Annotated in this window: 98 protein-coding genes, 2 tRNA genes, 3 pseudogenes and 2 riboswitches; of the genes and pseudogenes, 38 read left to right on the forward strand and 65 right to left on the reverse strand. The window is 66.1% G+C overall.

The window, feature by feature from the left end:
• Window positions 1-534: 534 nt before the first annotated feature.
• Window positions 535-1173, reverse strand: coding sequence for an isochorismatase family protein (locus tag CXQ97_RS08045; RefSeq protein ID WP_104180358.1), 639 nt, complete (start codon window positions 1171-1173; stop codon window positions 535-537).
• A gap of 134 nt (window positions 1174-1307) precedes the next feature.
• Between CXQ97_RS08045 and CXQ97_RS08050 the strand changes: the two genes are divergently transcribed.
• Window positions 1308-2264 (forward strand): GlxA family transcriptional regulator, encoded by a 957-nt coding sequence (locus CXQ97_RS08050; RefSeq protein ID WP_181035018.1) that lies wholly within the window; start codon window positions 1308-1310, stop codon window positions 2262-2264.
• A gap of 36 nt (window positions 2265-2300) precedes the next feature.
• Here the strand turns inward: CXQ97_RS08050 and CXQ97_RS08055 are convergent, their stop codons facing one another.
• Window positions 2301-3074: a GAF domain-containing protein gene (locus CXQ97_RS08055; RefSeq protein ID WP_146069605.1), complete on the reverse strand. Its 774-nt coding sequence runs from the start codon at window positions 3072-3074 to the stop codon at window positions 2301-2303.
• A gap of 397 nt (window positions 3075-3471) precedes the next feature.
• Here CXQ97_RS08055 and CXQ97_RS19795 point away from each other — a divergent pair, with 397 nt between their 5' ends.
• Both CXQ97_RS19795 and CXQ97_RS08065 read left to right on the forward strand, forming a co-directional pair.
• Window positions 3472-3729, forward strand: coding sequence for a sigma factor (locus tag CXQ97_RS19795; RefSeq protein ID WP_181035019.1), 258 nt, complete (start codon window positions 3472-3474; stop codon window positions 3727-3729).
• A gap of 3 nt (window positions 3730-3732) precedes the next feature.
• Entirely contained in the window at window positions 3733-4074 is a 342-nt protein-coding gene (locus CXQ97_RS08065) for a sigma factor-like helix-turn-helix DNA-binding protein (protein ID WP_104180361.1), read from the forward strand.
• Between the two features lie 282 nt (window positions 4075-4356).
• On the opposite strand, the gene CXQ97_RS19455 is transcribed toward CXQ97_RS08065, so the two are convergent.
• A complete protein-coding gene (locus CXQ97_RS19455) occupies window positions 4357-4590 on the reverse strand; it encodes a hypothetical protein (protein WP_219815391.1) in 234 nt (77 codons plus the stop codon).
• A gap of 680 nt (window positions 4591-5270) precedes the next feature.
• On the opposite strand from CXQ97_RS19455, the gene CXQ97_RS20065 reads away from it, so the two are divergent.
• The 7 genes from CXQ97_RS20065 (at window position 5271) to CXQ97_RS08105 (ending at window position 11923) form a co-directional block, all read left to right on the forward strand.
• The gene (locus CXQ97_RS20065; protein WP_219815392.1) at window positions 5271-5594 is read left to right on the forward strand and encodes an ANTAR domain-containing protein; all 324 of its coding nucleotides are present in this window, start codon (window positions 5271-5273) and stop codon (window positions 5592-5594) included.
• Window positions 5595-5727: 133 nt separating this feature from the next.
• Window positions 5728-5801: transfer RNA gene (locus CXQ97_RS08080), tRNA-Met, on the forward strand.
• A 789-nt stretch (window positions 5802-6590) separates the two neighbouring features.
• A complete protein-coding gene (locus tag CXQ97_RS08085) occupies window positions 6591-6785 on the forward strand; it encodes an excisionase family DNA-binding protein (RefSeq protein ID WP_104180364.1) in 195 nt (64 codons plus the stop codon).
• 495 nt (window positions 6786-7280) lie between these two features.
• Window positions 7281-8564, forward strand: coding sequence for a 26S protease regulatory subunit (locus CXQ97_RS08090; protein WP_104180365.1), 1284 nt, complete (start codon window positions 7281-7283; stop codon window positions 8562-8564).
• A complete protein-coding gene (locus CXQ97_RS08095) occupies window positions 8561-10030 on the forward strand; it encodes a hypothetical protein (protein ID WP_104180366.1) in 1470 nt (489 codons plus the stop codon). The genes CXQ97_RS08090 and CXQ97_RS08095 overlap by 4 nt, the downstream gene beginning before the upstream one ends.
• A gap of 19 nt (window positions 10031-10049) precedes the next feature.
• Window positions 10050-10123, forward strand: a tRNA-Met gene (locus CXQ97_RS08100).
• Window positions 10124-11002: 879 nt separating this feature from the next.
• The gene (locus CXQ97_RS08105; protein ID WP_181035020.1) at window positions 11003-11923 is read left to right on the forward strand and encodes a DUF4429 domain-containing protein; all 921 of its coding nucleotides are present in this window, start codon (window positions 11003-11005) and stop codon (window positions 11921-11923) included.
• Between the two features lie 271 nt (window positions 11924-12194).
• Here the strand turns inward: CXQ97_RS08105 and CXQ97_RS19800 are convergent, their stop codons facing one another.
• Window positions 12195-12362, reverse strand: coding sequence for a hypothetical protein (locus CXQ97_RS19800; protein ID WP_181035021.1), 168 nt, complete (start codon window positions 12360-12362; stop codon window positions 12195-12197).
• Between the two features lie 112 nt (window positions 12363-12474).
• On the opposite strand from CXQ97_RS19800, the gene CXQ97_RS20285 reads away from it, so the two are divergent.
• Together CXQ97_RS20285 and CXQ97_RS08115 are read left to right on the forward strand one after the other, a co-directional pair.
• On the forward strand, window positions 12475-13140 hold the full coding sequence (locus tag CXQ97_RS20285; protein WP_146069616.1) for an excalibur calcium-binding domain-containing protein: 666 nt from the start codon (window positions 12475-12477) through the stop codon (window positions 13138-13140).
• A 283-nt stretch (window positions 13141-13423) separates the two neighbouring features.
• Window positions 13424-14338, forward strand: coding sequence for a toll/interleukin-1 receptor domain-containing protein (locus CXQ97_RS08115; protein ID WP_181035022.1), 915 nt, complete (start codon window positions 13424-13426; stop codon window positions 14336-14338).
• A gap of 239 nt (window positions 14339-14577) precedes the next feature.
• Here the strand turns inward: CXQ97_RS08115 and CXQ97_RS08120 are convergent, their stop codons facing one another.
• Genes CXQ97_RS08120 through CXQ97_RS19460 form a run of 3 tightly spaced genes read right to left on the reverse strand, consistent with a single transcriptional unit; the run spans window position 14578 to window position 18272 of the window.
• Window positions 14578-16635, reverse strand: a complete 2058-nt coding sequence (locus CXQ97_RS08120; RefSeq protein ID WP_104180370.1) for a hypothetical protein — start codon at window positions 16633-16635, stop codon at window positions 14578-14580.
• Between the two features lie 15 nt (window positions 16636-16650).
• Window positions 16651-17256, reverse strand: coding sequence for a hypothetical protein (locus CXQ97_RS08125; protein ID WP_104180371.1), 606 nt, complete (start codon window positions 17254-17256; stop codon window positions 16651-16653).
• The gene (locus CXQ97_RS19460) at window positions 17253-18272 is read right to left on the reverse strand and encodes a serine/threonine protein kinase (RefSeq protein WP_146069607.1); all 1020 of its coding nucleotides are present in this window, start codon (window positions 18270-18272) and stop codon (window positions 17253-17255) included. Before CXQ97_RS19460 ends, CXQ97_RS08125 begins: the two co-directional genes overlap by 4 nt.
• A 473-nt stretch (window positions 18273-18745) precedes the next feature.
• Between CXQ97_RS19460 and CXQ97_RS19465 the strand changes: the two genes are divergently transcribed.
• Window positions 18746-19615, forward strand: coding sequence for a hypothetical protein (locus tag CXQ97_RS19465; protein ID WP_146069608.1), 870 nt, complete (start codon window positions 18746-18748; stop codon window positions 19613-19615).
• A 305-nt stretch (window positions 19616-19920) separates the two neighbouring features.
• On the opposite strand, the gene CXQ97_RS08140 is transcribed toward CXQ97_RS19465, so the two are convergent.
• Together CXQ97_RS08140 and CXQ97_RS08145 are read right to left on the reverse strand one after the other, a co-directional pair.
• Complete coding sequence (locus tag CXQ97_RS08140; RefSeq protein ID WP_146069609.1) at window positions 19921-21615, reverse strand: FRG domain-containing protein; 1695 nt, start codon at window positions 21613-21615, stop codon at window positions 19921-19923.
• 682 nt (window positions 21616-22297) lie between these two features.
• A pseudogene (locus CXQ97_RS08145) lies at window positions 22298-22864 on the reverse strand (recombinase family protein); the annotation flags it as partial.
• A gap of 469 nt (window positions 22865-23333) precedes the next feature.
• On the opposite strand from CXQ97_RS08145, the gene CXQ97_RS08150 reads away from it, so the two are divergent.
• From CXQ97_RS08150 to CXQ97_RS08175, 6 genes are all read left to right on the forward strand, one after another.
• Window positions 23334-23543: a heavy-metal-associated domain-containing protein gene (locus tag CXQ97_RS08150; RefSeq protein ID WP_104180605.1), complete on the forward strand. Its 210-nt coding sequence runs from the start codon at window positions 23334-23336 to the stop codon at window positions 23541-23543.
• Window positions 23544-23581: 38 nt separating this feature from the next.
• A complete protein-coding gene (locus CXQ97_RS08155) occupies window positions 23582-24193 on the forward strand; it encodes a YdhK family protein (RefSeq protein WP_258062429.1) in 612 nt (203 codons plus the stop codon).
• Window positions 24194-24277: 84 nt separating this feature from the next.
• Window positions 24278-26548 carry a heavy metal translocating P-type ATPase gene (locus tag CXQ97_RS08160; RefSeq protein ID WP_368784479.1) on the forward strand — a complete coding sequence of 757 codons (2271 nt, stop codon included), beginning with the start codon at window positions 24278-24280 and terminating at the stop codon, window positions 26546-26548.
• A gap of 214 nt (window positions 26549-26762) precedes the next feature.
• Complete coding sequence (locus CXQ97_RS20290; RefSeq protein ID WP_258062452.1) at window positions 26763-27035, forward strand: metal-sensitive transcriptional regulator; 273 nt, start codon at window positions 26763-26765, stop codon at window positions 27033-27035.
• Window positions 27036-27240: 205 nt separating this feature from the next.
• Entirely contained in the window at window positions 27241-28677 is a 1437-nt protein-coding gene (locus CXQ97_RS08170) for an MFS transporter (protein ID WP_219815394.1), read from the forward strand.
• A 48-nt stretch (window positions 28678-28725) separates the two neighbouring features.
• The gene (locus tag CXQ97_RS08175) at window positions 28726-29055 is read left to right on the forward strand and encodes a carboxymuconolactone decarboxylase family protein (RefSeq protein WP_104180378.1); all 330 of its coding nucleotides are present in this window, start codon (window positions 28726-28728) and stop codon (window positions 29053-29055) included.
• Window positions 29056-29258: 203 nt separating this feature from the next.
• Here the strand turns inward: CXQ97_RS08175 and CXQ97_RS08180 are convergent, their stop codons facing one another.
• Window positions 29259-29888, reverse strand: a complete 630-nt coding sequence (locus CXQ97_RS08180; protein ID WP_104180379.1) for an isochorismatase family protein — start codon at window positions 29886-29888, stop codon at window positions 29259-29261.
• An 88-nt stretch (window positions 29889-29976) separates the two neighbouring features.
• Window positions 29977-31071: an LLM class flavin-dependent oxidoreductase gene (locus tag CXQ97_RS08185; RefSeq protein WP_104180380.1), complete on the reverse strand. Its 1095-nt coding sequence runs from the start codon at window positions 31069-31071 to the stop codon at window positions 29977-29979.
• A gap of 80 nt (window positions 31072-31151) precedes the next feature.
• On the opposite strand from CXQ97_RS08185, the gene CXQ97_RS08190 reads away from it, so the two are divergent.
• Window positions 31152-31757: an ABATE domain-containing protein gene (locus CXQ97_RS08190; protein WP_104180381.1), complete on the forward strand. Its 606-nt coding sequence runs from the start codon at window positions 31152-31154 to the stop codon at window positions 31755-31757.
• Window positions 31758-32359: 602 nt separating this feature from the next.
• Here the strand turns inward: CXQ97_RS08190 and CXQ97_RS08195 are convergent.
• The 4 genes from CXQ97_RS08195 to CXQ97_RS08210 all read right to left on the reverse strand — a co-directional run bounded on the left by CXQ97_RS08195 (window position 32360) and on the right by CXQ97_RS08210 (window position 38866).
• On the reverse strand, window positions 32360-35773 hold the full coding sequence (locus CXQ97_RS08195; RefSeq protein ID WP_104180382.1) for a pyruvate carboxylase: 3414 nt from the start codon (window positions 35771-35773) through the stop codon (window positions 32360-32362).
• A gap of 104 nt (window positions 35774-35877) precedes the next feature.
• Entirely contained in the window at window positions 35878-36516 is a 639-nt protein-coding gene (locus CXQ97_RS08200) for an RraA family protein (protein ID WP_104180383.1), read from the reverse strand.
• A gap of 31 nt (window positions 36517-36547) precedes the next feature.
• The gene (locus tag CXQ97_RS08205) at window positions 36548-37537 is read right to left on the reverse strand and encodes a hydroxyacid dehydrogenase (RefSeq protein WP_104180384.1); all 990 of its coding nucleotides are present in this window, start codon (window positions 37535-37537) and stop codon (window positions 36548-36550) included.
• 12 nt (window positions 37538-37549) lie between these two features.
• On the reverse strand, window positions 37550-38866 hold the full coding sequence (locus CXQ97_RS08210) for an MFS transporter (RefSeq protein WP_104180385.1): 1317 nt from the start codon (window positions 38864-38866) through the stop codon (window positions 37550-37552).
• Window positions 38867-39029: 163 nt separating this feature from the next.
• Here CXQ97_RS08210 and CXQ97_RS08215 point away from each other — a divergent pair, with 163 nt between their 5' ends.
• Entirely contained in the window at window positions 39030-40628 is a 1599-nt protein-coding gene (locus CXQ97_RS08215) for an IclR family transcriptional regulator (RefSeq protein ID WP_104180386.1), read from the forward strand.
• A 61-nt stretch (window positions 40629-40689) separates the two neighbouring features.
• On the opposite strand, the pseudogene CXQ97_RS08220 reads toward CXQ97_RS08215, so the two are convergent.
• Both CXQ97_RS08220 and CXQ97_RS08225 read right to left on the reverse strand, forming a co-directional pair.
• Window positions 40690-40961 (reverse strand): annotated as a pseudogene (locus tag CXQ97_RS08220) (Lrp/AsnC family transcriptional regulator); the annotation flags it as partial.
• A gap of 179 nt (window positions 40962-41140) precedes the next feature.
• Window positions 41141-42001: a LysR family transcriptional regulator gene (locus tag CXQ97_RS08225; protein ID WP_104180387.1), complete on the reverse strand. Its 861-nt coding sequence runs from the start codon at window positions 41999-42001 to the stop codon at window positions 41141-41143.
• 310 nt (window positions 42002-42311) lie between these two features.
• Between CXQ97_RS08225 and CXQ97_RS08230 the strand changes: the two genes are divergently transcribed.
• Window positions 42312-42950, forward strand: coding sequence for a DMT family transporter (locus CXQ97_RS08230; RefSeq protein ID WP_306739636.1), 639 nt, complete (start codon window positions 42312-42314; stop codon window positions 42948-42950).
• A 475-nt stretch (window positions 42951-43425) separates the two neighbouring features.
• Here the strand turns inward: CXQ97_RS08230 and CXQ97_RS20295 are convergent, their stop codons facing one another.
• From CXQ97_RS20295 to CXQ97_RS08275, 11 genes and pseudogenes are all read right to left on the reverse strand, one after another.
• On the reverse strand, window positions 43426-43548 hold the full coding sequence (locus CXQ97_RS20295; protein WP_258062430.1) for a hypothetical protein: 123 nt from the start codon (window positions 43546-43548) through the stop codon (window positions 43426-43428).
• Between the two features lie 80 nt (window positions 43549-43628).
• Window positions 43629-43733: pseudogene (locus CXQ97_RS20545) on the reverse strand (hypothetical protein); the annotation flags it as partial.
• A 54-nt stretch (window positions 43734-43787) separates the two neighbouring features.
• Window positions 43788-44855, reverse strand: a complete 1068-nt coding sequence (locus CXQ97_RS08235) for a Gfo/Idh/MocA family protein (RefSeq protein WP_104180388.1) — start codon at window positions 44853-44855, stop codon at window positions 43788-43790.
• A gap of 106 nt (window positions 44856-44961) precedes the next feature.
• On the reverse strand, window positions 44962-45981 hold the full coding sequence (locus CXQ97_RS08240) for a LacI family DNA-binding transcriptional regulator (RefSeq protein ID WP_104180389.1): 1020 nt from the start codon (window positions 45979-45981) through the stop codon (window positions 44962-44964).
• Between the two features lie 42 nt (window positions 45982-46023).
• Window positions 46024-47481: a GH1 family beta-glucosidase gene (locus CXQ97_RS08245; protein ID WP_104180390.1), complete on the reverse strand. Its 1458-nt coding sequence runs from the start codon at window positions 47479-47481 to the stop codon at window positions 46024-46026.
• Window positions 47481-48383 (reverse strand): carbohydrate ABC transporter permease, encoded by a 903-nt coding sequence (locus tag CXQ97_RS08250; RefSeq protein ID WP_104180391.1) that lies wholly within the window; start codon window positions 48381-48383, stop codon window positions 47481-47483. Before CXQ97_RS08250 ends, CXQ97_RS08245 begins: the two co-directional genes overlap by 1 nt.
• Window positions 48380-49513: a carbohydrate ABC transporter permease gene (locus tag CXQ97_RS08255; protein WP_104180392.1), complete on the reverse strand. Its 1134-nt coding sequence runs from the start codon at window positions 49511-49513 to the stop codon at window positions 48380-48382. Before CXQ97_RS08255 ends, CXQ97_RS08250 begins: the two co-directional genes overlap by 4 nt.
• 59 nt (window positions 49514-49572) lie before the next feature.
• On the reverse strand, window positions 49573-50892 hold the full coding sequence (locus tag CXQ97_RS08260; RefSeq protein ID WP_104180393.1) for an ABC transporter substrate-binding protein: 1320 nt from the start codon (window positions 50890-50892) through the stop codon (window positions 49573-49575).
• A 347-nt stretch (window positions 50893-51239) separates the two neighbouring features.
• Entirely contained in the window at window positions 51240-52007 is a 768-nt protein-coding gene (locus CXQ97_RS08265; RefSeq protein ID WP_104180394.1) for an SCO1664 family protein, read from the reverse strand.
• Entirely contained in the window at window positions 52007-52558 is a 552-nt protein-coding gene (locus tag CXQ97_RS08270) for a DUF3090 domain-containing protein (RefSeq protein ID WP_104180395.1), read from the reverse strand. Before CXQ97_RS08270 ends, CXQ97_RS08265 begins: the two co-directional genes overlap by 1 nt.
• An 18-nt stretch (window positions 52559-52576) precedes the next feature.
• Window positions 52577-53275: a histidine phosphatase family protein gene (locus CXQ97_RS08275; RefSeq protein WP_104180396.1), complete on the reverse strand. Its 699-nt coding sequence runs from the start codon at window positions 53273-53275 to the stop codon at window positions 52577-52579.
• A 303-nt stretch (window positions 53276-53578) separates the two neighbouring features.
• Between CXQ97_RS08275 and CXQ97_RS08280 the strand changes: the two genes are divergently transcribed.
• The 3 genes from CXQ97_RS08280 (at window position 53579) to CXQ97_RS08290 (ending at window position 56637) form a co-directional block, all read left to right on the forward strand.
• Window positions 53579-54661, forward strand: coding sequence for a TerC family protein (locus CXQ97_RS08280; protein ID WP_104180397.1), 1083 nt, complete (start codon window positions 53579-53581; stop codon window positions 54659-54661).
• Between the two features lie 138 nt (window positions 54662-54799).
• A complete protein-coding gene (locus CXQ97_RS08285) occupies window positions 54800-55630 on the forward strand; it encodes an oxidoreductase (protein ID WP_104180398.1) in 831 nt (276 codons plus the stop codon).
• A gap of 110 nt (window positions 55631-55740) precedes the next feature.
• Window positions 55741-56637 (forward strand): NAD(P)-dependent oxidoreductase, encoded by an 897-nt coding sequence (locus CXQ97_RS08290; protein ID WP_104180399.1) that lies wholly within the window; start codon window positions 55741-55743, stop codon window positions 56635-56637.
• Window positions 56638-56707: 70 nt separating this feature from the next.
• Here CXQ97_RS08290 and CXQ97_RS08295 read toward each other — a convergent pair whose 3' ends face one another.
• The 4 genes from CXQ97_RS08295 to hisD form a co-directional block, all read right to left on the reverse strand.
• Window positions 56708-57817 (reverse strand): spore photoproduct lyase family protein, encoded by a 1110-nt coding sequence (locus CXQ97_RS08295; RefSeq protein ID WP_104180400.1) that lies wholly within the window; start codon window positions 57815-57817, stop codon window positions 56708-56710.
• 142 nt (window positions 57818-57959) lie between these two features.
• Window positions 57960-59297 carry an MFS transporter gene (locus tag CXQ97_RS08300; RefSeq protein ID WP_104180401.1) on the reverse strand — a complete coding sequence of 446 codons (1338 nt, stop codon included), beginning with the start codon at window positions 59295-59297 and terminating at the stop codon, window positions 57960-57962.
• A 141-nt stretch (window positions 59298-59438) separates the two neighbouring features.
• Complete coding sequence (locus tag CXQ97_RS08305) at window positions 59439-60182, reverse strand: SDR family NAD(P)-dependent oxidoreductase (protein ID WP_104180402.1); 744 nt, start codon at window positions 60180-60182, stop codon at window positions 59439-59441.
• Between the two features lie 10 nt (window positions 60183-60192).
• Window positions 60193-61539, reverse strand: coding sequence for a histidinol dehydrogenase (hisD, locus tag CXQ97_RS08310; RefSeq protein WP_181035023.1), 1347 nt, complete (start codon window positions 61537-61539; stop codon window positions 60193-60195).
• A gap of 250 nt (window positions 61540-61789) precedes the next feature.
• Between hisD and CXQ97_RS08315 the strand changes: the two genes are divergently transcribed.
• Window positions 61790-62767 (forward strand): LacI family DNA-binding transcriptional regulator, encoded by a 978-nt coding sequence (locus CXQ97_RS08315; RefSeq protein ID WP_219815395.1) that lies wholly within the window; start codon window positions 61790-61792, stop codon window positions 62765-62767.
• Between the two features lie 88 nt (window positions 62768-62855).
• Here CXQ97_RS08315 and CXQ97_RS08320 read toward each other — a convergent pair whose 3' ends face one another.
• The 4 genes from CXQ97_RS08320 to CXQ97_RS08335 all read right to left on the reverse strand — a co-directional run bounded on the left by CXQ97_RS08320 (window position 62856) and on the right by CXQ97_RS08335 (window position 64914).
• Window positions 62856-63809 carry a manganese catalase family protein gene (locus CXQ97_RS08320; RefSeq protein WP_104180404.1) on the reverse strand — a complete coding sequence of 318 codons (954 nt, stop codon included), beginning with the start codon at window positions 63807-63809 and terminating at the stop codon, window positions 62856-62858.
• A 179-nt stretch (window positions 63810-63988) separates the two neighbouring features.
• Entirely contained in the window at window positions 63989-64414 is a 426-nt protein-coding gene (locus CXQ97_RS08325) for a hypothetical protein (protein WP_104180405.1), read from the reverse strand.
• Window positions 64404-64595, reverse strand: coding sequence for a helix-turn-helix transcriptional regulator (locus CXQ97_RS08330; protein ID WP_104180406.1), 192 nt, complete (start codon window positions 64593-64595; stop codon window positions 64404-64406). Before CXQ97_RS08330 ends, CXQ97_RS08325 begins: the two co-directional genes overlap by 11 nt.
• Before the next feature lie 49 nt (window positions 64596-64644).
• Window positions 64645-64914, reverse strand: coding sequence for a hypothetical protein (locus CXQ97_RS08335; protein ID WP_104180407.1), 270 nt, complete (start codon window positions 64912-64914; stop codon window positions 64645-64647).
• A 245-nt stretch (window positions 64915-65159) separates the two neighbouring features.
• Between CXQ97_RS08335 and CXQ97_RS08340 the strand changes: the two genes are divergently transcribed.
• Both CXQ97_RS08340 and CXQ97_RS08345 read left to right on the forward strand, forming a co-directional pair.
• The gene (locus CXQ97_RS08340; RefSeq protein ID WP_258062431.1) at window positions 65160-65732 is read left to right on the forward strand and encodes a TetR/AcrR family transcriptional regulator; all 573 of its coding nucleotides are present in this window, start codon (window positions 65160-65162) and stop codon (window positions 65730-65732) included.
• Between the two features lie 88 nt (window positions 65733-65820).
• The gene (locus CXQ97_RS08345) at window positions 65821-66177 is read left to right on the forward strand and encodes a YciI family protein (protein ID WP_104180409.1); all 357 of its coding nucleotides are present in this window, start codon (window positions 65821-65823) and stop codon (window positions 66175-66177) included.
• A 51-nt stretch (window positions 66178-66228) separates the two neighbouring features.
• Here CXQ97_RS08345 and CXQ97_RS08350 read toward each other — a convergent pair whose 3' ends face one another.
• Window positions 66229-67071, reverse strand: a complete 843-nt coding sequence (locus CXQ97_RS08350) for a helix-turn-helix transcriptional regulator (protein WP_104180410.1) — start codon at window positions 67069-67071, stop codon at window positions 66229-66231.
• Between the two features lie 100 nt (window positions 67072-67171).
• On the opposite strand from CXQ97_RS08350, the gene CXQ97_RS08355 reads away from it, so the two are divergent.
• Window positions 67172-67963: an SDR family NAD(P)-dependent oxidoreductase gene (locus CXQ97_RS08355; protein ID WP_104180411.1), complete on the forward strand. Its 792-nt coding sequence runs from the start codon at window positions 67172-67174 to the stop codon at window positions 67961-67963.
• Window positions 67964-68008: 45 nt separating this feature from the next.
• Complete coding sequence (locus CXQ97_RS08360; RefSeq protein WP_104180412.1) at window positions 68009-68947, forward strand: SDR family NAD(P)-dependent oxidoreductase; 939 nt, start codon at window positions 68009-68011, stop codon at window positions 68945-68947.
• 133 nt (window positions 68948-69080) lie between these two features.
• On the opposite strand, the gene CXQ97_RS08365 is transcribed toward CXQ97_RS08360, so the two are convergent.
• From CXQ97_RS08365 to CXQ97_RS08390, 6 genes are all read right to left on the reverse strand, one after another.
• Entirely contained in the window at window positions 69081-70073 is a 993-nt protein-coding gene (locus tag CXQ97_RS08365) for a class I mannose-6-phosphate isomerase (RefSeq protein ID WP_104180413.1), read from the reverse strand.
• On the reverse strand, window positions 70070-71269 hold the full coding sequence (locus CXQ97_RS08370; protein ID WP_104180414.1) for an ADP-dependent glucokinase/phosphofructokinase: 1200 nt from the start codon (window positions 71267-71269) through the stop codon (window positions 70070-70072). The genes CXQ97_RS08365 and CXQ97_RS08370 overlap by 4 nt, the downstream gene beginning before the upstream one ends.
• A gap of 45 nt (window positions 71270-71314) precedes the next feature.
• Complete coding sequence (locus CXQ97_RS08375; RefSeq protein WP_104180415.1) at window positions 71315-72178, reverse strand: ketose-bisphosphate aldolase; 864 nt, start codon at window positions 72176-72178, stop codon at window positions 71315-71317.
• A gap of 65 nt (window positions 72179-72243) precedes the next feature.
• The gene (locus CXQ97_RS08380) at window positions 72244-73089 is read right to left on the reverse strand and encodes a carbohydrate ABC transporter permease (protein ID WP_104180416.1); all 846 of its coding nucleotides are present in this window, start codon (window positions 73087-73089) and stop codon (window positions 72244-72246) included.
• A 1-nt stretch (window position 73090) separates the two neighbouring features.
• Window positions 73091-74020 (reverse strand): carbohydrate ABC transporter permease, encoded by a 930-nt coding sequence (locus tag CXQ97_RS08385; RefSeq protein ID WP_104180417.1) that lies wholly within the window; start codon window positions 74018-74020, stop codon window positions 73091-73093.
• A gap of 73 nt (window positions 74021-74093) precedes the next feature.
• Entirely contained in the window at window positions 74094-75368 is a 1275-nt protein-coding gene (locus CXQ97_RS08390) for a sugar ABC transporter substrate-binding protein (RefSeq protein ID WP_104180418.1), read from the reverse strand.
• Window positions 75369-75611: 243 nt separating this feature from the next.
• Here CXQ97_RS08390 and CXQ97_RS08395 point away from each other — a divergent pair, with 243 nt between their 5' ends.
• Window positions 75612-76433: a DeoR/GlpR family DNA-binding transcription regulator gene (locus CXQ97_RS08395; protein WP_104180419.1), complete on the forward strand. Its 822-nt coding sequence runs from the start codon at window positions 75612-75614 to the stop codon at window positions 76431-76433.
• Between the two features lie 37 nt (window positions 76434-76470).
• Here the strand turns inward: CXQ97_RS08395 and CXQ97_RS08400 are convergent, their stop codons facing one another.
• The gene (locus tag CXQ97_RS08400; RefSeq protein WP_104180420.1) at window positions 76471-78033 is read right to left on the reverse strand and encodes a chitinase; all 1563 of its coding nucleotides are present in this window, start codon (window positions 78031-78033) and stop codon (window positions 76471-76473) included.
• A 200-nt stretch (window positions 78034-78233) separates the two neighbouring features.
• Here CXQ97_RS08400 and CXQ97_RS08405 point away from each other — a divergent pair, with 200 nt between their 5' ends.
• Entirely contained in the window at window positions 78234-80681 is a 2448-nt protein-coding gene (locus tag CXQ97_RS08405) for a glycosyltransferase family 2 protein (RefSeq protein WP_104180421.1), read from the forward strand.
• A gap of 95 nt (window positions 80682-80776) precedes the next feature.
• On the opposite strand, the gene CXQ97_RS08410 is transcribed toward CXQ97_RS08405, so the two are convergent.
• From CXQ97_RS08410 to CXQ97_RS08460, 11 genes are all read right to left on the reverse strand, one after another.
• Entirely contained in the window at window positions 80777-83116 is a 2340-nt protein-coding gene (locus CXQ97_RS08410) for a chromosome segregation ATPase (RefSeq protein ID WP_104180422.1), read from the reverse strand.
• 214 nt (window positions 83117-83330) lie between these two features.
• Entirely contained in the window at window positions 83331-84881 is a 1551-nt protein-coding gene (locus CXQ97_RS08415; protein ID WP_104180423.1) for an aldehyde dehydrogenase (NADP(+)), read from the reverse strand.
• A 43-nt stretch (window positions 84882-84924) separates the two neighbouring features.
• Window positions 84925-86043, reverse strand: a complete 1119-nt coding sequence (locus CXQ97_RS08420; RefSeq protein ID WP_219815396.1) for a LacI family DNA-binding transcriptional regulator — start codon at window positions 86041-86043, stop codon at window positions 84925-84927.
• A complete protein-coding gene (locus CXQ97_RS08425) occupies window positions 86040-87284 on the reverse strand; it encodes a fumarylacetoacetate hydrolase family protein (protein WP_258062432.1) in 1245 nt (414 codons plus the stop codon). The genes CXQ97_RS08420 and CXQ97_RS08425 overlap by 4 nt, the downstream gene beginning before the upstream one ends.
• Before the next feature lie 59 nt (window positions 87285-87343).
• A complete protein-coding gene (locus CXQ97_RS08430; RefSeq protein WP_219815397.1) occupies window positions 87344-88138 on the reverse strand; it encodes an enoyl-CoA hydratase/isomerase family protein in 795 nt (264 codons plus the stop codon).
• Entirely contained in the window at window positions 88135-89292 is a 1158-nt protein-coding gene (locus CXQ97_RS08435) for a hypothetical protein (RefSeq protein WP_104180424.1), read from the reverse strand. The genes CXQ97_RS08430 and CXQ97_RS08435 overlap by 4 nt, the downstream gene beginning before the upstream one ends.
• A complete protein-coding gene (locus tag CXQ97_RS08440; RefSeq protein WP_219815398.1) occupies window positions 89289-90560 on the reverse strand; it encodes a CaiB/BaiF CoA-transferase family protein in 1272 nt (423 codons plus the stop codon). The genes CXQ97_RS08435 and CXQ97_RS08440 overlap by 4 nt, the downstream gene beginning before the upstream one ends.
• A 92-nt stretch (window positions 90561-90652) precedes the next feature.
• Entirely contained in the window at window positions 90653-91774 is a 1122-nt protein-coding gene (locus CXQ97_RS08445; RefSeq protein ID WP_104180425.1) for an aldose 1-epimerase family protein, read from the reverse strand.
• A 10-nt stretch (window positions 91775-91784) separates the two neighbouring features.
• Entirely contained in the window at window positions 91785-92546 is a 762-nt protein-coding gene (locus CXQ97_RS08450) for an SDR family NAD(P)-dependent oxidoreductase (RefSeq protein WP_306739648.1), read from the reverse strand.
• A 2-nt stretch (window positions 92547-92548) separates the two neighbouring features.
• Entirely contained in the window at window positions 92549-93463 is a 915-nt protein-coding gene (locus tag CXQ97_RS08455) for a sugar phosphate isomerase/epimerase (protein WP_104180426.1), read from the reverse strand.
• Between the two features lie 92 nt (window positions 93464-93555).
• Window positions 93556-94662: a Gfo/Idh/MocA family protein gene (locus CXQ97_RS08460; RefSeq protein ID WP_219815400.1), complete on the reverse strand. Its 1107-nt coding sequence runs from the start codon at window positions 94660-94662 to the stop codon at window positions 93556-93558.
• A 223-nt stretch (window positions 94663-94885) separates the two neighbouring features.
• Between CXQ97_RS08460 and CXQ97_RS08465 the strand changes: the two genes are divergently transcribed.
• The 5 genes from CXQ97_RS08465 (at window position 94886) to CXQ97_RS08485 (ending at window position 101164) form a co-directional block, all read left to right on the forward strand.
• Complete coding sequence (locus CXQ97_RS08465; protein WP_104180428.1) at window positions 94886-95965, forward strand: ABC transporter substrate-binding protein; 1080 nt, start codon at window positions 94886-94888, stop codon at window positions 95963-95965.
• Between the two features lie 10 nt (window positions 95966-95975).
• Window positions 95976-97547, forward strand: coding sequence for a sugar ABC transporter ATP-binding protein (locus CXQ97_RS08470; RefSeq protein ID WP_104180429.1), 1572 nt, complete (start codon window positions 95976-95978; stop codon window positions 97545-97547).
• Entirely contained in the window at window positions 97544-98542 is a 999-nt protein-coding gene (locus CXQ97_RS08475; protein ID WP_104180430.1) for an ABC transporter permease, read from the forward strand. The genes CXQ97_RS08470 and CXQ97_RS08475 overlap by 4 nt, the downstream gene beginning before the upstream one ends.
• Entirely contained in the window at window positions 98539-99552 is a 1014-nt protein-coding gene (locus CXQ97_RS08480; RefSeq protein ID WP_104180431.1) for an ABC transporter permease, read from the forward strand. The genes CXQ97_RS08475 and CXQ97_RS08480 overlap by 4 nt, the downstream gene beginning before the upstream one ends.
• 72 nt (window positions 99553-99624) lie before the next feature.
• Window positions 99625-99738: riboswitch (SAM riboswitch) on the forward strand.
• 37 nt (window positions 99739-99775) lie between these two features.
• The gene (locus tag CXQ97_RS08485) at window positions 99776-101164 is read left to right on the forward strand and encodes an LLM class flavin-dependent oxidoreductase (RefSeq protein WP_104180432.1); all 1389 of its coding nucleotides are present in this window, start codon (window positions 99776-99778) and stop codon (window positions 101162-101164) included.
• Between the two features lie 73 nt (window positions 101165-101237).
• Here the strand turns inward: CXQ97_RS08485 and CXQ97_RS08490 are convergent, their stop codons facing one another.
• The 10 genes from CXQ97_RS08490 to CXQ97_RS08535 form a co-directional block, all read right to left on the reverse strand.
• The gene (locus CXQ97_RS08490; protein ID WP_104180433.1) at window positions 101238-102464 is read right to left on the reverse strand and encodes an acyl-CoA dehydrogenase family protein; all 1227 of its coding nucleotides are present in this window, start codon (window positions 102462-102464) and stop codon (window positions 101238-101240) included.
• A 37-nt stretch (window positions 102465-102501) separates the two neighbouring features.
• Entirely contained in the window at window positions 102502-104220 is a 1719-nt protein-coding gene (locus CXQ97_RS08495) for an ABC transporter ATP-binding protein (RefSeq protein ID WP_104180434.1), read from the reverse strand.
• 2 nt (window positions 104221-104222) lie between these two features.
• Window positions 104223-105119: an ABC transporter permease gene (locus tag CXQ97_RS08500; RefSeq protein ID WP_104180435.1), complete on the reverse strand. Its 897-nt coding sequence runs from the start codon at window positions 105117-105119 to the stop codon at window positions 104223-104225.
• Window positions 105116-106117, reverse strand: a complete 1002-nt coding sequence (locus tag CXQ97_RS08505) for an ABC transporter permease (RefSeq protein WP_104180436.1) — start codon at window positions 106115-106117, stop codon at window positions 105116-105118. The genes CXQ97_RS08500 and CXQ97_RS08505 overlap by 4 nt, the downstream gene beginning before the upstream one ends.
• A complete protein-coding gene (locus CXQ97_RS08510) occupies window positions 106114-107751 on the reverse strand; it encodes an ABC transporter substrate-binding protein (RefSeq protein WP_258062434.1) in 1638 nt (545 codons plus the stop codon). The genes CXQ97_RS08505 and CXQ97_RS08510 overlap by 4 nt, the downstream gene beginning before the upstream one ends.
• A gap of 105 nt (window positions 107752-107856) precedes the next feature.
• A riboswitch (SAM riboswitch) is annotated at window positions 107857-107955 on the reverse strand.
• A 110-nt stretch (window positions 107956-108065) separates the two neighbouring features.
• Entirely contained in the window at window positions 108066-109397 is a 1332-nt protein-coding gene (locus tag CXQ97_RS08515; protein WP_104180438.1) for an enolase C-terminal domain-like protein, read from the reverse strand.
• Window positions 109398-109399: 2 nt separating this feature from the next.
• On the reverse strand, window positions 109400-111001 hold the full coding sequence (locus tag CXQ97_RS08520) for an aldehyde dehydrogenase (NADP(+)) (RefSeq protein ID WP_104180439.1): 1602 nt from the start codon (window positions 110999-111001) through the stop codon (window positions 109400-109402).
• Window positions 111002-111011: 10 nt separating this feature from the next.
• On the reverse strand, window positions 111012-111926 hold the full coding sequence (gene kdgD / locus CXQ97_RS08525) for a 5-dehydro-4-deoxyglucarate dehydratase (RefSeq protein WP_104180440.1): 915 nt from the start codon (window positions 111924-111926) through the stop codon (window positions 111012-111014).
• A gap of 168 nt (window positions 111927-112094) precedes the next feature.
• Window positions 112095-112487 carry a universal stress protein gene (locus tag CXQ97_RS08530; RefSeq protein ID WP_104180441.1) on the reverse strand — a complete coding sequence of 131 codons (393 nt, stop codon included), beginning with the start codon at window positions 112485-112487 and terminating at the stop codon, window positions 112095-112097.
• Between the two features lie 29 nt (window positions 112488-112516).
• Window positions 112517-113464: a 2-hydroxyacid dehydrogenase gene (locus tag CXQ97_RS08535; protein WP_104180442.1), complete on the reverse strand. Its 948-nt coding sequence runs from the start codon at window positions 113462-113464 to the stop codon at window positions 112517-112519.
• 331 nt (window positions 113465-113795) lie between these two features.
• Here CXQ97_RS08535 and CXQ97_RS08540 point away from each other — a divergent pair, with 331 nt between their 5' ends.
• Window positions 113796-115328 carry an ABC transporter substrate-binding protein gene (locus CXQ97_RS08540; protein ID WP_104180443.1) on the forward strand — a complete coding sequence of 511 codons (1533 nt, stop codon included), beginning with the start codon at window positions 113796-113798 and terminating at the stop codon, window positions 115326-115328.
• Window positions 115329-115343: the final 15 nt, after the last annotated feature.

The following is a 115343-nucleotide window of genomic DNA, read 5'->3' on the forward strand; positions in this document are numbered from 1 at the left end:
TTGATGCCGCCGAAGCGTTCCTTCTCCGCCGCGACGACGTCGTTGCGCCTGCTCCTCGGCGTACTCGCCCCGGAGGTGTTGTCTGATGCCATGTCAGGTCTTCTTTCATGTCGGTCATCCACGTGACGCTTGGCGGGACCTTCTTCGCAGTGCGCTTCCGACAGAACGTCGGGAGGTCCACTGGGAGGTCGGCGGAAGCGGAACGGTGATCGTTCGCCCGGACTTGGGCGGTGAAAGAGCGTTTGCATAACTCCTTCGCAGAGGCGTTGCCTCCGCGAACACATACCTAAGCATACTGATCATAAGGCTACTTGCCTTATGCGGTCCTCTGCTCCTACCGCGAGCTTGACTTCTGCCGACGACTGCCGACGCGCCCTGAGCCTGCGCGGATGCACAGTGCCTGCTGCCCCGCGCCGACCGGCACGGGTCAGGCCGAAGCCGGACACGTGCCAGGGATACCTCGGACGGCGCGAATGCTGTGGGTCAGCGGGGTGGGGTGCACCCGGTGTCTGTTCTTCCGGCACGAAGGCAGGATCAGGGTTGGTTGGCGCGTGCGGTTCCGGTGACTGCGGAGGTGCCCAGGTCGCTTCCGGGGAGTGCCTGTCCGGCGGTCAGGGCCGCGGTCCAGGCCTCTGCGGTCCCGACGGATGCCCAGTTGGAGTTCAGCAGTGCGAGCAGGGTCGTGTGCACGGTCCTGGCGTCGGCGAAGCCGGCGTCGTTCGCGATGTTGATCGCACCGGTGGCATCGGAGAGGACTTCGGTGGTGAAGCCGAGGCCTTCGGCTTCGACGGCCGAGCCGAGGATGCAGTTGTTGGTCATGTAACCCACGAGGGTGACGGTGTCGACGTTCTGGTCACGCAGCCACTGTGTGAGGTCGGTGTCGGCATAGACCGACCCGTAGTGTTTCACGACGCTCTTCCACGTCCCGGCGCGGCGGCTCTCCACCTCGGGATGGAGCTCGTACTCCGGCGTCCCCGGAGCGAAGACGGGAGCTCCTTCGCCTGCCGTGTGCTGAACGACCACGATCGGGATGCCGGCGGCGGTGGCTGCATCGATGGCTGCCGTGATCCGTGGCAGAGACTGCTCGTGCGGCGGGTACTGGATCTCGAGCAGGCCGTCGAAGTACTGCTGCTGGATATCGACGAGGACGAGGGCGCGACGGGGTGCGTACATGGGGCATTCTCCTGAGGGACGAGGGAAAGTGATCGCCGGAGCTGGCGTTCCCCTCATCCTTCACGCCGCAGCAGCGAACCAACAGTGGCACGAATGCCTAGATAGGATGGCTTCGGGCCACAAGGAGGATCTCTGTGCATATCGCGGTGTATGCCTTCGACGGCGTGACGATGTTCCATCTGGCCGTTCCGCAGATGGTCTTCGACGAGGTCGGACGGCAGGGACTCGGAGAGTGGACGACCGGCCTGTTCTCCGACAGTGGGGGCTCGATCCGGACCGCTGAGGGATACCAGCTCGCCGGACTCGAGGGCCCCGACGCCGCGGCCGGAGCGGATGTCGTGGTGGTGCCGTCATGGTTCGACGACGGACGCGTGCTGGGCGACCCCTTGCGCACCCTCCTGCTGGACACACACCGGCGAGGGGTGACGATCCTGGGTCTGTGCCTCGGTGCGATCGCCGTGGCCGACGCCGGCCTGCTGGCCGGCCGTCGGGCCGTCACGCACTGGCAGGCCTTTGCCACCCTGGGCGAACGACACCCGGACATACTCCTCGATCGCTCCGTCCTCTACATCGACCATGGGGACGTCATGACCTCGGCAGGCACCGCGTCCGGGCTGGATGCATGCCTGCATCTCGTGCGGAACCGTCTCGGCGCCGATGCGGCGAACACCGTTGCGCGTAGTCTCGTCGTCGCACCCCATCGTGACGGCGGGCAGGCGCAGTACATCGAACACCCTGTCCCGCAGCGTTCCGCCGACGACCCGATAGCACACCTGCTCGAGTGGGCACTGGGCAACCTCCGTCAACCGCTCACCATCGACCGTCTGGCCGGGCAGGCACATATGAGCCGACGCACGTTCGTGCGCGCCTTCCGTGCTGCTACCGGGACGACACCGTCGGCGTGGATACGATCCCGCCGGCTCGATGCCGCCCGGCGCCTCCTGGAGACCACGGACCTGTCGATCGACCACATCGCTGCTGACTGCGGGTTCGGCAACCCGGTCACTCTTCGCCAGAACTTCGCGGCCGCCTTCTCGACCACCCCGACCGACTACAGACGCCACTTCGACGCGCGTGCGGAAAGGGTTTGATCCGTCGTTCCGGAAGGAATCTCCTGTCCGGGCGAGTCAGGCGGTGAGTTCGTGTTCGGTGATCGTCGCGAGGCGGCGGAGAGAGCGTTCGTCGGCTTGTGAGAAGGCACGTGAGCGCTGGTCGATGACGCAGAGGGTGCCGACGATCCATCCATCGGGGTCTCGAAGCGGGCACCCGGCGTAGAAACGGATGAAGGGTTCGCCCAGGACGAGTGGGCTCCACTTGAACTGCTCATCGTGGAAGGTGTCACGGATGATGAGGGGATCCGAACGCCTGATGGTGGTGTTACAGAAGGACCGGGCTCTGGGCATGTTCTGCTCCACAGGGCCGATGACCGACTTCAGGAACTGTCGCTTGTCGTCGATAAGGGTGATGATCGCAGTGCTGACCTGGAAGCGCCGCTGGGCGTTACGGGTGATGCGATCGAACCGTTCCTCGGGCTCCGTGTCGAGGAGATTTGTGCGGTCGATGGCGTCGAGGCGCGCTTGTTCCTTCTCGCCATCGGACAGCAGGAAGGCGCCGGCGGCTCCGAGCGCGCGCCGTGATGTTTCGGAGGATCCGTCAGCGGCGTCCTGCGCCGCGTGCGGGACCGGCAGGGTCGACGATGCAGGGCACAACGTGTTGACGACATCTGCGAGGAGATCGCTCTCGCGTAACGGCAGATCGGCCGAGCCGTCCAGGTATTCACCGATAGCTCCGGGTGATGCCGTCCCGCCGCGGGCGCGGTAGCGGTCGGTGATGTCATCCACGTCCAGGGCTACGGTGGCCATGGCCTGGATCATCAGGGCCCGCTGCGGGCGTCCACGCATGGTCGCTGCCTCCACTCTTCCTGCCGATACTTTCCCCTTGTCACGGCCGGTCGCTGCCGGTGACTTCGAACCTCCTCATTAAACCAGCACGGCTGCTCGGCACGAGGCCGCAGGCTCGGGTTGTTCCGCCACTTCCCATCGGCCCAGGCACTGATCGCCGGGGTCGCGTCATCAGTGGACGGGGCGTAGTGGGACGGAATACATTCGAGGCGAAGGGGTGCCATCCTCTTGTTCTCGGGTTGCGGCATGGTCTCGCTGCTTGAACGTGTACGTCGTGTTCTGGGACGGCGCACGGGCGCCTTGGTTCCGGTCTCTCTCAGGAAGCCCCGCAATCTCTTCCACACTGTCTCCGTCCGACAGCGGTCTCACCGTCGAACCGCGAGGGTCGTCCTCACCCGTGACCGTTCCTCGAGGCGTTCCCCTCGATACCGGCAGGGTTCCGCCGGATCTAGTCGCTGTCCTGGTTGCCGTCGGATCGAAGGATCCGAAGGCCTTCCAACTCCTGTACGAGCAGTGCGCCCGCAGGGTGTACGGGGTGGTGCGGAAGACACTGCAGAACCCGGAGAGCTGCGCGGAGGTGACGCAGGAAGTGTTCCTCATGGTGTGGGAACAGGGCGACCGGTACCGGCCGGAGCTGGGCCACCCGGTGTCGTAACTGATGACCCTCGCGCATCGCCGTGCGGTGGACCGGCTCCGGGCGGATGCCTCCCGAAAGGAACGGGACGACACATGGGGCCGGCGGAACTGGTCGGCCGGGGTCGACGAGGTCTCGGAAGCAGTGCTGGCGCGTCAGGAAGCGGCCGATGTGCGGGCGGCCATGGCCGTCCTGTCACCACTGCAACATCAGGCCATCTCCCTGGCCTACTTCTCCCACCTGACCTACAACGAAGTGGCCGAGCATCTCGGGATACCCGCTCCCACGGCGAAGACGCGGATCCGGGACGGGATGAAGAAGCTCCGTGCCGTGATCGAGGCGACGGGCGGAACCGAGCCGCGCTAGGCATCCAGGGTCCCGCTGCAGCGGGAGGCCGACGTCAGGGCAGATGACGGCGGGGCGAGCTATGCCACGCGAACTCTCCCTGCTCGGCTGCTTGTGCAGTCCGCGGACGGGCAGCAGGAACCAGCGGCCCGCCTGGTACCTAGTTGGTGGCGTCGGGGAATAGGTAGCTGCTACTCGTGTGGAAACGGCAGGAACAGCTCAGTGTTGATGAAGTGGCCGAGGTGGCGCACGGTACGGGGGCTGGGTAGTGATGGCACACAACACATCGATGGCGACGGATCTTCAGATGGTCGCGTCGATGTTCAGCGTTACCTCGACCCCGTCAAGCCTGCGCACCGATGCACGTGCCCGGCAGCCGACATCCGGAGGCACCTCATGACTCCCGCCCTTGATGCGACCGCGTTCTCGAGACTCGTTGAAGACGTCGACCTGGATGTCGCAGTCGACTTCCTGACCACCTTCAATGCACTCCTGGTCAGCCGAATAGCCCGGATCGAACAGGCCCTCGAGGACCATGACGAGGAAGAGATCTGCACGTCCCTTCTGAGCCTGCACGCCAGTGCGGCGATGGTGGGAGCATCCCAGCTACAGGCATCAGCAGCCCGCGCCCTTACCCAGCGACCGATGGGATTAGAGCTCTCCGGAGCGTTCGTACGGGAACTTCAGGACCAAGCCGACTTGTTCAGCGACGCCGTTGCCGGCTCCCCCGTCCTGGCTGGACCAGCGACCCATAAGGCAACAGGGTAGAGCTCTCCCGGCCAGGCTGGGCACGCAGCGCGACGAACACCACAGGAGGCGGTGTCGTTCAGAGGCCGATGCAGTTGCTGATCCGATCGGGGAGAGTCTCCGCAGGGCGCTGGACGGCACGAGGGTCCTGGCTGTGGCTGTTGGCATCGACGCTGCGGGATCCGCCGACGGCTGGGCCCTGGCCTGGCTGACGCATGAACGCCGGGTTCCCGTCGTCGGGTTCGCGTTCCAGGTCTGATTGCCCAGGCCACAGGTCGAACTGGGACCAGGCAAGGAGAATCCGGTGTTCCTGCTTCCACAAGTCATTGAATGCCGACTTGATAATTTCATTCTTGAACCATGAATTCGTAACAGGGACTGCGTCTGAGACTTCCATCGCCTCCTATCCCGGAGTTCCTGCCCCCGGTTCCCAACTGAACTCACTGGTACTTGCTGGTACAACCGGAGTGGTGCCGGCCGGTAACCAGGAATCGGAGGCGCCTGCTGATCTCGGGCGTGAGTTGGCGGAGATCCGCGCTCTCCTTCAACAGAAGACTGAGATGCTGCAGCAGCTACAGGAATCCGTCATCAAGCGAGATGCCATCGGGCAGGCCAAGGGCATCCTGATGGAACGACACAAGATCAGCGCCGAGCGCGCCTTCACGATCCTGCAGGACGAAAGCACCCGTACCAACCGCAAACTCGTGGACGTCGCCGAGCAGCTCATCCACTCCGGGCAAGAAGGAAAAGACGACGAATCGCCACATCAGGCAAACCCCAAGCGACACACCTGAGGCAACCGGCTCACAGGCCCACCCTTACCTGGCTCACAACAGCGCCGCTCCGCGGGAATCACCCAACGCTCCGAGTCACAGGGCCATCCTGATTGGTGTCTTCACCGTGCGGTGCGTAAGGTCGTACATACGCCGCGGGGTGGAGCAGTTCGGTAGCTCGCTGGGCTCATAACCCAGAGGTCACAGGTTCAAATCCTGTCCCCGCAACAACAGGGCACCTACTCACGATCATGTCGAGTAGGTGCCTGAACCCTTTAACCCGGGCATGGGCGACACACCATGAGCTCCATATCGTCCTCCACAGAGCCGCGTCGGGTCCTTCTTCCTATCACTGCCGATAGCAGCGCACAGGTTCTCCTGAGCCGCCAGACGGTTTGACCAGGCTCGTGGAGGCTGTACACAGCCGTTCGTTCAACAGGGCTTACGACTTCCTCTCCCGATCGAGCGGTCCCGACGTCAGGCTCAGACCAGGGCGACCGCTTGGCCGGTATTCTCAAAAGACTGTCTCGCAACCCAACGCTGCTGTCACGATTCCGCACCCTTACATGCGAGACAGGGCAGCAAGACACCGGAGGAGCAGTATCGGCTGGGAGCAGTGGTGTCTCGTCCTGATGTCCTGCAACCCGTGGGTTGCGAGACGCTTCGAGCGCTGCGCCCATCTCGCTTTCTGCCGTAGCCAGCACAAGCCAGCTTTCTCACGGGAACGAACTACCCATGGTTCCTGGCATAGCGTTCGTTCGGACCCACTGCCCTGCAACCCGCCCCGCCCCGCCACCTGTTGCTCATCCCGCCCGTTCAGAACCACCACGTGCCGAGTTCTGTGTAGTGGCCCGGGCTGGTGGTGCCGGTGGGGTGGTGTCCACTGGTTGCGCCCGCCTGGTATTCGGCTGGTGGCGTCGGGGAATAGGTAGCTGCTACTCGTGCGGAAACGGCAGGAACAGCTCAGTGTTGGTGAAGTGGCCAAGGTGGCGCACGGTACGGGGGGCTGGGGTAGCTATGGCACGCAACGCATCGATGTCGACGGACCTTCTGACGGTCGCGGAGATAGCTGCAAGTATGCGGGTTTCGAAAATGACGGTGTACCGGTTGGTGCAGTCCGGGGCGATGGAGGGTATCCGCTTCGGTCGCTCCTACCGGGTGTCGAGGGTCGCGGTTCAGCGTTACCTCGACTCCGTCGATCCCGCGCACTGATGCACGTCCCCGGCGGCCGGCATCCGGAGGTGCCTCATGACTCCCGCCCTTGATGCGACCGCATTCGCGACACTCGTTGAAGACGTCGACCTGGATGTCGCAGTCGACTTCCTGACCACGCGTTCGTGCTGATACTTCAGGGACAAGCCGACTTGTTCAGGGACGCCGTCGTCGGTGTTCCCATCCCGGTTATACCTGCGACACACAGGACATCAGGGGAGGGCTCGCCTGACCAGGGTGGGTCGGCGGCGCGCGACCACCAAGAACACGAACGGGGGCGCGATGGGGCCTTGATGGTGCGTCAACGCGTCGTGGGACGGCATGTTGACACGTGGGGGACCAGGACACGCCTCCGGGCCACCCTGCCTGGAGTGTGTGCTTGGGTTTCGTCCTGCCAAACTTCTAGGCTTCAAGAATTCATTGGTGTGAGGCGATCGGAGCGCCACGGCGCTCCAGACGCCTTCGGGAATTGCAAATGAAAGGCGGTGTCGTTCAATGGCCGATGCAGCTGATGATCCGATCGTGAAGAGTCTCCGCGGGGCGGTGGAGGCGAGCCCCGACGATGTCGTCCTCAGGCTTCACCTTGCACAGATGCTGCTGGCCGCAGGTGACGCCGCGGGTGCGATCACCGAGGCCAGCGTCGCGCTTGTGGCGGACCCGGGCAATCAGCAGGCCCTGCGTGTGCTGGCGTCGTCGGCGACAGCATTGACTGCGCCGCCGGAAGCGGCTTCGGAACCCGTGCCGCAGCCGGCAGAACTGCCGAACACGACGGTGTCCTCCGGCTTCGACTGGGAGCAGGCAGAGCACGAGATCGGAAACACCGTACCGCCCCCTTTCGTCCAGTCTCAGCAGATACCCGTTACTCCGATGGCGGACGACGACGGCATCGCCCCTGTTGAAGTCTCTCGGGAGTCGGTGACCCTGTCCGATGTCGGCGGGCTCGATGACGTGAAGCAGCGCCTCGAAGAGTCCTTCCTCGCCCCGATGCGCAACGCCGAGGTTGCGAGAGCGTTCGGGAAGTCCCTGCGGGGCGGTTTGCTGCTGTACGGGCCGCCGGGCTGCGGCAAGACATTCCTGGCCCGGGCGGTCGCGGGTGAGCTCGGAGCGACGTTCATGGCGGTGTCGATGACCGACGTTATCGGGGGTGTCATGGGCGAGACCGAGAAGAACCTGAAGCGGATCTTCGACGAGGCCCGCTCCCAGGCGCCCACCGTCCTCTTCATCGACGAGATCGACTCGATCGGTCTGCGCCGTGCCTCCATCACGGGTGGGGGAGCGGGGTGGCTGCGGCAGATGGTCAACGAGTTGCTGCTGCAGCTCGATTCGATGAGCGGTGACAATGACGGTCTTTACGTCCTTGCGGCGACGAACAACCCGTGGGAACTGGATGAGGCACTCCTGCGACCGGGTCGGCTTGATCGTACGATCCTCGTGAGCCCGCCTGATCACCGCGCACGCGTGTCGATCCTGCGCCACCACTTGAAGAACCGGCCCATCGCCGGTATCGACGTCGAGCATCTCGCCTCTGCAACCGACGGCTTCTCCGGTGCGGACCTTGAGCATCTCGCCGTGACGGCCGCCGAGAAAGCGATGATGGAGTCGATAGCGCTGGGATCCATCACTCCGATCACGATGAAGCACCTGCTGGACGCGTTGAAGGAGATCAGGCCCTCCACGGTGGCATGGCTTGAATCAGCGCGGAACGTCGTGCGGTTCTCCAATGCGACAGGGCGGTACGACGACCTTGCAGCGCTGGTGAACGGCAAGAAACGACGGTGAGCGAGGCCGACGACCTCAAACTCCTGTCCGCCCGCTACGACGTGCTCATCGCCCGGCAACGACCGCATGACGCAGTGAGACTGCTGGAAGGGCAGGCCGCACACCACCAGGACCAGCCCCTCTACTGGGCGATGCTCGGAAACGCCCTCAATCTCGAAGAGAAGTATGCCGAGGCCGAGCACGCCGCACGGCGAACCGTGGAACTCGTACCGCACAACAGCGCCGCGCAATCCATCCTTCTGCAAGCACTGATCGGTCAGCGCCGCTCTGAGGAGTCCGTCGAGCTTGCCCGGTTCGTCATTGAGCAGTTCCCGGAGGAATCGGACGGCCATTACTGGCTCAGCCGAGCGCTGCTCCTGCACCCGAAGGATCGGCAGGACTTCATCGCGGCCTACCAGGCCGCTCGTCGAGCACTGTCATTTCAGGCAGATGAGTGGACCTTCGCGCAAGCGGCCCAAACCGCGGCGCTTATCGATGAGGATCAAGAGGCGAGGACACTTCTTGCTGCTGGTCTTGCCCAATATCCGCAGAGTCGCGAGCTGATCCTGCTCAGTAGACACATCAGAGGTGCCAAAAAAATCGTGGGTCAGCGACAGGAACTCGTGAGCGGGATCCTGCGCACCAGTCCCTCCGATGGTCGGGCAGAGGCCGACCTCGCAACGGATCCGGTGCGCTGGGTGCGGCAGCATCTTTTCTATCTCTGGTACCACCTGCTGGCCTTCACCTTTCTTGCCGTCGTACCACTGCCCGCGCCTGCGCTCATGTTGATTGCCCTGCTGGCCGGGGGATGTCACGCCGGACTGATCATCCAGAGCTACCGGCAATTGGACGAAGTCCTCCCGAAGGGTTACCTGCGGGAGCAGCTCACAGACCCGGTCCGGGCCAGGAACGGCGCGCTGGCGTACGTTGCCTCCGGCCTCCTGATCCTCGCCGGGACGGTGTCGGCCGCGGTGCACCCCGCGCCCACACTCGGGGTAGGAGACATGCTCCTTGTGGTGGCCGCCGGCGTCCTGGCCGCAGGTCTCATATCCGTCGAGCGGACCATCAGTCGGCTCGAGGCGTCTATTCACCCGGAGGAGCACCGAGCCGAGGCCTACCGTGCCTTCCGTTTCGGGGACAACGCATCGTCCTACCGTCGCTATTGGCTGGCCGCCCTGGCCGGAATTCTCCTGGTGATGATCACGGAGAGCACCGGAGGTGATGCCACGGGAGGCGCAGGCATGCTGTCCATCGGCATCCTGTGGAGTATCAAGACACTCGACCTGGCACACCTCTCGAGGGCAGTGTCGGGCGGTGAGAACCCATGGGTGAGAGGGTCTGCGCGCAGCCAAGAAACCCAGACGAAAAGCGATCTGGAGACCCGATTCCTCGGCGCCCGGTTCCTCCTAACCCTGCTCCTCGTCAGCTTCATCATCTGCACCCTCGGAGTCGACCTCCTCGTAGGCGGCTTCATCGGAGTGCCCTAGGTGCCCTGAGTGGCGTATTTAAGGTGTGGAGCAGCTCGGTAGCTTGCTGGGCTCATAACTTAGAGGTCACAGGTTCAGATCCTGTCCCCGCAGCAACTGGGCGCCTACTCGTGATCGTGTCGGGTAGGCCCTCGAATTTCGTCACGCCGGGTGAATAAACGACAACACTTGATGAGCGCGATGCCGTCCTCCCACATAGCCGCCTTCGGTCCCTCACGGAATCACTGCCGATAACAGCGCATATGTTCGCTTGGACTGCTAGCTGGCGACATCACTTCCCATAGTCAAACCTGCTAGGTTCTACTGCTCCTGCTATCGCCAATAGCAGCACTAGCCCAACCCCCGCTCGTGGAGGATGTGCACGGCCACCGCTTGCTCGAGGTGAGTTGTCCCGGGTCAGTGGCTCAGGTGAAGGTGCGCAGGCGGTTTCTTGGTTCCTGCTGTCCAGGTGTGTGCGGGAAAAGCAGCGGAGCGTGGGGGAGCTTTTCCCGTGCACATGTGGTCAGGAGGTGCAACCATCCTCCGAGCACAGAGATCCTGCTCGCGGCCACCCACTGGGGCAGAAAGACGATCATGCGTGAACACTTGTGATCGCAAGTTGAAGGCCGCTATCCGAGACCCTTTCAGTGCGGATGAGACATTCCAGGACGGGGTTGAAACCCTCGTGGAACGTGGCTTCGACGCAGGGGATTGTCTGAGCAGTTGCGCGAGGGTGAGCTGGTGCGCCGGCTCGAGGTCGCCCGGTGCGGGCCCGTGCCCGTGTGGTCCAAAGATCCCAAGGCTGGCGCGAAGATTATCTGCACTAGCGTGGGTGTTTGATCTGCGGGTCACCTCCGTTGCCTGCTGGTTGGGGCGCATTACCGGGACTGGAGAGTGGGGTAGTGGCCACGAGTTGCATGCCGCTGCTGCTGCGTTGGTAGTTCCTGGGTCTTATGCTCGGGAAGAACGATGAGCGGCAGGGAGCAGACGGTCATGGATGATAAGCAGGCGGCGCGCGCTGAGGAAGTACGTCGACAAACTGGCATTCCGGCGTGGGTGTCTGTCTGGGTTGGCAGGCAGGGCTGGGCGGCTTACGCCAATGGCATCCTGACGGTGAAGATGTCCCTGACTCCACAGGTCGTCATCCCGATCCAGGACATCACGAAGATCGACTTCAAGCCTTCCGGCGGTCTGACCAACGGGCATATCCGCTTCAACCGTGCCACTGATAAGTTCGGCGACCGCCAGGACATCATCTTCAGTGCACAGGACGAGGCGATCTTCGCTGAGCTCAAACGCACCATCGAGCAGGAACAGTGGAGGGGAGTGCAGGGCCAGCGCCCCGAATCGCCTCGAGCTACCGCCAACAATCCAGTCAACCCAGCCGGCCAGGATCCGGACGACAAGTTCCGGGCGAAGTACAACATCCCAGCTGAAGCCCTGTTAGCCAGGGCCAAGGGCGTCGGTTATGTGGCCTTCGACGGTCATTTCGTGACGATTCAGCAGATTGGTTTGGGGCGGCTGACTATCGGCAAGGGTGTGAAGCGAATCCCTATCACGGCGATCTCCAGTGTGCAGATCAAACCGCCGGGCGTGGTCATGTCGGGCTTCATCCAGTTCTCCATCGCCGGAGGAAACGAGAAGACCAGCCGCTTCGGGCATCAGACCATGAGCGCTGTGGAGGACGAGAACTCCGTCGTGTTCGTCAAAGGTGAGGAGAAGGCGTTCCTTGCCATGCGGAACGCCATCGAGTCCGCCCAGCGAGCTCTGCACCAGCCAGCTATCGCACATCAAGCCACGCCGGTTGATGACGTCTTCGCTCAACTGGAAAAGCTCGGCAAGCTCCGCGACGAAGGCATCGTGAGCGACGGCGAGTTCGAGGCGAGAAAGACAGAACTCCTCAGCAGGATGTAGGCGAACCACACACGGTTACTGTCTTCCGGTCACACCGGGCTGTGTGTTCAATCCTTGTGCTAAGGCGAGGGTTCAACCGTTGAGTATGACAACGTCATCGGAGCCCAGCCCGCCCCGGTGGTCCTGAGTAGTATTGACACACATTCGCGTTGACGCGGCTGCTGTGACTGACAGTGTGTCCGTCTACAATCGCGGTGCTCCACGTCACTTCCAGTGCGCGGTGTTTCGCGTAAATTCCTCGGGGGTCCTTCTTGTCATCAGCATTCGAGCATCATCCTGCCCAGTTCTCTCCGTACCCACCGGCCGGCCGGCCGGGGCCGAAGGCCGGAAAGTCGACGTGGATCGTCGGCGGGATCCTGCTGCTGTTCATGGTCCTCGCGGGAAGGGAGAACGGCGTCGGCGGGGCGATCCTGATGCTGGGCTTGTTTCTGCTGTTCACCGGGCTGTACACGTTCCTTATCGGGCGTCCGTCGTGGCTGCGGCATGCCTCACGCAAACGGGGCGCGATCACCGCGGGCATCGGTCTGCTCCTGCTGCTGGTAAGCGGGCCAATGCTTCCTCCAGCAGCAGCCAATGACGAGCAGGCGGTTGCGGAGGTTTCCTCGCGCCCCACCGAAACACCCACGACGACGCCGTCTCCCACACCTAGCCCGACTCCGACGCGGACTTCTACACCCACGGCAACGGCGACTCCCCCACCCAGCCCGACACCTACCCCCACGCCAACGCCGACCCCGACTCCTACCCCGACCCCGGCACCTGTTGAGGACATAGCGGGGACGGTAACGCTGCCTTTCCAGAACTGCGCGGAAGCGGCAGCGGTAGGCGTGTACAACATCCCTGCCGGTACGCCGGGCTACCAGCCGGGCATCGACCGGGACGCGGATGGTTTCGCGTGTGACGCGGCTGGAACTCCGGCCTACGATGCGGGCATCATCTCGCGGCTCGTCGCTCCAAGCGGAGAACGCCCAGCGCCAGCACCCGCCCCAGCACCTGCGCCGGCCCCTGCGCCTGCACCCGCACCGGCCCCTGCACCCGCACCGGCCCCTGCGCCTGCCCCAGCGCCTGCCCCAGCGCCGGCACCTGCTCCGGCGGGGCCTTATGCGAACTGCGCGGCGGCACGAGCGGCAGGCGAAGCACCTGTCTACAGCAGCTCGCCCGGTTACGGCGTCCACCTGGACGACGATGAGGACGGCATCGGCTGCGAATCCGGATAGAACAGCCCGCACCGCGGAAGAACCCACCTTCAGGTGTGAGGCGCCCCGCGTCCCGCAAACCTTTCACCGGTCAGGGCAACGTCCCCGCCGAACGTCGTCACGACCGTCACCGCGCGATGCCCGTCGGTCCGGACGGCTGCTCTAACCGCGAGGACAAAAGAACAAGGCCGATGCGCCGATGCTGTCACCTGTCATGGGGATCACGACGACGTCAACATTAGTGAGGGATGCTTAGCATGACCAATGAACGCGAATGGGCGTTCGCCAAGGAAGGCTGGCTCATTTGACCAATATATTTCTCAGCTATTCGATGGAAGATCGCCCAACCGCTTCTCTTTTGACCGAACGCCTGCACCGCCACGGTATCGACACATGGTGGGATCAGAAGCTGGAGCTTGGAAGCAACTGGCAGGTGGAGATCACTAAGGCGGTTCAGGAAGCCGCCGCAGTAATTGTCTTGGTCACGCCAAATAGCCTTCAGTCGAGCTGGGTGACGCAGGAATGGTCAAGTGCGCTAGGAGCATCTAAGCGGATTATACCGGTCTTAGCAGGTGGTGCTCACTTTGCTGATCTACCGAAAGGTCTGGCTGAAATCCAAGCCATTGACCTTAACGAGGACGCCGAGCGGGGTGTGGAGCGGCTCATCGAGGCCGTCTCAGAGCTGCAGCGCTCAGATGAGCCGCCTCCGAGCAATGACGTGGACCTCGAAGCAATCATCGAGGACGTAGTGGAGAGGAAACTTGCGAGCATGGGAATCGATCGCCCCACCAACGCAGAGCCGAATGACGAGCAGGATCCTCAGCTGGTTTTCGTAGTGACGTCATTCAAGTCCGATATGGACCCTGCGTTCGAAGCTATAGACGCCGCTGCGCGTGCTGTCGGCCTCCGCGCCGAGCGAGTCAAGGACGTCCCTGGCGATTACAGGATCACCGATAGGATCCTCGCAAGTATTCGCCGAGCACGTCTCGTAGTCGTCGACCTCACCCACGAACGTCCGAACGTCTACTTCGAGCTCGGATTTGCCAGGGGACTCGGCAAGACGGTGATCACAATCATGCGGGAGGGGACCAATGCTCATTTCGACGTGCAGGACTGGACGTATCTTTCATACGTCGACTCCCGTCCGCTGGAACGCGATCTGCTTGAGCGATTCCGATATGAGGTGAACAACGAAACAGGGAGCCTCGGCGCGGACTAGCTTTGAGACGAGGTGAGGGCCGGCCGCGAACGACACTCGGCACTTGCGGCTGTTCGAGAGGCGTTCAGGAATGCTATTGATTCCATCAATCCCGAGGTCGCGCGCACTCTCGTCGAGAGCTAGAACTTTGATGCTGCGCATCTAAGCGATCGGTGAGGTAGCGGACGATTACTACCCCGCGTTTCTCCTAGGTCGAATGCCATTAGGCACTTAAGAATCCACACTAACCCTTGCAGCTGTCAGCGATTCTCGGCTTCCGAAGCGTGACCGTCTTCGTTCTCTATGAGACCGTAGGGCGGGTCGTCAGGGTTCTGCGAGTAGCGGACGACGATGTGCTGGTCGGCCACAGACGGCGGTTGGTTATCGACGAAAATGATCTGCGCGCCGGGGTGCTTAGCGAGCCAACTCGCCACGTGGCGGTAGATATTCTCTACGATGTTGCGGCCGCGAGCGGTGATGAGCAGGTCGATTTCGGCACCGCTATCGTCCACGCCGGGATTAGGCGTAGTCGGGGCAGTGACAGCTCCGGGGACGAGGTTCTTTTGAGGACTATCGACGATGACGAATCCGGGATGGCCCGAACCCTGCTCGAAGGCCAACTCAAAGAGCGCAAGTTCCCAGGCGAGTGCGATGAGAGTCATAGCCCCAGAAGAACCGACCTTGTCGTAGCGGCGTCCGCGAACTGATGGTACGAGGTTCCTGTCAACGTGAACGCGATCGACCTTGGGGTAGCCGAAGTCCTCAAGAATGTTGAGCAGGCGTTCGCCGATGCGATTGAGGGTCGTGTCGCGAGGCGTCGTGTTCTTCAGGTATTGCGCTTTACGCGCCCTCGCTTCCTTGAGGGCGGCTGACGTCCGAAGGAGTTCCACTTCCTTTTCCTGCAGCTGTAGCAGCATCTGTCGTGCTCGGAGCATCGTCTTGAGCTCAACGCGAGTCTCCCCGAGTGACTGCTGGATTTCGTCGCGTTGCGTCAGGAAGGGCGAGATGATTCCGCCAGAGATCCGGTCGAGTGCTGATTGAGCTTCTCGTACCGCTGCGTTGGCGGCGGCCAGGTTCCTCCGAAGCTTGTCGCCCTCTGCACGCACTTCCTGGGCAAACTCGAGGAGTTGGTTCAAGCGGCGCACAAGACTGCGTCGTTCCGTGCTGAGGTCGGGAACGTTCTCGCCATCGGTGACATCTGTGGTCAGGTGGGAGTGGCACAGAGAGCACTCATTCCCGACGACCTTGGGCGGTGCTTGGAGCTTGCTCTGGCAAGCCGGGCATATCACCACGGTGAGCGAGTCAAAGAGGTTTAGTGATTCAGCAACCAGATCAAGTCGTCGGATCTCGTCGGCATACTGAGCGCGGAGAGGTTCAAGCCGCCTTGCAAGGGTGTCCCGGTCTCGCAACTTAGCCTGGATACGCTGTGCTTGATCCGCGCACTGGGCATAGTTCGCCCGTAGCTCGGCGGTGAAGTCACTGCGGGCGGAGATGTTGTCGTCGATGGTCCGCATTTGTGCGTTGAGTTCGGCTCCCCGGATTCTGAGCTGGTCCGACGCGGGGTCTATTTCTGCGATGGTGGTGAATCCCGCATCGGTCATGAACGTTCGAAGCGTCTGGACAGCTCGCGCGAGCTCCCGTTCCTCCGCGCCGAGTTCTTCTACTGCGCGGGACAGCGCCGACTGCTCGTTGTCCGAGACGCCGAACAAGATATTCACGACTTGGTTGAGCTTGATGGAACGGTGGGGCTGTCTTTCATATGCGAGGTCGCCGTTATCGAGCCTCCTATTGGTGAGAAACCAGAGCGGCTGCAGGTCCCTGAAGCTCAGTGCGCTCGTTCTCGAGTCTTCCTGAGACGGTGACTGGTCCAGGCGGAGTCCGCTGAGACCACACAGCTGCAGGAGATAGTGGGACAACGAGTCGGTGTCGGCGGGGTCGGAAGTGAAGGATCGAACTGGTGTGTCAGACATCGTGTAAAGGTCACCGGTATACAGGTAGGCACTCGTTGTTTTCGTACCAAGCGCTCTCTCCACGACGTATTTTATGGGGTTAGTGTCACCCGGCCCCGTGACGTCGATGGCAAGCTGAGCGGATCGTACGTTCGCCATCACCTCATCATGTTCGGGATGTTCTTTCGCGCCAAGGCACCAGTCGACGAACTCCAGCACGGTGGTCTTACCAGTGCTGATCTCGCCGGCGATAATCGACAGGGGTCGGATCAGCTCCGCGTCGCGCGGGTCGGTGAAGTCAACGCGGTACGAGTGGCTTGGGCCGACCAGGCGGAGAGCTCGTATGTTGAAGGCGGGAAGAGTCATCATGGGCGTCAACGGTTCCTAGAAGAGCATGTCGCGCGATGTGAGCTCGGAGGCTTCAGCCTCGAACTCGTCGATCGTCGGACTGTCGATGAGGTCAAAGAGCACCGGGTCCACTCGAAGCCATGTTTCGAGGTGCTCTCGCATCTTCGGTGAGGACAGCCTCGTTACGAGGGGAGCAACGGTCGCAATACTGAGCCGGTATGCGTCGGCGTACACGGAGCACAGGCTGTTCGCTGATCGCTGCCCCAATTCGGTAACAGTGAAGACTCTGTGCCCCTCGTGTACCGCGAGTTTCACAAGCCCGAACGCGACCAGTTGGGCGATGTCCGAAGTCACTCGTTCCCGCCGAGAAACGAAGCGCTGGCTTGGCGAGGCGTAGGTGATGGAATGGCGGCCAAATCCTTGCAACCGTAGCTGATTAGAGGCGGGAGAATCCGGGTCCAACACGAGGAACGGATTGGCCGATAAGAACTCAATCACTGAGAGCCGTTCAAGATCCAGCTTGCTTTCCTGGGCTTGTGCGCCCACCAGAACGAGAAGGATCTGGGCCATCCGAAAAGCGGGTACGGACTCCGCGCGTAGCGTCGATGCTGCGTGATCGGTAGGGTCGACTTGGGCGCTCATGATACCTCCTCCCGTCCTTCCTCGTTGTTCAGGCCGGAAGCGATGCTTGGGATGGGTGCACGGTGCACTTCGGCGACATCACGCCAGTCCCGAACCCATCCCGCGCGCCCATTGTCCACGGCTTGATGGAGCAGTCCAACGCCGTGAAGGACGTGCGCTCGGAGGCTCGCGGCCTCCTGCGCATGACTTGTCTCGATGCCTCCAAGTACCTCGCTATACAGTTGCGGAAATCGCCGGTCCGCCGACATCTGACATGCCGTGTTGAAAGCTGTCGACCAGGTCGATGAAACTCGCACACGCCATGTCGAAAGCGCCGAGATTTCGGGCTGGACACCCTTGTCGGTGACCTCCCGCTCCAAGATCTCGGCGTTGAAGAACGCCTCTCGGGCAGCAAAAGTCTCTGGTAAGCCGGCTTCGTCCATTTGGCGCACAAAAAGAGCGCCGTCGTACTTGGTGTTGTCGACAAGTTCCTCCAGCCCCCGTGGTTCTTCGGGGTCGGCGGTTGTCGGTGGAAGCGGAAAAATAGGCGAAAAGTAGTGATTTCGAACGGCCGCCGCGGCCGGTGCCTGGAGTCGTCGCCGCAGCCCCCCTGCGGTATCGAGGTTCACCGTAAGGGTGTCGGCCTTGGACGTTCGCTTTTTCCACCCTTCCCACCAGGTGAGCATCGGACCATCCAGTTCGCAGGGGATGCAGAGCGTCCAGGACGCGATCTTGTAGCCGTTTGCCTTGGCAGCCTTCTGCGCCGATTTATACGATTCTCGGACATCGCCCTGCTGGGTCGTGCCAAACCCGTTGATGAAGTACTTTGACTGCCAGATATGGACTTCACCTCCTCTTCCGAGATCGCCGACGTAAGCGTCGATACCCCAGTCGCCCGGGTTCGCTTGGATCTCCTGGACATCGGGATGAACGATCCCGACGATGTCCGCAATAAGTCGTTCGAACGCGTCGCGAGCACCCGCGGAGCCAGCGAATCGCGTCTCAAGGAACCGGAAGTCGATGTCGCCGGAGCCCACAACAGCAATTTGATCTAACAATCGGCCCCCAAGCCCCGTTCGGTAGCATCAGCATATCCATAACCCATGTGACCGCATGTTCCGCGGTGGTGCTCAAGCCACCGAACTCACAGATTGGGTGGCTGTTTCACTGGCGCGCCCCAGAGAATGACTGGTTCCCGCCGATCGAGTGGCGCCTCCGGCTGGAGCTGTCTATCGGCGCGATGCTCGATCGTTTCGATGACTTCAGCACCCTCCTCTGCGAGCAGCGGCTCCTCGTAGAACGCTGCTGATCGCGACACCGGTTGCTGTCGGGGTCTGCCATAGGATCGTCCCGTCCAATATGTGCGCGTAGCAAGCACTCAATGCTTGGTGATCCGCACAGTCGAGGCGCACACCACCGGGCTCGTGCACCGCGGATCGAAGAGTTCATCTGAGCATCGTAAGTACAGTGCGACAGGGCGGATGACCGTTGCAGGGGAGGGTGGGGGTTAGTGTCTGCTAGGGAAGAAGACCACGCACGGATTCTGCTTTCGGAGGAGCTCGGAGTGGAGTTCCGTCTATACGACGACAACTCCAAGCCGGGCATGCCTGACCTTCTGTCTTTGAACGGCAAGCATGTCGCGGAAGTGATCACGACTGTTCCGGCTCGAGCTCGTGAAGCAGAGAAGAACCTACCAGCCATGACCGAGGCGAAGCTCCCCCACTGCGTCCGGGTACTGCTTCCGTACAAGAATCTGGCACGCGTCAGCAGACGAGCACGCCAGAAGATCAGGGCGGACGTCCTTCGGTGGACCGTTGACGCCGAGTGCGTCAATCACTGGTTCTCTACAGACGAACAGGGACTGAGCCACTGCGTCAACCCGCTCCCGATCCTTGGATTAGGCGCCTACGACGACGGGGTACAAGTTGCGTGTTTTCAGTGCCACCACGACTCACCGAATGAGCCCCATCAGATCATGTGGACCATCATGCATTCCCCTTCACCTGCTGACCCCTGGAGCTTGCTTCAACTATCGTTGGGCATCATCGAAAAGGAACAGGAGGGAGGCGTGCAGGCTCTCGCGAAGAAGCTGGCTGGGTACCCAACCAAGCACCTTGTGATGTACCCGTTCGGTCCGCCCGGGAATTTGACGGCAGCAATCAGCGACTACGTGCTTCCTCCAGATCTGTTCACCCTCGCACCACCACGGTTACATCCACCGCTAACCGATGTGCATGTATGGCTCCTGTACCGGTACGAAAACGACGATATTGCCGAGGGGATACACATGTGCGACAACTACTGGGCGAGATTCGGAATGCGGCCGTCGCCACAGGACAGATCATCTCTCCTGTGGCGGCTCCATTACCCAAATGCCTAAGTTCATTCCCACGCTCACAGACGCATACCTCAGCACCACACCACCAAAGTGCTTTGGAGTGTTGCGTTGGGGTACACCCAAACGCCACAGCGCACATTGGTTCAGATTGCGGTGCTTTAGGGTCCTTCTATGGCTTTCGCAACAGATAAGTGTGAGGGTCTAGACATTACGCATCGCTGCCTTAGCACAGCCCATAAGGGCTCCCTCAGCGGACCAGGTCACAACGAGCCACGAAACGTTTTTGCTTCCGTGCAGTCGTCTTTAAAGCTGATGCCCCATCGCAGAACGCTGCCACGGATTTCGGTCTACTCGACGACGCGATACAGGTCGCGTAGCAGTGCCTTCGTAATCGGAGAGTCAGGCAACCGACTTCCGATGGACAGCGCCAAGTCCATGAGAATGTCACTACCGTGCGGGACGAAGAGTTCATCTGCTTGGGGTAACACTGGTTTGAGCTCGTGGCGGAGTTTGCCAGGAAAGTAAACGGCGGCTTCGAGATATCGTGCCGCATCGTTGCACCTCCACCCCCAGGTGTTAGTCGTCACCCACCCGCGCTGGCAGGCCGCTCGGCCGTGCGGAGACATCTGAACATCGATTGGTGCACCTGCATCCATGTGCGACCGGAAAACGTAGATGACGCAGTAGTCGTCATCAGCGACGGGTGAGGCCCGCAAAATCCCGGGGGCGGCCAGTTGAAGCTTCGTTGTCGCGAACCAGCAGGCCACAAGGAAGTAATCGGTAAGGTCCAAAGATGGCGTCGCCAGCCCGTAGTGCTGCGCGAACGAGGTCTTCAAGTTGTCGCCATGGAACGTGGACCAAGTTTTCTGGTCGTAAGAGTGTGGCTTTTCGCGTGATACTTCGACGGCAGCTTCGATGAGTGAGTTGAATGCCATGGCCGCAGCTGCCGGGGTAGAGCGTCGGGCGGCACTCGGCAAGAGGGATGGTTCCATTGCATGGGCATCGCCGAAGAGCTTCAGACGCGCCTCACGCGATCGTGGCAAAAAATATTCCCGATTTTGCCCTCTAAACAAGGGGACACCGCCATCCACACTCGTTGACATCGCGCGTTGGCTGTTCTCTTCCAGCAGTGTGATTAGCGAATCGGCGGAGTCGGCGAAGTACCGAGGCACCGTTCGAAACGGGACCGACAAGTGGCCGAAAGGTCCGTCTGTGAGCTTACTGGCTCGATACACAGCGTCGTTCTCGGATAGAAAATCATAGCTATAGACATGGCCATAGAACGGGTCGACCAACCCGGCATGCACTCGGGGTGGAAGAACGAAGCGAGCGGTTTCGTTCACGAACACCCGAGGGTTCTTTTCCCATGGGGGGTCAGACACGTCGTCCACGTGATCGAGGTCGAGATGCGAAAGGCTAGGGGTTTCGCCAAGTGACGGGCTGTGATCCTCTCCAGACAAGCGGCCAATAGGAAGTCCCCACATGCGAAGAATGAAGAGTTCTATGGCGGATTGTGTCTCATCAGGTAGGCGACTGCTCCAGAAAGTCTGGATTCCTGAATCAACGCGCTTCTGCCAAGTATCTAGCACGAGTCCGATGAACGAAGTAAGGACATCCATTGGTTGGATGAGGATATCAATTAGGACATTAGGCCCTGTGATTGTGAACCACGTAGAGTCGGGTGCGTCTGGCCCAATGGGTCGCATGTCAACGAGAGGTTCGAGCCTCAATTCAGAAAGCGCTGACGCGGCGCGCTGGCGTTGCTCTTCGTCGAGTTGCGTGGCGGCCAGGATCCAATTAAGCTGCAGCGCATCGAGATGCAAGTCCACGAGGGCGCCGCTGATCTCCGCGAACAGAGCCTCTCGCACGTCAATGGGCCCGACTAAGTGACTCCTGATGTGGAGGCCTACAGAGGCGAGTGCCTGCTGCCGACGAGATTCATCAATAACGCGGGGAGCTGCATGCACGATTGCAGCGGCCCCAATATTCCGGAGAATTAGGGTGCGGATGTGATTGCGGATGTGATTGCGGATGTGGGGCACGTCTGAATACTCCCATAGAGTGGCGGACGTTCTCTTCTAGCGCCCCGCGCATCGACCACCCACCTGCAAAGTGTAATGGAACCGAAATTGCTTCATTCGGCTACCGCCTCAGGACGCTTCGCTGAGGGTTCGAAGCACCTTGCCCAGGAGGGTGACCTCTAGCCCGCAAAAGGCCGCGGGTTGTTCTCAACAAACGATCCCTTGTTTGGACGTGAGGAAGTCTTGGGCTGCCGACCGCGGAAGTCCAGCGTCTGAGCGGCTCCTGCCTTCGCGCGCTGTCTCAGCAACGTGTCTCACATTGGCTTTTCTCAACAAGGGAAAAGGGGGCCTTTGATGAAACCTTCCACGCGTGCCCTCATCCTTGACCGCCACCACTGTGGTTCGCGCGGGGGTAGGGGAAGCTCTGCCGGGCAAACTCTACGAGTCCGGGGACCTAGGAGGCCTGCTGTTTTTCCAAGGCTGCCCGCAGCAAGGTGATCGCTTTGGGGCCGACGCCGTGCAGCGTAGATAGTTCGTTGAGGTCGATGCCTTGCAGGTCGCTCATGGTGAGTACGCCGCGTTCGGCGAGGGCTCTCGTGGCGGGAGCGCCGATCTTGGGAAGAGGCGCCGGTGTGCTTACTGGCTGGCCGTTGTCGGCAGGGGAGGGTTGGGGCGTGACCACCAGAGGAGTGGTGATCGCTTGAGCTTGCTGGTGACGGTAGAGCGTTGCGCGGCTCCACCCGACGAGTCGGGCGGCTTCCTCAGCGGTCCGTCCTTTGGCTCGGGCGTCGGCGGCGATGTTGAGTTTGTCCGCGATGACCTTCGGGTTCATCACGGGCCGACCGAACTTCGTGCCGTTCTGCTTGGAGGCAGCGATGCCGGCGTTGATGCGTTCTACGATCAGCTCCCGCTCGTACTCGGCAAGGGTGGCGAGCATGTTCAGCATCAGCCTGCCCGTCGACGTCGCCGGATCAATTCCGTCCGATAGGGACCGGACAAGGATGCCGCGGTCGCGGAGCATGTTCACCGTGTTCAGCACATCGATGAGGGACCGGCCAAGTCGATCGACGCGCCACACCACAACGGTGTCTCCTTCGTCGGCGTACCCGAGGAGCTTCTTCATGCCAGGACGATCGATCGCGGACCTCGTCCCCGAAGTCACATCAGCGAACACGTCGCGCTTCTGCACGCCGGCGGCGACCAACGCGTCGAGCTGCAACTGCGCATCCTGGCTCGAGGTGCTGACCCTGGTGTATCCGAGATGCCTCATCCCGCCATTCTGTCTCAGAAACCTTGGATACGAGCAAACCTAAGACGAATCACGGCGAGACAAGTTTCCGAGACAGAAGACGGCCCGTGATTCCGGGGAAGAGGTGGCACAGTGATCGACCCGTTCGAGTGTCTTGTATAGCTTTAGGTTTTCGAGACGCTCTAGAGCGGACCCGGTCGCTGTAGGTGCCCCGTAAGTCGGGCGTGCGCCGGGCATTAGGTCAGTGGGTCTTACGGGGACGGTTCCACCTGTCTCGAGTGAGTCGCGGCCTGGGCCGTGATTGCCCAATGGCGGGTTCTATCGATGTTCGGTGGGGGCACGGTGAGGGTCAGTGACCCGCCCCGCCAGGACTCCTTGGGCAGGATTGGCCTCTCGTCCTTTGCGGGAATACCCGGTGGGGGTATACCGTTATCTTTATCGGATACCCCCCCAGGGTATTTATTGGGATGTCGATGAAGAAGGGGTCGTGTTGGCTGTGAACGAGTACATGTTGGCGGGAATGACGTGTGGGCACTGCGAGATGTCGGTCCGTGAGGAGGTTGCCGCGGTTCCGGGCGTCGAGGACATCCAGGTCAGCGCGCAGACGGGCAAGCTCGTCATCACCGGAGCGGATGAGATCGATGACGAGAAGGTGCTGGCTGCGGTGAAGGAAGCCGGTTACTCGGCGGTGCGGGCCTGATGAAGGCTCCGGCACGGCTTGCGGTCTACGGTGCCGGGATGGTGGTGGCGTTCAGCGGGGCCTACGGGCTCGCCGGCGTCGTCGTGCCGGACAGCGTCGTAGCGGCGTGGCAGGACACGAGCGGGATGAAAGATCACAGCGAAGGGCAGGACGACATGGATCCTCATGACCAGGGCATGAACGAGACCGGGCAGGAAGCCGGCGGCATGGCAGGACACGAGCACGCTCCGGACGGCGGCCCGGCACCCGAGGGCATCACGCCCGCTACCGGCCCGACGTACCCGGTGGGCACGAAGGTCATTCTCACCGCCGGCCACATGCCGGGCATGCAGGGGGCGGAGGCGGTTATCTCCGGTGCTTTCGATACCACGACCTACTCGGTGAGCTACATGCCCACCACCGGTGGGCATCGGGTTGTCGATCATCGGTGGGTCGTCCATGAGGAACTCGAGAACGCCGGCAGCGCGCCTATGGCCGACGGCATGGCGGTGGTGCTCAACGCCGAGCACATGACCGGTATGAGCGGGGCGAAGGCCACGATCGACAGCTCGACCGCCGAGACCGCGTACATGGTGGACGTCGACGCGGACGGCATGACGATGAGCAATCACAAGTGGGTCGTCGAGAGCGAAATCAAGCCAGCCTCCTGACATCCGGGGAGCCTGCGCCCGTCAGGCAGGCGGAAACCAAGCAACAGAGCGGGAATCAGGGTAGGAATCAGAGTGGAGAACGCAGTGAGCACTACAGCACCACCGGCAGGCGGGACGCAGATCGAGCTGGAGGTCGGGGGGATGACCTGCGCTTCCTGCGCGAACCGGATTGAGCGGAAGCTGAACAAGCTCGACGGCGTTCAGGCGAGTGTCAACTACGCCACCGAGAAGGCGAGGGTCACGGTGCCCGACGGGTACGACCCGGCGCTGCTGATCAGTGAGGTTGAGAAGACTGGGTATACCGCCGTGCTCCCGGCGCCCAGGAATAGCGGCAGGGGTGAGGCGTCGTCCACTGAGGACGAGGACGCTCCGAATGCGGAGCTGCTGTCGCTCAAGCACCGGCTGATCGGGTCGATCGTGCTCACCGTCCCGGTGATCGCGATGGCGATGATTCCCGCACTGCAGTTCACCTACTGGCAATGGCTTTCACTCGCCCTCGCCGGTCCGGTGATCGTGTGGGCGGCCTGGCCTTTCCACAAGGCGGCCTGGACGAACCTCAAGCACGGTACTGCGACGATGGACACCCTCATCTCCATGGGCACCGCCGCAGCGTTCCTCTGGTCGCTGTACGCGTTGTTCCTCGGTGCCGCAGGTGTTCCCGGTATGACGCACGCGTTCGAGTTCACCATCGCGCCATCGGACGGGGCTGCGAACATTTACCTCGAGGTCGGGGCCGGGGTGACGATGTTCATCCTCGCCGGCCGCTACTTCGAGAAGCGGTCCAAGCGTCAAGCCGGGGCAGCGCTTCGGGCGTTGCTGGAGCTGGGCGCGAAGGAGGTCGCCGTCCTGCGCGGCGGGGCCGAGGTGAAGATCCCGACCTCGCAGCTGCAGATCGGCGACGAGTTCGTTGTCCGCCCCGGTGAGAAGATCGCCACCGACGGCATTGTCACTGCCGGTACCTCCGCCGTGGACGCCTCGATGCTCACCGGTGAGTCAGTGCCGGTGGAGGTGGCCGAGGGGGACCCGGTCGCCGGCGCCACCGTCAACGCCGGTGGCCGTCTCGTGGTGCGCGCCACCCGGGTCGGGTCCGACACGCAGCTGGCGCAGATGGCCAAGCTCGTCGAAGACGCGCAGACTGGCAAGGCTGAGGTGCAGCGCCTGGCCGACCGGATTTCCGGGGTGTTCGTGCCGATCGTGATCATCATCGCGGTCATCACTCTGGGGGCCTGGCTCGGGGCGGGGTTCCCGGTCGCGGCCGCTTTCACCGCGGCCGTCGCCGTGCTCGTCATCGCTTGCCCGTGCGCCCTGGGACTGGCGACCCCGACCGCACTGTTGGTGGGCACCGGACGCGGGGCGCAGATGGGCGTGCTCATCAAGGGCCCCGAGGTGCTGGAGTCCACCCGGAAGGTTGACACGGTCGTGCTGGACAAGACCGGCACGGTCACCAGCGGCAAGATGACCCTGGTCGAGGTGATCACCGAGCCCGGTGTTGATCGAGCTGAGTTGCTGCGCCTGGCCGGCGCGTTGGAGGATGCCTCCGAGCACCCGATCGCACAGGCCATCGCGAAGGCAGCCACCCAGGAGGTCGGCACCCTCGTGTCACCGGAGGACTTCGCCAACCTCGAGGGCAAGGGCGTGCAGGGCATCATCGACGGGCACACGGTGCTCGTAGGCCGTGAGTCCTTGCTGGCCGAGTGGTCCCAGCGCCTCTCCGGCGAGGTGGCCTCGGCCAAGGTGCGCGCCGAGGGTGAGGGCAAGACAGTCGTTGCGGTTGGCTGGGATGGTGCCGCGCGCGGCATCCTCGTTGTCGCTGACACGGTCAAGCCCACCAGCAAGGAGGCGATCGCCGAGCTGAAGGCACTCGGGCTCACCCCGGTGCTCCTGACCGGTGATAACGAGGCCGTGGCCCGGCAGATCGCATCCGAGGTCGGCATCGAGCAGGTCATCGCCGAGGTCCTCCCACAGGACAAGGTCGACGTCGTCGCCCGCCTGCAGAAAGAGGGCAAGGTCGTCGCGATGGTCGGCGACGGTGTCAACGACGCCCCCGCCCTGGCCCAGGCCGACCTGGGATTGGCGATGGGCACCGGCACCGATGCCGCGATCGAAGCCTCCGACATCACCCTCGTGCGCGGTGACCTACGGGCCGCGGTCGACGCGATCCGCCTGTCCCGCAGGACCTTGTCGACGATCAAGACGAACCTGTTCTGGGCCTTCGCCTACAACGTCGCGGCGATTCCGATCGCCGCCCTCGGCATGCTCAACCCGATGCTTGCAGGCGCGGCGATGGCGTTCTCCAGTGTCTTCGTCGTCGGCAACAGCCTCCGCCTGCGCGGGTTCCGCAGTGTCACGAAGTAGCCCCAAGCCGCGCACCTTCATCTCCATTCGAAGAACGAAAGGCACCACGATCATGACGACTGAAGCGCCCGCTGTCGCTAGCTGCTGCAGCACCACGAAAACGGAGGCTCTCGAGAGCGGCCGTGAGAACCTCCTCGCCGACGCCGGCTGCTGTGGCGGTCCTGTCGAGCACGCCGCTGAACCGGAGTCCGACGCCGAGCACCAGCACGGCTACATCGACGACAAGTCCGGTTATCTGACGCGTATGAAACGCATCGAGGGCCAGGCCCGCGGAATCGCGAGGATGATCGACGAGGAGAAGTACTGCATCGATATCCTCACCCAGGTCAGTGCGCTCACCCGGGCACTGCAGACCGTGGCAACCGGCCTGCTCGACGACCATCTCAAGCACTGCGTCCTCGACGCAGCTCGGATGGGAGACGAGGACGCGGCTCGGGAAAAACTTCAGGAAGCCAGCGACGCCATCAAGCGGCTCGTGCGCTCCTGAATAGCTGGCCTCAGACAACACGCGCAGACCCACTGCCTGACCGAGATTAGCCGAAGCCCTTCTACCCCTGACGCATGAGCGGGGTTCCGTCACGGGCGTCCGGCGGCAAGCCGTGGCCGCCTTCGTGCCCGGCGACACGGGCGAGCTACACCAGCACGGGTCTTCGGCGCGGCTCGACGCCACACCCAAAAGAAAGAGACGACACATGGTCCCTACACCGATGAAGACCCGGCCCCGCGCAGGGCTCATATCCCTGCTCGTGATCGCGACGGCCCAGCTGATGATCGTGCTCGACGACTCGATCGTGAATATCGCCCTGCCCAGTATCCAGGACCAGCTGCGCGTCGATCCCGTGCACTTGCCCTGGATCGTCAACGGCTACATCCTCAGCTTCGGCGCTCTGTTGCTGCTCGGCGGCCGGATGGGCGACCTCTGGGGCCGTAAGCGAACCCTGCAGATCGGTCTGCTGGTCTTCGTCCTAGGATCACTGGCCGGCGGGCTCGGCCAGAGCGCTGAGATGCTCATCGCCGCCCGCGCCCTCCAGGGCATCGGCGCGGCCATGACCGCCCCCAACGTGCTGGCACTGATCGCCACCACTTTCGAAGACAGGAAGACGCGGGACACGGCCTTATCGCTCTACGGGGCAATGTCGGGCATCGGCATCGTCATCGGGTTGGTCCTCGGCGGATTCCTCACCGACGCGCTGAGCTGGCGGTGGGTGTTCTTCATCAACATCCCCATCGGGCTGCTCGTACTTCTCGGCAGCCGCACCCTCGTCGCCCCGCAGCGCAACACCGGACGCCTGGGCCTGCTCGACGGAATCCTGGGCACCGCCGGCATGATCTCCCTGGTGTACGCGATTACCCGCTTCGGCGAAGACGGACTCATCGACCCGGTCGCCTACGCCCTGGTTCTTGGGGCGGCCGTGCTGCTGGCCGCCTTCGTCCTTATCCAACGCCGCAGCCCGAGCCCTCTAGTCCCGCTGAGCCTGTTCAGGGACCGCAACCGCGCAGGGGCCTACCTGACCATGCTGGGGCTTGCGATCGGGCCGATGGGCATCCTGTACGTCGTCACGCTTTACCTGCAGCAGATCCAGCAGTACTCGCCCTTGGTCACGGGCCTGTCGATGCTCCCGTTCGCTGCAGGCATCATCCTCGGCGCGGGTTCCGCCCCGAAGGTTCTGCTGAAGGTCGCCCCGCGGTGGGTCACTGGGGTCGGCGGGTTCCTGAGCACCGCCGGTGCGCTTTGGATCGCCTGGGTCATTTCCGGTGAGGGCGGCTGGCTGCCCATCGCGCCAGGCTTCCTCGTCGTCGCCCTCGGGTTCGGCCTCGGCGTCATGGCCCTGACGCAGGCCGCGGTCTACCGCGTCGAGCCGGACAAGGCCGGTATCGCCTCGGCGTTGCTCAACTCCGCCCAGCAGATCGGCGTCGCCCTCGGACTCGCGGTGCTCGCCGGGGTCGCAGCGACGGTGACCGCCGGTTCCGGTGGCACAACTCAGGCGCTGGTGGGCGGCTACAGCACCGCGCTGGTCGTCGGCGCGGGCATCCTCCTCGCCGCGGCAGTGCTCGCGCTACTCACGCTCAGCGGCCGCGTGAACGCCGAGGAGCACACGATAGACGAACTTGGGATTACCCGGGCTTGAGGCACCACCAATCCCTAAACGGAATCAAACAAGCAAGAAGGAGCAGCAATGCATTCCCATAACGACGAATCAAAGTTTATGGCCGACATCAAGGACGCCGCACCGGAGATGGTCTCGGCATTCTTCGGCTTCGACAAAGCCGTTTTCAATAAGAACACCGGGAACCTCGACCTGGCAACCCGCGAACTGATCGCGGTCGGCGTCGCAGTGACCACGCAGTGCCCGTTTTGCATCGAGGACCACGCCAAGCGCGCCATCAAGGCCGGCGCTTCCAAAGCCGACATCGCCGAAGCCGTCATGGTCGCCGCCGCCCTGCGCGCCGGAGGCGGCGTCACACACGGCTGGAAAGCGATGAAAAGCATCGCCGACGACGAATAGATCCGGGCGGAAGATAGGCAATCGCCGCAATCAGGCACCAACGACGTCTTCGAAGCAGCTACAGCACCCGTCTCGTCGGCAACTAACTCCAAAGGGCGCCCTAGAGACCCGCTACTAGCGCGGCGGGATCTGCGCGGCTGGTAGCGGGCCACCCTAGGTGATCCGGGTGTCTCCGATGGGACGAGGAGGATCGCTTCGTGCTTCTAGCGGGTACTGCGGCCTTGAGTGGCGGAGGTGACGAGGTCGCTCTTGGTCAGCGCCGCGCTTGTGCTTAGTGCGGTGGCCCAGGTCGCGGTGTCGGTCACGGCAGCCCAGTTCGAGTGCAGTAGCGCCATGAGAGTTTCGTGGACCTGGCGTGCGGGTGCGGTACCGGCCTCGTTGGCCAGATCGATTGCGCCGGTCGCGTCGGAGAGGACTTCGACGGCGAAACCGAGGGGCTCGGCGGCTGCAGCGGAAGCGATCACGCAGTTGTTCGTCATGTATCCGGCGAGAGTGATCGTGTCGATCTTTTGTCCGCGCAACCAGGTTTCAAGGTCCGTGTCCGCAAAGATGCTGGAGAACTGCTTGCTGATGCGCTTGGCTGCTGTGTCTTCATAGGCAGCCACCGTGGGGTGGTTCTGCCAGGTCGACGAACCTGCGGCGAACACGGGGGCTTCCGCCGGGAGCTCGTGCTGGACGAGCACGACGGGCGTGTCGGTTTGCTGGGCCGCGTCGATCGCCGCCTGGATGCTGGCGACGGAATCCTGACGAGCCGGGAACTGGATCGGGAGCAGTCCGTCAAAGTATTCCTGCTGGGCGTCGATGACGATGAGGGCTCGGCGTGGTGCGGACATAAGGTTCTCCTTCAGAGAGGGTTGTTTGAGAATGCGTGAAACGTGTGGAAATGGCATGGGTGAGCCGCGGAAATCCGGGGCGTGGGTTTTAATGTGCGGCGGCCGCAAGCGATGTTTCGAGGCGGGGCATTGCGTAGTGATCGGCGATCAGGTTGATCCCTTCCTGGTCGAGGGACGTGGAGTGGCCGCCGATGACGAGCATCATTTCGTCGGCGCCGGTGCGCGATTGGAGGGCGTCGAGTCGAGCGGCGACCGTTTCGGGCGTGCCGTGGAAACTGCGGTCGGTGTAGGCGTCGATGATGTGTCGCTCCTGCATTGTGGGCTGGTAGGCCTCGACCTCGTCCGGAGGTAGGAGCAGGTAGCCTTCGCGTTTGAACATCCGCAGCATCGCCATGGCCGATGTTGCCGCCTGCCGCTTGGCCTCGAGCGGGTCGTTGCTGATGACCGCAGGGACGCTGACGAGGGTGTGGGGCTCGGCGAGCACGTCGGAGGGTTGGAAGCTCTCACGGTAGAGGCGCATGGCAGTGTCGACGTCGGCGTCGCCGAACTGCAGTGCGAACGCATAGGGTCGACCGAGCTGCCCGGCCAACTGAGCCGAGTACGGCGATGAACCGAGTATCCACATTTGCGGCATGGTTGGCGGTGCGCTCACCCGGTTCTCCGCCGCTTGCCAGGGGCCCGGCACCGCGTGGACCTGCCGGTAAGGGTGCCCGGATGGGAAGTCGTCGCTCAGGAATCCGAGCAGCTCCAGGACCTGCTGTGGGAATCCGTCATTGGCGTCCGCTCCACGACGCAACGCGGCGGCAGTGGCCCCGTCCGTACCTGGAGCACGACCGAGCCCGAGATCGATCCGGCCCGGGGCCAGCGCCTCCAGCATTCCGAATTGTTCGGCGATCAGCAGCGGAGAATGGTTAGGCAGCATGACCCCGCCGGCCCCGAGACGGATGCGCACCGTTTCTGCGATGAGACGGGCAATCATCAACGGAGGCGACGACACGGAGGTCGCTCCCATCCCGTGATGCTCGGACATCCAGAACCTGTGAAAGCCTCGCTCATCGGCGGTCCGCGCGAGCAAGATGGTGCTCTCGAGCCCTTCCGCAGCTGTCATCCCGACGCCCGTGCCGCCGGCGGAGAGAACGGACAGTGTGAACGGCGCCGTACCCGATGGTCGACTCAACCCCACAGCAACTCCTCATGGGAAAAAGGTATTTTTGGCATGACTAGAGCCTAACATCTGTCTCACGGTTAAAAGACACTGATAACATGAGAACCATGTCAGAAACACCGTTGGCCGCCGCACCAGGCGCCCAGGAACATCCGAGCCTCGCCCTGGTCAACAGCGCAGGTGGCGTGGCGGTCGGCAAGGACTACGACGAGATGAGCACTCCAGAGGCCGCTGCGGCTTGGCTGATGGCACGTGATCTCATCGGACAGGACGCTGTGCTACACGAGCATTGCCAAGGCCGGCTCGCGGCGCTGCGCGCGGACCTGCGCAATCTCTTCACCGCTCACACCACCGGCGACGTCCCCACGACCTCCGCGGTACACGCCCTGAACTTCGCCCTGACCTGCGTCCCCGGCGCTCTGCTATTGCGGTTCGACCCACCAGGAGGATTCACCCGTCGCGCCGACCACCCCACGACTCAGGTCGTAGAACACGTCATGGCCGTGATCGCCGAAGATGCCGCCTCGCTGCTCAGCGGCGACCAGGCCTCGCAGCTCGCGTCCTGCGAAGCGGACTCCTGCCAGCGGTTCTTCCTCCGCACCCACGCTCGACGGCAATGGTGCTCAACCCGATGCGGTGACCGCGTCCGCGCCGCGCGTGCCTATTTACGTAAACGCTCAATCCACAGCCCGCAAACCGCGTGACCCACCCCGACAGGCCGTCGCGCCATCCCAGATCTCCGCTCGTGACTGTTGGATACGGTTGGTCCTGCGGAAACAGGCGATCACCCGTCAAGTGGTGCGACAATCGCGCCGCTTATCGCTGTTGCCCCTGTTGCTTGCCCGGAAATCAGCAGGAGCGGACGCCCCGTTTCCTCCGAGGCCCATGCTAGGCGCGCTCCATAAATGGTCCGGGTGTACTGTCCGCAACCAGCTTATGGATTTCGCAGGGCGATACCCTGTCGCCGCCCGCTACCCGTGCCGCTGCGACCCCTCTTAGGCACCACGGGTGACACGCTGATGTCAACGTCGTCGCTGTAGTGAAACGCCCGCCGACTACCGCTTCGCAGGGGCACGACCCAGATGACGGTGGCGTCCTCGGTGAGGACGTCAACCGAAGCTTCATAGGGCAGCTCTTTGCCCTCCTGCACAGTGACCCGATCGCGGGGATGTAATCCTGACCAATCTCTCCGCCCGGTAGGGGCGGAAAGATTGGATGGGAAGGAAGAGATGTACGGTCTTACTCGCCGGCGGAGGGGTTGTGCCATGATCGCGTGCTGCCTTTCCAGGTTTTCAATCAGCCGCCGTCACACGGGGGTGATGACGAGGAGGAGGTCTCCGCCCTGGGCTGGTGCGGTGCCGGTGAAGGCGACGCGTTGGATGATCCCGGCGATGGGTGTGGTGATGTTGGCTTCCATTTTCATCGCTTCGATGGTGGCGACCGTGTCTCCGGCGGCGACGGTGGCCCCTTCGGTGTGGGTGATGGTCACGGAGCCGGCGAACGAAGCAGCGATGTGGCCGGGGGTTCCCGGGTCTGCTTTTTCGGCGGCCTTGACGTCGCTGTCGACGCTGCGGTCGCGCACGCTCACGGGTCTCATTTGCCCGTTGAGGGTGCACATCACGGTCCGCATTCCCTTCTCGTCGGGTTCCCCGACGGCTTCGAGGGTCGCGATGAGCCGGACGCCTTTTTCGAGTTCCATGACGTGCTCGGTGTTCGGCTGCAGTCCGTAGAGGTAGTCCGCGGTCCCCAGGACGGAGACGTCGCCGTAGGTGTCGCGGATACCCTGGAAATCCTTGGTGGGTCCTGCGAACAGCAGGGTGTTCAGTGCCGTCCTGCGCTCCTTCGGTGTTCCTGCGAGCTTCTTCTCGTCATCGGTAGACAGTTCGGCGGTGCGGGGTTTGAGTTCCCTGCCCTGGAGGGCTTTGGTGCGGAAGGGCTCGGGCCAGCCACCGGGCGGGTTCCCGAGGTCCCCGTTGAGGAACCCGATGACCGAGTCGGGGATGTCGTAGTCCTGCGGGTTGTCCTCGAACTCTTTCGGATCGGCATTGGCGCCCACGAGGGCCAGGGCAAGATCCCCCACGACCTTCGAGGACGGTGTGACTTTCACGAGCCGTCCCAGGATCCGGTCGGCCGCGGTATACATGTCCTCGATGGCCTCGAACCGTTCGCCCAGCCCCAGGGCGATGGCCTGCTGCTTGAGGTTGGAGAGCTGACCTCCCGGGATCTCGTGCCGATACACCCGGCCCGTAGGGCCCGGCAGGCCGGACTCGAATGGGGCATACATGCGCCGCACAGCCTCCCAGTAGGGTTCGAGCGCGCACACGGCATCCAGGTCTAGGCCTGTGTCCCGGGGTGTGTGGGCCAGGGCGGCGACAAGAGCCGACGCGGAGGGCTGGCTGGTCGTTCCGGCCAAGGGGGCGCTGGCGACGTCGACGGCGTCGACGCCGGCGTCGGCGGCGGCCAGCAGGGTGGCGAGCTGCCCGCCGGCGGTGTCATGGGTGTGCAGGTGCACCGGCAGGTCGAAGCGTTCCCGCAGGGCTGTGACCAGGCGCGCGGCGGCGGCCGGCCGGAGCAGGCCCGCCATGTCCTTGATGGCCAGGATGTGCGCGCCGGCGTCGACGATCCGCTGGGCAAGATCCAGGTAGTAGTCCAGGGTGTAGAGCTTCTCGGCAGGATCCAGCATGTCCGCGGTGTAACACAGCGCTACCTCTGCGACGGCGGTCCCTGTGGCCCGGACCGCCCGGATGGCCGGCTCCATCTGCGACACGTCGTTGAGGGCGTCGAAGATCCGGAAGATGTCGATCCCCGAGGAGGCGGCTTCCTTGACGAATGCGGTCGTGACCGCCTCTGGGTACGGGGTGTAGCCGACGGTGTTCCGGCCGCGTAGCAGCATCTGCAGGCAGATGTTCGGCATCTCCCGCCGCAGCACGTCGAGCCGTTCCCACGGGTCCTCACCCAGGAACCGCAGCGCGACGTCGTAGGTCGCACCACCCCAGGCCTCCACCGACAGCAGGCCGGGAGTCAGGGCAGAGACACTCGCACCGGCCGCGGCAAGATCGCGGGTCCGCACCCGGGTCGCCAGCAGAGACTGGTGCGCGTCCCGGAACGTCGTGTCCGTGACCGCGACGGCGGTCTGCTCCCGCAGGTGACGCGCGAAACCCTCCGGACCGAGTTCCAGGAGCTTCTGACGGCTGCCCGCAGGCAACGGCTTGTCGCCGGACTCCTCCGGCAGGGCGGGGAGTTTTTCCCGTGGGTCCAGGTGCGCGGGGCGCGCCCCGTTGGGTTGGTTGACGGTGACGTCGGCGAGCCAGGTCAGCAGCTTCGTGCCCCGATCGGCCGGCACGCGCGCGGTGAGAAGCTCGGGGCGTTCGTCGATAAAGGACGTCGCCACATTCCCCGCGATGAAGTCCGGATCATCCAGGACAGCCTGCAGGAAGCTGATGTTCGTCGACACGCCGCGCACCCGGAACTCCGCCAGGGCCCGGCGCGCACGCGTCACCGCGGACGGGTAGTCACGGCCCCGGCACGTCAGCTTCACGAGCATCGAGTCGAAGTGCGGGCTGATCTCCGCACCCGCATACACGGTGCCGCCGTCGAGCCTCACGCCCGCCCCACCCGCGGACCGGTACGCCGAGATCCGTCCGACGTCAGGCCGGAATCCGTTGGCGGGGTCCTCCGTGGTGATCCGCGACTGCAGGGCTGCACCCCGCACGTACACTGTGTCCTGGCTCAACCCCAGATCGGCCAGGGACTCCCCAGCGGCGATGCGCAGCTGCGCCTGCACGAGGTCGACGTCGGTGACCTCCTCGGTCACCGTGTGCTCGACCTGGATCCGCGGGTTCATCTCGATGAACACGTGCTGGCCCGCCCGCTCCCCGACCGTGTCGACCAGGAATTCCACCGTGCCCGCGTTGACGTACCCCAGGGCCGTCGCGAACTTCACGGCATCACGGTGCAGGGCCTGCCGGATCCCCTCGTCGAGGTTGGGGGCCGGGGCGATCTCGATGACCTTCTGGTGCCGGCGCTGCAGCGAGCAGTCCCGCTCGAACAGATGCATCACATTCCCCTCGGCGTCCGCGAGGATCTGCACCTCGATGTGCCGGGGACGCAGGACAGCCTGTTCCAGGAACATCGTCGGATCCCCGAACGCGGATTCCGCCTCGCGCATCGCCGCTTCCAGCGCATCCGGCAGCGCTTCGCGGGTGTCCACCCGGCGCATCCCCCGGCCGCCGCCACCGGCCACGGCCTTCGCGAAGATCGGGAACCCGATCTTCTCGGCTGCGGCGGTCAGTTCGTCGACGTTGGCGCTCGGACGGGAGGAGGCGAGCACGGGGATGCCCGCCGCACGCGCGGCGTCGAGGGCCTTGACCTTGTTACCCGCGAGCTCCAGGACATCGGCCGGCGGCCCCACGAAGGTGATGCCCGCCTCCGCCGCTGCCCGGGCGAGCCCGGGGTTCTCGGACAGGAACCCGTACCCCGGATAGATCGCGTCACAGCCGGATTCCCGCGCCACGCGGATGATCTCCTCGATGTCGAGGTACGCCCGAACAGGATGCCCTTCCTCACCGATCAGGTACGCCTCGTCGGCCTTCTGACGGTGGATGGATCCGCGGTCCTCGTAGGGGAAGACCGCGACGGTTTTAGCTCCCATTTCGTGGCCGGCGCGGAAGGCCCGGATGGCGATCTCGCCGCGATTGGCTACCAGAATCTTCGAAAACATCGGTGTCCTTCACAAGTGATGGTGCGAACGTGCACCTCCCTGCTGATGGTGCTGGCAGGGAGGTGCGCGGGGGGAGTGGTTGGAACGGCGGCGGTGGGTGGGGCTTAGAGCGCGGCTGCTTTCACGCGGTCGCGGATGTTCCGCTCGATCTCTTCCTGGGCCGGCAGTTTGTGCAGTGTTTCTGCGATCTCTGACTGGGCGACGACGACGATGCCGTCGTTGTCACCGACGACGACGTCTCCTGGGTTGCAGACGACGTTGCCGCAGGCGACGGGCTTTCCGACGGTGCCGGGCCCGTTCTTGGAAGGTCCGGCCGGTACGACGGCGCGGGCGAAGACGGCGATACCCATGTCGTTCATTTCCTCGACGTCGCGGACCGCGCCGTCGATGATGACACCACGGATGCCTTTGCTGAGGCAGATCTCTGCGAGGATCCCGCCGAAGACCGAGCGGTTGGTGACCCCGTTGCCGCTGATGACGAGCACGTCACCTGGCTGGGCTTCATCGAGTCCGCGGTGGATGGCGAGGTTGTCGCCTTCCCAGACCTGGACGGGGAAGATCGCGCCACCGAGTCTGATGCCTGGTGTGAGGCAGCGGATGTCGGCGCTCATCATGTCCATGCGGTTGCGCACGTCGCCGATGAGGGCTGCCGGGTAGGCTGCGAGGTCGCGCACCAGGTCCTGCGCGGGGCGTGGCCATTGGGGGTGGACGGCGATGTTGTCTGCTGGTGCGTTGATGTACACGATGAAGTCCTTTTATAGGGGGGAGCTTGGGTCAGGCGGGTACGCGGCGGATTTGTTCGGCATTCACCGGGTGAAGTGGTTCTCCACCGGCGAGCACTTTTTGGACCGCGGTCCATGCCGAGCGCCCGGCCTCCAGGAATGCCTCGGTGCTCTGTCCTGCGATGTGGGGTGTGATGATCAGCCCGGGCACCGGTTCGGTCGTCATGGTGCTGTGGCTGAGCGGGTCTTTCATGTCCGTGCTTTCGCCTTCAAGGACGTCCAGCGCCGCTCCTGCCAGGGCTCCGGACGTGAGGGCGACGCGCAGCGCGCTCTCGTCGATGAGTCCCCCGCGGGAGGTGTTGATGATGACCGCCGAGCTTTTCATCGATGCCAGTTCCTGTGCGCCGATCATGTGCCGGGTCGAGGGCAGCAGGGGAGCGTGGATGCTGACGATGTCGGATGCCTCGAGCAGTTCCTCGAGGTCGACCGGTGTCGCACCCGCGTCGAGCACGTCGTGTTCAGCGGCATAGGGATCGCTGACGAGGACGTCCATGCCGAACCCTCGGGCGATGGTTGCCACGCGCCGTCCGATGGCTCCGAACCCGACCAGACCGAGGGTCTTCCCGGAGAGCTCGAAACCGATAAGGTCCGCTTTGCCTTCGCTCCACTTGCCATGACGAATGTTGTCGTGGGCGAGCAGGAGCTTGCGTGCCGTCGTCAGCAAGAGTGCGAAGACGTGTTCGGCGACAGCGTTCCCGTTGGCACCCGGGGTGGTGGTCACCCACACTCCCTGGTCGGAGGCTGCCTGCAGATCGACGTTGTCGGTGCCCACACCGTGCCGGGCGATGATCCGTAAGCGGGGAGAAGCTTCGATGAGCTCGCGGGAGAACGTTTCCGCGCGGAGGATCACACCGTCCACGGTGTCGCTGACGTCCAGGTAGTTGACCTTGGTGGGTCCGTAGCCGAGGTGGACGGTGGCCGATGCCTGAACTTCCGTAAGGACGTCGGAGTGGATGGTGTCTGATACGTAGATGACCGTCACGGGGAGGGTGTCCTAGCGGTAGAGGTGGGAGGACAGGTCGGAGTTCGGCTTGACCGTGAGGCCGACGACGAGGAGTCCGAGGATTCCGGCGCCGACGAGCATGTAGGCGGGGACGAAGTTGTTGCCCGTGGCGTCGATGAGGTAGGTGGCCAGGTAGGGGCCTGCGCCACCGCCGATGACTGCTCCGACGCTGTGCCCGAAGGCGACGCCGGTGTGGCGGACACGGGTGGGGTAGAACTCGAGCATGGACCCGTAGGTGCCTGCCTGGCAGAGGGCGTAGGGGATGATGCCGATGCCAAGGCCCAGCAGTGCCAGCCCGAAGGAGTTCTGGTTCATCAGCAGGAACGAGGGCAGTGTGACCAGAATGTAGGCGATGTAGGACCACAGCAGGACCTTGCGGCTGCCGATGCGCCCACCGAGTTGCCCGGCGACGGGGATCACGAAGGCGGCGAAGAGGACAGCCAGAAGGACGATCGTCGACGCTTCACCCTTGGTGAAGCCGAGGATCTCGCTGAAGTACACGGCGACGAACACGGTGCCGATGTAGGTGCCGATGTTCTGGACCAGGGCGATGGTTGTGACTTTGGTCAGGGCCTTCGGGTACTGGCTCAGTACTTCCTTGAACGGGGTCTTCGTGACCGCGTTCTGGCTCTGGATCTCCCGGAACTCCGGGCTGTCTTCGACCCTCAGCCGCATGATCAGGCAAAGGATGCCCAGCGGCAGGGCGAGAAGGAACGGGATGCGCCAGCCCCAGGACTCAAGGACATCGGCGGGCATCGCTGCTGCGGCCAGTGCGGCCAGGCCTGCTGCCAGGCCCTTGCCGAGCTGGGCGATGCTGGGAATGAAGGAGACGTAGAGTGAGCGGCGCTCCGGGCTGGCCCATTCACGGATGTAGGAAGCGGCGCCGCCGATCTCACCACCGGTGGAGAAGCCCTGCAGCATCCTTAGCACCACCAGCAGGATGGGGGCGAGGACGCCGATCTGCGCGAAGCCTGGCAGGAGTCCGGTCAGTGTCGCGGCAGCGCCCATGAGCGTGATGCTCGCGATCAGGCTCACCCGGCGGCCGCGCTTGTCGCCGAGACGGCCGAAGAAGATCGCGCCCAGCGGGCGGACGATGAACGCGGAGCCGAAGACCAGCAGGGTGCTCAGCAGTGATGTGACCGGGTCATCGCTGGGGAAGAAGACCAAGCCGAGGGTCGCTGCGACGTACCCATACACGCTGAAGTCGTAGTACTCGATAAATGTTCCGAAAGCAGCGACACCGGTTGCTTTCTTGGCTTTCGTCCGCCGGGTTGCTGCGTCGTCGACCGTGACCGTGGGAGCAGTCATTCGAAGACCTCTCTGTCTTAGAAAAATGGGACACCGTCTCACTTCTGGTGTTGTTCAAGGATGCATGTGCTCTAGCTCACTGTCAATCACGTGCGGCGAAGCAACGTCGATCAGGGACCTCGTGGTCAGTCAGGGCGGAAGATCGGCGTGAGATACTGCGACGGTGGAGCAAGCGGATCAGGGAACTCATCGCGATGGCGCCGCGGAAATCTTCTCGATCGTCGAGGCGCTTATCGGTCGTCGGAACTACGGATGGGGTGTCAGGGAACTCGCCGATCACCTCGGCGCGAATCGAAGCACGGTCAATCGCCTTCTGTCCCGGCTCGTCGAGGAGCGCCTGGCGTCCCGGGATGTCAGCGGCGCCTATGTGATCGGGCCGCGACTGAAAGTCCTGGCGACCACGATTCAGGAGAATCACCCGCTGTTCGTCGCTGGCGGACGGATCCTTTCGCACCTCAGTGCGACCACAGGAGCGACCGCCGTCCTTGCCGTCGAGTCGCCCAAGCCGGAGGAATGCTTCGTCCTGGTGTCCAAAGAACCGACGTCGCCGGTGCGCTACACCCTGCCAGCAGGAACAACGCTGCCCACGCATGCAGGAGCGCTGGGCCTGGCGATCCTTTCCCGCCGAGGAACAGCAGGTCTGTCCAAGCATCTGAAAACGTTCACGGCGGACTCGCGTACGGACGTCAACGGGATTCAGGAGGTCCTCGACAGGTACGCCGACCTCAACGCCGTCGTCAGCATCGGGCAGCACATCCCCGACGCCGCCGGCATCGCAGTGCCCCTAACCATCACGAAGAGCGTGACCGGATCAATCTCCGTGTCTCGCCCACGCAATGAGTTCCGCGAATCCGACATCGTTTCGGTAGCTCGGCTCCTCAATCGGGCCGCAGCCGAACTGGAAGCGAACTTGGACGCCCAATATCCGGTCGCAGACCCTTCGGTGCAGACCCCAAACCCGTCGACGACCCTGATCCAACGTATTTCGCGCCTTCTGACTGCTCTATGTGCCAACCCGGCCGAGGAACTGAACATGCAGTACCTCACCACTGTCATGGGAACCAGATCGGTCGCAACACGGAGGCTGATCGATGCGGCATGCGAGGCAGGTCTCATGACCAGTAGCCAAACCAGCAGCTTTTCCGCCGGACCCACTCTCCTGCGCTGGGCGGCCGCCCTAGGATGCAGCACGAGTCTTCAGAACTTGATCGACGAGGATTTGCAGGCACTTTCCGCCGACACCGGAGAGACCGTAGGGCTGGCGATCTACGACCACGAAACCCAGAACGCCCACTTTGCCTCTACCTATTCGGCCGTCCGCACCATCCAGTACGTCCTCGAGCTCGACTCCCAAATACCCCTGCATGCAGGAGCAGCGGGCAAAGCCATCCTCGCTCACCTGCCGGAGCAACTGCGTCCGGGTGCGCTCAAATCCTTCACGGAACGCACCATCACCGACCCTAAAATACTTACCCGAGAACTGGGTATCATCCGCACCCGCGGCTGGGCTGCAGGTGACGGGGAACGAATTCCCGAAGCTTACGGGGTAGCGGCACCCTTCTTCATCAACGGACTCATCGGAGGCTCCATCACCATCACCATCGCCCGCTATCGGATTGACGAAGTATCCGCAGACAAGCTTGCCGAGGCGATCGTGTCGACGGCCAGGAAAGTGACCGAACTGCTTTCGATCACGGATTCCTCTCCTAAAGCGATAAAAAGCGGTCGGTCCTGCAAGGTGGAGACCAGAGCAGCTCTGTAATCACCATCAGCGATAGCGGCAAACACGAGACGTCCATTGCTGTGTGGGAAACTCCTGGGGCTCAATCGGTGATGATGGTCAGTAGCTGACTCATCCCGTAGGGGATGGGCTGACGAAGGAACATGCTGGTTCTGGTGCGCACAATCCCTGGATAGAGCCGGATCTCTTCAAAGACGCGGTACAGGTCATCGGGGTCCCGGGCGACGACGCGGCACAGCAGGTCTGTCTTGCCTGCCGGCGCGAGACATTCGATGATCTGGGGTATCGCTCGCGACCCTTTACCGCTACATCGATCCGGTGCTGGTCGAGTTCTGCTGCTACATGCGCTGAGATCAGAGTCCGTGGCTCTGTCTCGCTGAGCATCGATTCGACGACGAGCTCGATGAGCCGCGTTACATCTCGCACATACACCTGCTCGGATATGCGCTCACGATGGAGACTTCGGAGCTACGAACGCTCAGATCGAGAGCACGCAGGGGATCCTCATTGGCCCGTTGGAGTAGATCATTCGCCTACGAGGTCGAGTTAAGTGTGTCGCGAATTGCGCTGATGAAGCCGTCGACGTCGGGATGGGCTGGTTCCCTCCAGAGTAGTTCAACGGTGATGGGAGGCGCGTCCTCGAGGGGGAGGAACATGACATCCGGCGCGGAGTAGAAGTCTTGAGTGGCGATACCTGTCACTCCGATGCCTTTGCGGGATGCTATGGCCATCAACCAGTCGTCCGTGTTCGTAACATCGATTGTCTGCGGTTGGTGGGCGAAATTCGCCCAGAGAGTCGGCGTGGTCGTTCCGGACACCGTATTGATGACCACCGTTTCTGTGGTGAGAAGGCTGAGGTTGAGTGACCTTCGGTTCGCGAGGTGATGGTCTTTGTGTAGTGCGACTAGTCGCGGCTCTCGTTGAACGAGGGCTCGGTGCAGTCCGGGTTCAGTGTCGCCGACGTCCCGCACGATGGCAGCATCGACGGAACCGTTGGGGAGCCCGGCTAGGCGTTGATCGATTCGATGAAGCTCGAGTACTTTGCCGGGGTTCCGCTGCTGCCAGGTCGCAAGGACCTGTGGGGTGGCGCTTCCAAGGACGCTCCAGGCGTACCCCACTCGGAGAGGGCCTGTTTCTCGAGTGGAGGGGTCAAGCGTGTCGTCGAGTAGCTGCACAGCGCGCCGCGCGCGGGGGAGGAATTCCTTTCCCGCTGGGGTTAGTCGGAGATGCCGTGTCGACCGTTCCACGAGCTGCACCCCCAGGTGCTTCTCTAGCTGTTGAAGGAGCCGGCTGGCTGCGGGTTGCGTGATGTGCTGAGCTTCCGCCGCGCGGGTGATTGTTCCTAGTTCCGCGATAGCGATCAGCATCCTCAGGTGGCGAACGTCCGCAGTCATGTTCTCAGGGTATAGACCCGGAAGATTGGCATTTCTCCTGTCCGAGATCATTCGAGACGCTGTGACTATGTCAACCGATACCCGTTCCGCCTCTGTGGGGCCGTCGTTGGTGCTTCTCGCTCTTATCTGTCAGGAAGTTGGGGCGTCAGTTGCGGTGCAGCTGTTCCCCGCGGCGGGACCGGTGGGTATGGTGGCGCTGCGCTTGTGTTTCTCGGCGGTTGTTCTGCTCGCTGTGACTCGCCCGTCATTACGGGGTCGTACCCGGCACGCTTGGCAATCGGTTGTCGCTTTCGGGTTTGTGCTCGCGGCTATGAACACCTTTTTTTACCTGGCGTTAGAGAGGCTGCATCTTGGCACTGCGGTCACGATCGAGGTGCTGGGGCCGCTGGTTCTGAGCGTGCTAGCAGGCCGGCGATGGCTGAGTTTGTTGTGGGCCGGGATCGCCGCGGCCGGTGTCGCGCTGCTGGGCGGCGGCGCGACCGAGTTAGACCCTCTGGGAGTGCTTTTCGCCTTATTGGCTGCCGTGATGTGGGCGGCGTACATCCTCCTGTCTCGATCCTCCGGAACACATTTCGACGGAGTCAGCGGACTGGCGATCGCTCTCGCGATCGGCGCGCTTCTCACGACACCGGTTGCAGCGTTCACCGCAGGCCCCAGGCTGCTCGATCCAGCAGTCCTCGCTGTTGGCCTCGGCGTAGCGCTGCTCTCGACCGCCATCCCATATGCGCTGGAACAAACCGCCCTGCGCAGGATCACAACGGAGACGTTCGCAGTGCTGCTTTCGCTGGCGCCAGCCGTTGCGGCCCTGGCCGGATTCATCGTGTTGCATCAAGCTCTCACCGCCATACAGCTCGTGGGAATCGCATGCGTCGTGATCGCCGGTATTGGAGCCGTGAGGACCGCACGCCGAAACTCTGATCCGTCTGTTGTCGTTGCGACGATAAGTTGAGGCCTGCCCGAGGGGCTAGGAAGACTGCCCGTAAGGCGGTTGTCCTCCGTACCTGCTGGGACCTCGAAGGTTGGTTAGCCCCGTCATACCGGGGGAGGGACGTTTACCCGGGACGATGAAAATGGGTGTACGGGTCCACAAGTGAAACGCCAGCTTCGATCCGCCGCTCTTCAGCCGTGTCTCCTAAAACTACAGTTTTCTAAGACACACGGGTTGCACCTTCGGAGCCAGAAAATATCCACGGAATCTCGGGGCACGCTCTGTCTCGGAAAGCCGTCTCGCTATAGAGTGTCTCAGTTTTCGTGTCGTAGGGACCTTTTGAGGCGCACTGGCGACTGAGGCATCTCGGATACACCCCACAACACTGATTTGCGCCACGATGCTGCAGTCAACGGAGGAGTTCAGGCGCGGACCCCCAGCGCACTGCCACGCAGTAGCACTCTGGTAGCGGCTCGCGTCGTCAATGTAAGTTGACCTAACGATAGCGATCGGGTGCGTCTTGGATCGGGGTGAAGATGCGGGCGAGTTCAATCAGGATCCGGGTGCCGAAACCGGTGGCGCCTTTCGATCGCCAGACGTCGTCGGTGTCCGTCTGCATGGTGCAGGCAATGTCCAGGTGAGCCCAGGGGTATTGCGCACGAAATCGGCGAGGAAGAGTGCGGCGGTGGTTGCCCTCGCGTACTTCCCGCCGAGGTTGGAGATGTCCGCGATGCCTGAGTCCAGTTGCTTGTGGTACTGGCGGGAATGAGCCCGAACTGGCGGTAGCAGACCCCAGGTATGCAGAGGCGCGGGACCCGCGAAGGACCCCGCGCCTCTCGCTGCAACCGCGCGGCTCGACTAGGAGAGCACCGGAACCGGTTCCGGATCACTGGCATAGCGCAGGCTCATCTGAGCGCGCGCCTCATCGAGCAGCTCCATCATGGCGACGGATTCCGCCGTCGTCATATACGGGCTCTCGGTCAGCTCGGCCTGCAGGCATCGCGTGACTTCGCGCAGTTCGTAGCTGAATCCGTTACCGAAGACCTCGAAACGCTCCGTTCTCAGGGTGCCCCGGCGGGGCTGGATGATGAGCTCGTCGGGGTTGAAGAGCGGAGCCGAGGACCGCAGCCAGCCCTCCGTGCCTCCCACCGTGACGACGCTCGGGCATTGGGCGCCGATGGATGTGATGAGCTGTGCATGCGAACCGTCGTCATAGGTGAGGGTGAGGGCGTTCTGCAGGTCGATGCCTTCGGTCGTCAGGGCACCGGTGGCCAGAATGCTGCGAGGCTCGCCGAGGGCTCCGAGTGCCCAGGTCAGCGGGTACACCGCGAGATCCAGAAGCGCACCGCCGCCGGCGGCCGGGTCCCACGTCCGTGATGCGGGGTCGAAGACGGGGGCGAACCCGAGGTCGGCCTGAAGCCACCGGGGCCGTCCGATCTCGCCCGACCTCAGGATCTTGACCGCCCGCCGAAAGCTCGGCAGGAATCGTGTCCAGACCGCTTCCATGAGGAAGAGCCCTCTGCTTCGGGCAAGGTCGGCGAGTTCACGAGCCTGTGTTGCATCCATGGTGATGGGTTTCTCGCACAGGACGTGCTTTCCTGCGGTGAGTGCTGCCAGGGCGATGGTGTGGTGCTGTGCGTGGGGAGTGGCGATGTAGACGACGTCGACGGCAGGGTCGGCGAGGAGGCGTTCGTAGCCGAGGGTCTCACCGGTGTCCGAATAGGCCCTCGAGAACCCGAACGTGAGGGCGAAGGCGCGGGCGGAGGCTTCGGTGCGGGAGCTGACGGCATGAAGGACGGCGTCCTCGAGAAGTGCGAGGTCCTGCACCACGCGTGCGGCGATGGACCCGGTGGCGATGACACCCCACCGGATGGGATGGCCGGTCGCAAGGGAAGGGGCGATGGTGCTGACAGGAGCAGGAAGCATCGGAATGCCTTTCATGAGCACGGTGAAGGAAGAGAAGCGGGCGCGGGGCGCCGAGGAACGCCACGCGTGATGCGCAGGACGGGTCGGGAGAGACGTCCGAGAAGGGCTAGACGGAGTCGCGGATGACGAGCGAGGTGGGCATCCTGGTCACGCGTTCTGTGGGCTTGCCCTCGATGAGGTTGACCAGGGTTTCCGCCATTTTCTTGCCGAGTTCGACGATCGGGTGGTGCACCGTGGTCAAGGCGGGGGTCACGGAGGTCGCGAAGGAATCGTCGTCGAAGCCGACGACGGCAATGTCCTCCGGGATGCGCAGGCCCCTGCTCTGGATCACGGTGTAGGCGCCTGCCGCCATCTGATCGTTGCCTGCGAAGACGGCGTCGACGGGCACGCCGCGGTCCAGCAGTCGCTGCATTGCTCGGGCACCGGAGGCGAGGGTGAAGTCGCCGACCTCCACGAGGCTGTCCCCGAGACCGGCCTCCCGCACTGCTGTCCGCCAGCCGGCGAGCCGGTCCAGGCCCGGTGGCATGTCCTGCGGGCCGGCAACTGTCGCCACGTGCTTCCGGCCGCTGTCGGTCAGTTGCCGTGTGGCGTTATAGGCCGCCTGTTCGTTGTCGACTTCCACGTAGTAACTCTCCATGCCCCCGATCAGCGGCCGTCCGGCGAACACCATGGGGAGCAGACCGGACAGATGCGTCCAGGAGTGGTCCCCACTGTGGTGGGATACCACCAGGACCCCGTCGACGTTGCCACCCAGCAGGAAGCTGCGGGTTTTCTCCGGCTTCGACTCCGAGGAGATGACCATGTTCAGCGTGTAGTCCGTGTCGGCCAGGTACAGGGCGATGCCCTGCACCACTGACGCGAAGAAGGGATCCGCGAAAACCTTCGACGTCGACTCGGGGACGATCAGTGTGACGGCGTTGGCTCGGCGCTTTGCAAGTGAGCGCGCCGCCCGGTTCGGGGTGTAGTCGAGGGCCAGGATCGCTTTCTTCACGGACTGCGCCAGCTCCGGATCCACACTCGGGCTGTCATTGACGACACGGGACACGGTCGCCCGCGAGACCCCGGCCAGGGCTGCCACCATTTCAAGGGTGGCTACCGGCCGGGCCCCCGCTGCGTCCTGCACCATCATCATCTCCGGAACGTCGAAAAGTATGCCGTGAGGGTTACTTTAGGCGTTCGCGGGCGCGAGGTCGGTGCGCTTCGCCGCGGCGATCACCCGCGCGTACGCCAGGCCGCTGTCCTTCACGGTCCGCTCGAAGGTGTCGTAGTCCACCCGGATCACCCCGAAACGCTTCCCGTAACCCCAGGACCACTCGAAGTTGTCGAGCAGCGACCAGACGAAGTAGCCGCGCACGTCGGCGCCCTGGTCGAGTGCTTCCCCGACGGCTGTGATGTGATCCAGGACGAACCGGGTCCGCTCGGCGTCGTGGACTGCTCCGTCGGGGCTTACGACGTCGTCGTATGCCGCGCCGTTCTCCGTGATGTACAGCGGCGGGAGGGTCGGGTATTCCTCGCCGAGGCGTACGAGAAGCTTCCGTAGCCCGTCAGGATTGACCTCCCAGTTCATGGCGGTGCGTGGCAGGCCACGGCTCGGGAAGGAGATGTCCTCCGAACCGATCCAGCAGGATGACGTCGGCCGTGTCGCCCCGCCCGAGTGGCCGTCTCCGTGCTCTGTGGTCGGGTGACCGCTGATGAGGTCGTCGTGGTAGTGGTTGACGCCGAGAAAGTCGATCGGTGCGCCGATGATGTCCAGGTCGCCGGGTTGGATGACGTCCCGGATCCCGAACTGCTCGAGGTCGTCGAGGGTGTCCTCCGGGTAGGCGCCCCGGAGGATCGGGTCGAGGAAGATCCTGTTCTGCAGGGAGTCGAAGCGACGTGCGGCGTCGAGGTCGACCGGGTCCGACGGATCCCGCGGGATGGAGTTGCTGAGGTTCAGCGTGATCCCCAGTTCCTGCGCCCCCCGCCCGCGTAGTTCGTTGACGACCAGGCCGTGGGCGAGGTGCTGGTGGTGGATTGCTGCGACGGCGGCGCGCGGCTCCTGCCGGCCGGGTGCGTGCACGCCGGCGGCATAGCCGAGCAGTGAGGAGCAGAACGGTTCGTTGAACGTGGTCCAGTGCTGCACGCGGTCGCCGAGCGCGGAGTAGACGTCGTTCGCGTAGTCGACGAAACGGTAGGCGGTGTCGCGGTTCGCCCAGCCGCCCTTCTCCTCGAGTGCCTGCGGCAGGTCCCAGTGGTAGAGGGTCAACCAGGGCAGGATCCCCGCACCGAGCAGCTCGTCGACGAGGCGGGAGTAGAAGTCCAGGCCCTCACTGTTCGATGCCCGGTCACCCGGTCGGACGCGGGCCCAGCTGGTCGAGAACCGGTAGGAACCGAGGCCCAGCTCCTTCATGATCGCGACGTCCTCGGGCATGCGGTGGTAGTGCTGCACCGCGTCCTCGAGGGTTTCGTCGTTGGCGACGGCGCCGGGAATCCGGGCGAAGGCATCCCAGACGGAGTCCTCCTTGCCGCCCTCATGGCTGGCGCCCTCGACCTGCGCTGCGGCCGTGGCCGAGCCCCAGAGGAAGCCCTCGGGCCAGGTCCTCGAGGTGGGAGGGGTGGACCGGTGGTGTGTCGCGTCGAGTGGCATTAGCCCTTCACTGCTCCTTGCATGATTCCGGATATGAGTTGACGGCCCGCCACGACGAACAGCACCAGCAGCGGGAGGGTTGCGATGACGGCACCGGCGAGGACGATCGAGTAGTCCACGTAGCGGGCCGACTGCAGCTGGCTGAGCGCCGTCTGCAGGGTGGGGTTGCCGGCGTCGAGCACCAGCAGGGGCCAGAGGAAGTCCGTCCAGGCCGTCATGAAGGTGAACAGGCCCAGGATCGCCATTGCCGGCCTGGCCGCGGGGAGTGCCACGTGCCAGAACGTGGAGATCATGGAGGCGCCGTCCATGCGGGCGGATTCGATGAGCTCGTCGGGGATGACATCCACGAGGTACTGGCGCATGAAGAAGACTCCGAATGCCGTGACGAGCGTGGGGATGACGACGGCGCCGATCTCGCCGGTCCAGCCCAGCGTGCGCATGAGCATGAACAGCGGGATGATGCCGAGCTGGGTCGGGATGGCCATGGTGGCGACGACGGCGACCATGAGGCCGTTCCGGCCGCGGAAGCGGAGCTTCGCGAAGGAATAACCGGCCAGCGTGGAGAAGCCGACGACCGACACCGTGATGATCCCCGAGATCAGCACACTGTTGCCGAGCGCGAGCCAGAACGGGATGGTGTCGAAGACCTCGCCGACGTTGGTCCAGAAGTTTCCTCCCGGGAACAGCGGAGGCCAGGTCTGACCGAGTGCCTCGTTGGACCGGCTGCCGATGATCACGGACCACCAGAGCGGGTACGCCGAAGCCAGGAAGAAGGCGAACAGCAGCCCGTAGGTGAGGAACCCGGGGCGGCGTCCGTTGCCGAACAGGCCCCGGTGCAGGGCGCGTGCTCGGCCGCCCGGCGTGCTCGCTTCCGTGCGCGGCCTGGTGTCGACGGCGGTCATCGCGCTCTCCTCGGGTTCGTCCTTGCAGGGGTGCCGGCCGATCCGGCGGATTCGGGTGCCGGGTCGGCAGCGGGTGCCGGCGGCTGCGGTCCGACGGCGGGGAGCACGACGGCGGGAGCTGCGGATTCCCCGCGGCGGCGTCTTCTGGCACCGCTGCCTGGGCCACGTCCGTCGCCGGTGGTGGCGATCCTCCGTGAGATCAGGTAGTTCACGATGCCGAACAGGATGATGATGAGGAACAGGAGCCACGCGATGGTGGCCGCCTTGCCGAAGTTCGACCGCTGGAAGGCCATGTCCCAGAGGTAGAGCACGGTGGTCTGGAACTGGCGTCCGGTTCCGCCTGCCGTCCGCGGATCGAAGAGGCGGGGCTCGGTGAAGATCTGCAGCCCGCCGATGGTGGCGGTGATCACCACGAAGATCATGGTGGGCCGGATGCTCGGCAGCGTGATGCTGAAGAAGCGGCGGAAGGCTCCGGCACCGTCGATCGCAGCGGACTCGTAGATGTCGCGGGGCACCGCCTGCATGGCTGCCAGCAGGATCAGGGCGTTGTAGCCGGTCCAGCGCCAGTTCACCATGGTGGCGATCGCGATGTGGCTGGGCAGCGTCTCGTTCGTCCACAGGATCCGCTCGATCCCGAAGCTCGCCAGGATGTTGTTGATCAGCCCGTACTGCTCGCCGAACATGTTCGCGAAGATCAGGGCGACGGCGACGGGCGTCACGATGTAGGGGAGCAGGATGCTCATGCGCCAGAACGTCTTGCCCCGGAGGTTCTGGTCCAGCACGGCCGCGATGGCGGTAGCGACGATCAGCTGCGGGATGGTCGAGAGCAGGAAGATGCTCATCGTGTTGAACAGCGAGTTCCAGAAGAAGCGGTCCTGGAGGACTTCCTGGAAGTTCCGCAGGCCCACGAACTCGCCCTGTCCCTTGAGCAGGTGCCAGTCGAAGAGCGAGACGAAGAAGGTATAGCCGAGCGGGAACAGGCCCACCAGGGCGAAGAGGATGAAGAACGGGGCGATGTACAGGTAGGGCGAGCCCTTCATGTCGAGGACGTTCAGTCGCTGACGGAAGGTGAGGGTCGGTTTCGCAGGGGCAGGACTGCTGGCTGCCGGGCGGTTCAGTGTCGTGGTCATGAGGGTTCCAGACTCCATGGGGGCCTCCGGAGGTGCCGGAGGCCCCGCGGCCGGTGCTGCTAGTTGTTCACGACGAGGTCGTTGAGAAGCGTGATGGCTTCGTTCCAGGCCTCATCGGCCGTACCCGTGCCGTTGTCCAGGATCTTCAGCGCGGGCGCGAAGACGTTCTCCTGGATCACGGAGTCGTCCGGGCCCTTGAACTGGGCCACGACGCCTTCGGCACGCGATGCGAAGATCTCACCGTACGGAGCGTCGTTGAAGAGCTCGTTCGGTACGGCTGCTTCGACGATCTCCGCCTGGGCGTCCAGCGTGCTGGGGAAGTTGTTCGCGGCTGCGGACTGCTTGACCATCTGTTCGGGGTCCGTCAGCCATGCGGCGAGCTTCGCGGCCTCGGCGGGGTGTTCGGAACTCTCGGGAACGGAGAGGAAGGCTCCTCCCCAGTTGGAGCTACCACCGGGGAAGACATCGGCGACGTCCCACCCGCTCTCGGCGCCGCCGCCGGCGGATTCCAGCTGTTCCTTGATGGTCCCGAGCATCCAGGCCGGGCAGACGTGGACGGCGAAGGACCCATCGACGAACGCCTTGCCCTTGCCCCAGTCGAACTGCTTCTGGTTGGCGGACAGGCCGTCGGCGGTGCCCGCGGCGAGGAGGTCGAACTGGGCGCGCATGGCCTCGTTGCCCTCGATGTTCAGCTCGCCGTCGGCGGTGTAGTAGCCCTCGTCCATCTGGTTGACCATCGAGTTCCAGACGAAAGCGGACTGGTCGTACCAGGCCTTGCCGGTGGTCTCGTTGTACTGGCGGCCCAGGTCGAAGTAGGTCTCCCACGTGGCATTGTCGCCGCCGAAGAGTTCGGCGACTTCCTCGCGGTCGGTGGGTAGGCCCGCGGCCTCGAAGAGCTCCTGGTTGAAGCACAGGGCCTGTGGTCCGATGTCGGTACCGTAACCGATGACGCGACCGTCGGGGTCGGTGCCCTGCTCGAACTTCCAGTCGACCCAGTTGTCCTTGATGTCCGCTGCGCCGTGATCGTTGAGGTCCACGAACTGGTCGGACACCTCCATGATCTGGCCGAGCCAGCCCTCCTCGACGGCGACGACGTCACTCAGGCCGGAACCGGCCGCGAGCTTGGTGAACGCATCGACGCGGGCGTTGGCGCTTCCATCGATGTTCGTCGCCTCGATGGTCACGCCCGGGTTCTGCTCCTCGTACTCGGCGTACAGATCGTCGTAGCCGAACTGTCCGAACGTGGTGACGGTCAGATTGACGGGATTGTCGGCACTGGCCGGCTCGTCGTTCCCTCCTCCGCTGCAGCCCGAGGCCACGATGGCCAGGGATGCGACACCGGCGAGGGCGGTGATTTTCCTGAGTCGCGAGAATTCCACGATCACTCCTTTGTGTGTGTTCGAGCGATCGACACCTGCTGCGTGAGAGCGCTCTCTGGGATGTCGCATCACTGTATGTGCTGCAGGTCACAAAGGTCAAGAGAGCGCTCTCTCACAGAGATCAATGCAGCCGATCGCTGCAAGCATCGGCCGGAGCGTCGGGTCAGGGAAGGCGGACGTGATGCCGGCGGCGTACGCCGAGGCTGAGTACTTCGTCGGACCCGCCAGCATTTCTTCGGGGGCGCACGGTCGGACAGGTCCACGCCTCCGAACGTGCGCTTCGAAGCGTGACGCGCCGGTTCAGGGCACGCCCGTGACCTGCTGACCGGGACCGTATGCGCAGCGGCCTAGAACAACGGCCAGGGCACCGCCGGCATCTCACCTCGGGGGCCCGGAAACCGCCCGGTCGCGCGCAGAGCGGCACAGCGTGCGGCGAGCGAAGAGACTTCCTCGGCAGTGAGCAACTCCGCCAGGTTCCGGCCCAGCTCGCCCTTCAGCCCTTCCCGGACACGGTCGACGCCGTCGATCTCCTCGGCTGTCAGCGTTTCCCCGATCCACCCCCACAGCACCGTGCGCAGCTTGTGATCGCTGTGGAAGGTGAGCCCGTGGTCCACGCCGTGCCGGTGTCCGTCCGCCATCTCGAGGATGTGGTCGCCCTTGCGGTCGGCGTTGTTGACGACGACGTCGAACACCGCCAGGCGCCTCAGCGCGGGTGTGTCCTCGTGGATGAGAGCGACGATCCGCCCTTCTTCGTCCTGCCCGTCGAGGACGTGCTTCCAGCCTGTCGCCGGCACCTCGTCCGCCGGCATCAGATCCACCGCGTCCTGGTCGGGGTCCGTCTGCTGCCAGAGCTGCACCATGCCCCCGCCGAACGGACCATCGCGCAGCCAGGTACGCGGCACGACGTTCCAGCCCAGGACTTCCGAGACCAGGTAGGCGGCCACCTCCCGGTGGGCCAGAAAGCCGTCGGGGAAATCCCACAGCGGCTTCTCGCCCCGGATCGGCTTGTACACGACCGCCGCGTCGCCGATGCTGCCCAGGAAGGTGGCGTTGGACGCCGTGGTGATGCGGCCGGTGAGCGTCAGTTCCGCGGTCACCAGGTCTGGCCCCGGCATCAGACCTCGGGCAGCGTGCAGGTGTGCCCGTCGGCGTCGATCGGGTAGCCGCAGAGCGAGCACGTGGGGCGCCCGGCGCCCACGACCTCGAGGGTGCGCTTGGCGAACGCGCGGGCGGTGCCGACCGGCATGCGGACGAGCAGCATCTCGGACGCCCCGGCGTCCTCGTCGAGAAGCGGTTCCTCGGTGTCGTCCTCGATCTCGATGAGCGGGTAGGCCTCGATGACGACCTGCGCCGTCGTCGGGTCCCACCCCAGGCTCATCGTGCCGGTACGGAACTGCTCCTCGACGGCCTCCAGCTCCTCGTTGTCGACGAGTTCGACCGGAGTGCTCGTGGGGATGCTGAAGGGGTTGCCCTCGAGGGTGCCGAGTTCGTCGAGGATCTCGTCGATCTTCTCTGCGAGCTGGGCCGACTGCTGCTTCTCGAGCGCGATACTCACGATCTGCTTCCCCGTGCGCACCTGCAGGTAGAACGTGCGCTCCCCTGGTACCCCGATGGTGCCGACGACGACCCGATCAGGCCAGGCGAATTCGTGAACAGTTGTAGGCATAGGCCCATTTTAGGCTCATCAAGCCGGCGGGGCCGTGTGCCCCGCACCACCACCCACCGGCGCATCCCCGGAAGGGGCGCTGCTCGACAACCACGACAGATCGCCCGCGTCGGTGTTCGTCGCGAAGACGCTCGGTCGGCTCGCGCCGTAGCGCACGATCGACACCGAGGCAGGTCCCACGTTGATGCGCTGGAACAGGTCGAGGTGCATGCCGAGCGCATCGGCGAGGATCGACTTGATGATGTCACCGTGACTCACCGCCACCCACACGGCCCCTGGCCCGTGCTCGGCTTCGAACGCTGCATCATGGCGTCGGATCGCTGCCACGGACCGGGCCTGCATCGCGGCCATGGATTCGCCGCCGGGGAACGTGACGGCGGACGGTTGCGATTGCACCACCGGCCACAGGGCCTCGGTCGCGAGTTCGGTGAGCATGCGGCCCTGCCACTGCCCGTAGTCGCACTCGGTGAGGGCAGGATCGAGCGGCGCATACGGGGCGCCGGCCTGGCGGTCGAGGATGAACTGGGCGGTCTGCTGACAGCGCTCGAGGGGGCTCGACACCACACCGACGAGCGGCACGGCCACGAGCCGCTCCCCGGTGCGGGCTGCCTGGTCGCACCCGACCTCGTCGAGGCTGACGCCGGCGGTCCGACCCGCCAGCAGCCCGGTGGCATTCGCTGTGGTGCGGCCGTGCCGCACGAGGATTACTGTCGCCATCCGCCCAGCCTAACCATCTGCCCGACGGTCATGTGCGCTCACCGGAGAAGCGGCCGGGGACAGATGCGGGGTCGACGGGGTCGCCCAGCGCCCGACTCGATCGAATCGGGCGGTTCCTGGGGAAAAGAGGCGACCGCAGATCTCGATGCGTTAGCATAGACGTATCAAGGGGAGTACTCCCGTCTGTGATCGGCCCGTCAATACGGATGCACTGAAGCATCCCGGGCCCGTCGGTCCCGGTTCCATCCGGGCGGAGGAGACCTTGGCGCCTATGTCCGACGCCTACCCCTTGGAGCACCCCTCATGCAGGTCACACCCCTGATCTGGTTGATCACGATCGCCGTGACGATCCTCTTCTTCGTCTACGAGTTCTTCGCGCACGTGCGCAAACCCCACGAACCGACCATCGCCGAATCGGCCCGCTGGTCCGCGTTCTACATCGGCCTGGCTCTGCTGTTCGGCGTCGGCATCGGCGTCACGTCGGGCTGGACCTTCGGCGGTGAGTACTTCGCCGGCTACCTCACCGAGAAGGCGCTGTCGATCGACAACCTGTTCGTCTTCCTCATCGTGATGACAGGCTTCGCGGTCCCGAAGAAGTACCAGCAGAAGGTGCTGATGGTCGGCATCATCATCGCCCTGATCCTCCGCGGCGGGTTCATCGCCGTCGGGGCGAGCCTGATCGAGAACTTCTCCTGGATCTTCTACATCTTCGGCGCCCTGCTGCTCGTCCTGGCCTACCGGCAGGCCTTCGCCAGCCACGACTCCAACCCGGCCAACGGCAAGTTCATGCAGCTCGTCCGCCGCGTCCTGCCGGTCACCGATGAATACCATGAGGACAAGCTCACCGTGAAGAAGGGTGGCAAGCGCTTCGTCACGCCGATGCTGCTCACCATCATCGCGATCGGCTTCGTGGACCTCATCTTCGCCGTCGACTCCATCCCCGCGATCTACGGTCTGACCAACGAGGCGTACATCGTCTTCACCGCGAACGCCTTCGCACTGATGGGCCTGCGCCAGCTGTTCTTCCTCATCGGCGGACTGCTCGAACGCCTGGTCTACCTCGCGCAGGGACTCGCCGTCATCCTCGCCTTCATCGGCGTGAAGCTCGTCTTCCATGCCCTGCACGTCAACGAGCTGTCCTTCATCAACGGCGGGGAACCGCTCCTCTGGGTGCCCGAGATCCCCATCTGGTTCTCGCTGCTGTTCATCGCCGCCACCGTCGCCGTCGCCACCGTGGCGAGCCTGCTCAAGACCCGGGGCGACGGCGGCAGGAACGACCGCGACGAGGTGCAGGGCGAACAGGTGGTCAGCGCGGTCAGCGACGACAGGGAGACGGATTCCCAGGCCGACGACGACGCCAGCACCACAGCGGGAGCGCAGAAGTAACCACCGCACGAACGACGCACCACCGGTCCCCGCGAAACGGGGGCCGGTGGTGCGTCATCGCGGACCGCGCGAAAAGCCGGCACATGACGTTGACTGGTTGTGTGGCCGGTAGAGCGCCGGCGCTATGAAGGAGACATCATGACCACCTGGCTGATCACCGGCTGCTCCACAGGACTCGGACGCGCCCTCGCCGAGGCCGCCCTCCAGCGCGGTGACAACGTGGTGGCCACGGCCCGTGATGCCTCGAAGGTGGAGGACCTCACGGCGGCGTACCCTGACACGGCGCTCGCCCTTCCCCTCGATGTGACCGACGCCGACCAGGTACGGACGGCCGTGGAGAGCGGCACCGAGACGTTCGGCGGGATCGACGTACTGGTCAACAACGCAGGCTACGGGTACCGCGCCGCCGTCGAGGAGGGCGACGACGACGACGTGCGCACCCTGTTCAACACGCACTTCTTCGGCACCGTGGACCTGATCAAAGCGGTCCTGCCCCAGATGCGTGCCCGGCGCGCCGGCACCATCGTGAACCTGTCCTCGATCGGCGCACGGATCACCCCGGCCGGTTCCGGCTACTACGCGGCCGTGAAGTCCGCGGTCGAAGGGCTCACCGGATCACTGCGCAAGGAGCTGGAACCCCTGGGCATCACGGCGATGGTCGTCGAGCCCGGCGGATTCAGGACCGACTTCTCCGGCCGGTCCCTCCAGCAGTCCGCGGACACCATCGACGACTACGCCGCTACCGCGGGCAGGCGTCGGAAGGAGAACGACACCAGCCACGGCACGCAACCCGGGGACCCTGCCAAGGCGGCAGCAGCGCTCATCGCCGCCGTGGTCGCCCCGGACGCCCCCGAGGTGCTGATCCTCGGAGCCGACGCGATCAGCGCCCACGCCGACGTCCTCCAGGCGCAGCTCGCCTCGCTCGAGGCCTGGCGGCACGTCAGCGAGAGCACCGGGGTCGACGAGTAGCCCACTGCGGAGGGGCCTCCCAGCGAGACGACCCTCCAGCGGCGACGAGTCACCCCACCCCAGCACCCCGGTCGACCGGCACCCGGCCGACCCCCACCCGAGGAGACACCATGAAGGTCCTGATCACCGGCGCCCACGGAAAGGTCGGTCGCGCCACCACACAGGCGATGATCGACGCCGGCCACGAGGTACACACCACCGATCTCTCCCGGCCCGGCTTCGAACGCAAGGCCGACGACGCGCCCCGCTACACGATGGCGGACCTCACCGACGCGGGCGAGGCCTACGCCGTCGTCCACGGCGCGGACGCCGTCGTCCACATCGCGGCCATCCCGGAGCCGACCGGCAACCCGCCCCACGTCGTGTTCCAGACCAACCTGATGGCCACGTTCAACGTCCTCGAAGCGGCCATCCGTTTCGGCGTCGAACGCTTCGTCTACATCTCGAGCGAGACCGTCCCCGGCTTCTTCTTCCCCGAGCGCGACTTCCTGCCCGACTACGCGCCCGTGGACGAGAAGCACCCGATCCGCCCGCAGGACCCCTACGCCCTGTCCAAGCACTTCGGCGAGCAGCTCATGGACGCCGCGGTCGCCCGGGCGGACATCCGATGCATCTCGATCCGGCCCAGTTGGGTCCAGTTCGAGGGCAACTACGAGCACAACCTGGGGCCGCAGATCCGCGACGCCTCCGTCCTGAGCCCCAACCTCTGGAGCTACATCGACGTCCACGACCTGGCCGACGCCATCGTCCTCGCCACCGGATCGGACCTGCCGGGGCACGAGGTCTTCTACATCGCATCGCCCGACAACGTGGGGGGCTACGACTTCGCCGAGATCCTCACGAGGTACTACGGCGACCGGATCGAACTGCGTGAGCTGGACCGCCCGGACGCCTCGGGTATCTCCAGCGCGAAGGCCCAGCGGATGCTCGGGTGGGTGCCCCGGCGATCCTGGCGCGACTACCTCGATACCGAGGGGAAGGCCCTCCCGCGGGAGGTCGCACCCTGAACGGACGAGAGCTCCCGGCCACCGGCTTCCGGCGGCCGGGAGCTCTCGGCGCTCAGCGCGTGCCTGCGAATCAGGTCCAGTAGAGGAGCCTGGCGGCCGGTAGGCGCCGCTCCAGTTCCTCGGTGAACCACTCACGCATCTCCGTCATGGTCTGCCTGGGGTACACGTACTTCACGCCGCCGAACTTGGACCGCTTCCGGCTGCGCAGGTCCTCGTCCATCTCGAGCTTGGTCCTCGGGTACCAGCCGAGCAGCACCTCCTTGCTCGCGGGGGTGAAGCGGTGCGTGATGATCTCGGCCGTGAGATCGAGGTCGTCGATCCCGGCGACCGCTGCGGAGACGTCGTCGAGCAGCGCGGCGTACTGCTCCCGCCACCCGGGGACGGGCATGATCGGGGCGATCGTCAGACCGACCCGGTAGCCGGCCGTCGCCACCGCTCGGAGGGCGGTGAGCCGCGCGGGCATGCGCGCGGTCCCGCCCTCGAACCTGGTGGCGACCTCCGCTGCATTGACCGAGAAGCGGATGCGGGTCCTGCGCCCGTGATCGAGGGTCACGAGCTCACCGACGTCGTCGAACTTGGTGGTGAAGCGCAGCTGGACGTCGCTGCCGAACTCACCGGCCCCGACCCGGGAGATCGCGGCAGCGAGCGAACCGGTCACGTCCTCGATACCGAGGGGGTCGGTGTAGCAGGACAGCTCGAACGTCGTCCCCTCGTTCCCGCGCTCGATGGTCCCGCTCGTGACGGACCCCCGGCCGGCGTGCGTGCGGACGCCGTCGAGCACGTCGTCGAGATTCGCGTAGACGCGGGTCACCGGCGGCCCCTGCAGGGATCCGGCGAGGTAGCAGTACTGGCAGTGGGCGGGGCACCCCTTGGCGAGGTCGATCCGCCAGTCGGCGCTCGGCGGGATCGGCTGCGGCTTGAGGGCGCTGGGAGGGGCCACGACCACCGCGAGCGTGTTCTTCGCGGACGCATAGGTCTCGCGTTCGGTGGCACCGCGCAGTCCCGTGAGCGCGTTCCCCGGCATGATCCGGATGTCGTCGACCCCGGCCCGCTCGCACCGTCGGATGATCTCGGCCGTGTGCGGGAGCTCGGCTGCAGCCCGCGTGATCATCACGTGTCTGGGGACCCACAGGCGCGTCGGAGTGAGGGTGGTCAGGTCCAGTTCCCGGGCTGTAGTCATCACCTTGTACAACAACCCCGACGGCGGGTCTGTTCCGCTGGGTGCCGGTCACTGGAGCGGTTTCTTCGGGTAGGGATGGCCCTGCAGCAAAGGGCCGCCGCGGAAGCCGGGAGCTTCCGCGGCGGCCCGTCGTGCTGCCGTTCTAGCCCATCGGAGCGGGTTCCTTCTGGTCGATGTTCGCCAGGTCCACGTCCTTGGTCTCCTTGGCGAAGGAGATGGAGAACATGGCCACAGCAGTGCTGACGATGATGATCAGGACGACGAAGTGCGTGCCGCCCGTCCACAGGACCAGCGCCCCGGCCAGGGCCGGCATGAAGCCGGCCAGCAGGATGGAGGCCATCTGGTAGCCGATGGAGATGCCCGAGTACCGGACCGCCGTGGGGAACAGCTCGCAGTAGAGCGCCGGCAGGGGCGCATAGACGAGTGCGTGTCCGAGCGCGAGGAACAGGGCCACGCCGAGGATGATCGCCCACTGCTGACCGGTCTGGATGAGCTCGAAGATGGGCCATGCCGTGATGATGATCGCCGTACCGCCGAGGAAGAACGTCTTCTTGCGGCCGATCCTGTCCGACAGTCGACCGAAGACCGGGATCATGATGATGTTCAGCGCCGAGCCGATCATCACGGCCGTGAGCCCGTACTGACGGGGGACCTCGAGCGTGGTGGTGACATAGGAGAGGACGAAGACGGTGAAGAGGTAGTAGTTGCCCGCCTCGGCGAACCGACCGAAGATCGTGATCAGGAGCGGCTTGCGGTGGTGGGCGAGGAGCACCTTCAGGGGTGCCTTCTGCTCGACGTTGGCCTTCTCCATCTTCGCCTTCTCGGCCAGGAACTCGGGGCTCTCGGCGGCGTTGAGGCGGATGTACAGGCCGACGGCGGCGAGGACGACACTGAGGAGGAACGGCACGCGCCAGCCCCAGGTCTCGAACTCGTCACCGGAGATCGCGGCGGCGAGGGCGACTGCCGCGGTGCCGAGCAGCAGCCCGCAGGACACGCCGATCTGCGGCCACGACCCGTAGAAGCCGCGCCTGCCCTTGGGGGCGTTCTCCACGGCGATGATCGCCGCTCCGCCCCATTCGCCGCCGACGGCGAAGCCCTGAGCGAGTCGCAGGACGCACAGCAGGATCGGAGCGAGGATCCCGACCGCCGCGTAGGTGGGCAGGAGCCCGATGAGGGCGGTGGAGACGCTCATGATGGCGAACGTCAGGATCAGGGTCGACTTCCGGCCGATCCTGTCGCCGAGGTGCCCGGCGACGAAGGCCCCGAACGGACGGGCGATGAACCCCACACCGAAGGTGGCCAGGGCCGCGATCTGGGAGATGCCGGGTTCCATGGCGGGGAAGAAGAGAGGCCCGAAGACCAGGGCCGCCGCGGTGGCGTACACGGTGTACTCGTACCATTCGACGATGGCACCGATGGTGCCGGACACGAGGGTTCTGCGGCGAACCTGCTCAGGTGTCATGGACGTTGCAATAGCCATTCAAGGCTCCGTTCATACGGGTTTTCGGTTGGTGTGCGGCCGCTTGTCGCGGGATGCGGAAGCGGTAGGTACGTCGCTGGGATATCTGCCGTGGTGGACCGTCAGGTCGGACCCCCGAGCCCAGCGCAGTTCGGGCCGGACTCAGCGGATGGTGTAGCCGCCGTCGATGGTGATGGTGTGCCCGGTGACGAGTGAAGCGGTTTCTCCGAGGAGGTAGAGGACCGCGCCGACGACGTCCTCCGGTTCCCCGAAGCGGCCGATCGGGATGCGGTTCAGGAGTTCGTCGGCGCGTGCCGGGTCGTCGAGCGTCGAGGCGGTGAGCTCGGTGCGGATGAACGTCGGAGCGACAGCATTGACCCGTATGCCGTGGCGGGACCACTCGAGGGCGAGTGTCTTCGTCACGTGCATGAGCCCGGCCTTGCTGGCCCCGTAGGCTGCCCTGTCCTCGATGGCGACGATGCCGGCCTGGGAGGCGAGGTTCACCACGGCCGCCGGAGTGCCGGCCCGGAGCCACGTCCTGGCCAGTTCCGTGGTCAGGAAGAAGGGCGCCTTGAGGTTCGTTCCGAGCACCGTGTCCCAGTCCTGTTCGGTGACGTCGACAGCAGCCCGGGGGATGTTGACCCCCGCGTTGTTGACGAGCAGGTCGATGCCGCCGCTGCGTTCGAGCAGTCCGGACACGAACGCCGGGATGGCCGCCGTGTCCGCGAGATCGATGGACAGCGGTGGCGTCCCGTAGCGCTCCGCGATCTCCCGGCTGGTCGCCGCGTCCCGGCTCGTGCCGTGGACGAGGGCGCCGTGCTCGGCAAGGCCATCGGCGATCGCCCTGCCGAGGCCGCGGCCGGCACCGGTCACCAGGACCTTCTTGCCGTCGAGCCGGAAATCCACGACCCGCGGCCTAGTTGTCGAAGGTGTGGGTCGACCAGGGGAGCTCGGTGCCCCGGTACTTCGCGGCCCGGACGTCCCCGGAGCGTGCGTGGCCCTCGAAGCGCTCCACCCGCGCGGCCCGGCCGCAGAGCTCACCGAAGAACGCACTCGACTCGGTGTTGGTGACTTCCTGGTACGTGACGGTCCGCAGGTACTTCCCGACCCAGAGCCCACCGGTGTAGCGGGAGGCGCCGCGCGTCGGGAGCACATGGTTGGTCCCGATGACCTTGTCGCCGTAGGACACGCAGGTCCCCTCGCCGAGGAACAGCGCACCGTAGTTGTGCATCCGCTCGAGCGCGAGGCGGGGCTCGGCGGTGAGGATCTGCACGTGCTCGTAGGCGTACTCGTCGGCGAGGACGTAGGCGTCGTCGATGGAGTCGACGACGTGCACTGCTCCCCAGTCGCGCCATGCCGGTGCTGCGTAGTCGCGGGTGGGCATGTCGACCAGGAGGGTGTCGATGTGCTCGATGACCCGCTGCCCGAGCTCTGCGCTGGTGGTGATCAGCACGGCGGGGGAATCCGGTCCGTGCTCGGCCTGGGAGAGCAGGTCGACGGCGACGATGAACGGGTCGGCGTGCTCGTCCGCGACGATGAGCACCTCGGTCGGGCCGGCGAACAGGTCGATGCCGACCTCGCCGAAGAGCTGCCGCTTCGCCTCGGCGACGAAGGCGTTGCCCGGGCCGGCGAGCATGTTCACGGGTTTGATGGTCTCGGTGCCGATGGCCATGGCCGCGACGGCCTGGATCCCGCCGAGCAGGTAGATCTCGTCCGCCCCGGCGAGGTGCATGGCTGCAACGGTCGCGTCGGGGACCTCGCCCTGGATCAACGGGGTGCAGGCTGCCACGCGCTTCACGCCGGCCACCTTCGCCGTGATGATCGTCATGTGCGCGCTGGCCAGCAGGGGGTACTTGCCGCCGGGGATGTACGCTCCGGCTGCTTCGACGGGGACGTTCTTCTGGCCCAGCAGGACCCCGGGCAGGGTCTCGATCTCGAAGTCGCTCAACGACTCGAGCTGCTTCTGCGCCATGAGCTTGACCTGCTCCTGCACGAAGACGATGTCGTCGATGACCTGCTGCGGGACGCGGGCCAGGATCTCGGCGAGCTGCTCGTCGGTGACGAGGAACGAGTCGGGGGAGTACTTGTCGAACTTCTCGGAGTATTCGCGCACCGCTTCGTCGCCGCGCACCCTGATGTCGGCGATCACCTGTTCGACGGCGGCACGCACCTCGGGTGCGCTGCCACGGGTGGCGTTCTGCTGCGCCGGTGTCTTGAGCATGCGGGACGATACGGCCGACAGGGGAGTGACTTCGACAGTCATGGGAAACCTTCCATCTTCATCGATGGGCGTCATGGGGAGCGCCCCGGACACAGGCCCAGAGCGGCCCGTCCCGTCCAATGTATACGTATGCACGAGGAGTGCACAACCCGTTCGACGACCAGATGTATACGTATACTCGTCGTGATTCCGGCGAGATCGGTGCTGGTGGGTCGTCGGGTCCGGCCCGATAGGGTGGTACCGGAAAGCCGGTCGAGGACGGAGGTGCGGACACATGGTGACGAGTCGGGATGTGGCTCAGCTTGCGGGCGTCTCCCAGGCCACGGTGTCGCGCGTGCTGTCGTCGTCGTCGAAGCCCGCACCCCACACCATCGCCAAGGTGCTGGCGGCCGTCGAGACCCTCGGATACGTCCCCCACGCCGGTGCGCAGGCGATGAAGACGAGGCGGACGCGCACGGTAGGGGTCGTGGTCGACGACCTGATCAACCCCTTCTACCCGGAACTGCTGGACGAGCTGACCCGCACGCTCGACGCGGCCGGATATCGGGTCGTGATCTGGAATGCCGGGGCGGAGAGCCACGTCGATGCCGTCGCGGCCATCCGGGAACGGGCCGTGGACGGGGTGATCTTCACGACGGCGACGAAGGAGTCGGTCGAACTCCAGGCCGCAGTGTCGCAGGACAACCCGATCGTGCTGATCAACCGGATCGTCGAAGGGCTGGAGTGCGACCAGGTGGCCAGCGACAACGTCACGGGGGGTGCACTGGTCGCCGACTACCTCCTCCGCCACGGTCGGACCAGGGCCGTCCTGATCTCAGGAACCGAGGAGGCCAGTACCTCCAGGGACCGCTGTGCCGGCTTCCTGCAGCGCATGAGCGATCGGGGCCACCCCGTACCGGCTGCCCTGCAGTTCCAGGGCGGGTTCTCCCATGATCGCGCGACGCAGATCGTCGACGGGATCCTCGCCGGCAGCGACCGCCCCCAGGCCGTGTTCTGCGTCAACGACTACATGGCCTTCGGTGCCCTCGATGCCCTCCGCGGTAGGACGGCGCCGGGCCGGGACGACTGCTGGGTGATCGGGTACGACGACGTCGAGATGGCCGCGTGGGAATCCTTCAGCCTCACCACGGTGCGCCAGCCCAGCCGCGAGATGGCGCAGGCGGGGGTCCGCATGCTGCTCGACCGGCTCCTGACGCCCGGCCTGCCCCTCCAGCAGGTCGAGTTCCCCAGCGTCCTCATCCCTCGTCGAAGCACCTCGTACGCGGCCTGACGCGGCACCCCCGGGGGCGCGGGCGCGGCCCGGCGGGCCACCGTCTATCGACCGATAGCCGGTGGCCCGAGGCCGGAGCCCCGTTCAGCTACTTGCCGACCGGCCCGAACATGGCGTCGATGTCGGCCATCTCCATGTCGGCCGTGGCCTGGATCAGCTGGAGCAGCTCGGGGTCCAGTCCGGGGGCGAACTCCTCGAGCCGCTCGGGGGCGATCTCCGACGGCACGCCTTCGGGGGCCTGCTCGCTGGCATCGAGGGTGGTGCCGTCGTTCGACGGTGACAGCCCCTGGTAGATCTTGCCGGCCTCCGACTGGCCCTTGAGGTCGAAGGTGTACTGCTTGCTGTGCAGCCCGAGGTCGAGGAGCTTCTTGACCTCGGGGAACTGCTCGGCGTTGGTCTTCGGGATGGGCAGCAGCGACTTCCAGTTCACCCCGAGCGTCTCGAGGGCCTTGGCGAACCCGTTCTCGTGGGCCTGGTCGCGGACGATCAGGTAGGAGATGGTGGAGCGCGCGGTCTTGTTGTCCGTCATCTCGTACATGCGGCACTTCTGCAGCCGGCCGGTGGCCTCGAGCATCAGGTTGTAGAGCAGGTCCAGGGGGAGGTTCCCGGAGTTGTAGACGTAGCTGCCGCTCCAGGGGTTGCCCGCCGAGTCCACGGGCAGGGCCCCCTGCGCGCCCACGAGGTAGTGGTGGATATTGCTCTGGGACAGGGCGAGGTTGAGCGGAATCGCCCCGCCCGCGCCGGGTGTGTCCAGAGGGTCGTCGAGCTTGCCCTGGTAGCGGGGTGAGCCGTCGAGGAGTCGGGAGATCGTGGTGCCGATCAGCTCCACGTGGCTGATCTCCTCTGTGCCGATGCCCTGGATCAGGTCGCGGTAGGGCTTGGCCGCCGCGCCGCGGAAGTTCATGCTCTGGAACAGGTACTGCATCATGGTGCGCATCTCGCCGAACTGCCCACCCAGGCCCTCCTGGAGGGCATTGGCGGCAGCGGGATCCGGCTCGTCGGGGATGATCTCGTTGATGAGTTGCTGGACGTGGAAGAACATGGCGCCTCCTTAGAAGGGCGGCAGTGTGCCACCAGGCCCCACACTTCTCCAGAACACCCGCTCCCACAACCGTGCCTGTCTCCGGGCGTCAGGGGTTGCCAACCACGGACAACTGCGTCCTCCCTGACGGGGTGTCCGAGGATCGGGCACGTACGGCCGTCATCGTGTGCCCGCGCTCGTCAGCTCCTGTGGTTCAGCACCGCGAAGGAGGATGCCCCGGTGAGGACGACCGCGCCCATCAGCAGGGCCATCACCATCGGCACGTCCGCCCCGAACCCCATGGCGAGGGTGGCGGCGCCGATCAGGGGCAGCGCCACCAGCCCGACGACGGCGAGCGAACGGGTCAGGATGTCGTCCTCGCGCTCATCTCCGGTCTGCGTCCAGGCCCGTTCGAAGGTCGAGGCCTGGCTGGGCCTGCGGATCACCCGCCAGGCCATCACCAGGGCGCCGACGATGCCGATGCCGAGTCCGACCATGAATCCCGGAACCATGTCGCCGGGCGCGTGCTCCCTCAGCGAGACGACTGCGACAACCACGAGGCCGAGGACGATCACGAGGATTCCCACCGCGATCCCGGTGCGCTTGGCGGAAAGGTCAGGTCGCATGGAAGATCTCCTCTACTGCACGTCCGAAATGGCGGGCGATGGCGATGGCGAGCGGAAGGGAGGGGTCGTACCGGCCGGTCTCGATCGAATTGACGGTCTGACGGGAGACCCCGAGGGCCTCCGCCAACTCCCGCTGCGACACGCCGCCCTCGGTGCGGAGTGCGCGAATACTGTTCTGCATGCGACCCCGACCTCCTGGTGTAAAGCACCCTTGTCATGACAAGGGTGCTTTACATATCGGTGCTTGTCAACAGGAGCGCGAGGTGGGTGGCCCCGTCGGCGCCGGAGCCGGATCCCCGGTTCGTCGTGGCTGCCGAGGTCCTCGCGGCGATCCAGATGCCGCCCATGAGGTGGCGTCCGACGGACGCGGGCGTGGATGGGCGTCGATGGTGTCCGTGCTCGAGCGTCGGCCGCAACAGGGCGATGACCGAGGCCGATCCCTGCCGAGTGGCCAGGTCGATGAACGCCTGAAGGATCTGTGCTGGGGGTTCCGTCCGCATCCTTCGGCCACCCAGCATGGTGGTGCTGGCTCATCGGAACGGACCAGCACCACCACGGCAAGCGGGCTTTGACGCCTGCTGCTTGCTCACCGATGGGGGGTCAATGAGCAATCCAATCATAAGCGGACAGACCGGTCTGTCCGCAAGTCACGAACGGACAGACCGGTCTGTCCGCAAGTTGTATGGTTAGGATCGGTCGTGACCCTGACGGGAGAAGGCGGATGCACCTGGTAGAGAAATCCTCGGTGAAGACTGCGCGAGAGCGGATCCTCGATGCGTCCTACGACCTGTTCGTCGAGCGTGGCGTCCGATCAGTGGGCATCAACGAGATCATCCACACGGCGGGGGTCGCGAAAGCGTCCTTCTACAGCCACTTCCCGTCGAAGAACGACCTGATCATGGCGTTCCTCAGTCGCCGTCGCGACCTCTTCACCATCGGCTATCTGGGTGCCGAAGCCCAGAAACGGGGGGACTCCCCCCAGGATCAGCTCCTGGCGATCTTCGACATCTTCGACGAATGGTTCCAGGCCGAGGACTTCACCGGCTGCCCGTACATCCGCGCCCTGGTCGAGGCGGGTCCCGGCGATGTCATCGGGGCGGCCAGCGCGGGCTACCTGCGGGACATGCGCGATCAGGTCGAGAGCGCTGCTGCAGGGATGGGGCTCACCGACCCGCGTGACTTCGCGGAGTGCTGGATGATCCTTCTCCAGGGCTCGGTCGTCGCCGCGATGGGCAGCGGCTACACCTCGCCCGGCCGGATCAGGAAGCTCGGGCAGCTGCTCATCGCGAGCCACGTCCCGGACCGGACCTCTCCCTGACGATCTGGATCCCACCCTTCGATGACTTCGCCCGGGTGCCCCCGTCCACCAGATGACCGCACCACCGACCGCTACGAAAGGTCCGCCGATGCCGCACTTCGCCATCCTCATCTATGCCGACGAGTCCCTCCATGCCGTGGACGCTGCAGCGGCCGAGCTCGAGGAGAACGACCAACACGCCCGGGACCTCGCAGTCGCCGGCACGATGTCACTCGCCTATGCGCTGACGCCTCGGGCCAGCGCGGTGTCCGTCCGGCGGGACAGCACGGAGCCCGGCCCCTTCGTGGAGGCCGACCAGATCGTCGCAGGCTTCTACGTCGTGGAAGCCCCCGATCTCGATGCCGCGGTGGCGATCGCCCGCCTGAACCCCGCGGTCTCCACGAGCACGGGCGGCGTGGAGGTGCGCCCCGTCCACAGCGGAGGCATCACCGGCAATCCCGGGTAGGCGAGGGACAGCCCTGCCGAACGGGCGCCAGGACCAGGAATCGACGGCACCTCAGCCGGACGCCGTGTTCTCCATGCTCCAGCTGGCGAGGAACGGTAGTTTCCGCGTCGTCTCGGAATCGGGTTGCGCCGTGTACACGACGAGGACCTGGTCGGTGCTGCGCGTCGCCAGAACGGTCTCGATGTCGAAGGACAGCGCCCCGACGATCGGATGCAGGATCTGCTTGGCGGCCGACGTGTAGTCCTGCACCCCGTGGTCGTCCCACCACTGCGCCGCGTCGGCGTCCCGTGACCGGAGCTCGTCGATCAACGCGATGAGCCGGTCGTCGTCGGGGTGGCGGCCGAGTTCGCCGCGCAGGGCGGCAACCGTCGAGGCAGCGAAATGCTCCCAGTTCACGATGCGCTCCCGGGCCAGGGGGTCGAAGAACATGAAGCGCACCAGGGACGACGCCGGTCGCAGGTTCCCGAGGACGGCGGTGAGGAGCGCGTTGGTCGCCAGGACCTCTCCCCGGCGGCCGAGGATGAGGGCCGGCACGTGGTCCATGACGGTCATCAGCCGGAGCAACCCGCGGTCGGCGTGCTGCACGAGTGCCGAGGTGGCCCGGTGCTGGTCCGAGGGGTCGGCCAGGACAAGAAGGTGCTTCCGCTCCACCTCGTCCAGACGCAGCGCCTTTGCCAGTGCGTCGAGGACGCTGCGGGAGACGTTCGCCTGCCGCCCTTGTTCCAGGCGGCTGTAGTAGTCGGAACTCACACCGGCCAGGACGGCCAGTTCCTCCTTGCGCAACCCGGGCACCCGGCGGGGGCCGGGGAATGCGCGCATCCCGACGTCCGCCGGGGTCAGACCGTCGCGGCGGGAGCGCAGGAACGCTCCGAGTTGCGTGCGATCAGCGGTCATCTCCTCACTGTAGGACTTCCCGCACGGCCCAGCGTGGTCCTGTCATGCCCCGGTTGACCGTGATCTGGTTCGGGTGTCCGCCTGGGTCTAGAACTGATCCATGACATGGACATCGAACGCCCCTTTCATCAGCCCGAGGAACCTCGAGGGCCGGACTGCACTCGTCACGGGTTCCACCAGCGGCATCGGGGCCGCGACCGCCTCTGCCCTGGCAGCGGCCGGCGCCGAGGTCCTCGTGAGCGGACGCGACACGACCCGTGGAGCGGAGGTCACGACGCGCATCAGGGAGGCCGGGGGCCGGGCGACGTTCCTCGACGTCGACCTGGCGGGCGAATACGCGGTCCTGCGACGGTTCGCCGCCGACGCCACCGACCTGCTCGGAGGGCGCATCGACATCCTGGTGAACAACGCCGGAATCTACCCCGCGACGACGACGGCGGATCTTGCCGATGACGAGCTCGACGCCATGCTCGCCGTCAACGTGCGCGCGCCGCACGTCCTCGGTTCGTCGATCCTGCCAGCCATGGCGGAGACCGGGGCGGGTGTGATCGTCAATGTCGGGTCCTGGATGGCATCGGTGGGTAGTCCCTTCGCCGCCATGTACACGGCGACCAAGGCCGCCGTCGAGCAACTCACCAGGTCCTGGGCCGCCGAATTCGGTCCCAGGGGTGTGCGTGTCAATACGATCTCCCCGGGGGCGACGCTGACTCCCGGCAATGAGGCGGCCCGATCGGTCCTGGACGCGATGACGGCCACGACGCCGGCGGGCGTGGTCGTGCAGCCCGAGGACATCGCGCAGGGAGTACTCTTTCTCGCGTCCGACGCCTCCAGGATGATGCACGGGAGCATCCTGGCGATCGACGGCGGAATCGGAGCGACGCGGCTCGGCTGAGGCAGCCGTGCGCAGGACCGACCAGGAGCACCACGACAGGACACCATGACCAGCATCGACTCACCCTTCACCGCAGCGAGTACCGCCAATGAGGTCGTCGAGGGTATCGACCTGTCCGGCCGCACCGCGATCATCACCGGCGGCGCGTCGGGTATCGGGATCGAGACCGCCCGAGCCCTCGCCCATGCCGGCGGCGACGTGACCCTCGCGGTCCGCGACGTCGATGCCGGCCGCCGTGTCGCGGAGGACATCACCGGCAGCCGACCCGACGTGACCGTCCACGTCGAACCTCTCGATCTCGCCGACCTCGACTCCGTTCACCGGTTCGCGGACGCATGGTCGGGCCCACTGCACCTGCTGATCAACAACGCGGGCATCATGATGACCCCGGAGTTGCGGACGAGGCACGGGTGGGAGCTGCAGTTCGCCACCAACCACCTCGGACACTTCGCCCTCGCCCACCGGTTGCACAGTGCGCTCGCGGCCGCGGGTGGCGCGAGGATCGTCGCGGTGAGCTCCAGCGGACACGGCATGTCCGACATCGTCTACGATGACCTCTTCTTCGAGCGCAGACCGTATGACGCCGGACAGGCCTACGGGCAATCGAAGACGGCGAACGTACTCTTCGCCGTCGAGGCGACGAGGCGATGGGCCGGGGACGGCATCACCGCGAACGCGGTCATGCCCGGCGGGATCTGGACGAACCTCCAGCGCCACTGGGACCCCGAGGCCCTGGCGGCGACGAAGAGGCAGGTCGCTGCCGCGGGCCTCACCATCAAGACACCCGAGCAGGGTGCCGCGACGTCCGTCTTCGCCGCGACCTCCCCCCTCCTGGAGAACACCGGAGGGAAGTACCTCGAGGACTGCAGGGAGGCAGAGGTGGTCCCGGCCATCATCGACGGGACCCATGGAGTGCTGCAGTACGCGCTGGACAAGGCCAACGCCCGACGGCTCTGGGACGTCTCCCTCGAACTCCTGCCGTAGGCGCCCACCGGGACTCCGACGGCGTCGAGAAGAGCTCCTGGCTGACCGCCAGATCCGCCTGCAGCTCCTCCGCACGTCGACCGTGGACCACCCGGCCTCGTCACCGTAACCGGAGCCCGGCAGTGACCACCGCTCAGGTATGGCCGGCCCCCTCGGCAGCTGGGGGTCTCGCCACCAGGATCTCGCCGACCCCGTCGATCGACAACGGACCCGTGCCTGCCGGCACGAGCCAGGTGCTGCCTCGTGGAGCGACCTGGTCCCCCAGGACGACCTCACCCTCCCTGATCACGAGCACAGCGAATCCTGGTCGGATGGTGATCGGCCGGTCGACCGGGAGCCGCTCCAGGCGGAAGAAGGGGTCCGCGGCCGCCGGGAGGACCGAACCGCTGGAGGGTGCCGTCCGCACGAGACCCGGGAGTGCGCCCCGGGGGGTCGCCGTCCGCTGCACTGCACGCAGTGCCACGTCGAAGCCGAGGCCCAGATGGCCGTCGGCGGTGCCGTCGAGTGCGAAGTCCCGCCATTCCAGCAGGATCGACAGGTCCTCGGGCTGCTGCAGTTCGAGGAGCAGGACGCCGGCGCCGATCGCGTGGAGCATGCCGGGCGGTACCCACACCACGTCGCCCGGCGAGACCTCGATCCGGTGCAGGAGGCCCAGCAGCTCGTCGACGTGCTGCGACTCGACGAGGGTTGCCAGTTCGGCTTCACCCACCTGCCGCGTGAGCCCGAGGTGGACCGTTCCGCCCTCGAGGATGTACCAGGCTTCGGCCTTGCCGTGGCCGTTGCCGAGATGGCGGGCGGCGAAGGCGTCGTCGGGGTGCGCGTGCACGGGCAGGCGCTGGCCGGCGTCGAGCAGCTTCACCAGCAGGCGGACGTCATCGCCCCAGCGCGCCACATGGTCCGCGCCCAGCCAGTACGCGGGATCCGCTTCGACGGCGTCGCGGAAGAGCATGCCCTCGGCGAGACGCGTGAGCCCGAGCTCCTCCTCGCCGAAGATCGTCGTCGTCGAGCCGATCCAGTCCTCCGGCTCGAACTCTGCCGCGACCGGCTCTCCGCGGAAGGCCGAGATGCGGGCACCTCCGCGGTAGAAGCGCTCCGGCGGGTGATTCGGGGGCAGCCGCTCGATCACGGCTGCGGCTGCCGGACCGGCGAGTGGACGACCAGGAATCCGCCGACGAAGCTGTCGCCGAGCCCGATCGTGGTGGGCGACGACGTCTCGAGGCTGAAGGCGGGGACGCCGACCGCGCCGGCGATCTTCTGCTCCACTCCGCCGACCACGGCTTCGCCGCCGGCACTGCGGGGGAGGCCGCTGGTCGCTTCGAAGTCGGCCGCGGTGAAGCCGTCGCCCAGCCGGTACCGGGTCGCCGCCATCTGCACGGCACTGGCGAGGGCGGGGCGATGCTGTCCCGCCGTCGGGCCCAGGGCGATCGCCCAGTGCTGGGTGTGCACGAGCAGCGTGGGAACCGGGATGAGCTGGTGCACATCGAGCAGGGCCGCGGCGACGTCCGTGGCGTTCAGCAGGTCGACCGGCCGCCCCACGTACTCCTGGAGCTCGTCCTCGTTCATGCCGTACACGTCGATACGCGGCAGCAGATGTGCCCAGATCCGCTGGGCGAAGCGCCGGACGTAGAAGCCGGCATCCTCGTAGTAGACGAGGGCCGAGGAGTGCAGGTGCGTCATGGCGGCGTCGAGATCGGTGAGCCGCCGTTCCAGGAGGTCCTCGTCCTGCATCGTGTTGAAACCCGACACGAGCAGCACGGAGGCGTCGTCGAGCGCCGCCCCCAGCTCTGGCGCGATCGCCATGCTGCGGTTCGGCGGGTCGTTCGCGAAGATGAGCCGGTTCGACGACGGCGAGACCACGTCGCCGTCGTCGAGCCGGATGCGCGTGCCCGGCGGGAACTGCACGATGAGGTGCGGATCGAGCGTGTCCTCGGTCGCCGAGCTGACGTACGAGATGGACGTCGGCAGGAGCCGGCGCACGTTGTCGTCGATGCTCACGAGGTGCTGGACGGTCGGGATGCCCAGGCGGTCGAGTGCGATGCCTGCGCGCACCCCGGTCCCGCCGATCGTCACCTCGGTGGTGAAGCGCCCGGCGAAGTCCTTCACGACCTCGGACGATTCCACGAAGCGCTCGCCGCCCGCACCGTCGGTCAGGAAGCCGAGGATGGTGACGACCAGCGAGCGCTCGTCGACGATCGGTGCCATGGTGGTCAGCTCGGAACGCCGGATGCCGAACCGCGCAGCGAGACCCTCGACGACTGCTGCGTCCCACTGCACCTCGTAGTCGACCGTCCCGCCGAGCCCGAGTACGAGCGTTGTTCCCATGACACCGATTCCCTTCACCTCAGCTGTGTGTGCCCGTCCGTCCGATCAGTACAGCTTGGCCTTGCCATCGGCGCCGAACAGTTCGATCTTCTCGGCCGCGGTCAGCTTCAGCGCCGCGATGGCCTCGGGCTGGATGGCGTTCGGCTCCCGGAGGCGCTCGTCGGTGCCCAGGATCCGGCGCATCGCGTTGTGGTAGGACACCTTGATGTCGCTCGAGATGTTGATCTTGTTGATACCCAGCGTCACCGCACGGGCCAGCTCGCTGTCCGGGTTGGCGGAACCGCCGTGCAGCACCAGGGGGATGCCCACCGCGGCCTTGATCTCCTCGAGGAGGTCGTGGCGGAGTTCGGGGTTCTTCTCCGCCGGATAGAGACCGTGGGAGGTGCCGATCGCGATCGCCAGGCTGTCGACGCCCGTCTCCCTGACGAAGCGGACGGCGTCGTCGGGGTTGGTGTAGATGATCTCGGCGGCACCGGACTCCCCGTAGCTGTCGTTCGCGCCGATGGTGCCGAGTTCACCCTCGACCTGGATGCCCACGGCGTGAGCGGCCTCGACGACCTTGCGGGTGAGCGCCACGTTCTCGTCGAAGGGCAGGAGGGATGCGTCGATCATGACCGAGGTGAAGCCGGCCTGGATCGCGGTGATCATCTGCTCGAAGGTTCCGCCGTGGTCCCAGTGGATCGCCACCGGGACGCTGGAGCGGTGCGCCCGGCTGCGCATCGCCGCGACGAGGTCGGTGCGGATGTGGGAGACCTCGTCGGGGTGGATGGCGATGATGACCGGGGCCTCCTTCTCCTCGCTGATGTCCATGACCCCGTTGAACATGGCCCAGTCGCTGATGTTGAACGCGGGGATGGCGAAGTTGTGTTCGTTGGCGATGTCGAGGATGGACTTACCGGTGTACAGCACTGTGGTTCTCCTTGGGTAGATGACGTGCGGAAAATCGGTGGATGACGGCGGGCAGGGGCCGGCGGTCAGCTCTTGACCGAGCCGGCGGTGAGGCCGCTGATGAAGTAGCGCTGGAGGAGCAGGAAGAGGATGAGCACCGGGATCGACCCGAGGATGCTCATGGCCATGATCTGGTTCCACTCGTAGGAGTGCTGTCCCATGAGCAGCTGGATGCCGATCGGGACCGTGCGCATCTCCGTGGTCCGGGTGAGGGTGAGCGCGAAGAGGTACTCGTTCCAGGCGATCATGAAGGTGTAGATGCCGACCGAGACGATGCCCGGTACGGAGATGGGGATCAGGACCCTCCACAGTGCCGTGAGCGAGCCCGCGCCGTCGACGCGCACCGCCTCGTCGAGTTCCTTGGGCAGGGTGTTCATGTAGCCCGTCATCATGATGATGGCGTAGGGCAGCGTGAACACCATGTAGGTGAGGATCAGGCCCGGGTAGGTGTTGTAGAGCCCGAGCCCGACGACCAGTCCGAAGTACGGGATGAGCAGCGTGATGGGAGGGACCGCCTGCACGCTGACGATGACGACGTTCAGCACCCTCTTGCCGCGGAACTCGAACCGGCTGAACGCATAGGCGGCGTGGATCGCGACGAGCAGCGTCAGGATGGTCACCGCGCCGGCGACGAGGTAGCTGTTGAAGAAGAACCGCAGCGTCTCGGAATTCGTGAGGATCGCCGTGTAGGCGTCGAACGAGAACGAGTCCGTGATCAGCCGGGGTGGGAGCTCGAAGATCTCCGTGTTCGACTTGAACGAGCTCGACAGCATCCAGAGAATCGGGCCGGCGGCGAAGATCGCCCCGAGGACGAGCCCCCCGATCACTCCGGAGCGGGCCAGGCGGGTGCGGCCCTGCGTGGTCAGCGCCATATCAATCCCTCGCTTTCTGGTGTCGCACATAGAGCACGGCCAGCACCATCGACAGCAGCAGCACCAGGACCGCGGCGGTCGCGGCGAGGGAGAAGTCGTAGTTGGCGAAGGCGAGCTTGTAGGTATAGGTGCTGAGCATCTCGGTGACGTCGATGGGCCCGCCGCCGGTGGTCAGCCAGATGAGGGCGAACTGCTGCGAGGTCCAGATGAGATCGAGCAGCAGCAGGCTGACGATGATCGGTCGGAGCTGGGGGATGGTGACGTTCCAGAAACGCTGGACGGGACCTGCGCCGTCGATGCTCGCCGCCTCGTGGAGATCCTGCGGGATGCCCTGCAGCCCCGCGAGCAGGCTGACCATGAAGAAGGGGTAGCCGGCCCAGATGTTGATGAAGGTCACCGTTCCGAGGGCGAGTTGCGGAGAGGCGAGCCACTCGACATCGGTGTCGAGCATGAAGTTCACGATGCCGTTGGGGGAGAGCAGCATGCGCCACAGGACGGCGATGACCGCCGCCGTGAACAGCCAGGGCAGCACGTAGAGGGCCCGGAAGAAGGCCCGCGACGGTGCGCTGATGAGGCGGCTGTTGAGCAGCATCGCGAAGGTGAGCCCCAGCACCAGGTGTGCGGCGACGCTGATGACGGAGAAGTAGAGGGTGTTGCCCGTGGCCTTCCAGAAACCGGGGTCCGTCAGCACGGTGACGTAGTTGGCGATCCCGGTGAACTCCGAGGAGGACTTCAGGATCACGTTGTCCTGGAAGGAGTAACCGATGACCATCACGATCGGCACGATCATGAGGACGAGCAGCAGGAGGAGGGTGGGGGCGAGGAAACCGTAGGACTCGCCGGCGCGGCGAAGCTGCCGGCGCTTCGTGGAGGGCCGGGATCCCTTGACCAGGGTCTCGGGGTCGGGAGCGGTGAACGTGCGGAGGCTCATGAGGGACGACCTTCGTGGGGGATCGGGTACCGCACCTGGGAGCAGCGGTACCCGATCCGGGTGGAGGGAGGGACTAGAACTCGCCTTCCCACTCCGTCTGTGCCTTCTCGAGGGCTTCGGTGAGGGACTGCTGTCCGTCGAGCGCTGCCTGCAGCTGGGCGCCCAGCTGGCGCATCAGTTCCTCGGCCACCGGGAGTCCGACGAACTCGTTCGCCGGGTAGCCCGCCTGGTAGATGTCGAAGGCCTTCTTGAACAGGTCGTCGTCCTCGACGAACGCGGGGACCGATCCGGTGTTGCCGGGGAAGGCGTTGGCCATGGTCGAGAGCTCGGAGTTGGTCTCCTCGCTCATGAGGAACGAGACCAGCTTGGCGGCCGCTTCCTTGTGCTCGGAATTCTCGGCGACGCCGATGCCCCAGGAGGCGTAGGGGATGCCGCGCTCGCCGGAGTAGCCGTCCTCGGCAGGGACGGCCGAGATGGAGAAGTTGAGGTCCGGGTTGGTCTCGCGGATCAGGTTGATGTGGGCGAGGGAGTCGATCATCATGCCGACGCGGCCGTTGGTGAACTCCTCGACCTTGTCCTGCTCCTTCATGGTGAAACTGCCCGGAGCGATCACGCCGTCGTCCCAGAGGCCGCCGATGAAGTCGACGGCGGAGGTGACGTCGTCGTTCGTGAGGTCCGGCTGGCCGTCCTTGAGCATGGAGCCTCCGGAGGCCCAGGCCCACGACATGACGTCGTTCTGGACGCCGTTCGGTGCCTCGAGGGAGAGGGGGAGCACCCAGCCGGAGGCGTCGCCGTCGAGATCGGAGACCTTCTTGGCTGCATCGGCGAACTCGGTGCGGGTCTCCGGGGGTGCGGTGACGCCGGCCTGGGACAGCAGGTCGTCGTTCGTGAACATCGGATAGACGAAGTTCACGACCGGGACCATGTAGGTCTTGTCCTCGACCTGGACCTGGCTCACGAGCTGGCTGTCGTCGAAACCGGCTTCGTCCAGCAACGGAGTCAGGTCGGCGATGACGCCCTGCTCCGCGAAGTCACTGACCCAGGCGCCGTCGAGGCCGACGACGTCCGGCATCGTGCCGGAGGCCGCTCCCGCGAACAGTTGCTCCTTCGTGGAGGCGTAGGGGCCGCTGACCAGCTCGACGGTGACCTCCGGGTTGGCCTCCTCGAACTTGTCGATCATGGCGCGGAACTCGCCGTCGGGGAGTTCGGGCTCCCACCACTGGGCGAACTCGATGGTGACGTTGCCGTCCGCGGACTCGGAGCCGCTGCTCGAGCCGCAGCCGGTGAGAGCGACGACAGAGGCTGCGGCAGTGACAAGGCCGGTGAACAGAACTGCTCGATTGCGCATTCGCCGATGGGTGGGCATCAGGTCTCCTCATTGAGATTGTGCGATATTTCGCTTGATTATGCGTTCTTTTGCGTCTTTCACCTAGATTGTGCGCTTTACCGGCGGGCCCGTCAAGACCCTGGAGCGGTATGACGCCCCTTATAGGCGGTGAGGGAGTACGACCTCGGAGGCCTCGGCGCCAGAATCTGCTGTTTCCTGCACGAATGCTGCGGCTTCTTGGCGGCATGTGTTACAGATGAAGGCATGACTTCGCAAGAACTGCAACGCTCACGGCAGCTCCCGGCGGGAAGGAAGGCCGATCTCGCGGCCTACGTCGACGAGGTAGGGCGCGTGACGGTCGCGGACCTTGCCGCCCATTTCAACGTATCCATCGACACGATCCGTCGTGATCTCGACCAGCTCGATCGCGAGAACGTCCTGGTGCGCACGCACGGCGGTGCCGTCAGCGCGGCCGAGCGGGCGGGTCGCGACCGGGAGATCGACGTGCGCCTCAGCATGCAGACGGTCGAGAAGGAGGCGATCGCCCAGCTCGCCGTCGAGTTGGTCGCGGACGGGTCGGTGCTCATGATCAACGCCGGCACCACCAGCCTCGCGGTGGCGCGGGCGCTTCGGAACCACCGCAACCTGACGATCGCCACCAACAATCTCCGGATCCCGGCGGAGATCTCGCCCACCGTCTTCCGCGACCTCTACATGTTCGGCGGAGCCGTGCGTACCCTCACCCAGGCGACGACCGGTCCCGTCACCCTTGCCATGAGTGCTGCGACGCCGGAAGTGGATATCCGCTGCGACATCGCGCTGGTGGCGGTCGGAGCGGTGGACGCCTCGGGGTATTCGGCTTCGAACCTCGGCGATGCCACGATGATGGCGGAGATGGTCCGGCGTGCCGACCGGACGGCCATCCTCGCCGATTCCACCAAGCTCGGTCGCCGGCTGTTCGCCCAGATCGTGCCGCTGGAGGGGGCCGATTTCCTCGTGACCGACAAGGCTCCCGAACCCGGACTCGCCGCTGCGCTCGACGCAGCGGGCGTGACGGTCCTGCTGCCCGAGGGCGAGGCGGACTGAGCCGCAGTCGCTCGGGAGATCCCGGCCGACGAACGGGTCAGGAGCCCGACGTCTCCTCGACGGCCTTCAGCACCGCCGCGTCGTCGAGCTTCTGCCACGGTGACGCGTCCGAACCCTGCTCGGCCGCCTCCGGGCTGTCGCTCTGGCTCCACCACTTCGCCTCGTACACGCGGCCCTCCACGAGGATCCGGTCGCCGCGCTCGTACACGGCCTTCGCGTCCCACTCGGGGTAGAGCCCGGCCGGCGCCGTGACCGCGGGGACGGGCCGCTCGTTCGGCAGCACAGGGCCCAGGAGCGTCCACGGGGTCTCCTCCGCCTGCAGCACGGGATCGTCCGGCAGGTCGCCCTGCGTCCAGTACTTCGCGGTGTACACGTTGCCGTGCCACACCACGCGGTCGTCCTCGCGGTAGGTGCCGACGTCGGACCAGACGGGGTAGGGGCTCGTCTCGGGATCGTCCTCGACCAGGGCTTCCGGAGCCTCCTCGACCACGGGCTCCCCGGCGAGCGTCGCCGCCCGGCCCTCGAAGCCGGCCCCGAGCAGGGGCGCGAACCGGAGGCCCTCCTGGTCGATGCCGCTGCACGCGTCGGAGACGACCGTGGTGTCGGCGTAGTTCTCGCTGCAGGTGCCGTCACGGTTCAGCGACCACATGGACATGCGGCCCACCCCGCGCTCGGCGGCGAAGGCGTTGAACGCCTTGGCGTCGTCGAGGGTGAAGACCTCGCCCTTGACGTCGTTCTGCCCGATCATCGGCGTCAGCCCGATCTTCCGCCAGACGGCCTGCGGCCCGATCTCGATGCCCGCCCGCTCGTACAGCACCTGCAGCTGGCGGTGCGTGGCGTCGGCGGCGTTCTGCGACGCGGTCAGCATGCTCGTGCCCTCGGGACGGCTGCCGCCGTAGTCCATCGTCATGACGTTCACCCCGGCGAGATCGACACCGGCCTCCAGGAACTGGGCGACGGCGGCGGTGCCCTCGGCGGTCAGCCCGGTCGGAGCGACCGGCAGGGTCAGCCAGACGTTGAGCGGGGTCGCCGTGTCGGCCCGCTCGGACTGCAGGGCGGCGAGGGCCTCCGCGCGGCGCTGCCCGGCCTCGGTGTCCTTCAGGTTCTCGCCCTCGATGTCGAGGTCGACGGTGGAGAGCTTGTACCGGTCGACGACGTCCGCGTACGCGTCCTTCAGGTCGTCGGGATCCGTGCAGGCGGTGGCGAGCTCGTCGTTGAGGAGGCCGCCGAAGGACACGATGACCTCCCCGCCGTCCTGTGCCAGCCGGGCGACGCGACGGTCCAGGTCCAGCCCGGCCTCGGCCTCGTCCAGCCCGTAGAAGGTGCCCCAGGACGGGGTGCACGGCTCGGTCTTCGACGCGACGATGAAGGACAGCACCACGCTGCCGCCGGTCTCCACGGCCGGGTCCTCGAACTCGTACGACGGCGTCGCGGTGACGTCCACGTACCCCGCGAAGAACGCACCCGTGCTCTCGGCGGCCCGCGCGTCCTCCCAGCGGTCGAAGCCGGTCAGGCCGCCGACGGCGAGGCCGCCGACGACGACGGACAGGAGGGAGAGGCGGAGGACAGAGAGTTTCCGGCCGGGAAAGCGAACAGACACATGGACCCCAGATGACAGCCTCGAGGGAGGCGGAAGAGCGCACCCCGGGTGCGCGAGACGCTTGAAGCGTAAAGGAAAATACGGCCGCCGTCATTCTTTTCCCTAACGCCGACGGCGGGCGGGCCGATGGTGGAGAGTGACGCTGCGTGTCGCCGGGGCGACGTCGTGCGTCCACCCGTCCGCCTACTGCCGAGGTAGCCATGTCCAGACCCAGCGATGCCACCGAGTCCGCACCCAGACCACGATCGCGCGCTGATTCCGCGCCGGCCGGGACCGCGGGCGCGACCGCCGTGCCGTCGTCGGGCGTCGCCGCGGCGGCCGTCCTCGAGCAGGCGGCCGCCGCTGCTCCGGGCGCCGCACCGGCCCGACGCCGGCAGTGGGGTGCCGAACGGCGTTCGGAACCGCTGTCGATCGTGCACCCGACGCCGTCGTCGCGGAAGATCGCGCTCGGCAGGATCAGCATCGTGGTCACGATCCTGGCCTGGCTCACGTACATCGTCACGACGATCCTGCGGCAGTTCGCCAACAACCCGAATGCCGGCTTCCGGTTCCAGGTCGAGGCGACGTCGTACCTGATCGTCGTCACGTTCCTGACGTTCTCGGCGCTCATGTACCTGCTGGCGCGGCAGGGTGCGTTGTACCGGTTCCGGGACCACCGGCGCGTGCCGCGCGGCGAGCTGGACCGCCACTTCGCGCACCACGAGGAGGGCATCACCGTCCTGGTGCCGTCCTACGCCGAGGAGCCCGCCGTCGTCCGCGCCACGCTCTGGTCCGCGGCGCTGCAGGAGTTCCCGAACATCCGGGTGGTGCTGCTGCTGGACGACCCGCCCCACCCCAAGGACCCGGTGATCCGCGAGCGGCTCGACGCCACGCGGGCGCTGTCCTTCGAGATCGAGTCCGCCCTCCTCGAACCCTCCACCCGTGCGACCGCCGCACTGGCCGCGTTCGAGGCGGACCTCGCCGCGCGCGACGGCGACACCCCGCCGTCGTGCGACGACCTGCCCCCGCTCATCGCCGCGTACGAGGCCGCCGCCGTCTGGCTCGAGGACATGGCCGACGCCGAGACCGTGGGCGACCACGTGGACGAGTTCTTCGTGGACCTCGTCCTCATGGGCCTCGCCCGCGAGCTCCGCCTGACCATCTACGCGCTCGACGCCGCGCTCGTGCAGGAGCAGTGCCCGGAGCCGGACCGCATCCGTGAGCTGTACATCCGGCTCGTGCGGATCTTCAACACGCGGCTCGAGACGTTCGAGCGGAAGGCCTACGCATCCCTCTCGCACGAGGCGAACAAGGCCATGAACCTCAACGCCTACATCTCCCTGATGGGGCAGCGGTGGCGCAAGGAGCGGGTGGCCACCGGGACGGTGCTGCGCCCCCTCGCCGACGGGGAGGGCGGTGAGGGCGACGACATCCTCGACGTCACCGACTCGACGTACCTGCTCACCCTCGACGCCGACTCCCTGCTGCTGCGCGACTACTGCCTGCGCCTCGTGCACCTGCTCGAATCGCCCGGCAACGAGCGGATCGCCGTCACACAGACCCCGTACTCGTCCTTCCGCGGTGCGCCGACGCGCATCGAGCGGGTGGCCGGCGCAACGACGGACATCCAGCACATCCTGCACCAGGGCATGTCCTACTACGGGGCCACGTTCTGGGTGGGCGCCAACGCCGTCATCCGGAAGCAGGCGGTGGAGGATATCGTCGAGATCGAGAACGTGGGCGGCTTCGAGATCAAGACCTACATCCAGGACCGCACCGTCATCGAGGACACCGAGTCCAGCGTGGACCTCGGCACGCACGGGTGGACGCTCATGAACTACCCCGAGCGCCTCAGCTACAGTGCCACGCCGCCGGACTTCGGGTCCCTCGTGGTCCAGCGCCGGCGCTGGGCGAACGGCGGCCTGCTGATCCTGCCGAAACTGTGGAACCAGCTCCGACGACGCCGCCACCTCCGCGAGCAGGTGCTCGCCCGCGAGGTACTGCTGCGCGTCAACTACATGGCGTCCATCGCGTGGGCGAGCTTCGGCCTGCTGTTCCTCCTCGCGTACCCCTACGACAGCAGGCTCCTCAGTCCCGTCGTGTTCCTCGCGGCCGCACCGTACTTCCTCGCGATGGGCAGCGACCTCCGCGACTGCGGGCATCGCTTCTCGGACATCTTCCGGATCTACGGCTTCAACCTCGTGCTGCTGCCGGTCAACCTCGCCGGCGTGCTGAAGTCCATCCAGCAGGCGTTCACGGGGGAGAAGATCCCGTTCGTCCGGACACCGAAGGTCAAGGACCGCACCGCGGCGCCGGGCCTCTACGTGGTGATCCCGTACCTGATCGTCGCGTTCTCGCTGCTCACGCTCGCCCGCGACGTACTGGAGCAGAACTGGGGCAACGCGGTCTTCGCGGGGCTGAACGCCGTCCTGGCCGCCGGTGCGATCCGCGCGTACATCGGGATCAAGAACTCGCTGGTGGACATGTGGCTCGGCGTCCTGAACTGGCTGTACGTGGCACCGCGGACGAAGAAGGTCGAGGAGTCGAAGGTCGTCCCGAAGTCCGCGGCCGAGGCGGACTGGTCGTCGATCCTCTACCACGGCGACCGCCGCCTGAACCGGGACCTGCGCTCGGGCAACGACCGCCGCCGTCGGGCCGGGGTCCGGTAGCCCCCTCCGAGCGGTCGCAAGCGCCCCGGAACGGGCGCAGGGACGAGGGAGCCCCGGGACCTCCGGTCCCGGGGCTCCCTTCGATGCCCTGAGCGTCAGGCCACGCAGCCACCGAGCAGGATCTGGCCGTCGATGGACTTGATCTGGCCCTGGACGCCGCCGAGCTTGTCCTGGAGGGCGGTCACCGTGGCGCGCTGCGCGGTGATGGCATCCTTGTTCGCCTTCTTCTGTGCCTCGAGCCCGCGGAGCACCGCCTGCGCGTCGGTGACCTGCTTGTCGAGGGTGGTCAGCTGTCCCTGCAGGCTCTTGAGCTGGGTCTCGGCGGCACTGATCTCGCCATTGAGCGCGTTCAGCTGCGTGAGCAGCGGAGCCACCCGGCCCTGGAGCGCGAGCACCTCCGACTCCTTCGAGGCGATCCGGCCGTTCAGCCCGGTCAGCGCCGCGACCAGCCTGTCGATCTCGGCATTCAGCGCGCCGATCTCCCCCTGCTTGTCCGTCAGGGCCTTCGCGGAACTGTCGGCGGCGGCCTGGAGCACGGGCAGGCGGTCCTGCAGCCCGGCGAGATCCGCCGTCCTGGTTGCTACGGCCGCGGCGGCGGAGGCAAGGTCCGCCTCGGCGTCCGTCAGGTCGGTCCGTAGACCGTCGAGTACGTCCTGCTGGGTGCCGATGGCGGCCTCGGCCGCGTCGACCCCTTCGGTGAGGCCCGGCAGTTCTGCTTCGCGATCAGCGACGATCTTCGCCTGTGCCGCCACGGCGTCGCGGGCGTCGGTGGCTGCTGCCGTGAGAGCCGGCAGCTGGCCCTGCAGCAGTGCGGTCTCCTCCTGCTGGGCGGCGACGGCGGCCCTGGCGCCGGCCAGGGCCGTCTGCAGTGCGGGAAGCTGGCCCTGCAGCGTCCTAACCTCTACCTCCCTGGTCACCACGGAGGCGTTCGCTGCCGTCAGCGCTGTCTGCAGGGGTGCGGCTTCCTGCTGCAGGGTGCTGCTCTCGGTCTGCCTCGCCAGCAGCTGCGCGTTGAGCGTGTTCACCTGTCCCTGCAGCGGGCCGAGATCGCCCTGCAGGCCCGCGATTGCCGCGTTCTTGTCCGTGATCTGCTTGTTCACAGCGGTGAGTTGGGCCTCCTTCGCGGCGCGCTGGTCTACCAGGGCCTTCCGGGCGTCGGAGTTGCCGTTACCGTTGAACTCCTTGATCTGCGCCGAGATCGAGGCGATCTCGCCCTCGAGGGTCGTCTTCTGCTTCTGCAGGGCGGACAGCTCGCCCTGGGCGGCGGTGATGGCACCCTGCTTGGCCGTGATCTCGCTGTTCTTGGCCGTGATGTCCTTCTGCAGCTGCGAGATGGCGGCGGTGACGGTAGAGATCCGGGTGGTGTTGGTGGTGACGGCATCAGCGGCCCTGGCGACGTCCGCGCGCAGGGTCCCGAGTTCGCCCTCGGCTACGGTGATGGCGGTCTGCTGCGCCGTGACGGCGTCCGCAGCCCGGGTAGCGGCTGCCTCACGAGTGAGGAGATCGGCCTGGGCCGTGGCGATGGCGGTGTTCTTCGAGGTGACGGCGTCAGCGGCCCTCGTGGCGTCCGTCCGGAGTGTCGTCAGCATCTGGACGGCAGACTCGACCTCGACGCGCTGGGCATCGAGGGCGGCCTGCGCGGTGGTGCCGGCAGCGACGAGCTGCTCGAGGGTGGCCTCGGCGTCGGTCACTGCCTGCTCTGCGGCGCCGACGGCGGTAGCGGCATCCTGCGCCGACGTCGCGAGGGAGGCCAGCTCGCCCTGCGCCCCTGCGATCGCGTCGTTCTGCAGCACCACATCGGCCGCCGTCCGTGCCGCGGCGCCTTCGAGGCCGGCCAGTTCGCCGGTTGCGATACGGAGCGCACCCTGCCGGTCCTCGACCTCGGCAGTGGCGGCGGTTGCCTGCTCCTGCAGCTCGTCGGCTACGGACTGAGCGGCAGCCAGCTCCGCCTGGCGCAGTGCGAGGGCTGCGACGGTGTCCTTCTGCTGTGCCTCCAGGTCCGCCAGCTTCCCGTTCGCCGTCGCGATGGCCTTCTCCGTGCTCGCCTGCTGCTCGGTGAGGGCGGCGATCCCGGCGGTCGTGCTCGCCAGGTCGGCGTCCAGCCGGGTGTTCTGCGCGTCGAGCGCGGCGATCGCAGCGCCGGCGTCCTTGATCTGTGCCTCGAGGGTGGCGGCATCGGCCTGGAGTGCGGATCGCTCGCCCTGCAGCGTGGAGATGACGTCGGCGTTCTTGCGTGCCGCAGCTCTGAGGAGGTTCTCCTGCACGGTTCCTCGGTGCGCTGCCTGGTTCACCACGCCGTTGCACACCCCCGACGTCGGTCCTGCCTGCGCGGACGCCTGCGGAGCGAAGATCAGGGCTCCACCGAGGATTCCCGGGAGGAGGACCGCGCTCGCGAGCCGGCGGGTGAAGACGGAGGTGGTGTTGCTGGTGCGCACGGATGCTCCTGAGGGCAGTGGGGAGGCGTCATCGCCTCCCCAAAGGTAGGGAGGATAGTTCGCCTAGGACACAGTGGTACCTACGTGAGTATCGAAGACGACTACCTGCTTCCGAGCTCGTGGGTACCTGCCAGCTGCCTGTCAGCTGTCTGCCAGGAGCCTGATGGACCGCTGGTAGGCAGCTGGTCGGGGTGTCACGCCCTGAGAACAAGCGTCATCCTTCACTCCTCGGATCGGGAAGCACGAGCAACCCGTCGATCCGCCGGGGAATGGCCTCGTAACCGTCACGCAGTTCGTCCGGCAGGGCGGCCTGGGGAGCGTTCTGCCAGGCCACCGGCCGAAGGAAGCGCCGCACTGCCGTGACGCCTACTGAGGTGTGCTGGGAGTCGGTCGCCGGCCAGGGGCCGCCATGGTGCTGGGCCCACGTCACCCGGACGCCGGTCGGGTAGCCGTTGAAGACGATCCGACCGGCACTCGCCTCCATGACCGGTGAGAGTTCGGCGGTGATGGCGGCTTCGTCGTCCTCCATGTGGAGGGTCGCTGTCAACGATTTCGGGATGCGGCGGAACGCCTCCCGGACTTCCTCGAGTGCGGAGTATCGGGCTACGACGATCAGCGGACCGAAGCACTCCTCGGCAAGCTCCTGGGTCAGCAGCGCGGCCGAGGTCTCCAGTACCGTGGGTGGCACCGTGAATCCCCCGGACGAGGAATCGTCGCTGGCCGTGGCCGACCCGGGGGCGGTGAGGCCGGTCGCGACCTTGGCAGCCCCGCCCTTGACGAGGCGCTCCGAGATCGCGCCGAATGACGCATGAATGCGATCGTTCAGGAGGACCTGTGGACGTGCTGCAGTGGTGAACCCCTTCAGGGATTCCACCATTGCTTCGCCCGACGGGCCCTCGGGGATGAATGCGATACCGGGCTTCGTGCAGAGCTGGCCGGCAGAACCGGTGAATGACGCGAACAAGCCGGCGGCGATGTCCGCCCCGCGCGCGCGTGCTGCGCCCTCCGTGATGACGATCGGGTTGATGCTCGAGAGCTCTCCGAAGAACGGGATGGGGTCCGGCCTCGTGTGGATGGCGCGCTGCAGGGATTCGGCGGCAGCGAGGGAGCCCGTGAAACTGGCGGCCCGGATCGCCGGGTGGGCGACGAGCGCGAGCCCTGCCTCCTGTCCGAACACTGCGTCGAAGGTCCCATCGGGCGCATGGGTGGCCCGTGCGGCCTCCTGCAGCACCTCGAGTGAGAGCTGCGAGGTCAGCACGTGGGATCCGTGCGCCTTGATCACCACCGGGCAACCAGCGGCGATGGCTGATGCCGTATCCCCGCCGAGCACCGAGAACGCGAACGGGAAATTGCTCGAGCCGAACACGGCAACCGGCCCGATCGGGACGAGCATGCGACGCACGTCCGGAGCGGGCCCGAGGGATGTCTCCGCGGCGTGGTCGATCATGGCTTCGACGAGGCTGCCTTCCCGGACCGCGTCGGCGAAGAGCGTGAACTGGAAGGCCGAACGGCTCACCTCACCGTCGAGGCGGGCGGCTCCGAGCCCTGTCTCCGCGTCGGCTGTCGCGACGAGGGTATCGCGTGCGGCCTCCACGGACGCCGCGATAGCGTCCAGGAGTGCCGCCCGGAACTCGCGACTTCGGCGGCGTAGCTCCGCGGCAGCCTTCACTGCGCGCTCGGCCACCGCATCGACCTCGGTGGGAGAGGTGGATGCCAGTGCGGTGATAGCGCTAACACCCGTTCGAGGGTCGGTTGTCGTCAACATGGTGGGTCCTTCTGCTGGTCAGGCGGAGCCGAGGGGCGGCGGGTCAGGCGCTTTCGCGGGGTATCACCGAGAAGCCGAGATCGACCTTCGGGGTGAGTACGGGTTGGTCTGTCATCCGGGCGAGCAGCAGGCGACCAGCGGTGGTGCCGATCTCCCGGTTCGGGACCGCCACGGTCGTGAGGGTCGGGACGAGATGCCGGGCGATCTCGAAATCACCGAACCCGGTGATCGCGATGTCCTGGGGGATGGACATCCCGCGCCGAGCGCATTCGAGCAGGGCACCTGCGGCGAACACGTCGCTCGCGAACATCAGGACGTCGGTCTCCGGGTGAACCCTCAGGGTTTCGTCGAGCAGCTGGCGCCCTGTCTCGAAATCCACGGTTGCGGTGCCCGAGTCGACGACACGCACCTGCTCGCCCGGATACAGCTCGCGCACCGCATCCTCGAAGCTGGCCCGCCGGGCCACGGCGCGGAAGTCGCCGCTCTGGAAGGATCCGGCGAAGGTGGGATGCGCGTACCCTCGCTCGGCAGCGAACTCCACGACGGCCCTGAGGGCGTCGCCGTTCGAGAATCCGACGACGCTGTCGATCGGGTCCTCGGTGAGGTCCCACGCCTCGACGACCGGTACCTGGGCTTCACGGAGCAGGTGGTCCGTGAGCGGCGAGTGGTGGGTTCCGACGATGAAGATGCCATCCGGTCGGCGGCCCAGGAAGGCGCGCACGAGCTCCTCCTCGTGCGCGGGCCGGTAGTCCGTGGAACCGATGAACAGCTGGTAGCCGGCAGGGGCGAGGATCTCGTCGAGCCCGTGGAGCGCGTCTGCGAACACCGAGGCCGAAATGGCCGGAATGATCGCCGCCACTGTCATGCTGCGATTGGAGGCGAGATTGCTCGCCGCGAGATTCGGCACGTAACCCGTCGCCTCGATGGATCGCCGGACGCGTTCCAGGGTGAACCTGGATACCAGGTCGGGTGACCGGATGGATCGTGAGACCGTCTGGGGCGAGACGCCGGCGTGCAACGCGACATCGGTGAGCGTCACGGTGTTGGTCGAACGCCGGGTCTGTCGGGGGCCGGTAGGTCCGGTGCCCGTCACGTCGGGGTGGTCATCCCTGAGCTCGGACCGGGTGGGAGGCGCCGGTGCTGAGGAGCCCGCGTCGGTCACAGCAGGCTCCTGCTTGCGAGATTCCGCATCAGAGAGCCGATGCCGAACTCCCACCGGTCGCACCTCTCGCTCTCCTCGACGTAATTGACAAGAGTACCCAGTTCCCGCGACGAGATCCTAACGACGTCGCCCCGCTTGTGCGTGAAGCCCCGGTCCTTCACGTCGCGGTCGACGATCGGCGCGAACATCGTCCCGAGCATGAGGACCGCTCCGTCGGGATACTGGTGCTGCGGCCCCGTGAGCTGCGCGACGAGTTCGAGCGGGTCGCGGCTGATCTGCGCCATGTCGGAGGTCGCCTCGAGGGTGAAACCGTCCGGACCGTCGATCGTCAGGCTCACCCGCATGGCCCGGACCGCCGCCAGATCGAAGGTGCCATCGAACAACCGGATGAAGGGCCCCAGGGCGCAGGACGCGTTGTTGTCCTTCGCCTTCGGCAGCAGAAGCGCCGACCTCCCCTCGACGTCGCGGAGGTTGACGTCGTTGCCGAGGGTGGTGCCGACGATGCGCCCGGTCGAATCGACGATCAGTGCGACCTCGGGCTCGGGGTTGTTCCAGAGCGACGTGGACAGCACTCCGACCTGTGCTGCCGTTCCAACGGCAGAGAGGGTGGGACCTTTGGTGAAGATCTCCGCATCGGGGCCGATGCCGACTTCCAGGTACTGGCTCCAGAGACCCTCGGCGAGAAGGTAGTTCTTGAGTGCGACCGCGTCGTCGGACCCGGGTCGCACGTCGTGCAGGTCGGTCCCGATCTCGGCCAGGATGCTGTCGCGCATCCGGGCCGCCGCGTCGATGTCGCCGCGCACACGCTCTTCGATCACGCGTTCGATCATCGACACGGCGAAGGTGACACCGGCCGCGCGGAGGGTCTGGAGGTCGACGGGTGCGAGGAACCGAGGCGTCGAGAGGTCCCGGGCCGGAGGCATCGTGTTGGCGTAGATGGCGTTGAAGGAGCCCAGACGTTGTCCCGCGGCGGCCCGGGCGGCGCCCGCAGGCTCCGGGACCTCGCACAGTTCGCTCACCGTCGGGAAGGTGGCGCTGAGATCGAAGACGCCGTCCTCGCGGATGATGACGGGGGAGGGCCCGCCGGCGGCAGGATCCCAGACGCGCCCGATCAGCGTGCCCGCATAGCTGTCGGCCGGAAGTGCCAGGGCGGCTTCGATGTCGTCGGTGTTGTCGGCGCGCCCGCCGGACACAGCGCGGTCCGGCGTCATGGTGCTGTCGATCGTGTCCTCGGTGCTCATCGGTTCTCCCTCGGTCCGTTCTCGAGACGATTGGTGCGGGCGACCCGCCGGTGCGCGTGTCACCGGCGGCGGAAGATTCCCTCGCGTTTCTCGGCGAAGGCTGCCCGGCCCTCTGCTGCGTCGCTCGTGGCGAAGGCGACCGTCTGGAGGTCACGTTCGTAGGCGATCGCCTGGTCCTGCGGCAGGTTGAAGGCCGCGCGAAGATTCGCCTTCGCGGTCTCCGCGGCGATCGGCGGGCGTGAGGCGATGGTCGCGGCGAGTTCGGCGGCGCGGGCGAGCAGTGCATCAGGGGCGACGACCTCCGACACGAGTCCCCACGAGAGCGCGCGATGCGCATCGATCGGATCGCCGGTCATCAGCATCATGGCTGCATTGCCGGCACCGATCGAATGGGCAAGGAAGGTACTCATTCCTCCGCCTCCGATCCAGCCCAGCTTGATCTCGGGGGCCGCGAACGATGCCGTGGCCGAGGCTATCCGGATGTCGCAGGCCATCGCCGTCTCCAGGCCACCCCCGAACGCATAACCGTTGACGGCCGCGATCACCGGCTTCCGCAGGAGGTGGAGTGCATCGCAGTAATCCGCTCGATTGCGGAAATCCCAGGGGGTGGCGTACTTGTCGAGCTGCCGGATGTCCGACCCCGTGCAGAAGGAGCGGTCGCCGGCCCCTGTGAGGACGACCGCGCGGACGTCGTCGCTGTCGTTGGCCCATTCCACGGCCAGCACCAGGGCATCGGACATCCCCTGCGTCACCGAGTTGAGCTTGCCGGGGCGATTGAGGGTGATGGTGGCGACCTGCCCTGCGAGATCGACGACGATCTCCTCCGTGTCGAGCTCAATGGGGGGCAGCATCATGAGACCTTTCCTGTCGTGACGGGGACTGCGGCGGCGTATGCCCTGCGGAGTCGGGTGAATCCTGACTCCGCGGTCTCCTTCCCTGCCACGACGTCCCGCACGATCGCGGAGGCGGCGGACTGGAAGCCGATGTAGCCGGGGAACCGGGGGCGGACCGAGGAGTCCTCGATCGTGGCGAGCGTCGAGCGGTAGAACCCCGCGGACGCGCGGTTGACCTCGCCGTCGGTCCAGGCGCGCCGGCTGGACGGCTGACCGTCGTGCCGGGGGATGAACCGGCGTTGCGCGTCCGGGGACATCAGCCAGTCGATGTGGTCGACGAGCGAGGAGGTGACCTCGGTACGGGTGCTGACGGCGAGGCCGGTGCCTCCGATCGTGGACCCGTGCCGTCCTCCCGGCACGACGGATGGTGCATCCCCGAAGCGGAGGGTCGGCGAGGAGTAGTTCACATAGCCGTACACGAGTGGGCAGTAGGCGATGTCGTCGGTGTCGGTCATGCGCTGGAGCAGGGAGATGGGGTTCTGCCCGGCTGCGTCGGATGGCGCGCGAGAGCCGATGGCCCGCATCCGCGAGAGGGCGCGGATGCCGATCTCCTCCGCCACGAAGGCGTCCGCTGCGACCCCGGCGCCTCCGTCGTGCGGGCCGCCCACCGGGGCGTCGTACGCCGCGCAGATGGAGGAGAAGGTGAGGTAAGCGTGCGGACCGGCCAGTGAGAGGGCGACGGGAACGGTGGTCGAGAGGATCTCGACGTCGTCCCAGAGCACCGGCGGGGCGGTCACGAGCGCGGGCTTGTACACGGAGACCTGGGTGGCCGCGTCGAGTGGGAGGGCCCACTGGACGCCGCCGACGGAGTACGAGTCGAACGACGGCCCCACCGACTGTCCGGACCAGCGCCGGATACGTTCGGCCCCGACGATCTCTTCCATGGGCATCAGCACGTGGTGTTGCAGGGCATCGCCCAGGTGGGGGTGGTCGAGGACGATGAGGTCGTAGTCCGGGGCGAGGTCGTCGATCGGGTGCGACTCGAAGTGTTCGAGGGAGTGCGCGAACCAGGTGAGATCGAGGCCGGTTCCGCGTCTCCGCTCGTCCTCGGCGGCGGCCAGGAGTGCGTTCCTGCCGCGGGGATGGTCCCAGGTGATGCCCCGGTAGGAGTTCACGCGGATTCCCGATCCGGCGCGGCGGTCCCGGACCGTCCCGCACTGATGGGCGCCTCATCGGCGACGACTCCCGACTCCACCAGTGCTGCAGCCCGACCGCTTCCGATGCCGAGTTCCGTGAGGATCTCCAGCGTGTGCTCACCCGCCAGGGGTGCCCCCCGATGGATGCGGGGAGGAGTGGCCGAGAGGCGGTAGGGGAAGCCCGGGGTCTTCACGAGTCCCTCCGTGGGGTGGTCGTACTCGATGAACGTGCCGTTGTGGGCGATCTGCTCATCGTCGATGAGGTCCTGGTAGTCGTAGACAGGACCTGCCCAGATCCCCACGGCGCCCAGGAGTTCGAGCCACTCGGCGCTGGTGCGGGTGACGAGGCGGGCAGCGGTCTTCTCGAAGATCTCGTCGCGAGCGGTCCAGCTGTCGGTCTCCGAGTCCATGCCCAGGAACGAGGGCTCGCCGATGACGTCGCCGAGGACATGGAGGTCGGGCATGGCCAGCGCGATGAAGCCGTCCGCGGTGGAGAAGGTTCCGTACGGCGCGCGGATGTAGACATGCGCGTGGGCCTGTTCCCCCCGGGTCTGGGGGACATTCCCGACGGTGAAGACCGACAACTCCTGCATCTGCAGGGTGGTGATCGCGTCGAGCATGTTGACCGATACGAGCTGACCCTCACCCGTCCGTTCGCGGTGGAACAACGCGGCGAGAACTCCTTCGAACGCCGTCGAGGCCGTGACGGCGTCCACCAGGTACTGGCCCGCCGCTGCCGGGGGTTCGCCGTGGCGACCCGCGGAGAGCATCGCACCGCTCATCGCCTGGAGCAGCAGATCCTGTCCGGGCCGGTTGCGGTAGGGTCCGTCCTCCCCGTAACCGGAGATCGAGACGTAGATGATTCCCGGATTGAGGGCCCTGAGCGTCTCGTAATCGACCCCGAGTCGGGCGGCGACGCCCGGGCGGTAGTTCTGGAGGAACACGTCCGCCGTTCTCACCAGGTCGTGGATGATCCCCCTGCCGTCATCCGACTTGAGGTCGACCGCGATCGACCGCTTGTTCCGGTTGAGCGACAGGAACGACACATTGATGCGGTGACCCGTCGCCCCGCCGGCGGCAGCGTGGCGCTGCCATTCCCCGGCCGTCGGTTCGACCTTGATCACGTCCGCGCCGAGGTCGCCGAGGCGTTGCGCCGCGAAGGGCCCTGCCATGGCGATGGAGCAGTCGAGCACCCGGATGCCGGAGAGCACCTCCGGGGCATCGTTGGCGGTTGGGTCACTCATCATGGGTTCCTCGTGATCGGTTGGCAGGGCCTCCGTCGACCGACGGAGCGCTCGCAGTGCAGGGGTGGGTGGGATGGGCCGCCGCGGATCCCGTACTACTCGGGTTGGTCGCCGGCGGCCCTGATCGTACGGCGGGCAGCGTCGACGGCGTCCGAGCCCTCGAGGATGCGGATGGTGGTGCGGTACTCGCGCGACTGCCCGTGCTCGAGCCAGATCATCGAGCCGTCGTCGCGGGCTCCCGCGTCGCCGGTCACATGGTGCGTGGACGGTTCGAGACCTATCGCGTACTGACCGCTCCGCAGGTTCTGCCATTCGAAGAAGTGCGGCATGCCTGCTGCATCCCAGGACACCTCGACGCCGAATCCGCTGTCCGCGGAGAGCAGCGCCACCCGATGGCGGCCCTCCTCGTCCGCCAGCAACTCATGCTCGAAGACCTGTTCGACGAAGCCCTTCTGCGGCTGCGGCAGCTTGCGATAGGACACGCCCTGGACCGCGACCGAGTCCGACGCCCACAGCGTGGAGTCGATGGCGGCGACGAACTCGGTGCCCTCGTCGACCAGCGGCCAGCCGAAGTTGAGGTGGTAGAGGAACATGTGTGGCGTCCGTTCGAAGCCGAGATTGTCCACGAGGTCGTGCAGCCGGATCTCGTGCCCGTCGAAGTCCAGTTCGATGGTCCGCGTGAGCCGCAGGTGTTCGCCGAACGAGGTGGCCTGCACGACTTCCCCCACGACCCTCAGGACCGAGGACCCGTCGTCGCCGACGATCTCGCGCGCCTCCAGCAACCGGGCAGGGATCGCGGTGAGGCGGCCGTGCAGGCCGTGGCTCACCGTCCGCTTGGGGGGGTAGGCGTAGCCCGTCGCGTCCACGTCGCCTCCGAAGAGGGTGTGGTCCAGGCCCCCGCTCACGAGCAGTCCGTCGAGTGCGCGGAGCCAGGAGAGGCCCCCCTCGTCGTTGTGCTCGTGGAGGCCCGGATGGCGGAAGCCGTTGCCCGAGCGCCAGCCGAGGGGCGCTCCCCGGTATCTCGCGGAGCCGAGGTCGAAGGCCCGGTCCACCAGCACCTCGACCTCCAGGCCCGCCGCAGTGCGCAGGTCGATGGCCCGCACCCCGCGTTCGAGACCGTTGTCGAGCACCACCTGGCGGATGCCCGCCACCGCCGAGAGGTCGCCGGTGCGCTCTGCGAGCTCCGCTCGCGTCAGGTTCCTGTCGAAGATCCTCATCCGCACATCCTCATTCCATGATCCATCCGCCGTCGACATTGATGGTCTGCCCTGTCACGAAGGACGAGTCCGGGCCGACCAGGAAGGAGATCACCGCTGCGAGTTCGGCATCGGTGCCGCGGCGCTTGAGTGACTGGTGCGCGAGGACGTGCGCACCGTAGCGTGCGGCGTCGCCCTGGATCTCCTCCGCCTTCGTGGGGAACGCACCCGGTGAGACCGCGTTCACCCGGACACCGAACTCCCCGAGTTCCCGCGCCAGGGCCCGCGTCAGCGACACCGCCGCGCCTTTGGTCGACACATAGCTGGCGAGGTTCGACCAGCCGCCGTGCCAGGTGATCGATCCGACGTTGACGATCGCACCCTCGCGACGCGCCACCATCCCCCGGGCTGCCACCTGGGCCGCATAGAAGTAGGCTCGCTGGTTGACCGTGACGACGTCGTCGTACTCGGAAAGGGGGATGTCGAGGAACGGCGTGCTCGGATAGATGGCCGCATTGTTCACGAGGGCTGCAACGGGCCCGAAGTCCTCGTTCGTCGACGTCAGGGCGACGTCGATGGCGTCGGCGTCCCTCAGGTCCACCTCGAGGATGCGTGTCGGGACGGACTGCGCTTCGAGCTGGCCGGCCGTCTCCTCCAACTCGGTACTCTTGCGTCCGAGGACCGCGACAGCGAAACCGTCCGAGCCCAGCCGGAGGGACGTGGCACGTCCCAATGCCCCTCCGGCTCCTGTGACCACTGCGACCCGTCGATGCAGCGCACGTCCCCCCGTCACCGTCAGATTCCGTATTTCTTGAGCGTCTCGACGATGAACTGCTTGGCGCGCGGCACGTCCGACTCGTCCAGATGCTCGATGATGAGGGGGACGTTCGGGTTGCGCTCGGCGAGCCGCTGGAGATAGAGGTCGTAGTTCAGGGATCCCAGACCGGCCGCGGGCAGTTCGATGTCCCCGACCCCGCGGAACGTGTGGGACGCCAGGGCATTCTCGTCCCCGATATCGGCGTGCTTCTCGCTCTTGTCGTCGCCCGCGCGCTTGACGTCCTTCGCGTGGGCGACCCGGACCCGGTCTCCCAGGGTGTCGAACACCTCGTTCAGCACGGCGTCCATCTCGTCGATGTTGTCCCCGTCGAAGTAGTTCGTCGGGTCCATGAGAAGTTCGAGACCGGGCGTGCGGACGTCGTTGAAGACGCGCACCGTCTCCCGGACGGAGCCGATGACGTTGTTGACATAGGTCTCCAGGAGGAACGTGGCACCGTGGTCGTAGGCCGTCTGCGCGAGTTCCGTGAGGACGCTCCGCACCTGCTCGTAGCCGTCTTCCGTGCGGTTGTGGGGGTGGTGGTCCCACTCGCTGTCGGGGTTGAAGGTGCCCGATTCACTGATGACGTACGGGGTGCCGAAGGAGCGGGCATTGCGGAGGATCTCCTTCAGGTACTCGACGTTCGCCTTCCGGTGGTCGGGGTCCGGGTGCACGATGTTCGTGTAGCCGGAGATGGCGCAGATGGGGAGGTCGTTGTTCCGGAAGGTGTCGCTCACCCTCTTCGCCTTCTCCTTAGTGATCTGTCCTGCTGACAGGTCCAGGTCCTTGAAGTGCAGGTCGAGTTGCACGGTGTTGAAACCGAGATCGCGAATGGTCTTCGCTGTGGTCTCGAGTTCGTAGGGGAAGTACCCGCTGAAGATACCGACTTGGATCATGGCGTCATTGCTCCTTGTGATCGAAAGGGGACTGCGGATGGAACTGGTATTGAGCGGGAGTCGGAGCACACGGAGGCGCCCCCTCCGGGGGATCAGAGATCGAACTCGCTGAGAAGGACGGGCCGGTGTTCGGCGATCGACCGGTAGCCGGCCTCGACCAGGGCCATGGTCCTGACGTTGTCGGCCACCGAGAGGACGGGCGGGGTGGCCGTCTCGACCGCGTACTGCACCTGCTCCATGACGCCGATGAATGCGTGGGGGAACCAGTGGGTGTTCCAGGTGGGGGTGACCCATGAGCCGCCGGTGGTGAGTGCGGATGCGTAGGTGAGCGTGGAGGGCGTGCCGGTCGGCCAGCCGATGGTGCCCTGGGCGACACCGCGGGTTCCCTCCACGCGCCACTTGATGTAGGGATCGGAATCGAAGCCCTCCTCCCGCGGCCCGCTCCAGACGTCTTCCATCGTCATGGCGAGCACGTTGTTCGGGAACCGCAGGGTCGACACCACGATGCCGTCCTCGTGGTCGAAAGCGGTGCGGGGATCCTCGCGGGCGACGGTCATGATCTCCGTGGGTTCCCCGAAGAGGAATCGCAGTGCATCGAGGTGGTGCACGCTCATGTTCGCCAGGGTCAGTCGGTCGTAACCCTCGAGGAAACCCTGCCAGTGGGGGATGGCGCGCATCTCGATGGTCGCGATGACCGGGGTTCCCAGGTCGCCCCGGTCGAGGAGTTGGCGAAGCACCCGGATCGACTGGTCGTACCGCATGTTCTGGTTGACCGAGAGGATCTTCCCGGCGGCGGCCGCATCGTCCCGCAGGGCGAGTGCCTCGGCGAGATCGAGGGCGAGAGGCTTCTGGGCGAGTACCGCCCGGATGTGCGGCGTTGCCAGGGCCCGGCGGATGAGGGCGGGCTGGAGGTCGGGCGGATAGGCGATATCCAGGATCTCGATCGACGCGTCATCGATGAGCTCCTCGGGAGTCCGATGCACTGTCGGGATGCCGTAGCGCTCGGCGACCGCCGAGGCCTTCGCTTCCGTACGTGAGGCGATGGCGACGACGGGGAAGCCGGCCTGACGGTACGCCTCCAGGTGCACGTCCGCCATGATCATCCCGGCACCGATGCAGCCGATCCGGTGACTACGGCACCGGATGTCGACGTCGGGAAGCAGCTCCGACTGCCCTGCCGCCATAGTTGTACTGCTCACGGGAACTCCAATCGCGTCGTTGCGACGATCTGTCTCGGTGGTGCGTCCTGGCGAGATCCGATTTTTCTCACCCTACCAAGATTTTATGATAGCGCTACTGGCAGCGCTATCACCCGTACGGTAGTGTCCCCGATTACATCCGTCAATCACGGTTCCGCCAGGCAGCTGATCTGCCGACCGGACTGGGTTGGCACAGCGAACATCGGGTTTCAAAGGAGAAATCATGAGTAGATTCCAGCGTGTTCCTTCGCTGCCCCAGGCAGTCGTGGCGAGCGCGGCAGTCTCCGTCCTCGTCCTCGCCGGGTGTGCGAGTGCTCCCGCGAACTCCAGTGAGGCACCCGACGGGAGCGGGAGCGAGAAGTTCGTGATCGGCTTCGAACAGCCGCTCGGTGGGCAGGCCTGGCGGGAGATGGGGCTTGCTTCGCTCCAGGCGCTCGCCAATTCGCCCGAGTACAAGGACAAGGTCGAACTCAAGATCGTGCGGACCAACGACAACGACGCCGCCCAGCAGAACGCGGCGATGCAGAACCTCATCGCCGACGGCGTTGACCTCATCCTGTTCGATCCGGCATCGTCGAGCGGCGCGGATGCGGCCATCACCCAGGCTTCGACCCAGGGCATCCCGGTGATCGCCAACGGTGGTCCCTACGACAGTGAGGATGTGTACGTCGTCTCGACCGACTGGGCAACCGCAGGAACCACCGGAGCCGAGTGGCTGCTGGACAATCTCGGCGACAACAAGAATATCGCGGTACTCGAGGGCCTTGCCGGCGTCCCCCTCAACGAGGGTTCGATGCCCGGTGTCATCGAGACCCTGGAGAAGGGGGGCGCCACGATCGTCGCCCAGGACACCAACGGGTGGAACGAGGCCACGGCGCAGGAAGCCATGTCGAACATCCTCCGCTCCAACCCCGACGTCGGCGGCGTCTACTCGTTCCTCACGGGAGGCCAGGGTGCGCCCGAGGCATTCGCTTCGGCGGGTCTGCCGTTCGTCCCCGTCGTCGGCGGCTCCGGGTACAACGGGGAGGCCTGTGCCCTGGTGAAGTACGAAGGCGACGGCCTGACCGGGAACATGGTCTTCGGTCAACCGGCAATCTACGCGAAAGGCCTCGAGCAGGCGGTGAAGTTGCTGGAAGGCGAGGAGATCGACAAGCAGCAGTACTTCCCGCCACTGGAGATCACGAACGAGAACGCCAAGGACTACTGCCTCGATGACAAGCCGAGCAACTTCCAGCTCGGCTACGACTTCCCGGGCCTCGACCTGCCGCTCGAGGATGTCATGACGTACTACTCGGGATCCTAGGAGATTCGCAGTGACTGACGCACGAATCGGCGCCGCGGCTCCTGCGGCGCCCGTCCCTGCTGCACCGCCGGACGGCAGCCCTCCCGCGGTGGACGCGCTCCTCGTCGCCACCGACCTGGTCAAGAGTTACGGCCCGGTGCACGCGGTGCAGGGTGTGAGCTTCCGCTGCAACCCCGGCGAGGTGCTGGCGCTCGTCGGTGAGAACGGTGCCGGGAAGAGCACCGTGGCGAAGATGCTTGCCGGAGCAGTTCCGCCGACCTCGGGCAGCATCGTCGTCGGTGGCCGGCCTCTTGCTTCCGGCAGCGTCAGGCAGTCGAGACAGTCCGGAGTGCGCTGCGCCTTCCAGGAACTCGCCCTCGTGCCGGACTGGACGGTGGCCGAGAACCTGAGCCTTCCCGACGGCGCCCCGTACCGGGGGTTCTCCCAGAGGAAGTCGGTTGTCGCGGCCGCCGAACTGCTCGGTGCATTCGATCTCCCCCACATAGATCCGCAGGTCACCGTCGGCACGCTGTCGCTCGCCGATCGCCAATTGGTCGAGATCGCCCGGGCCCTTGCCGGCCGGCCGAGCCTGCTGATCCTGGACGAGGCATCCTCCGCACTCACACCTCCCGGAGTTGCCTGGCTCTTCCAGCGCATCCGGGATCTCACCTCCGACGGTGGCAGCGTCATCTACGTCTCGCACCGGCTGGGCGAGATCGCCGAGATCGCCGACCGTGGAGCGGTCCTACGGGACGGGAAGGTCGTCGGCGAGTTCGTCCGGGGCGGCTGGACCGACGACCAGCTCGTCTCGCTCATGGCAGGACGCGAAGCCGCACGGTTCTTCCCGGCCCCGCCGGCACGCACGACCGATGCGGTCGCGCTGGAGGTGACCAACCTGAGGTCCGATGGGGTGCACGGCATCGACCTCGTTCTCGGAGCCGGCGAGATCCTCGGGATAGGAGGCCTGCAGGGCCATGGACAGGCAGAACTGCTGCGGTCCCTCTTCGGAGCCGCTCCCGCCACGGCGGACTCCTGGAGCATCGCCGGACGACCCGTCTCGGGGACCACACCCGTGCGGTCGGTCAGGCACGGGATCGGGTACGTGCCCGAGGACCGGAAGCGGGAGGGCCTCGCACTGGAGATGAGTGTCGGGGAGAACCTCCTCGTTCCATGGTTCAGGGCCTACCAACTGGGCGGCAGGCCCCGCATCACGCGGGAGCGGACGTGGATCGACGGTGTTCTGGGCGCGCTCTCCGTGCGGACCCGCGGTCCCGACGAGCGTGCCGGCACCCTGTCGGGCGGCAACCAGCAGAAGCTCGTCTTCGGGAGGTGGATGGACCGGGCGCGCACCGTCATCCTCCTGCATGATCCGACCCGAGGCATCGATGTTCGGGCCAAGCAGGAACTGTACGCGGCGATCGTCGACCTGGCGGAGCAGGGTGTCGGCATCCTGTGGTTCTCGACCGAGGTGGAGGAACTCGTGCACGTCTGTCATCGCGTCGCCGTGCTGTACCAGGGCGCTGTCATCGACGAGCTGGTGGGCGAACGCCTCACCGGCGACGCCGTCGTCGGCGCTTCCATGGGGCTGAGGGCGGCCGCATGAGCGTCGCCTCGCCTCCCGTCGTCCGGCTGCAGCGCACCGGGATGACCCGACTCCGCCGGGAGGGTGCGATCGCACCGATCTGCGCCTTCGTCGTGTTCCTCCTCGTCTACATCGTCATCAACCCGGAACTCCTCACCCGGTTCCAGTTGCAGACCGCGGCGAACCTCGTGGTGCCCCTGGCCCTGGTCGCCCTCGGACAGCTCCTCGTCGTCCTCGTCGGCGGCATCGACATCTCCATCGGCGCCGTCATGAGCCTCTGCAACGTGGTGTTCGCGACCCAGCTCGAGAACGTCCCGCCACCGGTGGCCCTTCTCCTCGCGGTCGGAGTCGGACTTGCCTGCGGACTGTTCAACGGCTTCCTGGTCGCCTACGGCGGGTTGCCGGCCATCGCGGTGACGCTCGCAAGCGCATTCATCTTCGGCTCCCTCGCCCGCGAAGTGCTGGACCGGCCCGGCGGCGGGGTGACCAAGGAGATCTACCTCGCGACGAGCGGTGAACTGGTGCCCTTCCTGCCGGTCTCGCTGGTCTGGCTGTCGGTCGTCGCCGTGCTCCTGTGGCTCCTGCTGCAGCGCACCGCGCTCGGCCGCCACATCTACGGAGTCGGATCGAGCATGGAAAGCGTGCGGGCCGCCGGCATCGATGCGCGGCTCACGAAGCTCCTCGCGTTCGGACTGGCAGGAATGGTCACCTCCGCCGGAGCCGTCATGCTCGCCGCCTCCACGGTCACGGGTGATCCCAGGAGCGGAGACGCCTACCTCCTGAGCTCGATCGCCGCAGTCGCGCTCGCCGGTGCCGCTTTCACCGGTGGCCGGGGGAGCATCATCGGTACCGTGCTCGCGGCCTGCACGCTGGGCCTGATCGGCAACCTCCTCTTCTTCGCCGGCGTCAACTCCTACTGGCAGTACGTGATCAGCGCACTCATCATCTTCACCGTGGTCGGGCTCCCGGTGGTCTGGGCCAGAACCACCTCCGCTCTGAAGGGAATCCGGTCATGACCGTCAGGGATGCACCCGCCACCCACTCCCCGGTCGCGACCGGCAGGCCCCCGAGATCCACGTCGGTCCGTCATGTCGCCGCCCGTGTCCCCCGCAGCATCTGGCCCCTCGTCGCCTTCCTGGTGCTGTTCGGGATCGGGGGACTCATCCGTCCGAACCTCGTCACGATCGATTCACTGATCGGTACGGCGACCTTCGCGATCATCCTCGCGATCGCCTCCTTCGGCCAGACGGTCGCGGTCATCCAGGCCGGCATCGATCTGTCGGTCCCGAACACGATCGCCTTCTCCGCCCTGGCATTCCTCGGTCTTGCGGGCCCACTGGGTCCGACGGGCGCGTTCGTGGCTGCCCTGCTCACCGGAGCCGTGATCGGCTTCCTCAACGGCGTGGTCATCGCGAAACTCGGGCTCACGCCCATCGTGACGACGATCGCCATGAACGGCCTCCTGTTCGGGGTCATCCTCCTGGTCTTCAATTTCTCCGAGCTCACCGCCATCCCCGAGTTCGTCATCGGCATCACGTCCGCGAAGGTCTCGGTGTTCGGCCTCGAGATGGCCGCGGTCCTGCTGCTGGGATTGGCGCTCATGGGCGTGCTGCAACTGGTGCTGAGTTTCACGGGATGGGGCCGGTCGCTCTTCGTCGTCGGTTCCGCGGCCGAGGCCGCTCGGCTCGGGGGTCTTCCCGTGGACCGCATCCGGGTCGTCGGCTACGTGGTGAGCGGTGTCCTCGCGGCCTTTGCCGGCATCGTCATCGTGGGCTACTACCAGCAGGCGTCCGCGACGATGGGAGCGAGCTACCTGCTGTCCTCGGTCGCGGCGGTCGTCATCGGCGGTGCCTCGATCTTCGGTGGTCGGGGTTCGGTCGTCGGGACCGTCGGGGGAGCACTCGTGCTCGCCCAGGTCTCGACGCTCGTAGCCGTCCTGAACCTCGGGGCGAACATCCAACAGCTCATCTACGGGGTGATCATCCTCCTCGTCGTCTCCCTCTACGGGCGAAGCGCCACCACCTGAGCGCCCTTCGTGACGCGACATGACAGGTGCGTCTGGACCCGCCGTCGGACCCCGACCTAGGCTCGGGAGCAGAATCAAGAGTTCCAACGCAAAACCCTGGTTCGTTGGACGGCAACCCCCGCGCTGTAGTGGGGTGCCCCAGGTGAGGATTCGGCCCGGCACGGAACGTGCGGGCAAGTACGGCGCTCCCTCCATGGCAGTGCCTCGATCCGGAGGTTCCCCGATGCCCGCAGTACCCCGGCACATCCGCTTCAACGCGTTCGACATGAACTGCGTGGGCCATCAGTCGCCCGGACTCTGGCGCCACCCGGACGACCAGTCCTGGCGCTACAAGGACCTGCGCTACTGGGCCGATCTCGCGCAGACCCTGGAGAAGGGCCTCTTCGACGGCATCTTCATCGCCGATGTGCTCGGCACCTACGACGTCTACGGAGGCTCCAACGAGGCGACCCTCCGGCAGGGGACGCAGACACCGGTCAACGACCCGTTCCTGCTGGTGTCGGCCATGGCGCTGGTGACCGAGCACCTCGGCTTCGGCGTCACGGCCGGGACGGCCTACGAGCACCCGTATCCCTTCGCCCGCCGCCTCTCCACGCTGGACCACCTCACCGACGGCAGGGTCGGCTGGAACGTCGTCACCGGGTACCTCCCCTCCGCCGCGCGCAACATGGGCAACGAGGACCAGTTGGAGCACGACGAGCGGTACAACCACGCCGACGAGTACCTCGAGGTCCTCTACAAGCTGCTGGAAGGCTCCTGGGAGGATGACGCGGTGGTCCGCGACCGCGAGGCGGGCGTCTTCACCGACCCCGCGAAGGTCCACGACATCAACCACGACGGCACCTACTTCACGGTCCCGGGTATCCACCTGAGCGAGCCGTCGCCGCAGCGCACACCCGTGATCTTCCAGGCCGGAGCATCGTCGCGGGGTATCGCGTTCGCCGCGGGCAACGCGGAGGCGGTCTTCGTGGGGGCGCCCACGAAGGAGATCCTCAAGGACGTGGTGGGCAGGATCCGCGACGCGGTGGAGGCCGAGGGACGCGACCGATACTCCGTCCGCATCTACACTCTGCTCACCGTGATCACCGACGAGACGGAGGAGAAGGCCCACGCGAAGCACGCCGAGTACCAGCAGTACGTCAGCTACGAGGGCGCCCTGGTGCTCGTGTCCGGCTGGTTCGGGGTGGACCTGTCCGTCTACGGTCCGGACGAGCCGCTCGGCAACGTGGAGTCGAACGCCATCCACTCGGCGGTGGCGAACTTCCAGAAGGTGAACGACGACGGCGCCCCCTGGACGGTCCGTGACATCGCCGAGTGGGCGGGCATCGGCGGACTCGGGCCGAGGATCGTCGGGTCCGGTGCGCAGGTCGCCGACGAGCTGCAGGCCTGGGTGGAGGAGACCGACGTCGACGGCTTCAACCTCGCCTACGCCGTCACGCCGGGTTCGTTCGAGGACGTGATCCGGTACGTGGTCCCGGAGCTGCAGAAGCGCGGCGCCTACCCGACGGAGTACGTGGACGGCACGCTCCGCCACAAGCTGTTCGGCAGGGGCGACCGCCTGCCCGAGGAGCATCGGGGAGCCGGCTACCGCCTCCAGCACGTCCGTCCCTGACGGACGGGCCGCCGAGCGCGGCCACGGACGACGACGGCGCCCGGGATTTCCCGGGCGCCGTCGTCCGTGCATGCTAAGAGGTGGCGGCGCCGCCCGAGGCCGGTGCATCCCCTGCACGCCACACGAAGCCCGGTACCGTCCCGTTGATCTCCCAGTCGCCCACGACGCGGGACTTGTAGATGACCGGGTTGTGGGAGGAGATGGTGCGTGCGTTGCGCCAGTGCCGGTCGAGCTGGAGGCCCCTGCGGGTCGACGATGCGCCGAGGGCGTTGAAGATCGTGGCCGCAGCGCGCTGCACCTGCTCCGTCACCACGATCTGCGCCTGCGAGGAGGCGAACTCCACCGCCACAGCAGCCGCATCCGCCTCCCCGGGTGGAAGGTCGAGGTGTGCCTCGTAGGCCTCCTGCAGCAGCTCGGCCACCCGGAGCGCGGCAGCCTCGGACGCGAAAGCGAGTGCCGAGACCTCGCCCACCACCTGCTGCACCTGGATGTCCTCGCTGGGTCTGGTGCCGTTGCCGTGGCTGAAGGTGCGGGTCCTGCCGCGTACCTCCGAGGCCACGTCCCGGACGGCGGCGCGGGCGATCCCGGCGAGGGTCGCCACGTGGATGAGCTGATAGACCCCGGTGTCGTAGGGCGGGTGCTCGGTGTCGGTGATGACGTCGGTGCCGGGCACGGGGACGTCATGGAACACCGTGGTGCCGCTCGCAGTGAGCCGCTGGCCGAACCCGTCCCAGTCGTCGATCACCTCCACGCCGGGGGCATCCCGCCGGACGATGGCGATGACGTCCTGGCCGTCGCCGGTGCGTGCGCCGGTCTGGATCCAGCCGGCGTAGAGGCTCCCCGTGGTGTAGAACTTCGTGCCGTCGACCCGGTAGTCGTCCCCGTCGCGGGTGATGGTGGTGCTCACCCCGCCGACGGGGACCGGCCCGGTCTCGGTCCAGGCGTTCCCGAGCACGGCTCCGTCGGCGACGCGTCGCAGCCACTCCGAGTCGTTCGCGTACAGGCGGTCCTCGACGAAGGCGATGTGGCTGCGCAGGGCCTGGGCGAGGTTCGATTCCGCCGCGGCGAGTTCGATGAGCAGGCGGAAGAAGTGAGGTGCCGATACCCCGCCGCCGCCGAGTTCGGTGGGGACCCGCAGGGCCGTGAATCCTGCGGCCGTGAGCTGCCGGATCTGGGGGTGCAGGAGGATGCGCTCGGTCTCGCGCTGCGCCGCGCCGGCCGCGATCTCCTCGAACAGGGGGCGGAAGCGTGCAGCGAGCCGGGAGTAGGGGGCGGGCGCGGTGATGGCGTCGACGGTCATCGGAGGGCTCCTTCGGAGGTCGGGAGGGCGGCGGCGCTCATGATGCGCCGCCGATCCGGGAAGTGGGGACACGGGTGGGCAGGTCGGGGACGGCGGCGAGCAGGGCCCGGGTGTAGTCCTCCGCGGGTGCCGTGAAGAGGGACTTCGCGCTGCCGGATTCGACGACGCGGCCGTTCCTGAGCACCAGGACCTCGTCGCTCACGTGGTGGATGACGCCGAGGTCGTGGCTGATGAACAGGTAGCTCAGGCCCAGCTGCTCCTGCAGATCCGCGAGGAGGTCCAGGACCTGCGCCTGGATCGACACGTCGAGGGCGGAGACCGGCTCGTCGAGGAGCAGGATCCTGGGCTGGAGTGCCAGCGCCCGGGCGATCGCCACCCGCTGCCGCTGCCCGCCGGAGAGGGTGAGGGGCCGGCGCTCGATGAGCTCCAGGGGGAGTCCCACCTGCCCGAGCAGTTCGGCTGCCCTGTCCTTCCGTTCGCCGGGCGTGCCCACGGACCCGGCGTCCAGGGCGTCGGTGATGACCCGGCCCACGCTGAAGCGCGGATCGAAGGAGCTCAGCGGGTCCTGGTTGACGAGCTGGATGTCCGGGCGATGCGGGCGGCGGACCTGCTCGGAGACGATCCCGGCGCCGTCCTGCTGCCCCACCCAGGGCAGGCCGCCGAGCGTCACGGTGCCGGCGTCGGGCTCCGTCAGCCCGAGGGCCATGCGCGCGGTCGTCGACTTCCCGGATCCCGACTCGCCCACGATGCCGAGCGTCTTCCCGGCGGGCAGGGCGAAGGAGACGTCGTCGACGACGGTCCGGCGGGTGCCGTCCGGGGACGCATACGTCTTCACCAGGTTGCGGGCATCGAGGGCGGGGGCGTCCGCCGAGACGGCCGACCGGCGTGTCGGGCGGGACGCCACGACGACCCGCCGGGCAGCGGACAGGCGGGTGCCCTTGCCTGCTGCGGAGGGGACGGCGTCGATCAGCTGCCGGGTGTAGTCGTGCCGCGGATTGCCGAGCACCTCGGAGGCGCGGCCCGTCTCCACGATGCGCCCGTGCTGCATGACGGCGATCTCGTCGGCGAGGTGGCTGACGACCGCGAGGTCGTGCGAGATGAAGATCAGGCCGCGGCCCTGCTCCTTGAGCCCGGCGAGCAGCTCGAGGATCTGGGCCTGCACCGTGGCGTCGAGTGCCGTGGTGGGTTCGTCGGCGATCACGAGCCGCGGGTTGAGCACCGTGGCCTGGGCGATGAGCGCCCGCTGGCGGAGCCCGCCGGACAGCTCGCCCGAGCGCTGCCGGGCGCGGACCTCGGGGTCGGGGATCCCGGCATCCCGCAGCGCGGCATGGACCCGCTCCTCCCGCTCGGCCTTCCCCCGGACCCCGTGGGCGCGGAGGGCCTCGTCGATCTCCTGCCCGACCGTGCGGAGGGGATCGAGGGAGACGAGCGCGTCCTGCAGCACGTAGCCGATGTCCTTGCCGCGCAGTCCCCGCCACTGCCGCTCGGTGAGGCGGGTGGCGTCGCGACCGAGGACGTCCAGGCGGTCGGCGGAGACGCGGGCGTTGGAGGCGTTGAGCCCCACGAGGGTGCGGGCCGTGACGGTCTTGCCCGAGCCGGATTCGCCCACGAGGGCGAGGGCCCGGCCGGGAGCGAGGGCCAGGGAGACGTCGCGGACGACGTCGACGACCCCGCGCGGCGTGGTGAAGGAGACATCGAGGTTGTCGATGGCGAGCAGCGGCTGCTGCTCCGGGGTGTCTGCGCTGTTCTCGGTCATGGTCAGACCTCTGCTTCCAGTCGGCGCTGCAGGTGGTGGCCCACCACGGTGGTGGTCAGTGCGGCGAGGGTGATGAAGATGCCCGGGAAGGCGGCGATCCACCAGGCGACCTGGAGGTAGTTGCGGCCATCGGCGAGCATCGCGCCCCACTCGGCGGCGGGCGGCTGGGCGCCGAGGCCGAGGAAGCTCAGTGAGGACGCCCAGACGATCGCCTGCCCGATGCCGAGCGTCACGAGGACGAAGAGGGGCCGCGCCACGTTGGGGACGATCGTGTGCCACAGGATGTGCGACCTCGACCGGCCGAGCGCGAGCGCCGTCTCCACGTAGGGAGCGGCGACGACCTGCAGGGTCTGCGTGCGGAGCATCCTCGCGTAGCCGGGAGCGGAACCGACCCCGACGGCGATGGCCGCGGTGACGACGCCGGTGCCGGACACCGCGATGACGATCAGCGCGAGCAGGAGGCCGGGGAAGGCGAAGAGGATCTCCACGAAGCGGCAGATCGCGGAATCCAGCCATCTGCCGGAGACGCCGGCGGTGATGCCGAGCGCGCCGCCGAGCACCAGGCCGATCGCCGTGGCGGCGAGGCCGAGGAGCAGGGACTGGCCGGTGCCGGCGATCACCCGTGAGAAGACGTCCCGGCCGTTCTGGTCCGTGCCGAACAGGTGCACACCGTCCGGCGACTGGAAGGCGTTCGCCGGGTCGATCTCGAAGGGGTCCTGCCGGAGGAAGACGGAAGGAGCGACGGCGGCCAGTACGAGGAAGGCCAGCAGCGCCGCGGCGATCCAGACGCCGATCGGGGTGCCCCGGACGAGGCGGGATGTACGCGATCGCGTCGTGGACGGCGCTGAAGCGGCCGAGCCGTCCACGGGCGTCGTCGCGGGGTCGAGGGTGAGGCTCATGCTGCTGATCCCTTCGGATTCGTGCGCGGATCGACCACGCGGTAGAGGACGTCCACCACGAGGTTCACGAGGATGTAGACCGCGGCGATGATGAACACCACGGCGAGGGTGATGGGCAGATCCCGGTTGATGATCGCGTCCACGAGGGACCGTCCGAGGCCCGGCCGGGCGAAGATGATCTCCGCGACCACGGCGGAGCTGACGAGGGAGCCGACCGCCCAGGCCGAGAGCGTGAGCCCCGGCAGGATCGCATGCCGCAGGGCATGCGTGATGCGGACGGAGGTGTCGCTGAGGCCGCGGGCGCGGGCGCTCAGGATGAAGGGCTGCGCGAGGGCGTCCTCGAAGGAGGAGCGCGTCACCTGCGCGATGAACCCGGCCAGGGGGATGGCGAGGGAGAGCGCGGGCAGGACGAGCGAGCGGAAGCCGTCGTTGCCGGCGACCGGGAACCAGCCGAGGGTGACGGCGAAGACCACGGCGAGCATGATGCCGACCCAGAACTGCGGGAGGGAGGCGAAGAACACCTCGACGGCCCGTCCCGCGCCGTCGAGCGTGCGCCCGCGGCCCACCGTGAGGAGCGTGAAGGCCAGCGCGATCACCCAGGCGAAGACCAGGGCCAGCCCTGCGAGCTGCAGCGTGGGCAGGATCTGCGGCCCGATGATCTCCAGGACGGGGACCTTGAAGATGTAGGACACCCCGAAGTCCCCGGTGAGGAGGTTGCCCAGGTAGGTGAGGTACTGGACGAGGACCGGCTGGTCGAGCCCGTACTCCGCCCGGACGGCCGCGACCGTCTCCGGCGAGGGGGAGGAGCCCGCTCCGCCGAGGATCGCGGTGACCGGATCGCCCGGCGTGAGGCGGAGGACGAAGAAGGTGAGGGTCACGGCGGCCCAGAGGACGAAGAGGCTGCCGGCCGCCCGCCGCGCGATGACCTTGCCGGCGCTGCCGGCCGTCGCCGTCGTGCGGGGTGCTGCGCTGAGTGAACCGAGTGACTGGGTGCTCATTCTGAATCCACCGCCGTGACGTCGTAGAGGTAGGGGAGGGACAGGCTCGGCTCGAGGGCGAGGTTCCCGTAGCGGTCGTTGCGGAGCGCCACCTGGCTGGCCTGGTTGTACAGCGGCAGCTGCAGGGCGTTGTCGCTCACGATCTGCTGCGCCTGGTAGTAGAGGTCCTCGCGCTCGGCGGGGTCGTCCGTGGCGAGGGCGTCGTTGAGGATGCCGTCCAGGCCCGGGTTGCGGAAGCCCGAGCCGTTCGGCACGAAGCCCGCGGACTCGGTGTACTCGGAGGAGAAGACGATCCGCAGGACATCGGCCGTGTTGGTGTTCCAGTAGTCGGCCCGGAGGTCGTACGCGAAGTTGTTCCCCAGTTCGCTGACGGTCGCCCCGTCGCCGTTCTCGATCAGCACCTCGAACCCGGCCTTCTTCGCGGTGGCCTGGATCTGGGTGACCAGGGCCTGGTGCGCCGTCGGCCAGGCCCCCGGCGTGTAGGGGAAGTGCACGGTCAGGCGCTCGCCGTCCTTCACCCGGTAGCCCTCGTCGTCGCGCTCCGCCCAGCCGGCCTCGTCGAGCAGGCGGGCCGCCTCGTCGGGGTCCGGGTCGTACACGTGCTCGAAGTCGGGGGAGTAGAAGCCCGTGGTGGAGCTCAGGGGCCCGCCGGCCCGGGTCACGGTGCCGAAGTAGACGCTGTCGATCCCGGCGTCCACGTACGCGCTGTGCAGGAAGGCCTTGCGGACGGCCAGATCGTCGAACGGGGCGCGTGTGGTGTTGAGGATGAGGTTGGTCGGGTTGCCCGGCCGGTCCTGCAGGATGAGTTCGACGTTCGGGTCCGCCTCGGCCTCACCGACATGGACGGACGGCATGAGGTCCAGGGCGTCCACCTGCCCGGCACGGAGGAGCCCGTAGCGTGTCGAGTCCTCGGGGACGATGCGCCACTCGATTCTCTCGAGATGTGCGGGACCCTCGTGCCCCGCGTAGGGCGGGGCCGAGTTGTAGTCCTCGTTCCGCACGAGGCTGACCTTCGACTGCGGGACGTAGTCGACGATCCTGTACGGCCCGGTCCCCACGGGGGAGTTGCAGTTCTCGGCCTGCGGACGCTTGAGCGCCTCCGGGGATTCGATACCGAGGAACGGCTGGGCGAGGACCTCGAGGAACGCGGCGTAGGGACGGTTGAGGGTGACGACGGCGGTGGTGTCGTCCACGACCTCGGTTCCCACGTAGGGCTTGAGGTAGCCTCCGGCAGTGCCGGACTGCGTGTCCGGATCCACCATGTGGTCGAGGTTCGCCTTGACCGCTTCGGCGGTGAGTTTCGTCCCGTCGGTGAACGAGACGTCGTCGCGCATCGTGAACGTGTAGGTCAGGCCGTCGTCGGAGACCGACCAGTCCGTCGCCAGCCACGGGTGGATCTTCCCCTCCCTGTCCTGCGACACCAGGGAGTCCAGGTAGTTCGCGGCGATGGACGCCTGAGGCATGTCGCCGTTGACGTGGGGGTCGAGGCAGGAGATGTCCTTGCCCGTCGCGAAGACGAACGTGTCGTCCTCGCCGGCGGCGGCCGGTCCGCCGCACCCCGAGAGGGTGAGGGCGAGTCCTGCTGCGGCGAGCAGGGCGAGTGTGCTGAGGGTGCGGGGGTGTGCTGTCGTCACGCGGGGCTCCTGAATCATCGCCCGATGGAGGGCGAACAGGACAGCCGGCAGTCACCACCGGACGTGCGCGTGCACGGCGGGGTAGACCAACGAAAGCGTGAAGCAACTCCATCGGTCCTGGCAGTAGCACCGTTCCCCGTAGCTACACGGGGAGGGTTGCTGCGGCGTCGTCGATCCAGGTCTCTCGGCCGCTCGGGATGGTTATGGACCCAGTCAAGCGCACCGGTCGTGCGTGGCGCCAGTGGCGCTCGTCATACGGGGTCATGCGGCGAGGTGCTGCACCTCCTGTCGCCGTGCCGGCCCGGCCGAACCGATCACCGCTGCATCGCCGGCAGCTTCGGATCGAAGGTCCATCCGGGAAGGAGGAACTGCATGCCCACCGAATCGTCGCGGGCGTCGAGAGCGTGCTGCAGGTACAGATCGTGGGCGGTCCGCAGTGCGTCGCGATCGAGTTCGATCCCGAGGCCCGGTGCCTTCGGGACGTCGATGTAGCCGCCCCGGATCCGAAGCGGTTGCTTCGTCAGAGGCTGGCCGTCCTGCCAGATCCAGTGGGTGTCCAGCGCAGTGACCCGCCCAGGTGCCGCGGCGCCTACATGGGTGAACATGGCCAGCGAGATATCGAAGTGGTTGTTGGAGTGGGAGCCCCACGTTAGTCCGAAATCGTCGCACAGTTGTGCGACGCGGACCGACCCCTGCATCGTCCAGAAGTGCGGATCGGCCAGGGGTATGTCCACGGCGTTCGATCGGATGGCGTGCGCCATCTGCCGCCAGTCCGTCGCCACCATGTTCGTCGCGGTCTGCAGTCCTGTGGCCCGCTTGAACTCCGCCATGACTTCCCGGCCCGAGAAGCCGTTCTCCGCGCCACACGGGTCCTCGGCATAGGCGAGTACGTCGCTCAGCCCCGAGCACAGCTGGACCGCTTCGGCGAGTGACCACGCACCGTTCGGGTCGAGGGTGATGCGAGCGTCGGGGAAACGGGCGGAGAGCGCCCTGACGGCATCGATCTCCTCCTCGCCGGAGAGGACACCACCCTTGAGCTTGAAGTCCTGGAACCCGTACCGCTCCTGGGCCGCCTCCGCCAATGCGACGACGGCGTCGGCCGTCATCGCCTCGTTCCGCCGGAGTCGCCCCCATCGGTCGGACGGGTCATCGCCCTGGAGGTAGGGCAGGTCGGTCGCCCCGCGATCGCCGATGAAGAAGAGGTAACCCAGCATCTGCACCCGGTCGCGCTGCTGACCGTCACCCAGGAGTTCCGCCACGGGGACGCCCAGATGCTGCCCCAGCAGATCGAGCAGACAGGACTCGAGGGCGGTCACCGCATGGATGGTGGTGCGCAGATCGAACGTCTGAGGGCCTCGCCCGCCGGCGTCACGATCCGCGAAGGTCCGGGACACCGTCCGGAGCAGGGTCCGGTACATCGCGACGGGCTGGCCGGTGAGCAGCGCGGCGGCGTCCTCGATGGTGGCTCGGATGGCCTCTCCGCCGGGTACCTCGCCGAGTCCTGTGTGCCCGTTGCTGTCCGTCATGATGGCGATGTTGCGCGTGAAGAAGGGGCCGTGCGCGCCGCTGAGGTTCAGCAGCATGCTGTCGTGACCGGCTACCGGCACGACCTCGACGGACGTGATGACGGGTCCCTGGTCGAGCATGATCAGCCCTGCGCCTGGACCATGCCGTCGATCCTGCGGTTGAGCGACCACGGGTTCGATTCCTGCAGCGGGGCGGGCAGGAGGGCGTCGGGTACGTTCTGGTAGCTCACCGGACGCTGGAACCGGGCGATGGCGAGGCTCCCCACCGACGTGGTACGCGAGTCCGAGGTGGCGGGGAAGGGGCCACCATGCACCATGGCATGCCCTACCTCCACCCCGGTGGGCCAGCTGTTGAAGAGGATACGTCCGACCTTGCGCTCGAGGATGGGAAGGACGTCGACTGCGGTGGCGTGGTCGGTATCCGTCGCATGGACTGTCGCCGTCAGCTGGCCCTGCAGTGCTTCCAGGCCTGACCGGAGCTCCTGCTCGCCCGAGTAGCGGATGATGACGCCGGCCGATCCGAACACTTCTTCCTGGAGGGCCGGTCTGGTGAGGAAGGTGCGGGCGGAGCTGGTGAACAGCGCGGGTGCCGGCGCGTTCTCCGTCCCGCCCGGCCTGCCTTCGGCGACCAGATCGACGCCATCCGTGGTGCGCAGTTCGTCGATGCCGGACCGGCACGACGCGGCAATGCCCGCGGTGAGCATGGTGGCGCCACGTGCGCTGCCGAGGAGGGCGGCAGTCGCCGCGACGAAGGCGTCGCCATCGGACCCGCTGGGGACGAAGATCAGTCCGGGGTTGGTGCAGAACTGGCCGGCACCCAGGGTGAGGGAGGCGACGAAGTCCGCGGCGAGCTGCCGGGGGTCGGAGAGGAGTGCTCCGGGCAGGACGGCGACGGGGTTGATGGAGGACATCTCCGCGTACACGGGAATCGGTTCGGGCCGTCCTGCGGCGGTCTTCATCAAGGCGACGCCTGCCCCGCGCGACCCTGTGAAGCCGATGGCCTTGATGCGGGGGTCGGCAGCCAGGGCCTGGCCCACCGAGGCTCCGGCACCGAAGACAAGGGAGAAGACACCGGCGGGCAGACCGCTCTCGGCGACCGCCTGGCTGATGGCATGGCCTACGAGTTCGGCGGTCCCGGGGTGGGCGTTGTGCGCCTTGACGACGACGGGACACCCTGCCGCGAGCGCCGAGGCGGTATCGCCGCCTCCGGTGGAGAAGGCCAGGGGGAAGTTGCTCGCGCCGAAGACGGCCACGGGCCCGAGGGCGATGTGCCGCTGACGGATATCGAGTCGTGGCAGTGGCGAACGTTCCGGCTGGGCGGGATCGAGCCGGGCCTGCAGGTGGTCCCCGTTGCGCACGACCCCCGCGAAGAGCCGCAGCTGGCCGACCGTGCGGCCGCGCTCTCCGGAGAGCCGGGCAGCAGGAAGGCCGGTCTCGAGGGCAGCGCGTTCGGTCAGCTCGTCCCCGAGCGCGTCGATGTTATCGGCGATGCGTTCCAGGAAAGCGGCCCGGGCCTCGGGAGTGGTCGCCCGATACACGTCGAAGGCTTCCGCTGCCGCCGTCGTCGCCGCCGTCAGCTGGGCTTCGGTCACCATGCCGAAGGCCGGCTCGATGTCCCGTCCTGTGGCGGGATCGACGGCGTGGATACTCCCTGCGGATCCAGTCACGGCTTCTCCCGCGATGATGGATCGGCCTGTGACGGCGGGACGTGTTGTGGTGTCCATGGTCGTGGTCCTAACTGATGCGCTTGATCAGGGTGGCGAGGTCGGCGCGGTCCGCCTCGGTGAGGTTCTGCAGGGGCGGCCGGACCGGCCCGCCATCGCGTCCCACGCAGTCGAGTCCGGCCTTGATGATCGACACGCCGTACCCCTTCACGCGGTCCCGGATATCGAGATAGGGGATGACGAAGTCGTTCAGCTTCTCGTAGACCGCGGTGCGATCCTGCGCGATGACGGCTTTGTAGAAGCCCAGCGCGAATTCGGGGACGAAGTTGAACATGGCCGAGGAGTAGGTGCTCACGCCGAGCTGGAGCAGGGGAAGCGCGAAGGTCTCGGCGGTGGGCAGGCCGCCGATGTAGATGAGGCGGTCCCCGACGCGGGCGTAGATGCGGGACATCTGCTCGATGTTGCCGATCCCGTCCTTGAAGCCGATGAGGTTCGCGTTGCGGCCCGCGAGGATGTCGACGGACAGATCGGTGAGCACGGCGTTGGCCCGGCTGTAGACGATGACTCCGAGGGAGGTCGAGGCGCACACCGCACTGACGTGCTCGATCAGTCCGGCCTGGTCGGCTTCGGTCAGGTACGGCGGCATGAGCAGGATGCCGTCTGCTCCTGCCGCCTCCGCGGCCCGGGCGTGCTCGATCGCGGAGAACGTGCCGCCCGTGGCGGGAGCGATGACGGGGACCCTGCCTGCGATCTCGTCGACTGCGACCCGCACGATGGAGTCGAGCTCACGGGTGGTGAGGGAGAATCCTTCGCCGGTGCCGCCGCCGGCGAAAAGGCCGGCCACGTCGAAGCTCGACTGCCACGCCAGGTGCTCGCGGTAGCGCTTCTCGTCGAACTCGAGGGTGGGCGTGAAATGGGTGACCGGGAAGGAAAGCAGGCCGGACTTCACGGTGGTTGCCAGTTCGGTCGGATTCAGTGGAGCCACGAGGATTTCCTTTGGACGGCGGCGCTGCAGTGCGCCGGGGGGCTGGTGTGGTGGTGGAGTGGTGTCAGCGTAGGGACTGCTGGACGAGGGTGTCCAAGACCGGCCTTGCATCCGACGATTCCCTACCGGTATCGATCAGCGCTTGGGTTTCGAGGATCAGCATCGCCGTCAGTCGTCACGGAGACGCGGCTTGACGGAATACACGGCACAGCCGGCTTCGAGGATCACGCGCTGGGCGGTACTTCCCAGGAAGAGCTTCCCGACACGGGAGCGCCGCCGTACTCCGATGACGACCAGTTCGACGTCGTCCTCGTAGGACAGGTCGATCAGGGCGTCCGCAGGGTCCTCGTCCGCTCGGAGTGTGCGCAACCGCGCGGCGGCCCCGGCTGCAGTGGCTTGCGCCACGAGCTGCTGGAGTTCCGCTTCCGCCGCTGGTGTGTGCTGGTCGGCCGTGGGCCCGACGATGAGCAGCTCGCCGCCGCGCAAGGTCGCTTCGCGGATGGCGGCATGGGCTGCCACCCGGCCTTCGTCCGTGGGGGCGTATCCGATGAGAATGCGCATGGGAGGTGCTCCTGGAGTGGCGGGAAGGGTCAGATCACGGGCGTCAGCAGGGAGCCGACCGCAAGGAACTGCCGCAGGTTCTTCAGGGTCAGCTCGGCCATGGCCGCACGGGTCTCATGGGTTCCGCTGCCCAGATGCGGAAGCAGGACGACGGACTCGAGATCCAGCAGTTCCCTGGGTACGGTCGGTTCGTCCTCGAACACGTCGAGTCCCGCGCCGGCCAGATCGCCGGCAGTGAGGGCCCTGACGAGTGCAGCCTCGTCGACGACACTTCCGCGCGAGACATTGATCAGATATCCCTGGGGCCCCAGGGCATCGAGTTCGGACTGCCCGACCAGATGGTGGGTGGAAGCGCCGCCTGCCGCGGCGACGATCAACACGTCGGAGACGTGCGCGAGCTCCCGCAGGGATGGCAGGTACTCGTACGGGCTGCCGGTGACCTCCGAGCGGTTGTGGTACCTGATGGTGCAGTCGAAGCCCTCGAGGCGCCGGGCGATCACGGAACCGATGCGCCCGAGACCCACGATGCCGACCTGCCGGTGGCTCGCCTGGGTCGTGAGGGGGAAATTCCCTGTCGTCGTCCAGTCCCCACGGCGGACGAAACGATCGGCGGCGGTGATCCGGCGCAGTACGTCGAGATACAGCGCGAGCGCGGTATCAGCCACGCAGTCGTTGAGCACATCGGGTGTGTTGCTGACGGCGATGCCGCGTTCGGCCGCCTGGGTGATGTCCGTGGTGTCATACCCCACCCCGAAATTGATGACCGCGCGGAGGTTCGGCAGTGCACTCATCAACTCCGGTCCCACCCCTGTCCGGCCGGAGGTGACGGCGACGGTCACGGACTCTGCGTGTTCCGCCAGGAACGCGCTCCGGTTCGGGCCGTCCGGCAATTCCACGGCGTCATGGTCGCGGGTGATCGCGGTCTGCACCATCGGCATGAGCGGGCCCACTTGCAACACTGCATTCTCGGCTGTCATGGAACGAGCGTAGATTTCGTATCGATGCGCTAACAACACGAAAGTAGTATCAATCGATACCCGGTGCGCATGGATTGCTCTGGCGCTGCACGAATCCCCGGAATGACGCCGAAAAGTGGTGCCGGTCACAGCCCGGGGCGCCTCCAGAGGGGGTAATCCGGGGGTTTCGGCTGTCTTGACGGCCCCACGCCCCGTCGACATGCTTCTAGGACCAGCTCGACCCCCGCCCATCTGGACGATCCCCAGCGCAGGCGTTCTCCCCCGGCCTGCTTCACCCCCGAGGAAACCAATGAAGTCTTCTTCAGCACCCCGTTCCCTTCGATCGAACCCCATGATCTTTTCGACGCTCGCGGTGGGCGGCACGCTCGTGTTGAGCAGCTGCTCCGTCGCGAACTCAGAACAGGTGGAAGGTGACGCCGGCGCCGCGTCGGACACCATTCGCGTCGTGCTCTCGCAGGAGCCCCCGACCCTCGAGGCCTGCGAGGCGAACCTCACCTCCACGGGCGTCGTCGTCCGCTCCAACGTGACCCAGCCCCTGGTCGAACGCAATCCGACGACGGGCGACATCGAGCCCCTCCTCGCCACCGAATGGGAAGCGACCTCGGACACCGAGTGGACGTTCAAGCTCCGCGATGACGTGACTTTCCACGACGGCACTCCGTTCGATGCCGAGGCGGCCGCCTTCACCATCGACCGGGCGGTGAACTCCGACCTCGGGTGCAATGTCGAAGGCTATGTGTTCGGCGACGACGATCTCGTGGTCGAAGCAGTCGACGAGACCACGCTCAAGGTGACCACGGCGTCTCCCGATCCCATCCTCCCCCTGCGCTTGTCCTTCGTGGAGATCGTTCCCACGTCGACCAGCAGCGAGGAGAAGGTCCGCGAGCCGATCGGGACAGGGCCTTACGCGATCGAGCAATGGGATGCCGGCCAGCGCATCACACTCGCCGCCTATGAGGGATTCTGGGGCGATGCCCCCGCCTACCCGAAGGCCGAGTACCAGTGGCGGTCCGAGGGCACCGTGCGGGCCGCGATGATCACCAGCGGCGAAGCGGATATCGCCATGGGCATCGGTCCGGATGACGGCATCGGCGAGCTCGGGGTCAGTTACCCCAACAACGAGACGATCGCTCTGCGCCTGACCGGGGAGATCGCACCCCTGGATGACGCCCGGGTCCGGGAAGCCATCAACTACGCCGTCGACAAGGAGACGATCGTGAGTAGCCTCTACGGGGGCACCGACAAGGTCGCGGCGCAGCTCATCCCGGAGGGCGTCGTGGGCCACAATCCGGACCTGGAGCCCTGGCCCTTCGACCTCGATCGAGCCAAGGAGCTGGTGGCCGAGGCGAAGGCCGATGGCGTTCCCGTGGACACGAAGATCACCCTGGTGACCCGCAGCGCACAGTTCCCCAAGGTCACCGAACTGTCGCAGGTCTTGCAGGAACAGCTGAGCCAGGCGGGCCTCAACGTCGAGTTGAAGACAGTCGAGACCTCCCAGCACCTCCAGTACCAGCTCAGGCCCTTCGTCACCAATGAAGGTCCCATCGCGCTGCTCGTCCAGCATGGCAACCAGGCGGGTGACGCGGCCTTCACGGTCGAGCAGTACATGACCAGCACCGGGGCGCAGAGCACGTTCGGCACGCCGGAGTTCGATGCCATGATCGAGGAGGCGGGCCTGACGGAGGGCGAGGATCGGCAGTCGGCCTACGAGGAGGTCTTCGCATATCAGAACGAGAATGTCGTCCAATTCGCGATGATCGCGCACCAGACCGGCATCATCGGGAAGGCGGCCGGCGTGGATTACGAGCCGAATTCCTCCTCGGGTGATGAGTTGCGCCTGTCCGAGATGACACCGGCCAACTGATCCACCCCTTCACCG

It is taken from the genome of Arthrobacter sp. B0490 (assembly GCF_002929355.1).
Taxonomy (GTDB): Bacteria; Actinomycetota; Actinomycetes; order Actinomycetales; family Micrococcaceae; genus Arthrobacter_D.

Excerpts from the sequence above, each read along its gene's own strand:
- CXQ97_RS08045 (WP_104180358.1), bottom strand. The coding sequence starts at position 1,173 with ATGTACGCACCCCGTCGCGCCCTCGTCCTCGTCGATATCCAGCAGCAG.
- CXQ97_RS08055 (WP_146069605.1), bottom strand. The coding sequence starts at position 3,074 with ATGCGTGGACGCCCGCAGCGGGCCCTGATGATCCAGGCCATGGCCACC.
- CXQ97_RS08065 (WP_104180361.1), top strand. The coding sequence starts at position 3,733 with ATGACCCTCGCGCATCGCCGTGCGGTGGACCGGCTCCGGGCGGATGCC.
- CXQ97_RS19455 (WP_219815391.1), bottom strand. The coding sequence starts at position 4,590 with ATGGTCCTCGAGGGCCTGTTCGATCCGGGCTATTCGGCTGACCAGGAG.
- CXQ97_RS08085 (WP_104180364.1), top strand. The coding sequence starts at position 6,591 with ATGGCACGCAACGCATCGATGTCGACGGACCTTCTGACGGTCGCGGAG.
- CXQ97_RS08090 (WP_104180365.1), top strand. The coding sequence starts at position 7,281 with ATGGCCGATGCAGCTGATGATCCGATCGTGAAGAGTCTCCGCGGGGCG.
- CXQ97_RS08105 (WP_181035020.1), top strand. The coding sequence starts at position 11,003 with ATGGATGATAAGCAGGCGGCGCGCGCTGAGGAAGTACGTCGACAAACT.
- CXQ97_RS20285 (WP_146069616.1), top strand. The coding sequence starts at position 12,475 with ATGCTTCCTCCAGCAGCAGCCAATGACGAGCAGGCGGTTGCGGAGGTT.
- CXQ97_RS08120 (WP_104180370.1), bottom strand. The coding sequence starts at position 16,635 with ATGATGACTCTTCCCGCCTTCAACATACGAGCTCTCCGCCTGGTCGGC.
- CXQ97_RS08125 (WP_104180371.1), bottom strand. The coding sequence starts at position 17,256 with ATGAGCGCCCAAGTCGACCCTACCGATCACGCAGCATCGACGCTACGC.
- CXQ97_RS08155 (WP_258062429.1), top strand. The coding sequence starts at position 23,582 with ATGGTGGTGGCGTTCAGCGGGGCCTACGGGCTCGCCGGCGTCGTCGTG.
- CXQ97_RS08170 (WP_219815394.1), top strand. The coding sequence starts at position 27,241 with ATGGTCCCTACACCGATGAAGACCCGGCCCCGCGCAGGGCTCATATCC.
- CXQ97_RS08175 (WP_104180378.1), top strand. The coding sequence starts at position 28,726 with ATGCATTCCCATAACGACGAATCAAAGTTTATGGCCGACATCAAGGAC.
- CXQ97_RS08180 (WP_104180379.1), bottom strand. The coding sequence starts at position 29,888 with ATGTCCGCACCACGCCGAGCCCTCATCGTCATCGACGCCCAGCAGGAA.
- CXQ97_RS08190 (WP_104180381.1), top strand. The coding sequence starts at position 31,152 with ATGAGAACCATGTCAGAAACACCGTTGGCCGCCGCACCAGGCGCCCAG.
- CXQ97_RS08195 (WP_104180382.1), bottom strand. The coding sequence starts at position 35,773 with ATGTTTTCGAAGATTCTGGTAGCCAATCGCGGCGAGATCGCCATCCGG.
- CXQ97_RS08210 (WP_104180385.1), bottom strand. The coding sequence starts at position 38,866 with ATGACTGCTCCCACGGTCACGGTCGACGACGCAGCAACCCGGCGGACG.
- CXQ97_RS08225 (WP_104180387.1), bottom strand. The coding sequence starts at position 42,001 with ATGACTGCGGACGTTCGCCACCTGAGGATGCTGATCGCTATCGCGGAA.
- CXQ97_RS08230 (WP_306739636.1), top strand. The coding sequence starts at position 42,312 with ATGAACACCTTTTTTTACCTGGCGTTAGAGAGGCTGCATCTTGGCACT.
- CXQ97_RS20295 (WP_258062430.1), bottom strand. The coding sequence starts at position 43,548 with ATGCAGACGGACACCGACGACGTCTGGCGATCGAAAGGCGCCACCGGT.
- CXQ97_RS08235 (WP_104180388.1), bottom strand. The coding sequence starts at position 44,855 with ATGCTTCCTGCTCCTGTCAGCACCATCGCCCCTTCCCTTGCGACCGGC.
- CXQ97_RS08240 (WP_104180389.1), bottom strand. The coding sequence starts at position 45,981 with ATGGTGCAGGACGCAGCGGGGGCCCGGCCGGTAGCCACCCTTGAAATG.
- CXQ97_RS08245 (WP_104180390.1), bottom strand. The coding sequence starts at position 47,481 with ATGCCACTCGACGCGACACACCACCGGTCCACCCCTCCCACCTCGAGG.
- CXQ97_RS08250 (WP_104180391.1), bottom strand. The coding sequence starts at position 48,383 with ATGACCGCCGTCGACACCAGGCCGCGCACGGAAGCGAGCACGCCGGGC.
- CXQ97_RS08255 (WP_104180392.1), bottom strand. The coding sequence starts at position 49,513 with ATGACCACGACACTGAACCGCCCGGCAGCCAGCAGTCCTGCCCCTGCG.
- CXQ97_RS08265 (WP_104180394.1), bottom strand. The coding sequence starts at position 52,007 with ATGCCGGGGCCAGACCTGGTGACCGCGGAACTGACGCTCACCGGCCGC.
- CXQ97_RS08270 (WP_104180395.1), bottom strand. The coding sequence starts at position 52,558 with ATGCCTACAACTGTTCACGAATTCGCCTGGCCTGATCGGGTCGTCGTC.
- CXQ97_RS08275 (WP_104180396.1), bottom strand. The coding sequence starts at position 53,275 with ATGGCGACAGTAATCCTCGTGCGGCACGGCCGCACCACAGCGAATGCC.
- CXQ97_RS08280 (WP_104180397.1), top strand. The coding sequence starts at position 53,579 with ATGCAGGTCACACCCCTGATCTGGTTGATCACGATCGCCGTGACGATC.
- CXQ97_RS08285 (WP_104180398.1), top strand. The coding sequence starts at position 54,800 with ATGACCACCTGGCTGATCACCGGCTGCTCCACAGGACTCGGACGCGCC.
- CXQ97_RS08290 (WP_104180399.1), top strand. The coding sequence starts at position 55,741 with ATGAAGGTCCTGATCACCGGCGCCCACGGAAAGGTCGGTCGCGCCACC.
- CXQ97_RS08295 (WP_104180400.1), bottom strand. The coding sequence starts at position 57,817 with ATGACTACAGCCCGGGAACTGGACCTGACCACCCTCACTCCGACGCGC.
- CXQ97_RS08300 (WP_104180401.1), bottom strand. The coding sequence starts at position 59,297 with ATGGCTATTGCAACGTCCATGACACCTGAGCAGGTTCGCCGCAGAACC.
- hisD (WP_181035023.1), bottom strand. The coding sequence starts at position 61,539 with ATGACTGTCGAAGTCACTCCCCTGTCGGCCGTATCGTCCCGCATGCTC.
- CXQ97_RS08320 (WP_104180404.1), bottom strand. The coding sequence starts at position 63,809 with ATGTTCTTCCACGTCCAGCAACTCATCAACGAGATCATCCCCGACGAG.
- CXQ97_RS08325 (WP_104180405.1), bottom strand. The coding sequence starts at position 64,414 with ATGCGACCTGACCTTTCCGCCAAGCGCACCGGGATCGCGGTGGGAATC.
- CXQ97_RS08330 (WP_104180406.1), bottom strand. The coding sequence starts at position 64,595 with ATGCAGAACAGTATTCGCGCACTCCGCACCGAGGGCGGCGTGTCGCAG.
- CXQ97_RS08335 (WP_104180407.1), bottom strand. The coding sequence starts at position 64,914 with ATGCGGACGGAACCCCCAGCACAGATCCTTCAGGCGTTCATCGACCTG.
- CXQ97_RS08345 (WP_104180409.1), top strand. The coding sequence starts at position 65,821 with ATGCCGCACTTCGCCATCCTCATCTATGCCGACGAGTCCCTCCATGCC.
- CXQ97_RS08350 (WP_104180410.1), bottom strand. The coding sequence starts at position 67,071 with ATGACCGCTGATCGCACGCAACTCGGAGCGTTCCTGCGCTCCCGCCGC.
- CXQ97_RS08355 (WP_104180411.1), top strand. The coding sequence starts at position 67,172 with ATGACATGGACATCGAACGCCCCTTTCATCAGCCCGAGGAACCTCGAG.
- CXQ97_RS08360 (WP_104180412.1), top strand. The coding sequence starts at position 68,009 with ATGACCAGCATCGACTCACCCTTCACCGCAGCGAGTACCGCCAATGAG.
- CXQ97_RS08370 (WP_104180414.1), bottom strand. The coding sequence starts at position 71,269 with ATGGGAACAACGCTCGTACTCGGGCTCGGCGGGACGGTCGACTACGAG.
- CXQ97_RS08380 (WP_104180416.1), bottom strand. The coding sequence starts at position 73,089 with ATGGCGCTGACCACGCAGGGCCGCACCCGCCTGGCCCGCTCCGGAGTG.
- CXQ97_RS08385 (WP_104180417.1), bottom strand. The coding sequence starts at position 74,020 with ATGAGCCTCCGCACGTTCACCGCTCCCGACCCCGAGACCCTGGTCAAG.
- CXQ97_RS08390 (WP_104180418.1), bottom strand. The coding sequence starts at position 75,368 with ATGCGCAATCGAGCAGTTCTGTTCACCGGCCTTGTCACTGCCGCAGCC.
- CXQ97_RS08395 (WP_104180419.1), top strand. The coding sequence starts at position 75,612 with ATGACTTCGCAAGAACTGCAACGCTCACGGCAGCTCCCGGCGGGAAGG.
- CXQ97_RS08405 (WP_104180421.1), top strand. The coding sequence starts at position 78,234 with ATGTCCAGACCCAGCGATGCCACCGAGTCCGCACCCAGACCACGATCG.
- CXQ97_RS08415 (WP_104180423.1), bottom strand. The coding sequence starts at position 84,881 with ATGTTGACGACAACCGACCCTCGAACGGGTGTTAGCGCTATCACCGCA.
- CXQ97_RS08425 (WP_258062432.1), bottom strand. The coding sequence starts at position 87,284 with ATGAGCACCGAGGACACGATCGACAGCACCATGACGCCGGACCGCGCT.
- CXQ97_RS08430 (WP_219815397.1), bottom strand. The coding sequence starts at position 88,138 with ATGATGCTGCCCCCCATTGAGCTCGACACGGAGGAGATCGTCGTCGAT.
- CXQ97_RS08440 (WP_219815398.1), bottom strand. The coding sequence starts at position 90,560 with ATGATGAGTGACCCAACCGCCAACGATGCCCCGGAGGTGCTCTCCGGC.
- CXQ97_RS08445 (WP_104180425.1), bottom strand. The coding sequence starts at position 91,774 with ATGAGGATCTTCGACAGGAACCTGACGCGAGCGGAGCTCGCAGAGCGC.
- CXQ97_RS08455 (WP_104180426.1), bottom strand. The coding sequence starts at position 93,463 with ATGATCCAAGTCGGTATCTTCAGCGGGTACTTCCCCTACGAACTCGAG.
- CXQ97_RS08465 (WP_104180428.1), top strand. The coding sequence starts at position 94,886 with ATGAGTAGATTCCAGCGTGTTCCTTCGCTGCCCCAGGCAGTCGTGGCG.
- CXQ97_RS08475 (WP_104180430.1), top strand. The coding sequence starts at position 97,544 with ATGAGCGTCGCCTCGCCTCCCGTCGTCCGGCTGCAGCGCACCGGGATG.
- CXQ97_RS08480 (WP_104180431.1), top strand. The coding sequence starts at position 98,539 with ATGACCGTCAGGGATGCACCCGCCACCCACTCCCCGGTCGCGACCGGC.
- CXQ97_RS08485 (WP_104180432.1), top strand. The coding sequence starts at position 99,776 with ATGCCCGCAGTACCCCGGCACATCCGCTTCAACGCGTTCGACATGAAC.
- CXQ97_RS08490 (WP_104180433.1), bottom strand. The coding sequence starts at position 102,464 with ATGACCGTCGACGCCATCACCGCGCCCGCCCCCTACTCCCGGCTCGCT.
- CXQ97_RS08495 (WP_104180434.1), bottom strand. The coding sequence starts at position 104,220 with ATGACCGAGAACAGCGCAGACACCCCGGAGCAGCAGCCGCTGCTCGCC.
- CXQ97_RS08500 (WP_104180435.1), bottom strand. The coding sequence starts at position 105,119 with ATGAGCCTCACCCTCGACCCCGCGACGACGCCCGTGGACGGCTCGGCC.
- CXQ97_RS08505 (WP_104180436.1), bottom strand. The coding sequence starts at position 106,117 with ATGAGCACCCAGTCACTCGGTTCACTCAGCGCAGCACCCCGCACGACG.
- CXQ97_RS08515 (WP_104180438.1), bottom strand. The coding sequence starts at position 109,397 with ATGCTCGACCAGGGACCCGTCATCACGTCCGTCGAGGTCGTGCCGGTA.
- CXQ97_RS08520 (WP_104180439.1), bottom strand. The coding sequence starts at position 111,001 with ATGGACACCACAACACGTCCCGCCGTCACAGGCCGATCCATCATCGCG.
- CXQ97_RS08530 (WP_104180441.1), bottom strand. The coding sequence starts at position 112,487 with ATGCGCATTCTCATCGGATACGCCCCCACGGACGAAGGCCGGGTGGCA.
- CXQ97_RS08535 (WP_104180442.1), bottom strand. The coding sequence starts at position 113,464 with ATGACAGCCGAGAATGCAGTGTTGCAAGTGGGCCCGCTCATGCCGATG.
- CXQ97_RS08540 (WP_104180443.1), top strand. The coding sequence starts at position 113,796 with ATGATCTTTTCGACGCTCGCGGTGGGCGGCACGCTCGTGTTGAGCAGC.